General features: G+C 66.2%; 106 protein-coding genes and 1 tRNA gene (2 of these 107 running past the window's edge). 41 read left to right on the top strand and 66 right to left on the bottom strand.

Annotated features, from left to right (window positions below; genetic code table 11):
• Positions 1 to 5,156: the 5' portion of an Apolipoprotein A1/A4/E gene (locus tag K369_RS20285; protein WP_036293712.1), read on the bottom strand. The gene continues 2,719 nt to the left of window position 1, outside the view; the window shows 5,156 of its 7,875 coding nt (coding positions 1–5,156); its start codon is at positions 5,154 to 5,156; the stop codon falls past the left edge of the window.
• A 374-nt stretch (positions 5,157 to 5,530) separates the two neighbouring features.
• On the opposite strand from K369_RS20285, the gene K369_RS20280 reads away from it, so the two are divergent.
• A complete protein-coding gene (locus K369_RS20280; RefSeq protein ID WP_036293711.1) occupies positions 5,531 to 5,872 on the top strand; it encodes an Hpt domain-containing protein in 342 nt (113 codons plus the stop codon).
• Between the two features lie 4 nt (positions 5,873 to 5,876).
• Here K369_RS20280 and K369_RS20275 read toward each other — a convergent pair whose 3' ends face one another.
• From K369_RS20275 to K369_RS20255, 5 genes are all read right to left on the bottom strand, one after another.
• Positions 5,877 to 6,104, bottom strand: coding sequence for a hypothetical protein (locus K369_RS20275; protein ID WP_018267247.1), 228 nt, complete (start codon positions 6,102 to 6,104; stop codon positions 5,877 to 5,879).
• A 95-nt stretch (positions 6,105 to 6,199) separates the two neighbouring features.
• Positions 6,200 to 7,279: an SGNH/GDSL hydrolase family protein gene (locus tag K369_RS20270; protein ID WP_156967995.1), complete on the bottom strand. Its 1,080-nt coding sequence runs from the start codon at positions 7,277 to 7,279 to the stop codon at positions 6,200 to 6,202.
• Positions 7,280 to 7,312: 33 nt separating this feature from the next.
• Entirely contained in the window at positions 7,313 to 8,140 is an 828-nt protein-coding gene (locus tag K369_RS20265) for a bifunctional 2-polyprenyl-6-hydroxyphenol methylase/3-demethylubiquinol 3-O-methyltransferase UbiG (protein ID WP_036293707.1), read from the bottom strand.
• Between the two features lie 246 nt (positions 8,141 to 8,386).
• Positions 8,387 to 8,471, bottom strand: a tRNA-Leu gene (locus K369_RS20260).
• A gap of 79 nt (positions 8,472 to 8,550) precedes the next feature.
• Positions 8,551 to 9,654, bottom strand: a complete 1,104-nt coding sequence (locus tag K369_RS20255) for a choloylglycine hydrolase family protein (protein WP_245278254.1) — start codon at positions 9,652 to 9,654, stop codon at positions 8,551 to 8,553.
• A 273-nt stretch (positions 9,655 to 9,927) separates the two neighbouring features.
• Between K369_RS20255 and K369_RS20250 the strand changes: the two genes are divergently transcribed.
• Positions 9,928 to 11,520, top strand: a complete 1,593-nt coding sequence (locus K369_RS20250; protein ID WP_245278253.1) for a L,D-transpeptidase family protein — start codon at positions 9,928 to 9,930, stop codon at positions 11,518 to 11,520.
• 110 nt (positions 11,521 to 11,630) lie between these two features.
• Here the strand turns inward: K369_RS20250 and K369_RS20245 are convergent, their stop codons facing one another.
• From K369_RS20245 to fabI, 3 genes are all read right to left on the bottom strand, one after another.
• Positions 11,631 to 11,957 (bottom strand): type II toxin-antitoxin system YafQ family toxin, encoded by a 327-nt coding sequence (locus tag K369_RS20245; RefSeq protein WP_036293701.1) that lies wholly within the window; start codon positions 11,955 to 11,957, stop codon positions 11,631 to 11,633.
• Positions 11,935 to 12,216 (bottom strand): type II toxin-antitoxin system RelB/DinJ family antitoxin, encoded by a 282-nt coding sequence (locus K369_RS20240; RefSeq protein WP_156967994.1) that lies wholly within the window; start codon positions 12,214 to 12,216, stop codon positions 11,935 to 11,937. Before K369_RS20240 ends, K369_RS20245 begins: the two co-directional genes overlap by 23 nt.
• A gap of 169 nt (positions 12,217 to 12,385) precedes the next feature.
• A complete protein-coding gene (gene fabI, locus K369_RS20235; RefSeq protein ID WP_036293698.1) occupies positions 12,386 to 13,264 on the bottom strand; it encodes an enoyl-ACP reductase FabI in 879 nt (292 codons plus the stop codon).
• 331 nt (positions 13,265 to 13,595) lie between these two features.
• Here fabI and K369_RS20230 point away from each other — a divergent pair, with 331 nt between their 5' ends.
• The 3 genes from K369_RS20230 (at position 13,596) to K369_RS20220 (ending at position 17,115) form a co-directional block, all read left to right on the top strand.
• A complete protein-coding gene (locus K369_RS20230; RefSeq protein ID WP_018267253.1) occupies positions 13,596 to 14,096 on the top strand; it encodes a sigma factor-like helix-turn-helix DNA-binding protein in 501 nt (166 codons plus the stop codon).
• Positions 14,097 to 14,107: 11 nt separating this feature from the next.
• Entirely contained in the window at positions 14,108 to 14,986 is an 879-nt protein-coding gene (locus K369_RS20225) for an anti-sigma factor (protein ID WP_036293695.1), read from the top strand.
• Between the two features lie 197 nt (positions 14,987 to 15,183).
• On the top strand, positions 15,184 to 17,115 hold the full coding sequence (locus K369_RS20220; RefSeq protein WP_036296024.1) for an acyltransferase family protein: 1,932 nt from the start codon (positions 15,184 to 15,186) through the stop codon (positions 17,113 to 17,115).
• An 18-nt stretch (positions 17,116 to 17,133) separates the two neighbouring features.
• Here K369_RS20220 and K369_RS20215 read toward each other — a convergent pair whose 3' ends face one another.
• The 3 genes from K369_RS20215 to K369_RS20205 all read right to left on the bottom strand — a co-directional run bounded on the left by K369_RS20215 (position 17,134) and on the right by K369_RS20205 (position 19,249).
• Entirely contained in the window at positions 17,134 to 17,571 is a 438-nt protein-coding gene (locus K369_RS20215; protein ID WP_036293693.1) for a DUF2147 domain-containing protein, read from the bottom strand.
• Between the two features lie 66 nt (positions 17,572 to 17,637).
• Positions 17,638 to 18,066, bottom strand: coding sequence for a DUF1772 domain-containing protein (locus K369_RS20210; RefSeq protein ID WP_036293692.1), 429 nt, complete (start codon positions 18,064 to 18,066; stop codon positions 17,638 to 17,640).
• Between the two features lie 118 nt (positions 18,067 to 18,184).
• The gene (locus K369_RS20205) at positions 18,185 to 19,249 is read right to left on the bottom strand and encodes a GSCFA domain-containing protein (protein WP_036296019.1); all 1,065 of its coding nucleotides are present in this window, start codon (positions 19,247 to 19,249) and stop codon (positions 18,185 to 18,187) included.
• Between the two features lie 218 nt (positions 19,250 to 19,467).
• On the opposite strand from K369_RS20205, the gene K369_RS20200 reads away from it, so the two are divergent.
• A complete protein-coding gene (locus tag K369_RS20200) occupies positions 19,468 to 20,517 on the top strand; it encodes a WcbI family polysaccharide biosynthesis putative acetyltransferase (RefSeq protein WP_036293690.1) in 1,050 nt (349 codons plus the stop codon).
• 33 nt (positions 20,518 to 20,550) lie between these two features.
• Here K369_RS20200 and K369_RS20195 read toward each other — a convergent pair whose 3' ends face one another.
• The 3 genes from K369_RS20195 to K369_RS20185 form a co-directional block, all read right to left on the bottom strand.
• A complete protein-coding gene (locus tag K369_RS20195; protein ID WP_036293688.1) occupies positions 20,551 to 21,240 on the bottom strand; it encodes an MOSC domain-containing protein in 690 nt (229 codons plus the stop codon).
• 96 nt (positions 21,241 to 21,336) lie between these two features.
• Positions 21,337 to 21,573 (bottom strand): thioredoxin family protein, encoded by a 237-nt coding sequence (locus K369_RS20190; protein ID WP_036296017.1) that lies wholly within the window; start codon positions 21,571 to 21,573, stop codon positions 21,337 to 21,339.
• Positions 21,574 to 21,697: 124 nt separating this feature from the next.
• Positions 21,698 to 22,369 carry a MarR family winged helix-turn-helix transcriptional regulator gene (locus tag K369_RS20185; protein WP_036293686.1) on the bottom strand — a complete coding sequence of 224 codons (672 nt, stop codon included), beginning with the start codon at positions 22,367 to 22,369 and terminating at the stop codon, positions 21,698 to 21,700.
• Positions 22,370 to 22,478: 109 nt separating this feature from the next.
• Here K369_RS20185 and K369_RS20180 point away from each other — a divergent pair, with 109 nt between their 5' ends.
• Entirely contained in the window at positions 22,479 to 22,820 is a 342-nt protein-coding gene (locus K369_RS20180) for a hypothetical protein (protein WP_036293684.1), read from the top strand.
• Positions 22,821 to 22,833: 13 nt separating this feature from the next.
• On the opposite strand, the gene K369_RS20175 is transcribed toward K369_RS20180, so the two are convergent.
• A complete protein-coding gene (locus tag K369_RS20175; protein WP_036293682.1) occupies positions 22,834 to 24,180 on the bottom strand; it encodes a glutamate--tRNA ligase in 1,347 nt (448 codons plus the stop codon).
• 206 nt (positions 24,181 to 24,386) lie between these two features.
• Between K369_RS20175 and K369_RS20165 the strand changes: the two genes are divergently transcribed.
• Positions 24,387 to 25,523: a ceramide glucosyltransferase gene (locus K369_RS20165; protein ID WP_036293680.1), complete on the top strand. Its 1,137-nt coding sequence runs from the start codon at positions 24,387 to 24,389 to the stop codon at positions 25,521 to 25,523.
• A gap of 69 nt (positions 25,524 to 25,592) precedes the next feature.
• On the opposite strand, the gene K369_RS20160 is transcribed toward K369_RS20165, so the two are convergent.
• Positions 25,593 to 26,033 carry an Hsp20 family protein gene (locus K369_RS20160; RefSeq protein WP_026191558.1) on the bottom strand — a complete coding sequence of 147 codons (441 nt, stop codon included), beginning with the start codon at positions 26,031 to 26,033 and terminating at the stop codon, positions 25,593 to 25,595.
• Between the two features lie 225 nt (positions 26,034 to 26,258).
• Here K369_RS20160 and rpmF point away from each other — a divergent pair, with 225 nt between their 5' ends.
• Positions 26,259 to 26,447 (top strand): 50S ribosomal protein L32, encoded by a 189-nt coding sequence (gene rpmF, locus K369_RS20155; protein WP_024878183.1) that lies wholly within the window; start codon positions 26,259 to 26,261, stop codon positions 26,445 to 26,447.
• Positions 26,448 to 26,525: 78 nt separating this feature from the next.
• Here rpmF and K369_RS20150 read toward each other — a convergent pair whose 3' ends face one another.
• Both K369_RS20150 and K369_RS20145 read right to left on the bottom strand, forming a co-directional pair.
• Entirely contained in the window at positions 26,526 to 27,320 is a 795-nt protein-coding gene (locus tag K369_RS20150) for an SDR family oxidoreductase (RefSeq protein WP_036293678.1), read from the bottom strand.
• Positions 27,321 to 27,323: 3 nt separating this feature from the next.
• Positions 27,324 to 27,806: a TerB family tellurite resistance protein gene (locus tag K369_RS20145; protein WP_036293676.1), complete on the bottom strand. Its 483-nt coding sequence runs from the start codon at positions 27,804 to 27,806 to the stop codon at positions 27,324 to 27,326.
• A 291-nt stretch (positions 27,807 to 28,097) separates the two neighbouring features.
• Here K369_RS20145 and K369_RS20140 point away from each other — a divergent pair, with 291 nt between their 5' ends.
• Positions 28,098 to 29,489: a DEAD/DEAH box helicase gene (locus K369_RS20140; RefSeq protein WP_036293674.1), complete on the top strand. Its 1,392-nt coding sequence runs from the start codon at positions 28,098 to 28,100 to the stop codon at positions 29,487 to 29,489.
• Between the two features lie 152 nt (positions 29,490 to 29,641).
• Here the strand turns inward: K369_RS20140 and K369_RS20135 are convergent, their stop codons facing one another.
• Positions 29,642 to 30,817 (bottom strand): IS4 family transposase, encoded by a 1,176-nt coding sequence (locus K369_RS20135; RefSeq protein WP_036289774.1) that lies wholly within the window; start codon positions 30,815 to 30,817, stop codon positions 29,642 to 29,644.
• A gap of 202 nt (positions 30,818 to 31,019) precedes the next feature.
• On the opposite strand from K369_RS20135, the gene K369_RS20130 reads away from it, so the two are divergent.
• Complete coding sequence (locus tag K369_RS20130) at positions 31,020 to 32,510, top strand: glycerol-3-phosphate dehydrogenase (protein WP_036293672.1); 1,491 nt, start codon at positions 31,020 to 31,022, stop codon at positions 32,508 to 32,510.
• A 142-nt stretch (positions 32,511 to 32,652) separates the two neighbouring features.
• Here the strand turns inward: K369_RS20130 and K369_RS20125 are convergent, their stop codons facing one another.
• A complete protein-coding gene (locus K369_RS20125) occupies positions 32,653 to 33,354 on the bottom strand; it encodes a class I SAM-dependent methyltransferase (protein ID WP_036293670.1) in 702 nt (233 codons plus the stop codon).
• Between the two features lie 107 nt (positions 33,355 to 33,461).
• Between K369_RS20125 and glpK the strand changes: the two genes are divergently transcribed.
• The 6 genes from glpK (at position 33,462) to K369_RS20090 (ending at position 39,354) form a co-directional block, all read left to right on the top strand.
• Positions 33,462 to 34,943 (top strand): glycerol kinase GlpK, encoded by a 1,482-nt coding sequence (gene glpK, locus K369_RS20120; RefSeq protein WP_036293668.1) that lies wholly within the window; start codon positions 33,462 to 33,464, stop codon positions 34,941 to 34,943.
• A 494-nt stretch (positions 34,944 to 35,437) separates the two neighbouring features.
• Positions 35,438 to 36,139: a response regulator transcription factor gene (locus K369_RS20110; protein ID WP_018267279.1), complete on the top strand. Its 702-nt coding sequence runs from the start codon at positions 35,438 to 35,440 to the stop codon at positions 36,137 to 36,139.
• Positions 36,140 to 36,145: 6 nt separating this feature from the next.
• Positions 36,146 to 37,978 (top strand): stimulus-sensing domain-containing protein, encoded by a 1,833-nt coding sequence (locus K369_RS20105; RefSeq protein WP_036293666.1) that lies wholly within the window; start codon positions 36,146 to 36,148, stop codon positions 37,976 to 37,978.
• Positions 37,975 to 38,463 (top strand): HPr kinase/phosphorylase, encoded by a 489-nt coding sequence (locus tag K369_RS20100; protein WP_036293664.1) that lies wholly within the window; start codon positions 37,975 to 37,977, stop codon positions 38,461 to 38,463. The genes K369_RS20105 and K369_RS20100 overlap by 4 nt, the downstream gene beginning before the upstream one ends.
• 184 nt (positions 38,464 to 38,647) lie before the next feature.
• Positions 38,648 to 39,049 (top strand): PTS sugar transporter subunit IIA, encoded by a 402-nt coding sequence (locus tag K369_RS20095; protein WP_036293661.1) that lies wholly within the window; start codon positions 38,648 to 38,650, stop codon positions 39,047 to 39,049.
• A complete protein-coding gene (locus K369_RS20090; protein WP_018267283.1) occupies positions 39,046 to 39,354 on the top strand; it encodes an HPr family phosphocarrier protein in 309 nt (102 codons plus the stop codon). The genes K369_RS20095 and K369_RS20090 overlap by 4 nt, the downstream gene beginning before the upstream one ends.
• A gap of 138 nt (positions 39,355 to 39,492) precedes the next feature.
• Here the strand turns inward: K369_RS20090 and K369_RS20085 are convergent, their stop codons facing one another.
• Positions 39,493 to 42,342 carry an AMP-binding protein gene (locus K369_RS20085; RefSeq protein WP_036293659.1) on the bottom strand — a complete coding sequence of 950 codons (2,850 nt, stop codon included), beginning with the start codon at positions 42,340 to 42,342 and terminating at the stop codon, positions 39,493 to 39,495.
• A 182-nt stretch (positions 42,343 to 42,524) separates the two neighbouring features.
• On the opposite strand from K369_RS20085, the gene K369_RS20080 reads away from it, so the two are divergent.
• From K369_RS20080 to purQ, 3 genes are all read left to right on the top strand, one after another.
• Complete coding sequence (locus K369_RS20080; protein WP_156967993.1) at positions 42,525 to 43,403, top strand: hypothetical protein; 879 nt, start codon at positions 42,525 to 42,527, stop codon at positions 43,401 to 43,403.
• 117 nt (positions 43,404 to 43,520) lie between these two features.
• A complete protein-coding gene (purS, locus tag K369_RS20075; protein ID WP_018267286.1) occupies positions 43,521 to 43,757 on the top strand; it encodes a phosphoribosylformylglycinamidine synthase subunit PurS in 237 nt (78 codons plus the stop codon).
• 4 nt (positions 43,758 to 43,761) lie between these two features.
• Positions 43,762 to 44,448 (top strand): phosphoribosylformylglycinamidine synthase subunit PurQ, encoded by a 687-nt coding sequence (purQ, locus tag K369_RS20070; RefSeq protein ID WP_036293654.1) that lies wholly within the window; start codon positions 43,762 to 43,764, stop codon positions 44,446 to 44,448.
• 21 nt (positions 44,449 to 44,469) lie between these two features.
• Here the strand turns inward: purQ and K369_RS20065 are convergent, their stop codons facing one another.
• The 3 genes from K369_RS20065 to K369_RS20055 form a co-directional block, all read right to left on the bottom strand.
• Positions 44,470 to 45,474, bottom strand: a complete 1,005-nt coding sequence (locus K369_RS20065) for a CorA family divalent cation transporter (protein ID WP_036293652.1) — start codon at positions 45,472 to 45,474, stop codon at positions 44,470 to 44,472.
• A 111-nt stretch (positions 45,475 to 45,585) separates the two neighbouring features.
• A complete protein-coding gene (locus tag K369_RS20060; RefSeq protein ID WP_156967992.1) occupies positions 45,586 to 46,803 on the bottom strand; it encodes an acyltransferase in 1,218 nt (405 codons plus the stop codon).
• A gap of 63 nt (positions 46,804 to 46,866) precedes the next feature.
• Positions 46,867 to 48,060 (bottom strand): acyltransferase, encoded by a 1,194-nt coding sequence (locus tag K369_RS20055; RefSeq protein WP_051949432.1) that lies wholly within the window; start codon positions 48,058 to 48,060, stop codon positions 46,867 to 46,869.
• Between the two features lie 195 nt (positions 48,061 to 48,255).
• Here K369_RS20055 and K369_RS20050 point away from each other — a divergent pair, with 195 nt between their 5' ends.
• Entirely contained in the window at positions 48,256 to 49,638 is a 1,383-nt protein-coding gene (locus tag K369_RS20050; protein WP_036293650.1) for a class II 3-deoxy-7-phosphoheptulonate synthase, read from the top strand.
• Between the two features lie 166 nt (positions 49,639 to 49,804).
• On the opposite strand, the gene K369_RS20045 is transcribed toward K369_RS20050, so the two are convergent.
• From K369_RS20045 to fabG, 9 genes are all read right to left on the bottom strand, one after another.
• Positions 49,805 to 50,638: an FTR1 family protein gene (locus tag K369_RS20045; protein WP_036293648.1), complete on the bottom strand. Its 834-nt coding sequence runs from the start codon at positions 50,636 to 50,638 to the stop codon at positions 49,805 to 49,807.
• A 10-nt stretch (positions 50,639 to 50,648) separates the two neighbouring features.
• Entirely contained in the window at positions 50,649 to 50,984 is a 336-nt protein-coding gene (locus tag K369_RS20040; RefSeq protein ID WP_036293647.1) for a cupredoxin domain-containing protein, read from the bottom strand.
• 228 nt (positions 50,985 to 51,212) lie between these two features.
• On the bottom strand, positions 51,213 to 51,566 hold the full coding sequence (locus K369_RS20035) for a hypothetical protein (protein WP_036293645.1): 354 nt from the start codon (positions 51,564 to 51,566) through the stop codon (positions 51,213 to 51,215).
• Positions 51,567 to 51,737: 171 nt separating this feature from the next.
• Complete coding sequence (gene gmk, locus K369_RS20030; protein ID WP_018267296.1) at positions 51,738 to 52,376, bottom strand: guanylate kinase; 639 nt, start codon at positions 52,374 to 52,376, stop codon at positions 51,738 to 51,740.
• A 72-nt stretch (positions 52,377 to 52,448) separates the two neighbouring features.
• Positions 52,449 to 53,336 (bottom strand): YicC/YloC family endoribonuclease, encoded by an 888-nt coding sequence (locus K369_RS20025; RefSeq protein WP_036293643.1) that lies wholly within the window; start codon positions 53,334 to 53,336, stop codon positions 52,449 to 52,451.
• 81 nt (positions 53,337 to 53,417) lie between these two features.
• Entirely contained in the window at positions 53,418 to 55,268 is a 1,851-nt protein-coding gene (mltG, locus tag K369_RS20020; RefSeq protein ID WP_036293641.1) for an endolytic transglycosylase MltG, read from the bottom strand.
• Positions 55,269 to 55,482: 214 nt separating this feature from the next.
• The gene (gene fabF / locus K369_RS20015) at positions 55,483 to 56,745 is read right to left on the bottom strand and encodes a beta-ketoacyl-ACP synthase II (protein WP_036293639.1); all 1,263 of its coding nucleotides are present in this window, start codon (positions 56,743 to 56,745) and stop codon (positions 55,483 to 55,485) included.
• Positions 56,746 to 56,836: 91 nt separating this feature from the next.
• A complete protein-coding gene (locus K369_RS20010) occupies positions 56,837 to 57,076 on the bottom strand; it encodes an acyl carrier protein (RefSeq protein WP_018267300.1) in 240 nt (79 codons plus the stop codon).
• 266 nt (positions 57,077 to 57,342) lie between these two features.
• Positions 57,343 to 58,080 (bottom strand): 3-oxoacyl-[acyl-carrier-protein] reductase, encoded by a 738-nt coding sequence (gene fabG / locus K369_RS20005; protein ID WP_018267301.1) that lies wholly within the window; start codon positions 58,078 to 58,080, stop codon positions 57,343 to 57,345.
• Between the two features lie 367 nt (positions 58,081 to 58,447).
• Between fabG and K369_RS20000 the strand changes: the two genes are divergently transcribed.
• Positions 58,448 to 59,245 carry an outer membrane protein gene (locus K369_RS20000; RefSeq protein ID WP_036293637.1) on the top strand — a complete coding sequence of 266 codons (798 nt, stop codon included), beginning with the start codon at positions 58,448 to 58,450 and terminating at the stop codon, positions 59,243 to 59,245.
• 165 nt (positions 59,246 to 59,410) lie between these two features.
• Here the strand turns inward: K369_RS20000 and fabD are convergent, their stop codons facing one another.
• The 4 genes from fabD to acs form a co-directional block, all read right to left on the bottom strand.
• Positions 59,411 to 60,358, bottom strand: coding sequence for an ACP S-malonyltransferase (fabD, locus tag K369_RS19995; protein ID WP_036293635.1), 948 nt, complete (start codon positions 60,356 to 60,358; stop codon positions 59,411 to 59,413).
• An 84-nt stretch (positions 60,359 to 60,442) separates the two neighbouring features.
• Positions 60,443 to 60,646 (bottom strand): hypothetical protein, encoded by a 204-nt coding sequence (locus K369_RS19990; protein WP_036293633.1) that lies wholly within the window; start codon positions 60,644 to 60,646, stop codon positions 60,443 to 60,445.
• Positions 60,647 to 60,745: 99 nt separating this feature from the next.
• A complete protein-coding gene (locus tag K369_RS19985) occupies positions 60,746 to 60,949 on the bottom strand; it encodes a hypothetical protein (RefSeq protein WP_036293631.1) in 204 nt (67 codons plus the stop codon).
• Between the two features lie 75 nt (positions 60,950 to 61,024).
• Positions 61,025 to 62,959, bottom strand: a complete 1,935-nt coding sequence (gene acs, locus K369_RS19980) for an acetate--CoA ligase (RefSeq protein WP_036293629.1) — start codon at positions 62,957 to 62,959, stop codon at positions 61,025 to 61,027.
• 318 nt (positions 62,960 to 63,277) lie between these two features.
• Here acs and K369_RS19975 point away from each other — a divergent pair, with 318 nt between their 5' ends.
• On the top strand, positions 63,278 to 63,775 hold the full coding sequence (locus K369_RS19975; protein ID WP_245278251.1) for a hypothetical protein: 498 nt from the start codon (positions 63,278 to 63,280) through the stop codon (positions 63,773 to 63,775).
• Between the two features lie 13 nt (positions 63,776 to 63,788).
• Here K369_RS19975 and K369_RS19970 read toward each other — a convergent pair whose 3' ends face one another.
• Positions 63,789 to 64,976, bottom strand: a complete 1,188-nt coding sequence (locus tag K369_RS19970; protein ID WP_051949555.1) for an MFS transporter — start codon at positions 64,974 to 64,976, stop codon at positions 63,789 to 63,791.
• 130 nt (positions 64,977 to 65,106) lie between these two features.
• On the opposite strand from K369_RS19970, the gene K369_RS19965 reads away from it, so the two are divergent.
• The 7 genes from K369_RS19965 to ptsN all read left to right on the top strand — a co-directional run bounded on the left by K369_RS19965 (position 65,107) and on the right by ptsN (position 72,227).
• On the top strand, positions 65,107 to 66,243 hold the full coding sequence (locus K369_RS19965) for a methyltransferase (protein WP_036293625.1): 1,137 nt from the start codon (positions 65,107 to 65,109) through the stop codon (positions 66,241 to 66,243).
• Positions 66,244 to 66,328: 85 nt separating this feature from the next.
• The gene (locus tag K369_RS19960; protein WP_036296007.1) at positions 66,329 to 67,060 is read left to right on the top strand and encodes a serine protease; all 732 of its coding nucleotides are present in this window, start codon (positions 66,329 to 66,331) and stop codon (positions 67,058 to 67,060) included.
• Positions 67,061 to 67,146: 86 nt separating this feature from the next.
• Positions 67,147 to 67,752, top strand: coding sequence for a 3-isopropylmalate dehydratase small subunit (gene leuD, locus K369_RS19955; RefSeq protein WP_036293623.1), 606 nt, complete (start codon positions 67,147 to 67,149; stop codon positions 67,750 to 67,752).
• Positions 67,753 to 67,916: 164 nt separating this feature from the next.
• Positions 67,917 to 68,819 (top strand): LPS export ABC transporter ATP-binding protein, encoded by a 903-nt coding sequence (gene lptB, locus K369_RS19950; protein ID WP_036293621.1) that lies wholly within the window; start codon positions 67,917 to 67,919, stop codon positions 68,817 to 68,819.
• A gap of 195 nt (positions 68,820 to 69,014) precedes the next feature.
• Positions 69,015 to 70,595: an RNA polymerase factor sigma-54 gene (gene rpoN, locus K369_RS19945; RefSeq protein WP_036293619.1), complete on the top strand. Its 1,581-nt coding sequence runs from the start codon at positions 69,015 to 69,017 to the stop codon at positions 70,593 to 70,595.
• 380 nt (positions 70,596 to 70,975) lie between these two features.
• A complete protein-coding gene (gene hpf, locus K369_RS19940; protein ID WP_036293616.1) occupies positions 70,976 to 71,536 on the top strand; it encodes a ribosome hibernation-promoting factor, HPF/YfiA family in 561 nt (186 codons plus the stop codon).
• A 226-nt stretch (positions 71,537 to 71,762) separates the two neighbouring features.
• Entirely contained in the window at positions 71,763 to 72,227 is a 465-nt protein-coding gene (ptsN, locus tag K369_RS19935) for a PTS IIA-like nitrogen regulatory protein PtsN (RefSeq protein WP_036296004.1), read from the top strand.
• Between the two features lie 58 nt (positions 72,228 to 72,285).
• On the opposite strand, the gene K369_RS19930 is transcribed toward ptsN, so the two are convergent.
• Together K369_RS19930 and K369_RS19925 are read right to left on the bottom strand one after the other, a co-directional pair.
• On the bottom strand, positions 72,286 to 72,564 hold the full coding sequence (locus tag K369_RS19930; protein ID WP_024878137.1) for a general stress protein: 279 nt from the start codon (positions 72,562 to 72,564) through the stop codon (positions 72,286 to 72,288).
• Between the two features lie 153 nt (positions 72,565 to 72,717).
• Positions 72,718 to 73,533 (bottom strand): response regulator, encoded by an 816-nt coding sequence (locus K369_RS19925; RefSeq protein WP_036296001.1) that lies wholly within the window; start codon positions 73,531 to 73,533, stop codon positions 72,718 to 72,720.
• Positions 73,534 to 73,717: 184 nt separating this feature from the next.
• Here K369_RS19925 and K369_RS19920 point away from each other — a divergent pair, with 184 nt between their 5' ends.
• The 3 genes from K369_RS19920 (at position 73,718) to fumC (ending at position 76,083) form a co-directional block, all read left to right on the top strand.
• The gene (locus K369_RS19920) at positions 73,718 to 74,035 is read left to right on the top strand and encodes a NepR family anti-sigma factor (protein ID WP_156967990.1); all 318 of its coding nucleotides are present in this window, start codon (positions 73,718 to 73,720) and stop codon (positions 74,033 to 74,035) included.
• Positions 74,035 to 74,613: a sigma-70 family RNA polymerase sigma factor gene (locus K369_RS19915; RefSeq protein WP_051949430.1), complete on the top strand. Its 579-nt coding sequence runs from the start codon at positions 74,035 to 74,037 to the stop codon at positions 74,611 to 74,613. Before K369_RS19920 ends, K369_RS19915 begins: the two co-directional genes overlap by 1 nt.
• Before the next feature lie 63 nt (positions 74,614 to 74,676).
• The gene (gene fumC / locus K369_RS19910) at positions 74,677 to 76,083 is read left to right on the top strand and encodes a class II fumarate hydratase (protein WP_036293613.1); all 1,407 of its coding nucleotides are present in this window, start codon (positions 74,677 to 74,679) and stop codon (positions 76,081 to 76,083) included.
• Between the two features lie 126 nt (positions 76,084 to 76,209).
• Here fumC and K369_RS19905 read toward each other — a convergent pair whose 3' ends face one another.
• The 13 genes from K369_RS19905 to K369_RS19845 all read right to left on the bottom strand — a co-directional run bounded on the left by K369_RS19905 (position 76,210) and on the right by K369_RS19845 (position 92,100).
• The gene (locus K369_RS19905) at positions 76,210 to 77,115 is read right to left on the bottom strand and encodes a heparan-alpha-glucosaminide N-acetyltransferase (RefSeq protein WP_036293611.1); all 906 of its coding nucleotides are present in this window, start codon (positions 77,113 to 77,115) and stop codon (positions 76,210 to 76,212) included.
• Positions 77,112 to 78,098: a hypothetical protein gene (locus K369_RS19900; protein ID WP_036293609.1), complete on the bottom strand. Its 987-nt coding sequence runs from the start codon at positions 78,096 to 78,098 to the stop codon at positions 77,112 to 77,114. The genes K369_RS19905 and K369_RS19900 overlap by 4 nt, the downstream gene beginning before the upstream one ends.
• 150 nt (positions 78,099 to 78,248) lie before the next feature.
• Positions 78,249 to 80,051 (bottom strand): hypothetical protein, encoded by a 1,803-nt coding sequence (locus K369_RS19895; protein WP_036293607.1) that lies wholly within the window; start codon positions 80,049 to 80,051, stop codon positions 78,249 to 78,251.
• Positions 80,048 to 80,479 (bottom strand): GtrA family protein, encoded by a 432-nt coding sequence (locus K369_RS19890; protein WP_051949429.1) that lies wholly within the window; start codon positions 80,477 to 80,479, stop codon positions 80,048 to 80,050. The genes K369_RS19895 and K369_RS19890 overlap by 4 nt, the downstream gene beginning before the upstream one ends.
• Position 80,480: 1 nt before the next feature.
• Positions 80,481 to 81,971 (bottom strand): NAD(P)/FAD-dependent oxidoreductase, encoded by a 1,491-nt coding sequence (locus tag K369_RS19885; RefSeq protein WP_036293605.1) that lies wholly within the window; start codon positions 81,969 to 81,971, stop codon positions 80,481 to 80,483.
• Between the two features lie 90 nt (positions 81,972 to 82,061).
• Positions 82,062 to 83,237, bottom strand: a complete 1,176-nt coding sequence (locus K369_RS19880; RefSeq protein ID WP_036293603.1) for a diguanylate cyclase — start codon at positions 83,235 to 83,237, stop codon at positions 82,062 to 82,064.
• A 184-nt stretch (positions 83,238 to 83,421) separates the two neighbouring features.
• On the bottom strand, positions 83,422 to 84,132 hold the full coding sequence (locus K369_RS19875; protein WP_036293601.1) for a nucleotidyltransferase family protein: 711 nt from the start codon (positions 84,130 to 84,132) through the stop codon (positions 83,422 to 83,424).
• Positions 84,125 to 85,657 carry a tRNA (adenosine(37)-N6)-threonylcarbamoyltransferase complex ATPase subunit type 1 TsaE gene (gene tsaE, locus K369_RS19870; protein WP_036293599.1) on the bottom strand — a complete coding sequence of 511 codons (1,533 nt, stop codon included), beginning with the start codon at positions 85,655 to 85,657 and terminating at the stop codon, positions 84,125 to 84,127. Before tsaE ends, K369_RS19875 begins: the two co-directional genes overlap by 8 nt.
• Positions 85,654 to 88,188 carry a PAS-domain containing protein gene (locus K369_RS19865; protein WP_036293597.1) on the bottom strand — a complete coding sequence of 845 codons (2,535 nt, stop codon included), beginning with the start codon at positions 88,186 to 88,188 and terminating at the stop codon, positions 85,654 to 85,656. Before K369_RS19865 ends, tsaE begins: the two co-directional genes overlap by 4 nt.
• 339 nt (positions 88,189 to 88,527) lie before the next feature.
• Positions 88,528 to 89,055, bottom strand: coding sequence for a hypothetical protein (locus tag K369_RS19860; protein WP_036293595.1), 528 nt, complete (start codon positions 89,053 to 89,055; stop codon positions 88,528 to 88,530).
• A gap of 359 nt (positions 89,056 to 89,414) precedes the next feature.
• Positions 89,415 to 90,821 carry an adenosylhomocysteinase gene (gene ahcY / locus K369_RS19855; RefSeq protein WP_036293593.1) on the bottom strand — a complete coding sequence of 469 codons (1,407 nt, stop codon included), beginning with the start codon at positions 90,819 to 90,821 and terminating at the stop codon, positions 89,415 to 89,417.
• Positions 90,822 to 90,937: 116 nt separating this feature from the next.
• Positions 90,938 to 91,489 carry a hypothetical protein gene (locus K369_RS19850; RefSeq protein WP_036293591.1) on the bottom strand — a complete coding sequence of 184 codons (552 nt, stop codon included), beginning with the start codon at positions 91,487 to 91,489 and terminating at the stop codon, positions 90,938 to 90,940.
• 173 nt (positions 91,490 to 91,662) lie between these two features.
• Positions 91,663 to 92,100: a four-helix bundle copper-binding protein gene (locus K369_RS19845; protein ID WP_036293589.1), complete on the bottom strand. Its 438-nt coding sequence runs from the start codon at positions 92,098 to 92,100 to the stop codon at positions 91,663 to 91,665.
• A 181-nt stretch (positions 92,101 to 92,281) separates the two neighbouring features.
• Between K369_RS19845 and K369_RS19840 the strand changes: the two genes are divergently transcribed.
• Positions 92,282 to 92,998, top strand: a complete 717-nt coding sequence (locus tag K369_RS19840; RefSeq protein WP_036293587.1) for an MgtC/SapB family protein — start codon at positions 92,282 to 92,284, stop codon at positions 92,996 to 92,998.
• A 30-nt stretch (positions 92,999 to 93,028) separates the two neighbouring features.
• On the opposite strand, the gene K369_RS19835 is transcribed toward K369_RS19840, so the two are convergent.
• From K369_RS19835 to hemE, 8 genes are all read right to left on the bottom strand, one after another.
• A complete protein-coding gene (locus K369_RS19835; protein ID WP_036295989.1) occupies positions 93,029 to 93,907 on the bottom strand; it encodes a ParB/RepB/Spo0J family partition protein in 879 nt (292 codons plus the stop codon).
• A 58-nt stretch (positions 93,908 to 93,965) separates the two neighbouring features.
• Positions 93,966 to 94,784: a ParA family protein gene (locus K369_RS19830; protein WP_036293585.1), complete on the bottom strand. Its 819-nt coding sequence runs from the start codon at positions 94,782 to 94,784 to the stop codon at positions 93,966 to 93,968.
• Position 94,785: 1 nt separating this feature from the next.
• Complete coding sequence (gene rsmG / locus K369_RS19825) at positions 94,786 to 95,436, bottom strand: 16S rRNA (guanine(527)-N(7))-methyltransferase RsmG (RefSeq protein ID WP_036293582.1); 651 nt, start codon at positions 95,434 to 95,436, stop codon at positions 94,786 to 94,788.
• Positions 95,437 to 95,444: 8 nt separating this feature from the next.
• Positions 95,445 to 97,292: a tRNA uridine-5-carboxymethylaminomethyl(34) synthesis enzyme MnmG gene (gene mnmG, locus K369_RS19820; protein WP_036293579.1), complete on the bottom strand. Its 1,848-nt coding sequence runs from the start codon at positions 97,290 to 97,292 to the stop codon at positions 95,445 to 95,447.
• Between the two features lie 31 nt (positions 97,293 to 97,323).
• Entirely contained in the window at positions 97,324 to 98,628 is a 1,305-nt protein-coding gene (gene mnmE / locus K369_RS19815; RefSeq protein WP_036293577.1) for a tRNA uridine-5-carboxymethylaminomethyl(34) synthesis GTPase MnmE, read from the bottom strand.
• Positions 98,629 to 98,980: 352 nt separating this feature from the next.
• The gene (rho, locus tag K369_RS19810; protein ID WP_018267347.1) at positions 98,981 to 100,249 is read right to left on the bottom strand and encodes a transcription termination factor Rho; all 1,269 of its coding nucleotides are present in this window, start codon (positions 100,247 to 100,249) and stop codon (positions 98,981 to 98,983) included.
• A 232-nt stretch (positions 100,250 to 100,481) separates the two neighbouring features.
• Positions 100,482 to 100,901, bottom strand: a complete 420-nt coding sequence (gene hemJ / locus K369_RS19805; protein WP_036293575.1) for a protoporphyrinogen oxidase HemJ — start codon at positions 100,899 to 100,901, stop codon at positions 100,482 to 100,484.
• A 4-nt stretch (positions 100,902 to 100,905) separates the two neighbouring features.
• Entirely contained in the window at positions 100,906 to 101,943 is a 1,038-nt protein-coding gene (hemE, locus tag K369_RS19800; RefSeq protein WP_036293573.1) for a uroporphyrinogen decarboxylase, read from the bottom strand.
• Positions 101,944 to 102,455: 512 nt separating this feature from the next.
• Between hemE and K369_RS19795 the strand changes: the two genes are divergently transcribed.
• The 3 genes from K369_RS19795 to dnaQ are packed head-to-tail and all read left to right on the top strand — an operon-like array spanning position 102,456 to position 104,422.
• Complete coding sequence (locus tag K369_RS19795; RefSeq protein WP_198033203.1) at positions 102,456 to 103,043, top strand: Maf family protein; 588 nt, start codon at positions 102,456 to 102,458, stop codon at positions 103,041 to 103,043.
• A complete protein-coding gene (coaE, locus tag K369_RS19790) occupies positions 103,040 to 103,660 on the top strand; it encodes a dephospho-CoA kinase (protein WP_036293571.1) in 621 nt (206 codons plus the stop codon). The genes K369_RS19795 and coaE overlap by 4 nt, the downstream gene beginning before the upstream one ends.
• A gap of 21 nt (positions 103,661 to 103,681) precedes the next feature.
• The gene (dnaQ, locus tag K369_RS19785) at positions 103,682 to 104,422 is read left to right on the top strand and encodes a DNA polymerase III subunit epsilon (RefSeq protein WP_036293569.1); all 741 of its coding nucleotides are present in this window, start codon (positions 103,682 to 103,684) and stop codon (positions 104,420 to 104,422) included.
• 19 nt (positions 104,423 to 104,441) lie between these two features.
• On the opposite strand, the gene secB is transcribed toward dnaQ, so the two are convergent.
• Both secB and K369_RS19775 read right to left on the bottom strand, forming a co-directional pair.
• Entirely contained in the window at positions 104,442 to 104,921 is a 480-nt protein-coding gene (secB, locus tag K369_RS19780) for a protein-export chaperone SecB (protein ID WP_018267353.1), read from the bottom strand.
• Between the two features lie 111 nt (positions 104,922 to 105,032).
• Entirely contained in the window at positions 105,033 to 105,500 is a 468-nt protein-coding gene (locus K369_RS19775; protein ID WP_036293567.1) for an FxsA family protein, read from the bottom strand.
• A gap of 108 nt (positions 105,501 to 105,608) precedes the next feature.
• Between K369_RS19775 and K369_RS19770 the strand changes: the two genes are divergently transcribed.
• From K369_RS19770 to K369_RS19760, 3 genes are read left to right on the top strand one after another with little or no spacing between them, the layout of a single operon-like run.
• Complete coding sequence (locus tag K369_RS19770; protein WP_084570752.1) at positions 105,609 to 106,307, top strand: Tim44/TimA family putative adaptor protein; 699 nt, start codon at positions 105,609 to 105,611, stop codon at positions 106,305 to 106,307.
• Between the two features lie 11 nt (positions 106,308 to 106,318).
• Complete coding sequence (locus K369_RS19765) at positions 106,319 to 107,428, top strand: murein transglycosylase A (protein ID WP_036293565.1); 1,110 nt, start codon at positions 106,319 to 106,321, stop codon at positions 107,426 to 107,428.
• On the top strand, positions 107,421 to 107,984 hold the full coding sequence (locus K369_RS19760) for a Smr/MutS family protein (protein ID WP_036293563.1): 564 nt from the start codon (positions 107,421 to 107,423) through the stop codon (positions 107,982 to 107,984). Before K369_RS19765 ends, K369_RS19760 begins: the two co-directional genes overlap by 8 nt.
• A 148-nt stretch (positions 107,985 to 108,132) precedes the next feature.
• Here K369_RS19760 and K369_RS19755 read toward each other — a convergent pair whose 3' ends face one another.
• Positions 108,133 to 108,783: a DUF4384 domain-containing protein gene (locus K369_RS19755; protein ID WP_210165057.1), complete on the bottom strand. Its 651-nt coding sequence runs from the start codon at positions 108,781 to 108,783 to the stop codon at positions 108,133 to 108,135.
• A 16-nt stretch (positions 108,784 to 108,799) separates the two neighbouring features.
• A complete protein-coding gene (locus K369_RS19750) occupies positions 108,800 to 110,392 on the bottom strand; it encodes a caspase family protein (protein WP_036293561.1) in 1,593 nt (530 codons plus the stop codon).
• Positions 110,393 to 110,865: 473 nt separating this feature from the next.
• On the opposite strand from K369_RS19750, the gene K369_RS19745 reads away from it, so the two are divergent.
• Positions 110,866 to 112,432, top strand: the 5' portion of a protein-coding gene (locus tag K369_RS19745) for an FMN-binding glutamate synthase family protein (RefSeq protein ID WP_036293559.1). 65 nt of this gene lie beyond the right edge of the window; only the first 1,567 of its 1,632 coding nucleotides appear in the window; it begins with the start codon at positions 110,866 to 110,868; the stop codon falls past the right edge of the window.

Genomic DNA, 112,432 nt, shown 5'->3' with positions numbered 1-112,432 from the left:
CCGCGATCGACGATCGACGTGTCCACCGCCGAAAGCCCCTCGGCCAGCGCCGAGGCGAGCTGCTGCGAGCGCTCGCCGATCTGCGTGGCGAGCTCGCCGCCGTGATGGCGCAGGCGCTCGTCGAAAGCGGCGAGCTGCTCCTCCACGCCGCGGGCGACGCCGTCGCCGCTCGCCGCCAGAGCCGCGACCAGCGCGCCGCCCTGGTCGATGATCGTCGTATCGACCGCAGAGAGCCGCTCGGCGAGCGCCGCCGCCAGCTGCTCGGAATGCTCGCCGATCTGCGCCGCCATGAGATTGCTGCGATTGCGCAGCGCCTCGTCGAAGGCCGCGAGCTGCTCGCCGACGTCGCGGGTGAAGCCCTCGCCATTGGCGGCGATGGCCGCCACCAGAGCGGCGCCCTCGTTGACGATGGCCGAGTCGACCGCGGTCAGACGCAGGGTGAGCTCGGCCGCGAGCTGCTCGGAATGCTCGCCGAGCTTGGCGCCGAGCTCGTCGCCGCGATTGCGCAGCGCCTCGTCGAAAGCCGCGAGCTGATCGCCGATGTCGCGGGTGAAGCCTTCTCCATTGGCGGCGATGGCCGCCACCAGCGCCGCGCCTTCGTTGACGATCGTCGAATCGACGGCCGCCAGACGCTCGGAAAGCTCGGCCGAAAGCCGCTGCGAATGCTCGCCGATCTGCGCGCTGAGCTCGCCGCCGCGATTGCGCAGCGCCTCGTCGAAAGCGGCGAGCTGATCGCCGATCTCGCGCGTGAAGCCCTCGCCATTGGCGGCGATGGCGGAAACCAGCGCGGAGCCTTCCTCGACAATGGCCGAATCGACCGCGGTGAGCCGCTCGGTGAGCTCGGCCGCGAGCTGCTGCGTATGCTCGTCGATCTGCGCCGCGAGACGCGCGGAATGGCCGCGCAATGTCTCGTCGAGAGAAGCGAGGCGCTCGGCGACGTCGCGCGCGAGGCCTTCGCCGCTCGCCGTCAGCGCATTGGCCAGCGCGCCGCCCTGATCGAGCGCCATGGCCTCGAAAGCGGCGATGCGGCCGGCGAGCGCTTCCTCGATGCGCTCGCCCTGCGTGGCGATGGCGAGCGCGGCCTCGCTGGCCGTGACCGCGAAACGCTCCTGCAGCGAGGCGGATTGCTCGGCGAGGGTCGCGGCGACATCGGCGACGCTCGCAGCGAGGCCCGCCTCGAGCGCGGCTCCGCCGACCGTGAAGGCCTGCTCGGCGCGGCTCTGCGTCTCCTCGAGCGTGCGGGAGACTTGCGCGGTCGCCTCCTCCAGCGCGTCCAGCCGATTGACCAGCACGCCGTCGACCCATTCCGCCTGCTCGGTGACGCGGGCGACGACGTCGCCGCTCTGCCGCACGACCTGCTCCTCGAAAGCGGTGAGCCGCTCGGAGAGCACGGAGGCGATGCGATCGGAATGCTCGGTGACGCGCGTCGCCACCTCGTCGCCATGGCGCACCACCGTCTCCTCGAAGGCCGCGAGGCCCTGGGAGAGATAGGCGCCGATCTCGTCGCCGCGCTCGACCAGGCGCAGGACGGTCTCGTCTCCACGGCCGGCGATGCGCTCCTCGAAGGAGGCGATCCCTTCGGCGATGGCCTGGCCGACGCGCTCGCCCTGCTGCAGGAAGCGCGATGCGGTTTCCTCGCTCTGCTGCACGACCGCCTCGCGGAAGGCCTCGAGCCCGCCGGCGACGGCGGATGTCGCGCGCGCGCTCTGCTCCTCGAGGCTGGACAGCGTCGCCTCATGCTGCTGCGAGAGCCGATCCTCGAAAGCGGCGATGCCTTCCGCCACGGCGAGGCCGAGCGCGTCGCCGTGAGCGGTGAGCCGCGCCGCGGCCTCCTCGCTCTGGCCGAGCACGCGCGTCTCGAATTTGGCGAGGCCTTCGGTGACGATGCCGCTGATCGTGTCGCCATGGGCGACGAGGCGCTGCGCCACATCCTCGCCATGGCCGAGTATGCGCGCCTCGAAAGCCGCGAGGCCGTCGGCGACCGCGACCCCGATGGCGTCGCCATGGACGACGAGACGTTCGGCCGCCTGCTCGCTCTGGCCGAGGACCCGCTCCTCGAAGACGGCGAGGCTGCCGGAAACCGTGGAGCCGATCTGCTCCGCATGGGCGATGAGACGTTCCGTCGCCTCGGCGCTGTGGCCGGTCACGCGCTCCTCGAAGGCCGCGAGGCCTTCCGAGACCGCGGCTCCGATCGCGTCGCCCTGCGCGACGAGACGATCGGCGACCACCTCGCTGTGGCCGAGCACGCGCGCCTCGAAAGCGGCGACGCCCTCCGACACCGAGAGGCCGATGCGCGCGCCTTCCTCGATGAGGCGCTCGGCGGCCGCGGCGCCCTGGCCGGCGACGCGCTCCTCGAAAGCCGCGAGCCCTTCGTTGACGGCGGCGCCGACCGCATCGGCATGCGCCGCGAGACGCGCCGCGACATCCTCGCTCTGGCCGGCGACCCGCTCCTCGAAGGCCGCGAGGCCCTCGGTGACGGCCGCGCCGATCGCGTCGCCATGCGACGCGAGACGATTGGCGACATCCTCGCTATGGCCGATGACGCGTTCCTCGAAGGCGGAGAGGCCTTCCGCGACCGCCGAGCCGATGACGTCGCCATGCGCGGAGAGACGCGCCGCGACATCCTCGCTCTGGCCGGAGACGCGCTCCTCGAAAGCCGCGAGGCTGGCCGCCAATGCGGCGCCGATGGCGTCGCCCTGCGTCGAAAGACGCGCGGCCGCATCCTCGCTGCGACCGGCGACGCGCTCCTCGAAAGCGGCGAGACCTTCCGCCACCGCGGAGCCGATCGCATCGCCATGGGTGACGAGACGCGTCGCCACATCCTCGCTGTGGCCGAGGACGCGCTCCTCGAAAGCCGCGAGACCTTCCGCCACCGCGGAGCCGATCGTGTCGCCATGAAGAACCAGACGCGCCGCCACTTCCTCGCTGTGGCCGGTGACGCGTTCCTCGAAGGCCGCGAGACCCGCGGCCACCGCGGAGCCGATCGTCTCGCCCTGGACCGAAAGACGCTCCGCCGCCGCCTCGCTGCGGCCCGCGACGCGCTCCTCGAAAGAGGCGAGGCCGGCGGCCACGGCCGAACCGATCTCGTCGCCTTGCATCAGCAAGCGGATCGCCACTTCGTCGCTACGGCCGGCGACGCGCTCCTCGAAGGCCGCGAGACCTTCCGCAACGGCGGAGCCGATGGCGTCGCCATGCAGAACGAGACGCGCCGCGACCTCGTCGCTGTGGCCGGTCACACGCTCCTCGAAGGCCGCCAGCCCTTCGGCCACCGTCTGGCCGAGACGCGCGCCCTCCTCGGCGAGGCGCGCCGTCGCTTCGGCGCTGCGCTGCGCGACGCTCTGCTCGAATTCCGCGACGCCCTGCGTCAGCGACGCGCCGATGCGCTCGCTCTGCTCGGCGAAGCGCGTGGCGATCTCGCCGCCCTGGACGACGACATTCTCCTCGAAGGAGACGAGGCGGTCGGCGAGCGTCTCGGTGACGCGATCGCCATGCGAGGCGATGGCCGCGATGGCCTCGCCGGCCACGGCGGCGAAACGCTCGTGCAGAGCGTCGGCCTGCTCGGTGAAGGCGCTGGCGCTTTCGGCGAGCGTCTGCGCGAAGCGCTCGTTGAGGCCGCCGCCATGCGCCTCCAGCTCGGCGCGGGCGCGCTCGCGCGTTTCCTCGAGCAGCTCGGCGAGGCGGTCGCCGGCCGTGCGGAAGGCGGATTCGGTCGCCGCGACTTTCTCGGCGAGTTGCGTCGCGAGATTCTCAGAAGCCGACAGCAGAGAACGCTCGATCGCGCCGCCATGCGTCTCGATCGCCTCGTCGACGCGCCCGCTGGTCTCGGCGAGACGATCGACGAAGCTCTCGCCGCGCTCGCCCACCGCCTGCACGAGATGGCCGCCGATGGAATCGAGCCGATCGACGACATAGGCGCCGCGCGATTCGAAATCGGACGCCAGCGCGTCGCCACGCTCCTGAAGCTTGCGATCCGCCTCGGCTATGCCGTCGGAGAAGCGCCGCGTGACCTCCTCCGATGCCAGAGTGAGGCTGACGGCGATCGTCTCCCCGGCGACGGAGAGACGCTGCACCATGTCCTCGCCACGCGTCGAGAGCGTGGAATTGAAGCCGTCGCCGACGCGCTCCAGCGCCAGACGAATCTCCTCGCCCTTGGAGCCGAGCGCGGCGGTCACGCGGCCGCCGGCCTCGCTCACCGTCTCGGCGAGATGGGAGGAGCTGGTCTGCAGCTCCGCGGAAAGCGACTCGCGCGCGCCGAGCAGCGCCGTGCGGGCGTTGTCGGCGTTGACGAGGATCGCCTCGCGCTCGCGGGTCAGCTCGTCGATGAGCACGCGAATGCGGCGCTCGTTCTCGGAGTAGGAGCGCTCGAGATTGGAGACCTCGGTGCGTACGATGATCTCGAGTTCGCTGGCCCGCGCCAGCGCGCGCTCTATGCCGTCGCCCATGGAGGCGGCCTCGCGGCGAATGGCCTGCGAGAGCGTCACCATCTGCTCGGTGGCGATGGTCTCCGGCTCGATCAGCCTTATCGCCACTTCCGCCATGGAATTGGCGACCTGCTTCATCTCATGGGCGCGGCGCGCCATCACGCCGGTCACGAAAATAAAGACGATGGGGGCGAGCAGCGCCAGCAGCGTCAGCACCGGCTTGGGCGCGAGGAAGGAGCCGTTCTCGCGGTCGAGAATCTCGCCCTGATTGAAATAGACGAACAGAGTCCACAGCACCGCCCAGGCGGCGATGGACAGGAAGGTGTAGCCGAGAATGGCGGTGTTGGGACGGACCTGCAGCGCGGCGCGCAGCTCGCCGACGGTCTGGCGATCGTCATTGGCGGGCGCGCCGGCGGGGGCCACCTGCGGCTTGGCCGCCGAACGGCCGGCCGCGGGCGCGGCGCCTTCTGTAGGACGCGCAGATTCCCGCGCCGCATCGCGCGCATCTTGGCGCCGCGAGGAAGGGAGGCTGAAGTTGAAGCCGGGGGCCGTCTTGGCCTGGCTCTTGCCCTCGGCCTTATCGGCGGGCTTGGCGCCCGCCTCGGCCGGCGACGCGGCTTTCTCGCCCGCTTCCGTCGCGGCCTCGGCGGCGGGCTCCAAGCCCAGATTCAACGCCTCTTCGACCGCCGACAGCGCAGCGATAGCCGCGTCCTGGGGCTTGCCCGATTTCGCCATCGTCACCTCTCCGAGCGGTCATGGTTCCGTTTTATGACGCCGCTCACGCTTTTTCGCCGTTCACATCGAGCAGAAAAGATTAACCAAATATTACCGCCGTCGGCCCGCAAATGAAACGGGCGCGGACGGCCAATCGAAATCGTCGTTAACGCGACCGGAGGAAGATGCTCGGCGCTCCGCCTCGAGCGGAGCAAAAGGGGCGACCTGTGGCCTGGCCGAAAATCCGAAGCAATGCTTACATAAGATTGATTCGAATAAGAATACGACGCCCGATTCGGCCCGGCGAGCGCAATCGCCGAGGCCCCGCGCGGGCATGCGACGCAATCCACAGGAAAAACGAGACTTTTCCGCGAAGGGCCGATCGGAGACGTAGAATGACGGATGGCGAAAATCCCGAAGGCGCGCCCGCCGCCGTCGATTGGGCGTATCTCGCGCGCCAGACGATGGGCGATGCGGAGCTCGAAGCCGAGCTGCTGACGCTTTTCCTCGCCCAGGCCGGCGAGTTCGACGGCAGGCTGGCGGCGGCCGCCTCCGACAAGGCGCGCCTGGACCTCGCCCATACGCTCAAGGGCGCGGCGCGCGCCATCGGCGCCTTTGCGCTCGGCGACGCGGCCGAAGATTATGAGTCCGCCCTGGCGGAGCCAGAGCGGCGGCGGGCGCTCAGCGCGCGGCTGGCCGAGGCGCAGCTGGCGATCACGACCCGGCTCGGTCGGTGAGGCGTCAGAGCTGTCCGCCATCGATCGATCGCACCTCCGCGGTCGAGGGCGCCCTTATGCTGGCGTTGAGCTTGCGCAGCATGATGAGGCACTGCTCCTTGACCTGCTCGTCGCGGACGGAGTCGGCGACTTTGGCGAGGTGGCAGAAGGCGATGGCGCGCTGAGAGACGATGTCCTCATATTCGGAAGGGTCACTCAGATCGACCGTATGATCGCTCGTCTCGTCGGTCATGATGTGGCGGAACCTCTGGTTTGTCGTATCGGTTGCCCCGGACACTGCCGCCCAATTGTGGTCGCGGCTTGGCCGAACGCCCCGAGCTCCTTGTTCTAGCGAAAGCTTCGCTTTTGCTGGCGAAAGCGTAGCGAGAGCAGGGCCAGCCAGCGCCGCCAGAAAGACGGCCGCCAGAACATGACGGCGGCTATCTGCAACCTCTGCTCCGCAAAAGGCGCGCCGGGCGCGGCCGGCAGCAGCGTTTTCTCCTGCGGCAGGGCCGCGAGGGCGCTCTCATCGTCCGGCATGGCGATCTCGAGATCGTCATTGGCCCATGGGCGTCGGCGCGAATAATGGAGGAGGATGAGATTGGGCACGATCTCGCGCATGCTCGATTGCGCCGTGCGGGCGAAAGCGCGCCCGCCCGCCGATATGCGATAGACGCCGCTCTCTTGCGTCGAGCGCAGCAGCAGGCCGGCGAGACGGCCGCGGCCGGGCCAGCGGCTGGCCCCCGGCCGGGCGATCTCCAGAAAGCTCCCGGAGAAGACCGTCGATACGATCTCCACTCTGCGGCAGCTTCCCTGCGGCTCGGCCTGCGACGCGGAGACATAATCGAAAATGGGCGCGTGAAGCCGGGACGCCCACGGAATCGGAACGGCGCCGCCGGAAATGAAATCGGCCACGACCTTCGCGCATTTCACCGAGGCTTCCGCGGTGAGATGATGCGGATCGACGAAATCCTCCGCGCGCTCCTCGCCGAAGATCGTCGCAGGCGTCACGCAGGGGGCCATGCCATGCGCCGCGGCGATGCGGCGATAGACGCGGTCGATGCGCCGCACGAAGGCGGAGAGGCGCCGTCCGCCCGTCGGGCGCGGACGCAGGCACAGGAACAGCAAGGGGACGCCGCGCTCCGCGCAATGCTGCGCGACGCTGGCCAGCGAATCGTGAACCAGGGAGGTCGTGGTGAAGCCGGCGTCCAGCAGAATGACGTCGTTGAGCGCATATTCGAAAACGACGAGATCGGGCGGCGCCTCGCCGCGCCGCTCCGCCTCGATGAGCCGCGCGAGGCCATAGAGCGAGCCGACGGCGCCGAGAAAGCGGTTGGTCATCTCATGCTCCGGCATGAGCCCCTGCAATTGGGCGGCCCAGCCGAAATGGACCCCGGCGTTCGACCCGCCGAGCAGCATCACTCTCATATCGCCTTCCCGCTCCGGCCGTCGGCCCGCGCCTTACGATGACTTCCGCGCGAAGATCGATATGGCCGGGCCGAAGAAATGGTCTGGATCGTCGTGATTGGTCCGAATGTCGTCGAAGCCGAGCGCCCGCAGCGCGGCGAGGAGATCGTCCCTGTCGAGCCAGCGATGATCGTCGCGCATGCCGCCGCAAAAGGCCGGATTGGCCTGCGCCTTCACATAGCTGCGCGGATAGGCGCGCACCTTCACGCCGTGAAAGGAGAGGATTTCCGGCTCCTTCGCCATGACGCTGCGCCGCGGATCGGAGAGCGGCATGGCGTCCGAGACGACATGCGTCCAGATGAACACGGAAGAAGCGCGCTGCGCGATCAGCTCCAGCAGCCGCAGCGGATCATGCTGATGATAGAGCACGCCGGAGGCGACGATGAGATCATAGCTCTTGTCGGTCTGTTCCAGCCATTTGACGAAATCGCCCAGCCAGAAGCGCGCCTTCTGCATCCGCAGAATCTCCTTGGCGACGAGACAGCGCATGAAGGCGAGCTGATTGGCCTCCACCGCATCCACCACCGCGCCGGCGTTCTCCAGCATATAGGTGTGGCCGGCCTCGAGCGGGCCGAGCTCCAGAACCTCGCGGCCCTCCAGCGACCCGAAACATTCGACGGCCCAGAAAATCCGCTGATCGTAATAGGTCGGGACAATGCCGGCCGTCACCCCGAAGGCCTCGGGGAATGCGGTGCTCCAGCCGGGAATGGCGTCGATGGCGTTCTGATGGGTGGGGAGCGCGTCGACATAGCGGTCGAAGGTCCGCTCCTTGCGCTCGAATATCTTCAGCAATCTGTCCAAACCGAATTCGCGACCCGACATTTTTTGTTTCCATGCCCGCTCGAGCGCCCGCGCGCGCTTTCGACGCCGGCGCCCCGAGACTCTATCTTAGCAGCGAGCGAGAGACAGGAATTATCCGAATCTTTGCCAGCCGGCGATTCTACCCTCTTCGGGCGACGGCTCGCGCGAGGCGATCGGCGGTCTTCGGATCGGGGGAGGGCTTTGCGGGCGCCCGACGCCGGGCCGCGACGAAAGCCGATCTGTCAGCAGCCTCGACGAAGAGAGGCTTGGTGCGGTCGAGAGGACTCGAACCTCCACTGGTTGCCCAACTAGCACCTCAAGCTAGCGCGTCTACCAATTCCGCCACGACCGCGCCGGGGCGCTGATCGAAACCAAAGCGCCGGCAGGCGGCCCGTCTAACAAAAACCCTCCCCCATGACAAGGCGCTTCGCCTAATGTTTTGGAAATTCGACAGGCGCGATCCGGGAGGAGGGCCGCAGAGGGGCCGCCCGCACGCTGCGGCCCTCGAGCTCCGACTTGGTGAGATCTATGCTGCGCAGGGTCTGATTGTCATAGCTCTTCACATAATAGACGCGGCCGGAGAGATCGGCGATCGACGACCATTGCGTGAACTCGAAGCGCGAGGTGTCCTGCGGCGTGACGCGCACCAGCCCCAGCGGAATGTCGAAATTATTGAGAATGTGCTCGGCGAGGCGCACCGCGCCGGCGGCGTCCTTCTGCGGCTCGGCGGAGAGGGTCATGCCGACGGCGCGCACGAATCGCGACGGCGGGGTGGGGTCGCCCGGAATGCCGAGGAGGCCGGAGCCGGCGCCCAGCGGCGCGAAGCTCTCCCCGGCGATCTTCAGCGGCGGCGCGTCCACCGGCGAGAGCTTCACATAATTGCGCAGATTGGTGAGGTGCCAGTCGAAGGAGGGCGCGTTGGTGACGACGCCGAGCGGATTCTCATAGATTTTCAGCCGCCCGCCGATGGGCTCGACGACCAGCGAGGCGCCGTTGGCGTCATGCAGCGTGTAATGAAAGGGCGGAACGATTCCGAGGTTCGGCTGCACGATATCGACGATGGCGATCGTGTCCAGCGCCGCGCGCAGCTCCTCGACGCTGGCGAAATTGCCCAGCGCCCAGGTGAGAAAGTCCCAAGGGGCCAGCGCATGGCCGGCGTCGGCGGTCTTGGGATCGGCGTAGCCGGCGAAGCCCGGAAAATAGAGAATGCCGCCGGCGAGGCCTTTTTCATTCATGCCGTCGACGACGACCGGCAGGCCGAAGGCGTTGAGCCCGGCGATCGCATAGCGGGATTTCCAGCCCCAGCCGGGCTTGCCGTCCGGCCCCGTCGCCCGCGCGGCGTGATTGCGCGGAATGACGATCGCCTCCGATTCGAGCGGAAAGCCGAACTCCAGCGTGCGGCCGTAGACGCGCGCGCCATCGGCCGCCTTCAGCAGAAAGCTCGTGCAGGCCCCGGCCGGCGCGAGCGCGAGGGCCAGAGCGAGCGGCGCGAGCGCGAGCCGCCCCAACGCCCGACGAAAAGACATCGCAGCCATCTTCCTCTCCGAAACGATTCTATGCGGGAGAAATAGGCCGGCCGGGGGCGCGGGGACGGGCGCGGCGAGCGAAAAGCGGAGAACGGCCTCGAGGCATTATGGCGGCGAATGGAAAAATTCCCCGCAATTCTTCCCGACGTGCGCCGGCGCATAGATTTCAAGGCGACATTAACCAATAAGAGCAATGCAGGCGAGGGCGAGGCTCTGTCCAGTTCGGCCCAGAGCGTTATGTGCTCGAGCAATGTGTTCGTGTGTGTCAGGAGTTTTCGCGTCATGTCGGAAGTCGCTGCTGTAGCCCGCAGCCGCAGGGTCTGCCTTCGCGCCTTTTCCGCGGCCTGCGCCGCGAGCGTCGCCGCCTCGGTTCTCGCCCTCGAGGCGCGGCCCGCATCCGCGCTCGGCTATTCCGCCGATTCTCCCGTGGGCGAGGCGCCCAAGGCGCCGCGCAAGCGCGGCAAGCGCGGAAGCTCCTCCGAGGCCAAGCCGGCCGAAAATGCGAGCCTCGCGCGACCGCTGTTCGCGGTCGTGTCGCTCGGCGGCCAGCATATCTCCATCTACAATCACAATGGCCTCGTGGATCGCTCGGTCATCTCCACCGGCGTGCCCGGCCATCCGACGCCGGAAGGCATGTTCACCATTCTCGGCCGCGAGCGCTTCCACCGCTCCAATCTCTATTCCGGCGCGCCCATGCCCTACATGCAGCGCATCACCTGGTCCGGCGTCGCCATGCATACGGGCCATGTGACCGGCCATCCCGCCTCGCACGGCTGCATCCGCCTGCCGGACTCCTTCGCACAGAAGCTGTGGGGCATGACCCGCATCGGCGAGCGCGTCGTCATCGCGCCCTATGATCTGTCGCCGAGCGAAATCTCGCATCCCGCTTTGCCCACGCCCAAGATGCGCTCGCCGACGGAAGCCTCGGCCGCGACGCTCGCCGACGCCGGCCTGCGCGACGGCTTCGCCGATGGCGGCGCGGCGCCGCTGCTCAATCCGCGTCGCTACGCCGAGCAGCTGAAGACGAAAGCCACGGCCGACGCCGCGGCCGCCTCCAAGGCGGCGACGGAAGCCTCGGTCGCTCTCAACGCCAAGCGGCAGCAGGCCGCCCGCGCCTCCGTCGAGCTGCGATCGGCCGAAGCCGCCGAGGCGAGCGCACGCGCCAAGGCGGAAGCCGCGGCCAAGGCCGCCGACGCCGCCGCCGCCAAGCGCCAGGATGTGGCGACCGCCAAGCCGGACCTTCCCACCAATGACGGCGCGAGCCCGGCCGAGGCCGCCAAGGCCAAAGCGGACGCCGCCCTCGCCGAGGCCAAGGCCCGGCTCGAGGCCGCCAAGACCGCCTATAACGCCAGCGACGCAGAAGTCGTGGAGGCGGGCCGCCGCTCCCGCGAGGCGGCGGAAGCCTCCGCCGCCGCCGCCAAGGCGGAGAAGGACGCGCAATTGCGCGCCGCGCCGATCTCCATTCTGGTGAGCAAGAAGAATCAGCGCATCTATGTGCGCCAGGGGCTGACGCCGATCTTCGACGCGCCGGCGACGATCCGCGAGCCGGAACGCCCGCTGGGCTCGCATCTCTATATCGCAACGGCGAGCGGCGAGAATGGCGCGCTGAAATGGTCGGTTCTGTCCATGCCGCCGCGCATCGCCGAAGCGCGCGCCGCGCATAAGAAGAAGGGATTGGTGGAGGAGCGCAGCGCCGCCCCGCTGGGCGCGGCCTCCAGCGCCGCCGACGCGCTGGACCGTCTCGAACTCTCGGACGATGTGCGCCAGCAGATCGCCGATCGCCTATGGCTCGGCGGCTCGATCATCATCTCCGATCAAGGCCCTAGCTCGGAAACCGGCGCCGTCGGCACCGATCTCACCGTGAAATTCCGCTGAGGGCGGGAATGCGAGCCTGAAGGCTCGCGGTCCGAGCATGCATAGTGAGCGTTTGCGACGCCGCGTTATGAAGCATCGGCCGCGTTATGAAGCATCGATGGACGCGCCGGCTACTCGTCGAAAAGATCGGCGTGAGCGCCGGCGCGAATGAAGACGATGAGGCCCGCCTCGTCGCGGTCGTCTATCTTATAGGCCAGCAGGAAATCGCCACCGATATGGCATTCTCGGTAGCCCTTCCACTCGCCTTTCAACGGATGGTCGCGCCACTCCGCTCCGAGTGGGGCGCTGTTGGCGATGAGCAGCAACATGACCTCTTTGAGCCGGCTCATGTCGAAGCGACCGGAGCGCGACAGTCGCTCCCAGTCTTTCAGGAACGACTTTGCGTAATCTGCCGCACGAGGCGGTCGCGCTCTCTTACTCGCCGCGGGCTTTTTCAAGGTCGGCAAACAGTTCGCCGGCAGTTGCGAAGCGGCCGCGGCGAGTCCGGGCGATTTCTTCGGCCTCCGCCATGGCTGAACGCGTTTCGGCGTTCGGCGCCTTGAGTTCCAGCGGGAAGGCTTGTTCCGCTACGACTCGATGCAAGAACAGCCGCACCGCGTCTGAGACGGACAAGCCCATGGCGTTGAGCGCAGCCGTCGCTTGCGCCTTGGTTTCATCGTCCACTCGGACATGAAGCATGGAAGTGCGTGCAGCCATGTGCTTACCCCTATGCGCGTGTATGCGCGTGCCCCTATCCGTCGAATAGCGTATCTCAAATGAGATACGCTATCAAGCGGCGCGGCTCGGGGCATTCGCTCATAGCCCGCGCATTCCCGATCGCGCGATTTCGCGCGTGTCGGGAATGACGGCCGTCTCCGAATAAAGACTATTTCGCCTCTGTCGTATGCTGCGGCAGCAGCGCCAGCAGCGAGGCCATTTTCGGCGCCGCGCCCGGATTCATCATGCCCACCACATGGTAGCCGGCGTCCACATGCAGCACCTCGCCGGTGACGCCGCGCGCCATGGGCGAGAGCAGATAGACCGCCGTCTCGCCCACTTCCTCGATCGTCACCACGCGGCGCAGCGGCGCGTTATATTCGTTCCAGCGCAGAATATAGCGAAAGTCGCCGATGCCCGAGGCCGCCAAAGTCTTGATCGGCCCGGCGGAAATCGCGTTGACGCGAATGTTCTTCTCGCCGAGATCAGCGGCGAGATAGCGCACCGAGGCCTCGAGCGCGGCCTTGGCGACGCCCATCACATTGTAATGCGGCATCCATTTCTCGGCGCCGTAATAGGTGAGGGTGAGCAGCGAGCCGCCGTCCTTCATCAGCTTCTCGGCGCGCTGCGCGACGGCCGTGAAGGAGAAGCAGGAGATCAGCAGCGACTGCGTGAAATTCTCCGCCGTCGTGTCGACATAGCGGCCGTCGAGCTGGTCCTTGTCCGAGAAGGCGAGACAATGGACGACGAAATCGATCTTGCCCCACAGCTTCTCGACCTCGGCGAAGACGGCGTCGATCGTCTCCGGCTCGGAGACGTCGCAGCGGCCGACGACGGTCGCGCCGATCTCGGCGGCGAGCGGGCGCACGCGCTTCTCCAGCGCCTCGACCTGGAAGGTGAGGGCGAGCTGCGCGCCAGCGTCGGCCGCGGCCTTGGCTATGCCCCAGGCGATGGATTTATTATTGGCGACGCCGAGCACGAGGCCCCGCTTGCCAGCGAGAACGCCGCTGAAAATATTGCCGTTCGACGTCGGTTCCGGTTGCGACATGGGAGCAATGGTCCATAAATCTGCGATCGAGAGGCGGGGTTCCGCCGCCTGTCGGCAACGCCGTTGGAGGGCTACGCGCAACATGCGCGCTCGAGGCGCGCACATCGGACGTTCAGCGCGCGCATGGGCGCGCGGGCTCGGGACGTGAGGCGGGGCGCCCGCGGGAAGACGCCCCGATGAGGCGTCGCTCGCGGCCCGACATACAAAAACAGATAAATCTCAGGGCGCGGAGATAGTCAATCGCGCCGGACTGGCATAATATCCGTGGGGAAAGAAACCGAACCAGCGCCGCGCGGGCGAGGCGTCAGGACCGCGCGAGACGGGCCGAGCGATGGGACAGGCGGAGGATTTCGACGAGACCTTGGAAAGGCTCACGCCGGGCCTGCGCCGTTATGCACGCGCGCTGCTTTCCGGCGCCGCCAATGATCTCGCCGACGAGCTGGTCCACACGGCGCTGCAGACCACGGCGGACGAAGCCGGGCGCGAGGCGACCGGCGCGGTTCTCGACCTTCGCGTCGATCTCTACGCATCCTTGACCCTCGCCGCGCAACGTCGGCTGCGCTCCGCCGCGCCGCATCGTCCCTCTCTGCGGCAGCCGGCGATCATGCATCGCCTCGCCGATCTTCCTTTCGAGGAGCGGGAGACGCTTCTGCTCGTGGCGCTCGAGGGCTTCACTTATGAAGAGGTCGCCCGCATCACCCGCACAGATCGTCCGGTGGCGCTGATGCGGCTGATGCGCGCGCGCTCGGCGCTGACCGCGCTCGACCGCCACCCCTCGCCGGGAGCCGACGCCGGCCGCCGGCCGGGCCCGCATCTGCGCGTCGTGAAATAAACAGGCTGCAAATGACGAGCCCCCGGGAGCATGTCGACGAATCCGACCTGCATGCTTTCGTCGACGGCGAGCTCGACGCCGAGAATCGCCGGCGCATAGAGAATCATCTGCACGATCACGCCGAGGACGCGGCGTTGGTCGAGGGCTGGCGCCGGCAGAATGCGGCGCTGCGCGCGGCCTTCGCCCAGACGGTGAAGGAGCCTCTGCCCGCCGGCTTGCGGACGGCCGCGGTGACGAGCCTCACGCGCAGCTTCGGCTCCGGCGTCAATTGGGCGCGCTTCAGCCCCAGCAAGGGCGCTTCGCTGCGCGCAATGCGCCGCTCGGACACCAGCCGCCGACCGCCGCGCCGGCCGGCGATCGTCATGTCGCTGCTGACGCTGCTCGCCGGCGCCGTGGTGGCGGGAGCGGCGCTGCTGGCCTTCACCGGTCCCGCCTCGCCGCCCTCCGCCCCGCAACGGGTCATGATCGAGCCGCCGGGCCTCGTGGCCCATGCGCAGCTCGCCTATCTGACCTTCGCGCAGGATTTGCGGCCGGTGGAGATCGGCGCCGATCGAAAGGCCGAGCTCGCGAGCTGGCTCGGCGAGCGCGCCGGCTTCGGCCGACTGCCGAACCTCGCCGATGTTGGCCTCGAGCTCGTCGGCGGCAGACTCGTTCCGGGCGTGATCTCGCCAGCGGGGCTGCTGATCTATCAATCCGTCGCCGGCGCCCGGGCGGCGCTCTATTTCGAGCGCGCCGGCGGCGAGCGTCCCTCGGCTCCGCCCAAGACCGCGCCCGGCCTCGCCGCGGTGGAATGGCGCGCCGCCGGCTTCGCCTTCATCCTCATCGGCCCGCTCACGGCCGAGACCGCGCGCGCCGCCGCCGAAAGCGCCGCCGCCCAAGCCAGCCGCTGATGCGCTATGGCGCCGAGCGCAAATGAAGCGAGCCTGAAGGCTCGCGGTCCAGATCGCGCATTGGAAGACGCCGCCGCTCGCCGGGCTTGGCATGTTTCCTTCAAGCAATGGCGCAGGCCGTCGGAAACGTCTCCGATTGGCACATCATTTCCGCGGCCGTGGCGGCCGCCCGAACCATTTGTCTCGAAAGGATCGGCATGTCCGGCAGCAACGCGAGCGGAAGCGAAGAAATCCGCGCTGTCCAATATTTGCGGGCGGCAGCGGCGATTCTCGTCGTGTTTATTCACACCGGCGTCTATACGGAGCAATTCTATTGGCCGACGCCGCGCGCCTTCGGCGCCGCCGGCGTCGATCTCTTCTTCGTGATCAGCGGCTTCATCATGATGGTCGTCACCGCGCAGCGGCCGACCGGGCCGCGCGCGTTTCTGGCGCGGCGGCTCATTCGCGTCGCGCCGCTCTACTGGCTCTTCACCCTGGCGATTCTCGCGGTGTGTCTCATTTGGCCCGCGGCGATGCTGCATAATCTCGCGACCTTCGACCATGTCGCGCTGTCGCTGCTGTTCATCCCGCATTTCAATCCGCTGGAAGACAATTACACGCCCTTCTTCAAGCTGGGCTGGACGCTGAACTACGAGATTTATTTCTATTTCGTGTTCGCCGCCTTGCTGCTGCTTCCCTCGATCCGGCTGCGGCTGGCGATTCTCGCGGGCCTCTTCTCATTGGCGACGGGCTTCTACCTCGCCTTTCTGCCGACCAACCCTTTCCTGCACATCTATTGCAATCCGATCGTGCTCGAATTCGTCATCGGCGCGGCGGTCGGCTATCTCTTCACGCGCGGGACGATAGCGAAAATCTCGCGGCCCGTGGCCTGCGCGCTCATCGGCGGCGGCGCCTTCTCTCTCGTCGCAATGTTCGATTCGGACGATTTCGCGCGCGTGCAAACGGCGGGCCTCGCCTCCGCCGCGCTCATGCTCGGCCTGCTGGCGACGGAATCGCGCGGCGCCCTCGCGCGCTCTCCACTGCTCATGCTGCTCGGCGACGCCTCCTATTCCATCTATCTCGCGCATCCGATCGTGCTGACGCTGGCGCGCGTCGGAACGCGCGCGCTGCATCTGCCGGTCGAGCGACCGCTCATCGGCATGGCCGCCGTCGTCACGACGCTGGCGCTCTCCATCGCCGCCGGCGTCGTCGTGCATCTCCTCGTCGAAAAGCCCATGCTCGCTCTGCTGCGCCGCCGCCTGCTGCAGCGCGCGAAGGCAGGCGAGCCCGCGACCGCCGCGCCCTCGCTCGATTTCATCGCGACGCGTCTCGCCCGCCGAGCCGGCGCCGCCGCGCTGCTGATCTGCGCGCTCGGCGTCGCCGCCATCGCCTTCGCCGAGCGAGGCCTCGCCGCAGAGCCGAAGCGCGCCGCCCGTCTCGTCCATGAGGAGGATTTCGCGCGCGCCGGCGCGCTCGACCAAAATTTCTGGTCTTATGAGATCGGCTTCATCCGCAATCACGAGGCGCAATATTATCGCCCCGAGAATGTCTTCGTCGCCGATGGCGCGCTGGCGCTGGAAGGCCGCGCGGAAGGCGTGCTGAACGCCCGCTACGACGGCGCCTCCAAAGATTGGACCCGCTCGACGCTCACCTCGGACTACACATCCGGCAGCATCGTCTCACGCTTCTCGATGCGCTATGGCGCCGTGGAGGTCGTCGCGCGCGCGCCGAAAGGCGCCGGGACATGGCCGGCGATCTGGATGCTCGGCGGCGACGACGGGCCGCCCTATCGCGAGATCGATATAGTGGAGGCGGTCGGCAAGCATCCGAACATCGTCTTCACCAGCGCCCATGCCGGTCCGACGCTGGACGAGCTGACCAATTGGTCGGCCGAGACCAATGTGCCGACTCTGTCCTCGCAATGGCACGTCTATCGGCTGGATTGGAGCGCGGAGACCATCTCCGTCTCCATAGACGGCCGGCAGGCGCTCGCCGTCACGCCGCGCGGCCCCGATGATCCGCTGCGCCAGCCCATGCGCATTCGCATCAATCTCGCGCTCGGCGGCTCCTGGGGCGGACCGATCGACAGAAACGCGCTGCCGGCGCGTTTCGAGATTCGATCGATTCGCGTCTATTCCAACGGGAATTGATCGCCCCTTGGTGAGCGCCTATCTCAGATCGTCGCCGACCATCGCATGGGCGGCCGGCGGCGCGGAGACGCGAGTCCAGGTCTCTCCGCTGCACAACAGGCCCCAGAGGCAACCTTTCAGCGTCAATCGCGTCGGGCTGTCGACAGTGACGAAGCCGTCATAGGTCTTGCCGTCCTCGACATTGAAGATCTGGCCGGCCCAATGATTGGGGCCGGTCTGCGTGGCGCCGCGTAGAATCACCGCGCCTATGGAAGCGCGATCCTCGGCGCTCTGCGCGGCGACGACCTTGGCGCAGAGCTTGCCGTTCTCGCAATCATAGAAGCTGAACCGCACGCCGCCTTCCGGCCGCAGCCAGACGCCGCGCGGATCATTGGACGAGGCGCCGGCCACAGGACCGCACGCCAGAGCGGCGGCGGCCAGCAGCGCCGAAGGCGCGAGGGCGAAAGAGCGTGTCATGTCGATCCTCCTTCTGTCGGGAGGGAGGATCGACGAGCATGATGTCGAATCTTCGGCCGCGACGCCTCAGCCGTTGGCGAAGACGAAGAGCGCGACGGCGAGCGCGCCGAGCGCCGTGAGCGCGAGCTGAACCTTGCCCCACAGCTCGATCGACTTGCGCGCATCGACGCCGTCCTCGGCCGAGATCAAGGCGAGAATGCGGTTGTCGAGCGGCGAGACCGCGTAGAACATGAAGGGCCAGGCGGCGACGATCACCGCGGCGCCGGCGAGCCAGCGCGCATCGTCGGAGGTCTTGTAGTCGATAAAGCCGAGAACGGCCGAGAGCAGCGAGAGGCCGGCGAGCAGGGCGAAGCCGCGATGATCGGAAGTCTCCCATTCCTTCATGAGCGATTTGTCGTCGAGCTTCAGCCGCGCGGGCTGCTCGACGAAATTGACATAGAGAGACGCCCCTGTGAAAGCGCCGGCGACGGCGAGAGCGAGCGAGCCCGTGACCATGGGGCGAATCCTCCGTTCGAACTGCGACAGGGGATATATAAGCTCTAGTTTCCGGAAACGAAGATCGCGTTTCCCGCCGATGGGCGGGAAACGCCAAAAGGTCACGCGATCTCGCAGGTCACGCGGTTTCGATGGCCTCTTCGTCGCAGACGATGCGAGACGTGCTCTCCGCCTCCGCCGCCACGTCGAATTTCAGCGGCTCGATCTTGGCCGTCTGCGTCTCGCGCTCGGTGAAATGATCGAAGAACATGCGCATCGTCTGGCTGATGCCGAAGGGATTTATGCGCCGCACATCCTCCCGATAGAAGCGCGCGACATTGGGCGGCGCCGTCGCGACGTCGTAAGACGGGAAATAAGCGATATTGGGCCGCGCGCGCACCACCTCGTCCGCCGCGGCGCGCAGAATCGCCTTGATCGCCGAATTGGCCTCGAGCACATGGCGATCCTCGTAAGTGGCGATGATGCCGACCGGCGAGACGCTGAGGATGATCCGCGACGCCGGATTGACCGAGCGGATGCGATCGACCGAAGCGAGAAAGTCGCGCACCACTTCCGAGACCGTCATATTGTGGAAGGCGTAGAGCGAAGGATCCCACACGCCGCCGGCGACGCCGGGCGCCTGCTGCAGCACCGCGCCGTCGCTGCGGCAGCGCCAGGATTCGGTATGGCCGAAGGTGAAGACGAAGACGTCCAGCGTCTCGAACATTTTGCGCACGGCGGCGAAATGCCGCTCGCGCTCGGCCAGCATGTCCTCGACCGTGTCATAGCCGTCCGGCTCTATGCTCGGGCGGAAAGGATCGACGATGCGGCCGTCCTCCTGCCGCACCCAATGCACGAGCTCCGGCTTCAACGCGCCATAAGCGCGGTCGAACAGCTGGAGCAGCGCCGTCGTGGTGTAGAGATTGCCGTAGCGGCAGGAATACATCGAATAATTGCGCCGCTCCGCCTCGGCGGCGGACATGCCCTCCGGCGGCTGCTCGGCGAGATAATAGTGGTAACCGCTGGCCTTTAGTTTCTGAGCTATTTCTTGCGCGAAACAACTCCCGCCGGTCGCCACTCTGTCTTTCAGCGAGATTTTGAACGGCGTGGAGAGAATCGGGTCGATCGCGAAGGGCGGCGTCTGCGTCACCGCCTTGCGCCAGAAGCGATGGTCGGGTAGGGAGCTATAGGGATGTTCCGCCAATTGTCGGTCTCCTGGAAAGCCGCCGGCCGCATGGCTCGTCGAGCAGGGTTCATCCAAGACGCGCGATCCGCCCTCACAAAGGCGAGAACAGCGCGCCGGAATGGGATGAATGCGGCGGCTTCATCGATGCGGCCGGGAGCATAAACGGCGACCGGGCGCTTGTCATCCTTCGGCGCCGACTTCGATTTCGGGCCGCGACGAAATGGCATAACGCGCGCATGTTGTCTCAGATCGACCGGCAGATCATCCGCTCCTGGTACAGTCATCTCGTCGAGCCGCGGCTCGCGCCCTTCTATTCGAAAGGGCCGCGCCTCACCGGGCCGCGCATCGCCGTCATCGGCAATTGTCAGGCTTTCGGTCTCGCCTATGCGATGAAGCTGCTCGACCCTTCCGCGCGCGTCTCGCATTTCTCGGCGATCGCCAAGACGCTCGCCGACATAAAGCTGCTCGCCAAGACGCTCGCCACCTACGACTATGTGTTCTGCCACGAGTTTCTGCACGGGCCTGTGCGCGGCGGCGGCTCGGCGGAGCTGTGCGAGCTCTTGGACAAAGTGATCATGATCCCGGCGATCACCTTCTCCGCCTTCCACCCCGACCTCATCTATCTTCTCGACGAGACGCGCGGCCATGCGCCGACCATCGGCCCCGTCGGCCCCTATCACTCGGCGCTCGCCGTCTTCGCCTTCCGCCGCGGCCTCTCGGTGGAGGAGGCGCATGCGCTGTTCAACCGCAATGTCTTCGAGGCGCTCGGCTATTTCGACGTCTGGAACGACGCCGTGAACGAGCTGGTCGAGACCGGCAAGCGCAAATACGGCATGGATCTCTCCGGCGAGATCGCCAATTGGTCGCGCCGCGGCGTGTTCATGTATTCGCTGGTGCATCCGCGGCCGTTCGTGCTCTTCGATCTCGCCAAGAAATTTTTCGCCCATGCCGGCCTGCCGACTCCGGCGCCCGTCAATGGCGACTATTACGCGATCGACGATCTCGGACGCGCGGAGATATTCCCCATCTATCCGCCGATCGGCGAATATTTCGGCGTGCAGGGCAGCTACACATTCAAGCTCGAGAATTATCATCTCTCGAGCGAGGTCGGCGAATTCGTGTCGCTGCCGTACTATCTCGCCGAATGTTACAAGGTCTATCGCCGCAGCACGCCGGCGCAGCTCACCCATCCGCGCATAGAGGCCTGGCTCGCCGATCCCGCCGCCGTCGGCCGCATCATCACGCTCGCGGGCGAGAATTTGCGCAAGGGCCTTCTGCCGGCCTGATGCGCCGCCTGCGTTCGGCAGCGCGCGACGCTCTCACGCGCCGTCGAGGCGCGTGGACCAGTCCTCCACCGCGCCGCGCGCGAGACGGCGCGCGGCCAGCTCTCGCCAATTGCGCGCGAGCGGCGCCAGCTCGGCCATTTGCGCCAGCGCATCGCGATCGAGCATGCGCAGATAGAGCAATTCATTGAGCCGCGACAAAGGCCACTCCGGCAGCGGCCGCTCCACGCGCTGGAGATGCGCGCCCGGCTCGGCGACGCCCTCGCGCAGCACGCGGTAATACCAGCCAGTGCGCCCGCTCGTCTGAACGCGCCGCGCCATATCCGGGCGCGCGAAACGCACATTCAGCTTCCAGCAGGGCTGGCGGCCCTGGCTCACCTGCAGCAGCGCCGAGCCCAATGCGAAGATGTCGCCGATGCAGATGTCGCGCTCGGTCACGCCCAGAGTCGAAATATTCTCGCCGAAGGCCGGCGGCGCCGCGAGCGCTTCGCCGAGCGCCGGCTCCTCCGTCGCCCAGGCGTCGTAATGATCGCGCGGATAATGATGCAGCGCCTTCTCCGGCCCGCCGTGATGGCGCAGATCGCCCTGACGATCGCCGTCGAGGCCGTCGCGCAATATGCGCCAGGGCGGCGGCGCCGCGCTTTTGGCGATGCCGCTCGGCGCCGCGCGCGGGCCGAGAGAGATGAGCGCCGGCGCCGCGAATAGGGTCTCGATCACAGGGGTCATGGACAGGGTTCGCTGAAAAAAAGGCCTCGCGCGAGCATAGCTCGGCGAGGCAGTTCGGAGTCGCCGAAGTGACAACGGCGGGGGGTCGTCGGTGGTCTATTTCAGCGCGGAGAGATCGGCGCCGAAATTAATGTGATAGGCGCGCCCGTCGATGACAAAGGCGGGCACGGATTTGACGCCGGCCGCCTCGGCCTCGCCGAGCCGCGCCTTGTCCTCGCCGAGATGCACGATCTCGACATCGAAGACTTGCGGGTCGAGCGCTTTGGCGAAGGCCGTCTCCGCATCCGCGCAAACGGGGCATCCGGCGTGGTAGAAAATCGCTTTCGTCGCCATGGCCTTGGTCCTCCTCTCTTCTGCTTCCTGCGCGCCGTCTACGAACGGCGCGCCATTCTTCTGCGAGCCCGCCACGGGCCAGCGGCCCTGGAACCCCGAGCGGCTCGAGAATTTGCGAGGCGTCTCAGGCTCCCGCCTGCTGCGCGTCGCGATGCGCGAAAAGGCTCCAGGCCGTCTCGCTCTCCGCCGGCGGCGCCGGATCATGCTCCGGGCAATCCAGGCGCAAATGACGGCCGCCGAACGCCGCGTCGACGAGCGCGCAATGATGCGGAAGCTCGGCGTCCGCATGGGCGTGCGGACGAAAATGGCGGCAGCTGACGCAGAGCCGCTGCGGCGGAATGGCCTCGGCCTTCTGCAAGGCGCGGATCGTCTTGATGACCAGATCGAGCAGCGTCTGCTGCTCTTGCGGCGTCAGCGTCTCCAGCGCCCTTTCCGCCGAGGTCATGGCGAGGCCGATGGCGCGCACGACGTCGCAGCCCGCCGGCGTCACGCGAATGGCGATGGCGCGCTTGTCGGCGGGATCGGCGAGCTTGGTGACGAGGCCCTTGCGTGCGAGCGCGGCGATGGAATCGGTGGCCGTCGGCTGGGTGACGCCCAAATGCTCGGCCACCGCGCGCAGGCGCATCCCCGCCTCTCCGCGGCCGGCGATGAAGGTGAGCGCGTGCAATTGAGTGGGGGTTAGCCCGGCCTCCTCCGCGACGCCCCATTCATCGGCGCGCATTGCGGCGGCGATGCGGTCGAGCCCCTCGCGCAGTCGGCGGGGCAGAGGGGTGGTGATGGCGTCGAAGGGCGTCATGGAGTTTTATTAGGACTCCTATTTATTTTTGTCAAGCGCGGGCGCGCTTGCGATCCGCCGTGCGCTTGCGCTAGGCCAATGCGGTCGCAGCCATTACAGGATCGACCCCATGCTCCGCGCCGCCGCCGCTTGCCTCTTCGCCCTCGCCGCCGCGCTTCCCGCGCGCGCCGCCGATCTCAATGATTATCCGACCTCGGCGCGGGCGGATTATGTGTTCGGCTGCATGAAGGCCAATGGCGATTCGCGGCAGGCGCTGGAGCAATGCTCCTGCTCCATCGACATCGTCGCCTCCATATTGCCCTATGAGCGCTATGTCTCGGCCGAGACGGTCGCCAGCATGGATCAGCAAGCGGGGCAGATCGGCTCGCTGTTCCGCAACTCGCGCCTCGCCAAGGAGGCGCTGGAGGAGTTGCGCCGCGCCCAGGCGGAAGCGCAGGTGCGGTGTTTCTGACGGGCGCGCGCCCTCACGCCCCCGACAGCCGCGCGACGGCCCGCGCATGGCCGATCAGCGGCAGCAGCAGCGACAGTTCCGGCCCAGTCTCCGCGCCGGTGAGCGCGACGCGCAATGGATGAAACAGCGCCTTGCCCTTGCGGCCCGTGCCCGCCTTCACCGCGCTGGTCCAGGCGGACCAGGTGGTCTCGTCCCAGGGCTCGGCCGGCAGCAGCGCCTGCGCCTGCGCCAAAAACTCCGCATCCTCGCGGATCGGCTCGATCTCGCCCTCGACGACGCGCCACCAGTCCAGCACATCGGCGAAGCGCGTCAAATTCCCCCGCACCGCGCGCCAGAAGGGCTCGGCCTTGAAGCCGACGATGTCATGCGCCTCCAAGCGCTCGCGCACGTCGTCATATTCCAATATCGCCAGCGTGCGATGGGTGAGCGGGCCTAGATCGGCGGGATCGAAACGCGCGGCGTTGCGCGAGAGATGCGCGAGATCGAAAGAATGCGCGAGATCGCCGAGCGAGCGCACCGCATGCACGCTGTCCGAGGAGCCGGTGAGCACGGCGAGCGCCGCCACGGCGAGAGCCTCATAACCCTCCTCGCGCAGCGAGGCGATGGCGAGCGAGCCGGTGCGCTTGGAAAGCGCCTCGCCCGCGCCGCCGACGAGAAGATTGTGATGCGCGAAGACGGGATGCGCATGCCCCGGCGCCAGCGCCTGAAACAGGCGAATCTGCACCGCCGTATTGGTCACATGATCCTCGCCGCGAATCACATGAGTGACGCCCAGCTCTATGTCGTCCACCACCGAAGGGAGCGTGTAGAGAAAGCTGCCATCCTCGCGCAGCAGCACCGGATCGGACAGAGTGGCGCAGTCGATCGCGCAATCGCCGCGCACGAGATCGCGCCATTCCACGACGCCCGCCGGCAGCTTGAAACGCCAATGCGGCTTGCGCCCCTCCGCCGCGAGCCGCGCGCGCTCCTCGACCGAAAGCTTCAGCGCGGCGCGGTCATAGACGGGCGGCAGTCCGCGCGCCTGCTGCAATTTGCGGCGCTTCTCCAATTCCTCCGGCGTCTCGTAGCAGGGATAGAGCAGGCCCGCCGCCTCGAGACGCGCCGCCGCCGCCTCATAATGTGCGACGCGCTGCGACTGCCGCACCACCACATCCGGCCGCACGCCGAGCCAGGCGAGATCGACCTCGATCGCCTGCGCGAACTCCTCGCTCGAGCGGGCCAGATCGGTGTCATCGAATCGCAGCACGAATCTTCCATGGTGGGAGAGGGCGTACAAATAGTTCAGCAGGGCCGGACGCGCATTGCCGATATGGATGCGGCCGGTCGGCGAGGGCGCGAAGCGAACGATCGGAGTGGTCATGAGCAAACTTCGGCAGGAGGAGAGTGCGAGGGCCGCGCGACGCGACAAGATTCTCGCGCCGCCACCCTTTTGCCAAGAGCTGAGCTCCTTGTCAGGCGGAATATCGGTCTGGCCCGCTCCGGGATTGCGCAGCCGTCGCCGCCCGCTGGCGCAGGCGCAGGCCGCCGCCCGTCTCGAATCCCGAAAGTGACAGGCAGGGAACACGCATGATCATCGCCTATGTGTGCGCCGCCTTTTGCGCGACGCTGCTCTCGCTCAACCTCGCCAGCATCGCCATCGCCGCCTTTCGCTGCAAAGCCCGTCCCCGCACTCTGCCCGTTCCCGCCCATGCGCCGCCGGTGAGCGTCGTGCGGCCGCTGCGCGGGCTGGAGACTTTCAGCGAGGAGACGATCGGCTCCACCTTCGCGCTCGACTATCCGAGCTATGAGGCGCTGTTTTGCGTGCAATGCGCCAATGATCCGGTGATTCCGCTGGTCGAGCGGCTCATCGCCGCGCATCCGCATATTTCCGCCCGGCTGCTCGTCGGCGACGATTATGTGAGCGTCAATCCCAAGCTCAACAATTGCGTGAAGGGCTGGGACGCCGCGCGCCATTCCTGGGTCGTGCTCGCCGACTCCAACGCCCTGCTGCCGCCGGACTATGTTCAGACCATGCTCGCCGCCTTCCGCGACGATACGGCGCTCTCCATCTCCATGCCGATCGGCTCTCGCCCCAAGGGCTTTTGGGCGGAGGTGGAATGCGCCTTCCTCAACACTTTCCAGGCGCGCTGGCAATATGGGGCGGAGGCGGTCGGCATCGGCTTCGCGCAGGGCAAGAACATGATGTGGCGCCGCGAGGTGCTGGAGCGCGCCGGCGGCATTCGCGCTCTCGGCGCCGAGATCGCCGAGGACGCCGCCTCCACCAAGATCATCCGCGCGCAAAAGATGAAGGTGCGGCTCGTCGACATGCCCTTCGAGCAGCCGCTCGGCCATCGCACGGCGCATGAGGTCTACTCCCGCCATGTGCGCTGGGCGCGTCTGCGCCGCGTCACCTTCCCTGCCTATTTCGCGCCGGAATTCATGAATGGCAGCTTCATGCCCGTGGTGACGGGCGCTTACGCCGCGCATCTGCTCGACGCCAATGTGGCGCTGACCGCGGGCGCGATCCTCGCCGGGCTCTATGGCGCGGAATGCCTCCTCGCCCGCGTCGCCGGCTGGCGGCTCTCCCGGCTGACCCCGCTGGCGCTGCTGACGCGCGACATTCTGCTGCCGGTGATGTTCGTGGACGCCTGCCTCTTCGACGATTTCGTCTGGCACGGCAACGCCATGACCGTCCGCGAGCAGGAAGAGCAGACGACCGGCTGAACGAATTCCCCCGAGGTCCCCCTCGAAACGACCTGCGAAAACGAAAGGGGCGCCTCGCGGCGCCCCTTTTCATTTGGCCGGCTCCTCCGGCGTCGCTATGTCGATCTTGCGGATGACGCGCTCCGGCTCCGGCCGCACCAGATCGATGGACAGGAGCCCGTTGACGAGATCGGCGCCCAGCACCTGCATCCCCTCGGCCAGCAGAAAAGCGCGCTGGAACTGCCGCGCGGCGATGCCGCGATGCAGGAATTGCCGCTCGCGATCGTCCACCTGCTTGCCGCGAATGACGAGCTGGCTCTCCTCGAGCGAAATCTCCAGCTGATCGCGCGTGAAGCCGGCGACCGCCAGCGTCAGCCGCAGCCGATCGGGACAAGAATCGGCGCCCGGCAGCCTCTCGATATTATAGGGCGGATAACCATCGGAGCCCGAGCGTGTGACGCGATCCAGCGCGCGTTCAATCTCGTCGAACCCCAGGAGGAAGGGGGAATTCAGCGTCGGCAGTCGTGCCATTACGAAGCCCTCGCGGCGCTTCTCGTGCGAAAAATCTGCGAGGCCCGGCGGCGGCGCCTCGAGGCCGTATATGGAGCCGAAGCTCGACACGATCAAGCGGGGCGGCGGAGCTGAACGTCGCTCTTCAGAGTCCGGTCCAGGCTAGCCATGCGCGCGGATTTGTTGTATGCGGCCCGCACGAGTTTTCACCCCGCCCCCGATGCGGGGAGTTGGAGATCGAGACAAATGGCCGTTCCGAAGCGAAAAACCTCCCCGATGAAGCGCGGGTTCCGCCGCTCCGCCGACGCGATCAAGGCGCCGACCTATGTCGAGGACAAGGATTCGGGCGAGCTGCGCCGTCCGCATCACATCGACCTCAAGACCGGCATTTATCGCGGCCGGCAGGTGCTGAAGGTCAAGGCTCAGGAAGCCTGATCTTTTCAGCCGCGCGAATTTGCGAGCCCGACGCGCGAAAGCGCCGTCGGGCTCGCCGCGTTTCAGCGATGACGATCTTCACCGCGCCTGCTGCGCCTTGGCCAGCAGCGGCAGCAGAATCGCGCGCGGCGCCGCGCGTCCCGCCGCGACGAAGAATTTGTTCACCAGCCCCGGCACGACCACGCGCCGGCCGGAGAACAGCGCCTCATAGCCCTGCCGCGCGACCTCCTCGGCCGGCAGCAGCGCGGGCTTCACCGCTTTCATCTCGCCCTTATAGTCGAAGCCGGCGCGCTCCTGAAAGCCGGTCTGCACCGGACCCGGGCAGAGCGCGGTGACGCGCACGCCATGCGGCTTCAGCTCCTCCGCCAAGGCCTCGCTGAAGGAGCGGACATAGGCTTTGCTGGCGTAATAGACGGCGAAGCCCGGCCCCGGCATGAAGGAGGCCACGGAGGCGACATTCAAGATTCCTCCGCGCGTCTCTATGACCGAGGGCAGGAAGCGCAGGGTCAGCGCCGTCAGCGCGCGAATATTGAGATCGACGATCGCCAATTGCTCTGCGGCGTCCAGCTCGGCCACGCGGCCGACGAGGCCGAAGCCGGCGTTGTTGACGAGAATCTCGGGCTTGCGCCCGGCGGCGCGCAAAGTCTCGGCCAAGCTCTCGCAGGCGCCCGTCGCGCAGAGGTCGAGATCGACGACCAGCGGCCGCTCCGGCGCGCCGGCGGCCTCGATCTCGCCGGCCAGCGCTTCCAGCCGCTCGCGGCGGCGGGCGACCAGAGTGACGTGACGTCCCTTGCGGGCGAAGAGCTTGGCCAGCTCCAGGCCGATGCCGTCCGAGGCTCCGGTCACGATGGTGGTGGTCGCGGCGTCGCTCATCTCTCAGCCTCCCCATGGGCCGGGCGGAACCGGCTTGTCCGCGTCCTTCGCCTCCCGACGAAGCGCGACGCGATCGCGCGTGGAGACGCCGAGCAGCTCGGCGACGCGCCAGATCACATTTTCCTCGAATTCATGGACCTCGCCATCGGCATAGGCCATCTCCCACAACATGCCGATGACGACGCGGCGGCCGTCCTCATCGAGCCGGCGCTTCAGCACCTGGGTGAAACGATAGAGATCGACGGCGTCACGCTCGCTCTCCGCCGCCGCCTCGATCAGCGCGCGGGCGGCGGCGTGATCCAGACCGAAGCGCGTCTCGACGATCTTTTGCAGCAGCGCCCGCTCGCCGGCGTCGAACTCGCCGTCTATGGAGGCGAGATGCACCAGAAGCGCGACCGCGGCGAGCCGATAATCGGACGCCTCCAACGGCCGCGGCCGCGCCGGCGCGGCGACCTCATCGAGAAAAGCGCGGAGGGCTTCGAGCATGATCGCGGCCTTCGAGGGTTCGGAAGATCCTTACGTTCTATATGGCGACGAACGCGCGAAGCATAGTCCACGGCCACGCCTGCCGCGCGCGGCCAAAGCGCCACAATGGCGCAAACTGCGCGATTGCCGATTGACAGAGCCTTGAATTCTCTTTACCTACGTTCTTGCTGCAATGCAGCGTGACTCGTTCCGGCCGCGTGGATCGCTTCCCACAGGGGATCGGAGCCGTAGAGCGGGTCCTCATCACGATGACGGCCCGATACGCGGGGCAGGTCTCCCATCCATCGCTGCATGGCCTCGCGCGGGAGACGTTCTCGCGCGCATGCGGCCTATTTCGAAAGTTACGCAGTGACCAATTTCGCCGATCTCGGCTTCGCCGAGGTCATTCTGCGCGCGCTCGCGCAGGAAAATTATGTGACGCCCACGCCGATCCAGGCTCAGGCGATCCCCGCGCTTCTCCAAGGCCGCGACCTGCTCGGCATCGCGCAGACCGGCACCGGCAAGACCGCCGCCTTCGCTCTGCCGATCCTGCAGCGGCTGCTCGAGGACCGCCGCCGCCCCGCCCCCAACACCACGCGCGTTCTGGTGCTGGCCCCGACGCGCGAGCTGGCCGCGCAGATCGCCGACAGCTTCCGCGCCTATGCGCAATTCGCCCGCGTCAGCATCGGCGTCATCGTCGGCGGCGTGGCCCATAGCCCGCAGATCCGCATGCTCGCCGGCGGGCTCGACGTTCTCGTCGCGACGCCCGGCCGCCTGCTCGACCATGTCTCCTCGAACCATCTGCGGCTCGAGTCGACGCGGACGATCGTGCTGGACGAGGCCGATCATATGCTCGACCTCGGCTTCATCGTCCCCATTCGCAAGATCGTCTCGCGCCTGCCCAAGGACCGTCAGAATCTCTTCTTCTCGGCCACCATGCCGAAGGAGATCGCCTCGCTCGCCGACGACATGCTGCGCGACCCCATCACCGTGAAGGTGACGCCGGCGGCGACGACGGCCGAGCGCGTGGACCAGCGGGTGATTCTGGTGGACGGCGCGGCCAAGCGCGACGTTCTGCTGGAGCTTTTCGCCGATCGGAACTTCTCGCGCGCCATCGTCTTCACGCGCACCAAGCGCGGGGCCGATCGCGTGGCGCAGCATCTCGACGCGAATGGCGTCGGCGCCTCGGCGATCCATGGCAATAAGAGCCAGAATCAGCGCCAGCGCGCGCTCGAGGATTTCCGCTCCGGCCGCACGCGCGCGCTGGTGGCCACCGATATCGCCGCCCGCGGCATCGATATCGACGGAGTTTCCCATGTCGTGAATTTCGAGCTGCCGGAGACGCCCGAGGCCTATGTCCACCGCATCGGCCGCACCGCGCGCGCCGGTGCGACGGGCGCCGCCGTCTCGCTCTGCGACAATAGCGAGCGCTCGCTGCTCAAGCAGATCGAGCGCGTGACGCGCCAGACGCTGCCGATCACCGACCGCCGCAGCGCGCCGGGCTCCGCAGCCGCCGATAGCGACGCCCCGCGCCGTCCGCACGAGCATCGCCGCACGCATCAGGAGCCGGGCCGCGCCGCGCGCCATCCGGGCAAGCCCGCCGAGCATGGGCGTCCGCCGCAACAGCAGCAGCGCCGCCGCGCCAAGCCGGCCGCCGCCCGCCGGCCGGACCATTCCGCGCCGCGCTCGCGCGCTTCCGAGTAAGCTCTTTGGAACGGGAGCGGGACCGAGCAGAGGCCCCCTCCCTCACCCTCCCCCGCTTCGCAGGAGAGGGGGACGGCAAGCGTTTCGCGAGACCTCGATGACGCGCCGAATCCGCTCCCTCTCCCGCGCAGCGCACGGCTGTCCGGGGAAACTCAGGCATAGATCATCTCGATCTGGCAGTCGGACTTCCACCGGCTCGGCACGCGATATTTGGGCGGCGGCTCGTCGATCGATGCGACGGGCCGGCGCGCGAACAGGAAGCGGCCAGCCAGCTCGGCGAAGCGCAGCGGCGGCAGAGTGACGCCGTGGCTGTGCGCGGCGATGCGCAGCAGCAGGAAGGCGATCATCGCCGCCAGCAGCTGAAGCTTGATGGCGTTCTCGTTCTTGCCCAAGAACTTGCGGATCGAGAGATGCTGCTTCAGCCAGCGGAACAGCAGCTCGATCGCCCAGCGCGCCTTGTAGAGCGCGGCGATCTCCACCGCATCGCGGGTCATGTCGTTGGTGATCACCTCGATGATCGGCGATTTCGTCCGGCTCGCCGCGTCGCGCTCGATGCGGATGCGGCGCAGGCGCATCCGCAGCTTGGAATCGCCCTTGCTGGCCAGCGCGACCTCGCTGTCCGCGAGCACGGTGAAGCCGTCGCCGCGGGTCTTATCGAGCGGCCGTTCGGCGACGACCTTCAAGCGCGTGTTGGTCTTTGGCCGCGTGACGAAGAGCGCCCCGGCGTCGTGAATGCCCTTCCACCATTTGAAATCATAATAGCCCTTGTCGAAGACATAGGTGGCGCCCGCCTCGATCGGCGTCTTCTTGCCGATGGTGACATCATTGACATTGGCGAGCGTCACCTCGACGCGATAGGGACGGTCGGCCCCGCGATCATAGGCGACATGCATTTTGAGCCCGTGGATGCGGCCGTTGGAGCGGGCGAACGCATGGAACTTGCTCAAAGGGATGGGGGTCGAGTCGATGAGGCGGAGCATCTCGGCTCCCTCGCGCCGCGTCTTGCGGTCGAGCGTCGCGGCGAGCAGAGCGAAGAGATCGGCGAAGACGGCGACGGGCCGGCGGGCGCTGGCTTCGGCGAGCGTCGAGCGCGCGAAACGCCCGACGCCCAGGTGATAATGCCCATTGGCCTCGGCGTTGAAGGCGGCGACGAGGGCGCGCAGGCTGACGACCGCGCCCAGCTGCGCGAAGATCAGCGCCACCAGATGGCTCCAGCTCCTGAAGGATTTGTCGTAGGCGTCGCCGCCGTGACGATCCACGATCTTCTGGAAGCTGCGACGATCGATCGGTTTGAGAAGCTCGACGAAGACGCTATTCTCGAGGCGCATGTCCGGCTCTTTCTTTCTGAGTCTCGACAACCAGAAAGTACCCCGAAACTCTCGGGAAAGCCGGGCATGCGCCCGCGACCTATCGACTCATTCCCCGGACAGCCGTGCGCGCAGCGGGGGAGGGCTGGGGAGGGGGCGCTGGCGAATCTTTCAGCTCTCGGCTCTACTCTCCTCGCGAGAAACATCGCGGGGGGAGCCGACCATGGTCTTCGATCTCCTTATCGTCGGCGGCGGCGTCAATGGCTGCGCCATAGCGCGCGACGCCGCCGGGCGCGGGCTGAGCGTCCTTCTGCTCGAGCAAAAGGACCTCGCCGCGGCGACCTCCTCCGCCTCCACCAAGCTGGTCCATGGCGGGCTGCGCTATCTCGAGCAATATGAGTTCCGCCTCGTTCACGAGGCTTTGGCCGAGCGCGAGCTGCTGCTCGCCGCCGCGCCGCATATCATCCACCCGCTGCAATTCATCCTGCCGCATGAGAGCGCGATCCGTCCCGCCTGGCTCGTGCGGCTGGGGCTGCTGCTCTACGATCATCTGGCGCGGCGAAAGCGCATCCCCGGCTCCTCGACGGTCGCCCTCGCCGGCGCGAGATTCGGCGCGCCGCTGACCGCCGATCATCGCCTCGGCTTCTCCTATTACGATTGCCGCGTCGATGATTCGCGCCTCGTCGTGCTGGAAGCGCTGGACGCTTTCGAGCGCGGCGCGCAAATTCGCGTCGGCGCGCGGCTCGTCGGCGCGCGGCGGGACGGCGCGCAATGGATCGCCAGCGTCGCCGGCGCCGATGGCAAGCTCGAGCAGGTCCGCGCCCGCGCGCTGGTCAACGCCTCCGGCCCTTTCGTCTCGGAGACGCTGGAGCATCGTCTCGGCCTCAGCTCACGCAAGCATGTGCGGCTGGTGAAGGGCTCGCATATCGTCACGCGCAAGCTCTATGAAGGCGCGCAGGCCTATATGCTGCAGCGGCCGGACAAGCGCATCATCTTCGCCATTCCCTTCGAGGAGGATTTCACCCTCGTCGGCACCACCGACATTCCCTTTCCCGACGCGCCAGGGCCTGTCTCGATCAGCGAGGAGGAGACGGATTACCTCATCGCCGCGGTCGATCATTTCTTCGCGAAGAAGATCGCGCGCGACGATGTGGTCTGGAGCTATTCGGGCCTGCGGCCGCTCTATGACGACGGCGCGCTCGAGGCCTCCGTGGTGACGCGCGATTACGCTTTCGATCTCGACGCGCGGGCGGGAGAGGCGCCGGCGCTGTCGATCTTCGGCGGCAAGATCACCACGGCGCGCCGCCTCGCCGAACATGCGCTGGAAACGCTCGCGCCCTTCTTTCCGCAAATGCGCGCCGCCTGGACGGCGAGCGCTATGCTACCCGGCGGCGACATCGGCCCAGGCGGCTTCGACGCCTTTGTCGCGGAGCTGGCGCGCGCCAAGCCGTTTCTGGAGCCCCGCTTCGCGCGCCGGCTCGCCGGCGCCTATGGAACGCGGGCGTGGCGCTTTCTGGAGCCGGCGAAATCTCTCGCAGATCTCGGCGCGGATTTGGGCTGCGGCCTCACCGAGGCCGAGCTCGATTATCTGCGCGCGCAGGAATGGGCGCGCACGGCCGAGGATGTGCTGTGGCGCCGCTCCAAGCTCGGCCTGCGTTTCGATTCCGCGCAGACGGAGAGGTTGACGCGCGCGCTCGATCGCTTCGCTCAGTGACGCCGCCTTCCTTCTCTCCGCGCGCGGGGAGAAGGTGCGGATGAGCGGCTCGGGGCGTTTTTCCGTCTCTGGCTAACGCCCCGAGCCCCTCACCCCGGCCCTCTCCCCGCCAGCGGGGAGAGGGGGAATTCGACGCGCGCGCTCACCCCGCGCGGGGCGTGAAGCGCGCCACCTTGTGCCAGCGAAAGGCGGCGATCGGCGCCGCCTCGAGGCCCGCTGCGCGCGCTTGCGCCTGCAGGACGGAGAAGCTCTCCGGCATATCGTTCTCGACGAGATGCGCGCAGGTCGTCTCGCGCTCCTCGAGCGTCAGCTCGCTCCAGTCGCGGCGCAGCCATTCCACATAATGGGCGTGATAGAGGGGCAGCGTCTCGTCTTCCTCGCGCATCACATCGGTCATCAGCAGCAGCCCGCGCGCCGAAAGGCGCGCGGCCGCGCGGCGGAAGAACTCGGCCTTCTGCTCGGTGACGAGATGATGCACGGCGAAGCTCGTATGAATGACGTCGAAGCGCTCCTCGCCGGCGCCGACGGCGGCGAGCAGATCCTCGCGGCGCAGCTCCGCCGGGCAGGCGAGAACCTTCAAATTCTCGGCGGCGAGGCCGAGCGCGGTCTCGGAGAGATCGACGCCGACATAACGATTGGGACGGAGCCGCGCGAGCCGCGGCGCGAAGACAGAGGCGTCGCCGCAGCCGAGGTCGAGGATGGAGAAGCCCTCGTCGCCGAAGGCGGCGCGCAGCGTCTCCTCGACGCGCTCGCCGATCTCGCGATGGAACATGTAATTCGTGTCGACGATCTTGCGATAGGTCCGCCAGGCGGCGAAGAATGCGTCGGTAGGCTGGTTCGTCATTTCGGACCCGTTCCTCGAGTTTTCGCTCTCATAACATTTAGCGCATCTCGTGACATTTAGCGCATCTCGTGTCTTGGCGACACGAAAGGACAGAAGCGGAGACGGTCATGACCAGATATGTCGGCGCGATCGACCAGGGCACGACGAGCTCGCGCTTCATCCTCTTCGATCATGAGGGCGAGATCGTCGCGCTCGACCAGCGCGAGCATGCGCAAATCTATCCGCGCCCCGGCTGGGTGGAGCATGACGCGGCCGAAATCTGGCGCAACACGCAGAGCGTCATAGCGGGGGCCTTGAACAAAGCGGGGCTGACGCCGGCCGATCTCGCCTGCGTCGGCCTCACCAATCAGCGCGAGACGACTCAGCTGTGGGATCGCCGCACGGGCGCGCCACTGCACAACGCCATCGTGTGGATGGACACGCGCACCGATGCGCTGGTCGCGCGCTTTTCCGCGCAGGGCGGCAAGGATCGCTTGCGCGCGAAGACCGGTCTGCCGCTCTCCACCTATTTCTCCAGCCTCAAGCTCATCTGGCTCTTCGAGAACATTCCCGGCGCGCGCGAGAAAGCGCAGGCCGGCGAAGCGTTGTTCGGCACGATGGATTCCTGGATCGCCTGGAATCTGACCGGGCGCCATTTCACCGACGCCACCAACGCCGCGCGCACGCAGCTGATGAATCTCGAGACGCTGCAATGGGACGATGAGCTGCTCGCGCTCTTCGACATTCCGCGCGCCTGCCTGCCGCAGATTCTCTCCTCGAGCGAAGTCTATGGCGCCTGCCGCGCGCCGCTCGCAGGCGCGCCGCTTTCGGGCGCGCTCGGCGATCAGCATGCGGCGCTGATCGGCCAAGCGTGCTTTGCGCCGGGCGACGCGAAAAACACCTATGGCACAGGATGTTTTCTGCTGATGAACATAGGCGAGACGCCGCGGCTCTCCACCAAGGGCCTGCTCACCACGCTCGCCTATAGACTCGGCGAGGAGAAGCCCGTTTACGCGCTCGAGGGCTCCGTCGCCATCGCCGGCGCGCTGGTGCAATGGCTGCGCGACAATCTCGGCATAATCGAGAAGAGCGCGGATATAGAAGCGCTGGCGGCGAGCGTTCCCGATAATGGCGACGTCTATTTCACGCCCGCATTCTCCGGCCTCTATGCGCCCTATTGGCGCGAGAGCGCGCGCGGGATCATCGCCGGCCTCACGCGCTTCTCGACGAAAGCGCATATCGCGCGCGCCGCGCTGGAAGCCGTCGCCTTTCAGACGCACGACGTCGTCGCGGCGATGGCGGAGGATTCCGGCGTCGCGCTGGAGGAGCTGCGCGTCGACGGCGGCATGGCGGTGAATGCGCTGCTGATGCAGTTTCAGGCCGATATTCTCGGCGCTCCCGTCGTGCGGCCGCGCTGCATAGAGACGACGGCGCTCGGCGCCGCCTATGCCGCAGGACTGGCCAGCGGCTTTTGGAAGGATAAGCGCGAGATCGCCGCGCATTGGCGCGCCGAGAAAAGATGGAGCCCGATGATGTCGACGGAAGATCGCGAGCGCCGCATCGCCAAATGGGCGAAGGCGGTGACGCGCTCCTTCGATTGGACCGACTGACCCAAAGCCGACGCGAGCGTCGCGGTGCAAACGAATCACCGACGATTCACATTATGCGTGAACGTGGCTTCGCCCGGCGCGAAGGACAAGTCGCGGCGACGCGATCTCGCGCATTACGCCGAAGGCTGCAGCGCGGCCGGCAAGATTTTGCTTTTTATGGAAATTTTCACGACTTGGCGTCACGCGCCGAAACCTGGGCTTCACCACTGTTTCCGCGGCGATTCGTCCCTAGGACAGCAATAGGTGATTTGTGTCGCGATTATGTATATAAGGCGACACGAAACCGATTGTCGGCCCTGTTTCGGCCGACGTCATGCGAATGGCCGAGGCCAGCCACATTTCGGCCGCCAACGCCTTGGAACGTGGCGCCCGAACGGCGATGTTCCAAAGCGGCGAGGCGAGCCGCCGAGACGACGAGTCGCGCGGGCGCAAAAATCGAGGCCCCCGAAGCGAACATCGAGCCCGATATCGGACGTAAACAGTAAAGGTTGAAGATGCCGACAATCGCTCTCGTCGACGACGACCGCAATATTCTCACTTCCGTCTCGATCGCGCTGGAAGGCGAGGGCTACCGCGTTCAAACCTACACCGACGGCGCCGCCGCGCTCGACGGTCTGCGCGCCAATCCGCCGGACCTCGCCATTTTCGACATAAAGATGCCGCGCATGGACGGGATGGAGCTGCTGCGCCGTCTGCGGCAGAAATCCGACCTTCCGGTGATCTTCCTCACCTCCAAGGACGAGGAGATCGACGAATTGTTCGGCCTCAAAATGGGCGCCGACGATTTCATTCACAAGCCGTTCTCGCAGCGCCTGCTGGTGGAGCGCGTGAAGGCCATTCTGCGCCGCGCCAATCCCAAGGAAGCCGCCGCGCAGAAGGAATCGGAAGCCAAGGTGCTGGAGCGCGGCGCGCTGGTCATGGACCCGGAGCGCCATACCTGCACTTGGCGGGGCGATCCCGTCGTGCTCACGGTGACGGAATTTCTCATCCTGCAAGCGCTGGCGCAGCGCCCCGGCGTGGTGAAGAGCCGCAATGCGCTGATGGACGCCGCCTATGACGATCAAGTCTATGTCGACGATCGCACCATAGACAGCCACATCAAGCGGCTGCGCAAGAAGTTCAAGGTCGTCGACAATGAGTTCGAGATGATCGAGACGCTCTATGGCGTCGGCTATCGCTTCAAGGAAGCCCCATAACGGCTCATGACAGTCACGACCGACAATGAACATGGCGTCGCCGAGACGCAGGCGCGGCAAAAGCGAATCGGCCGCGCCGCGTCGGTTCGCTTCGCGCGGCTCACGCGCGCGATTCAATCGCGCCTGTCGTCCTCGCTCACACGCCGCATCGTCGTGCTCAATCTTGGCGGCCTCGTGGCGCTGCTCGGCGGTTTTCTCTATCTCAACCAATTTCGCGAAGGCCTGATCGACGCGCGCGTGCAGAGCCTGCAGACGCAGGGCGAGATCATCGCGGCGGCGATCGCCGCCTCCGCGACTGTCGATACGGACGCCATCACCATCGATCCCGAGAAGCTGCTGCGGCTCGCGCCGGGCGAGAGCTACAGCCTCGCCGAGGGCAGCCAGCCGTCGATGGAGTTCTCGCTCAATCCCGAGCGCATCGGCCCGCTGCTGCGTCGCCTCGTCTCGCCGACGCGCACGCGCGCGCGCATCTATGATCGCGACGGCTATCTGCTGCTCGATTCGCGCTCCGTCTCCGGCCGCTCCAATATTCTGCGCTTCGATCTCGGGCCGCCGGGCGGCGCGAGCGAATCGTCCAGCTATCTCGAGCAGGGCGTGAATGCGCTGCGCCGCTGGACGCGCCGGCCGGAGCTGCCGCTCTATGAGGATATCGGCGCCGGCAATGGCAAAGCCTATCCCGAAGTGGCCGCCGCGCTCACCGGCGGCGCGCTCTCCGTGGTGCGGGCCAACGCCAAGGGCGAGACCATCATCTCGGTCGCCGTGCCGGTGCAGCGCTTCCGCTCTGTGCGCGGCGCGCTGCTTCTCTCCACGCTCGGCGGCGACATCGACGCCATTCTGGCGCAGGAGCGCTGGGGCATCATCCGCATCTTCCTGGTCTCGGCAGGCGTGATGCTGCTGCTGTCGCTGCTCTTCGCCGGCACCATAGCCGAGCCCATGCGCCGTCTCGCCGAGGCGGCCGATCGCGTGCGCCGCGGCGTCAAATCGCGGCAGGAGATTCCCGATTTCTCGCAGCGTCAGGACGAGATCGGCCATCTCTCCGGCGCGCTGCGCGACATGACGCGCGCGCTCTACAATCGCATAGAGGCGATCGAGCATTTCGCGGCGGATGTCGCACATGAGCTGAAGAATCCGCTCACCTCTCTGCGCAGCGCGGTGGAGACTCTGCCCATCGTCAAGGACGAGAATGCGCGCTCGCGTCTGCTGACCATCATCAAGCACGATGTCGGGCGGCTCGACCGTCTCATCAGCGATATTTCCGACGCCTCGCGTCTCGACGCCGAGCTGGCCCGCGCCGACATGGACATTGTGGACGTCGCCGGCGTGCTGAAGACCGTCGTCGGCATGGCGCACGACCTCGATCGCGGCGATGGCGTCGCCATCACGCTCGACATTCAGCCCGCCGATCCGCGGCGGCGCTGGCGCATCCTCGGCCATGATTCGCGCCTCGCGCAAGTGTTCGACAATCTCATCGGCAACGCCCGCTCCTTCTCGGCGGAGGGCGGCGATGTGCGCGTCTATCTGCGGCCGGAGCAGGCGATGGGGCCGGGCGGCCAGCCGATCGACGGCTATGAGATCATCGTCGACGACGACGGGCCGGGCATTCCCGCCCATGCCTTCGAGCGCATTTTCGAGCGCTTCTACACGGATCGGCCGGAGCAGGGCTTCGGCCAGAATTCCGGGCTCGGCCTCTCCATCTCGCGCCAGATCGTCGAGGCGCACAATGGCCGCATCCGCGCGATGAACCGCACGCGGGCGGAGCCGGAGGGCACCGACGAAATCGCGCCGGAGGATGTGGTGCTGGGCGCGCGCTTCGTGCTCTGGCTGCCGGCGGCGAAATGACCGGCGCGCCTCCCCAAGCGGAGCAGGTCGAGGAGCGGATCATGATTCACGCCAACGCCCTGCTCATCGGCGCGGCCGGCGTGCTGCTGCGCGGGCCGTCCGGCGCCGGCAAGAGCGGGCTCTGCCTCGAGCTGATCCATCTCGCGCAGGGGCAGGGGCTGTTCGCGCGGCTCATCGGCGATGATCGAGTCGCGCTCGTCCGCCGTCACGGCCGCCTGCTGGCGCGCCCGCATCCGGCTATAGCCGGGGCGATAGAGGAGCGCGGCCGAGGCGTTCTGCCGGCCGAATTCGAGCCTGCGGGGGTGCTCCGCTGTCTCATCGATCTATGTGGAGAAAGAGACGAGCCGCCGCCTCGCTACCCGCCGGAGGAGGGCGCGGAGGCCGATCTGTGCGGCGTGACGCTGCCGCGGCTCGCCGCGGACGCCCGAGAGGCGGGGGCGGCGAGGAGGATTTTGTCGTTTATTCATCAGTTTGTAGCATTTTAACGAGGATCGGAGGTTTTCGCTTGCCAATTTCGCCGCAACGCACAAAATGGCGCCCGAAACGCTGCGAACGTCGGGGCGACATTCGCGTTAGTAAATTGGTGAGCCGCAATGCGGTCTGCTTCGGTTCTCCGGTTTCGACGATCTCGTTCTCCTGCGAGACGGTCTTCATGAGCGGTAGCTGCGAATGATCGGAATGGTCCTGGTGACCCATGGCCACCTCGCCACGGAGTTTCGCGCGGCCCTCGAGCATGTCGTCGGCCCGCAGAAGCAGCTCGTGTCGATCTCGATCGGCCCCGAGGACGATATGGAGCGTCGGCGCCGGGACATTATCGACGCCATCGCAGAGGCGGACAGCGGCGACGGCGTCGTCGTGCTGACCGACATGTTCGGCGGCACCCCCTCCAATCTGGCGATTTCCGTGATGAATGGCGGCAAGGTCGAGGTGCTGGCGGGCATCAACCTGCCCATGCTGATCAAGCTGGCCTCGGTGCGCGAATCGGCTCCGCTCGAGCAGGCGGTGTTGCAAGCCCAGGACGCCGGGCGCAAATATGTCTATATCGCCAGCCGAGTCCTCAACGCCAAATGACCGACCAATCCGTTTCCGCCGCCGCCGATGGCGGCCGCATCGTCCGCGATCTCACCATCGTCAACCGCAAGGGCCTGCACGCGCGGGCGACGGCCAAATTCGTCCAATGCTGCGAGGCCTATGAGGCCGAGATCACCGTCTCCAAATGCGGGGACACGGTCGGCGGCAGCTCCATCATGGGCATATTGACGCTGGGCGCGGCTCAAGGCTCCACCATCACTGTGACCGCCGCCGGCCCGCAGGCCTCGCAGGCGATAGAGGCGCTGGCGGCGCTGGTCGGCAACCGATTCGGCGAGGACGAGTAGGGCGCGCAGGCCCCCTCCCTCACCCTCCCCCGCTGGCGCGGGAGAGGGAGGTCGGCCGTCGTTTCGCGAAACAATGATGAAGGGGCGAATCTACCCCCTCTCCCGCAAAGCGGGGGAGGGCTGGGGAGGGGGCCTTCGCTACGCTTCTCCCCGCTTCGGCTTGGACAATTCGCTCAAATCCGGCTCACCGCAGCGCGCGAGGATGGCGGCGCGGACATGATCCCGCAGCCGCAGCGCGCAGAGAAAATCGCTCCCGCCCGCCCGTATCGGCGGCAGGATAGTGAGCGACAGGGCCGAGCGGCGTGGGAACCATTGGCCGCCGCGCAACATGCCGCGGGTTCCGCGCAAGACGCCCGGATAGACCGGCAGCTCCGCCTCGGCGGCTATCTTGAACGCGCCGAGATAGAAGCCGCAGAGCCCGGCGCGGCGCGTGAACGTCCCCTCGGGGAAGAACACCAGATTTCGCCCCTCGCGCGCCGCCGCGACAAGGCTCTCCGCATCGGCGACGCTCGCGGCAATATCGTAGCGCTCGACGAAAAGCGCCCCGAGCCGGCGCAGGAACGGCCCGGCGAACATCTGCCCGGCCAGCTCCTTCTTGGCGACGAAGGCCGGCTCGCCCGGCAGGCGCGCGGCGAGCAGCATGGCGTCGACATAGCTCGAATGGTTGAAGGCGAGCACGGCCCCGCCCGTCGGCAGACGCTCCAGCCCTTCGGTCGTGACCTTCGCGCCAATGGCGCCGAGCATGGCGCCGGCGATCTTGCGCACGGCCGCCCAGCGCGAGCGGCGGGGCAGAATCATCACCGCCCACCAGGCGGCGAAATAGCCGGCGCAGACGGTGAGCCACCACCAGCAGGCATAGGCGAGCTCGCCCGCTCGTTGCGCCGCCCCACGCAGCGCCGGCCATAGGCCGAGCAGCGCCAGCCGGCCGATCTGCAGCCAGACCGGGCCGCGCGGCTCGCCGAGCCGCCCCTCCTCGAACAGCGCCTTGGCGGCGCTGCGGCGAATCTTGCCGCTCGAGGTTTTGGGCGTCGAGCGCGGCGGCAGGAAGCGGACTTCGTCCGCCGGCGCGCCGCAGACGGCGGCGACCGCCGCCTGAACTTTGGTCTCGAGCGCGCCCAGCGCTTCCGGCACGGTCTCATAGGTCTCGGCGACGACGATCAGCCGTTCCGTGCCGGTCTCCACATCGGGCGCCCCGAAAGCGGCGACGCAGCCCTTGCGAATGCCGGGAAGCGCGGCGACGGCCTCCTCTATCTCTTGCGGATAGAGATGCCGCCCGGCCCGGATCACTATGTCCTTGACCCGCCCGGTCACATAGATCTCGCCGCCGGCCATATAGGCGCGATCGCCGCTGTCGAGCCAGCCGCCTCGAATCAGCGCTTTGGTCTTCTCCTCATTGCGGAAATAACCCTTCGTGGCCGAGGGGCCGCGAAACTCCAGCCGCCCCTCGCGGCGCTCGGAAAGCTCGCGGCCGGCGGCGTCGACGATGCGAATCTCATGGCCCGGCAGCGGGGCGCCGCAGCCGACGATCTCGAGCGAGCCGGCCCCTTCCGCCGCCGGCTCGGCGCGGCCGTCGGTCGCCAGCGTCTCGCGGGAGATGCGGTCGACGGCCGGCGCGCGGCCGGGCGGCGGAAAGGCGAGGCCGACCGCATTTTCCGCGAGCCCATAGACCGGCGCCATGGCCTCCGCCCGAAAGCCGTATTTGGCGAATTTCTCGGCGAATCGCTGGATCGTGCGCGGGGAGATGGGCTCGGCGCCATTGGCGACCATGCGCAGCGAGGAGAGATCGAGCCCCTCGATCTGCGCCGGATCGATCTTATCGAGGCACAGCTCGAAGGCGAAATTGGGCGCGGCGCTCAGCGTGCCGCGATGGCGGTCGATCGCCTCGAGCCAGCTCGCCGGCCGCGAGAGGAAGGTCAGCGGCGACATGACATAGAGCGGCGCGCCGAAATGCAGGCAGCCGAGCCAGGCGCCGATCAGCCCCATATCGTGATAGAGCGGCAGCCAGCTCACAAAAGTGTCGGCCGAGCTCGCGCCGATGGCGAGGCCCATGGCGCGCACATTGGCGAGAAGATTGGCGTGGCTCAGCACCACGCCTTTGGGATCGCCCGTGCTGCCGGACGTATATTGCAGCATGGCGGTCGCGCCCGCTTCGCGCGTCGGCGGCAGCGGCGCGCCATTGGCGCCGCTGGTGAGATCGGCGACGCTGACGATCGCTTCCAAGCTCTCCACGCGCCCGCGGGCGAGGCCGGCGAGGCGCAGACCCTCCGGCGTGGTGACGAGCAGCCGCACCCCCGCATTGCGCAAAATGCCGATCTGGCGCGTGAGATGCTCCTCGATCTGCGCCATGCGCATCGGCGGATAGATCGGCACGGGAATGGCGCCGGCGTAGAGCGCGCCGAAAAAGCCGACGAAGAAATCGATTCCCGTCGGCAGCATCAGCGCGATGCGGTCGCCCGGCGCGACGTCGCGGGCGATGAGCCCCTCCGCCGCGCGCCGCGCCTCATCGGCGAGCCGCCAATAGGTGAGCGCGCCGCCGGGCGTCGCGGCGTCGCGCAGAAAGGTGAGATGCAGCCGCTCGGGATTTTGCGCGGCGTGCCAGTCCAGCGCCTCGGTCAGCGTCCTCGCCTCGAAGGCGGCGCGAATATGCGGCAGCGCCTCGGCGGGCGAAGGCTCGGCGAAGGCGGGCGGCTCGGCGCCGGAGGCCTTCGCGAGCGCCGTCAGCAGATCGCCGACCGTATCGGCGCGGCCCAGCTCCTCGAGCGGCAGAGGGGCGTGGAAGGCGCGCTCCAGCCGCATGTTCAATTCGGCGCGCGCCAGGCTGTCGACGCCGAGATCCTGCTCGAGCCGGCTGGACAGCGAAATCTCCGTCGCCGCGCCGCGCCGCGGATGCATCTCGCGGGCGAGCGAGTCGACGACGGCGAAAACCTCCCGCCGCGCCGCCTCCTGCGTGGCGCGCCGACGTCCCGGATAATTGGAGACCGCATGCATTGGGAGCTCCTCCCTCGCTGACGAGGCAGATAGAGCGAGGTCGGCGGCATTCGACTCTTTTCTGTAACCCGCCATCGACATGGGCCGCCAATAATCGCTCCGGTTGCGCTGACGTCAGCCTCGCGCAAGGCGGACGCCGGAAACTGGATACGCGTCCGACGCGCCATGGATGGTCACGAATCATGGTTTCGCCGATTTCCGCCCTCACATCCCGAGCGCCCAGCGTGCGCGCGCTGTCGCGCGTCTCGCAGGTCACGGCGAGAGCCGAGCCGGTGGAGGAGACGAGCGTCGAGACCACGACGACGGCCGCCAAGCCGCCGCCCCCGCCCGGTCCGGGCCTCCGCGACGCGCTGCCCGCCGGCTATCGCAATTTCGCCATGCCGCTCGGCGCCGAAGCCGACGAGCCGCTCGCCGGCGAGGATGCGCCCTTGCGGTCGGCCTATGGGCCGAGCGCGGCGGCGCTCTCCGGCCTGCCGCGCCTCATCGGCGAGCGCATTCCGCTGCGCATCGTCATTCGCGAGGCGCAGACCGCCTTGCGCGCGGCGGCGGAGGCGCGCGGCGAGACGGTCCGAGAATTCCTCGACGCCGCCGACACCGTTCCGCGCGCGCGCCTGCCCTCGCGCAATTCAGCCGAGGCCGCGCCGACGATTCGCGCCGCGCTTCTGGTCCGCGACGGCGAGCGGGACACGGCGACCATCGATCTCTATGTGACCAAGACCGGGCCGGGCGCCTTCGAGGCCGCCGCCTATGACCGCGATTTCGCCTCGCCCTCCGGCGGCTTTCCCTATGCCACGCCTCCGCTCTTCATCGATCGCATCAATTTCGATCCCGCCTATCAGGCCGTGGTCGCGGCCGTCGCCAGCCCGCCGCGCCGGCGAAGCGCCGCGAGCGGCGGCGGGGCGTCGCCGGTCGGCTCTATCGTCGTTACCTCAGTGATCGGCGTCGCGACCTTCGTCGCTGTCATGCTGACGCTCGCCGCCGGCCAGCCGGTGTTCGCCGCCACGATCGCGCTGCTCGGCGCCATGGGCTTCGTCTACACGCTGCGCTCGCGCTCGGCCTGAAGCGTCGTAGCGAAATTCTCTCGGCCAGAAATTCTCTCCCCCAGAAATCTTGCGCTCCGGCGCGTCCCCCGCTAACCCTGCGGCCAGCCTCCGAAGCCCAAACAGGGAAGCCGCCGCATGAAAGCCCGCGTCATCGTCACCTTGAAGAACGGCGTGCTCGATCCGCAGGGCAAAGCCATTGAAGGCGCGCTGGCCTCGCTCGGCGTCGAGGGCGTCGGCGGCGTGCGGCAGGGCAAGGTGTTCGACATAGAGCTCGAGGGCTCCGACCGCGCCCTCGCCGAGGCGCGGCTGCGGACCGCCTGCGAGAAGCTGCTCGCCAACACCGTCATCGAGAATTTCCAGATCGAGATCTGATCCAATGAAAGCCGCCGTCCTCGTCTTTCCCGGCTCCAATCGCGAAGGCGATATGGCGCGCGCGCTCGCCCAAGCCACCGGCCACGAGCCCGCAATGGTGTGGCATTCGCAGACCGAGCTGCCCGCAGGCACCGATCTCGTCGTGCTGCCGGGCGGCTTCTCCTATGGCGATTATCTGCGCTGCGGCGCCATCGCCGGCCGCGCCGCCATTATGGACGCGGTGCGCGCCCATGCCGCGCGCGGCGGCCTGACGCTCGGCGTCTGCAACGGCTTTCAGATTTTGTGCGAGGGCGGGCTGCTGCCGGGCGTGCTGATGCGCAACGCCAATCTGCGCTTCGTCTGCCGCATGCAGCATTTGCGCGTCGAGCGCGCCGACACGGCCTTCACCAGCCATTATCGGCAGGGCCAGACGATCGAGGTCGCCATCGCCCATGGCGAGGGCAATTACGAGGCCGATGACGAGACGATCGCCCGGCTCGAGGGCGAGGGGCTGGTCGCCTTCCGCTATTGCGATTCGCTCGGCCGCATCGGCGGCGAGGCCAATCCCAACGGCTCGCGCAACGACATCGCCGGAATCTTCTCCGAGCGCCGCAATGTGCTCGGCCTGATGCCGCATCCGGAAAATCTCATCGATCCGCTGGTCGGCGGAATCGACGGCCGCGGATTATTCGAGAGCTTAGCTGCGGCGTGAGGCTGAACGGCGCGCGCTCCGTTATCCCTCGCGGCGCTTGATCCACATCAGCGCGAAAAAGGCCGCCGCGGCCGAGGCGATGCAGAGCGCCGCCGCATAGAGCGTCCCCTGCTCATTATCGGCGAAGAACAGATTCTTCGTGTTCATGCCGAATATGCCGGAGACGAGAGTCGGCGGCATGAGCAGAGTGCCGAGAATAGTCAGCACATAGAGCTGGCGATTGGTCTCCGCCGTGAAATTGGAGACGATCTCGTCCTGCAGCAGCCGCGCGCGCTCCTCCACCGCCTGCAGCTCCTGCTGCAGCGAATCGAAACGCTGCGTCAGCCGCCGCAGCGCCGCATGGATCGGCGGCGTGACGCGCGGCGAGAAAGCCGTGCGGGAAAAAACGCGCTGACCATCGGCGAGCTCGCGCCGCAGCCGGATCGTCTGGCGACGCAGCGCGCCGAGATCGCGGCGATCGTCATGCGTCTCGTCGTCCAGCACGCGATCCTCGATCTTGTTGAATTTGGCGAGAAGCTTCTCGAGGCCGGTGTCCATGGAGACGAGGCTGCGCGTCACCAGCGCCTCGAAGAGATCGAGCGGCGTTGGCAGCCGCTGGCCCTCCAACGCGGCCTGCCGAATGGCGGCCGTCGACTCGACGGCGTAGCGGCGGGCGGTGACGATGCAGCGCTCGGTGACGACGACTCGCAGCGGACGCAGCACATCTTCCTCACGCTCGAGATCGCGGCCGTAATCGGCGATCACGCCCCACAGCGCCTGCTCGTCGGCGTCCAGCCGCTGATGGCTGTCCTGATCTATGAGCAGGGCGCGCGCCTCCGCCGGCATTTGCTGGCGACCGGCGACCCAATCGCGATAGCGCAGATCGGCGACATTGAGGTGGACCCAGAAATAGCCGTCGGCGTCCGTATCGAGCCGTGAGGCGTCGTGGTCGGCGACGAGCGTCGCCGCGCCGTCCGCATCGAAGCGCATGACCCAGAGAAAGGGCGAATCGCCCACGATCGCGCCGGCCGGCGGCAACGTCTTCATTTTCGTGCGTCCCCGCGAGCGCGCGCCTTCGGCGGCCCGTCTAGGGTCCTCGCCATTAGAGGAGGGATGCGACGGTTCGTCGACAGAGGGCGGCACGGATGACCTTCAGGCTCATGCGTCGGCTTTTTGCGGCTCGCGCTTCAGCTCCTCGATCGGCTGCGGGAACCGCCGGCGCCGACGCTCCTCCGCCGCCTCGAAGGCATTGCGCAGCGCGCGCCGCAGGGCGTTGGTGTGCGCCTCGGTGACGCGCGAGAAGAGGAAGCCGAAGACGACCGCCGCCGTCATTACCGCCGCCATCACCAGCCAATGGACGGGCGTCGCCAGCTCGCGCGCCCATAGCGCGCCGAAATGCCGATCGGCCAGGGCGCGCGCCAGAATCAGCACGGGCATGTGGACGCTGTAGAGCGAAAAGGAGAAATCGGCGAGCCGCCGATGCAGCTGCGGCTGGAACAGCGCCCAGCCCTGCTGCGGCCCGAAGCGCAGCGTCACCACGAGATTGAGGAAGAGAACGGCCGACAATGTATCGGCGAGATCGGCGAGATAGGGATAAGCCTCGAGATTGGGGCCGCGCACCAATAGGCGGATCGGGATGACGGCCGCGACATAGAGCGCGAGCGCGATCCAGCGCGACTGAACCAGCGGGCGCCGCGCCAGAGTCGCCAGCGCGCCGAGGCCCCAGAGCAGATAGCCGAAACGAAACCAGCCGCCGGAAGGAATCGACATCACGATGAGAATGGCGAGGCCGAGCGCGAAGCCGATGGCGCGCGCCCGCAGCGAATAGGCGCGGGCGAAGGGCAGCAGCAGCAGCGGGAAGGAGATGTAATACCAGAACTCGCAGGCGAGCGACCAGAGCGGCCCATTGGTGCCGAAGAAATCGCAATAGATCGCCGAGAGATTGGCCAATGAGCCGAGGAAGAGATCGGCGCGATAATGGTCCTTGAACACCGGCCAGTCATAGACGCCGCTGTCGCCGAGCCAGCCGCGCCCGATCCAATCCACCGCCACTGTGACGAGCAGCGCCGGCGCGAGGACGATATAGATGCGCGCGAAGCGATGGATGAGATAATCGCGCAGGAAGGGCTTGTCCTTGCGCAATTGCGCCAGCACCGCGCCGCCGACGAGATAGCCCGAGATCGCGAAGAAGCCGACGACGGCCTGATGTCCGAGCTCGAAGCTGACGAAGAACCACCAGGCGTAGACGCTCGCCGCATGGGGCGCGCTCATTATGTCGGCGAGATTGACGAACATATTGGTGGAATGGACGGCGAGCACGAGCAGCGCGCCCACCCAACGGCATGCCTCGATGAATTGCGACAAAAGGACCGGCATGTGTCTCCGACGGCTTTGGAGCGAGCGGGTCGCCCCAAATGAAAAAAGCAGGACAGGGCCGAGTTATAGCCCCTCGGCTCGACCTTGGCCAACCCAGCGGGCGCGCTCGCCGAGCCGCGCGCGCCGGTCCAGCGCGGCGACAGCGGCGTGCAGAAGCCGCCGCAGCGCCGGCGTATGCGCCTCGGTCAGACGCGAGAAGACGAAGGCCGTCGCGACGGCGACGAGGAGCAGCGCCGCCGTGACGAGCCAATGCGTCGGCGTCGGCAGAAGCTTGTGCCAGTCCGCGCCGAAAATATGGCCGGCTCCCGCCCAGAAGAAGAAAACGATCGGCATATGCGTGGCGTAGAGCGAGAAGGAGAAATCCGCGAGCCGGCGATGCAGCGTCGAACGCCCGAAAGCAAAGCCGCTTTCCGTGAAGCGTAGCGTCGCCAGCAGATTGGCGAGCGTCGCCGCGGTGAGCCCGTCGGCGATGTCGTGCAGAACCGGATGCGCCTCGAAGAGCGGCCCGCGCGCGGCGAGACGACCGACGACGAGCGCCGCGAGACAGATCCCCAGCGACAGATATTTGCCGGAGAGCAGCGGACGCGGCGCGCGGGCCGCCAGCGCGCCCATGGCCCAAAGTGCGAAGCCGAAAGGCACGCGCGAGGAGGGAAGCGAGAGGAACAGCAGCAGCAGCGCGCCGAGCGCGAAGCCGACAAGACGCGCGGGCTCCGAATAGGCGCGCGCCCACGGAAGCAGCAGTAGCGGGAACAGCAGATAATACCAGAACTCGCAGGCCAGCGACCACAGTGGACCGTCGGAGCCGGCCTGGCCGGCCCAGATGTTCTGCTGCATGGCCAGCGCCGAGAGAATGCGCGAGGGCTCATAGGCGCCCTCGAGGCCGGGAAGCTCATAGACGCCCGCGCCGGCGAAGAGGTCGCGGCCGAGCGCGTCGAGAGCGAAGGTCAGCGCCAGCGCCGGGACCAGCACCAGATAGATGCGGGCGAAGCGATCGATGAAATAGGCGCGCAGGAAGGGCGTGCGCCGCTCCATGGCCGCGAAGACGCGGCCGCCGACGAGAAAGCCCGACAGCACGAAAAAGACCGTCACCGCCTGATGCGAGAAGGCGGTGACGAACCACCAGAGATAGACCAGCGGCCCATGCGGCGCGACCATTATGTCGCTCGAGGAGATGAGCACATTGGCGTGAGCGAGCAGAACGGCGAGAGCGGCGAGCCAACGGGCGGCGTGAACGAAATCCGACAAAAAGACAGGCATGAAAAAAGCGCTCGTACGAAAAGGGCGCCGACGAGGCTAGGGAAAGCGGCGCGCCGCGTCATCTTGCGGAAAGACCGCAGGTCGCATGCGAGGGAGCACGGCGACGCTTGCGGCGGGCGGGCAAAAGCTCGCCTCCGCGGGCCGGCTCCTGTATAGCTGGGCCGCGCAGGGGAGCGGCGAGCAGGAGCCAGGCTAGTGGAGAATTGGACGCCCGGAAGCTGGAGAGCGAGACCGATCGAGCAGACGCCGATCTATCAGGATCAGGCGGCGCTCGCCGATGTCGAGCGGCAGCTCGCCGGATTTCCGCCCCTCGTCTTCGCCGGCGAGGCGCGCAATTTGAAACGCTCGCTCGGCGAGGTGGCGGCCGGCCGCGCCTTTCTGCTGCAGGGCGGCGATTGCGCCGAGAGCTTCAGCGAGCATTCGGCCGATAATATCCGCGATTTCTTCCGCGTCTTCCTGCAAATGGCGGTGGTGCTGACCTATGCGGCGGCCTCGCCCGTGGTGAAGGTCGGCCGCATCGCTGGTCAATTCGCCAAGCCGCGCTCCGCCCCCACCGAGAAGCAGGGCGCGCTGGAGCTGCCGAGCTATCGCGGCGACATCATCAACGACATCGAATTCACCGCCGCCGCCCGCACGCCCGATCCGCAGCGGCAGCTGATGGCCTATCGGCAATCGGCGGCGACGCTCAACCTCATCCGCGCATTCGCGACGGGCGGCTTCGCCAATCTCGTCAATGCGCATCGCTGGATGCTGGGCTTCGTGCGCAACAGCCCGCTCTCGGATCGCTATTCGCAGCTCGCCGACCATATCAGCGAGACCTTGGGCTTCATGCGCGCCATCGGCCTCGATCCCGAGCATCATCCCGAGCTGCGGCAAACGGATTTCTACACCTCTCACGAGGCGCTGCTGCTCGGCTATGAGCAAGCGCTGACCCGCGTCGATTCGCTCGAGGGCGGCTATTTCGCCACCTCCGGCCATTTCCTCTGGATCGGCGACCGCACGCGCCAGGAGGACGGCGCCCATATCGAATATCTCCGCGGCGTGCAGAACCCCATCGGCCTCAAATGCGGGCCGAGCCTGAAGCCCGACGCGCTGCTGCGCCTCATCGACAAGCTCGATCCGCAGAACGAGCCGGGGCGGCTGACGCTCATCTGCCGTTTCGGCTCCGACAAGGCGGCCGAGGCGCTGCCGCCGATCCTGCGCGCCGTCGCCCGCGAGGGGCGCAATGTCGTGTGGTGCTGCGATCCGATGCACGGCAACACGATCAGCGCCGGCGGCCGCAAGACTCGGCCTTTCGATCGCGTGATGGCGGAAATCCGCAATTTCTTCGAGGTTCACCGCGCCGAGGGAACTTACGCCGGCGGCATTCACCTCGAGATGACGGGACAGAATGTCACCGAATGCATGGGCGGCGCGCGCGATATTTCCGAGCAGGAGCTCGGCGTGCGTTACGACACCACCTGCGATCCGCGCCTCAACGCCGAGCAGGCGATAGAAGTGGCCTTCCTCGTCGCGGAATTGCTGAAGGCCGAGCGGCTCGCGCGCGGCGCGCAGGAGCAGGACGCGGCGGCGGAGTAAAAGCGCGAGCGAATTTCTCCCTCTCCCCGCGAGCGGGAAGAGGGCCGGGGTGAGGGGCTCGGGGCGTGAGCCACAGACGGAAAACGCCCCCGGCCCCTCATCCGCACCTTCTCCCCGCAATGCGGGGAGAAGGAAGGCGGCAAATGCCGCGCGAAGCGATCGTTCGTCACTCCGCCGCGGCATGAACAGTCGCGGCGCCCGGCCGCGGAGAGGCGAGGCGGGTGGCGATGATAATGCCCGCCAGCGTCGCCACATAGACGACGAGCTGCAACGCCGTCGGCTGGTCGACATAGCCGATCAGCGTATGCAGCACGCGGCCGAAGAGGCTCGAATCCGGCAGCACGCCGGATGTGTCCCACACCGTCTGCGAAAGCGCGGTGACGATCCAAGCCTGTTGCAGAAAGCCGGCGCATTGGGCCGCGAGGCCGGCCGCCAGCAGCGTGATCATCGCCGTCGTCACGGCGAACAAATGCCGCGCCGGAATGGTGACGAGGCCGAAATAGGTGAGCGCGCTGACGCCCGCGCCGAGCACGAGGCCCGCCACGCCGCCGGCGAAGAGATCTGCCGCCGTCTCGCCCGAGGCGAGAATTCCGTAGAGGAACAGCGCGACCTCCGAGCCTTCCCGCAGCACGGCGAGCGCGACGACCACCGCGAGGGCGAAGAAGGATTTGTCGCCCGAGACGGCGGCGCGGCCGGCCGCCGCCAGCTCGCTCGCCAGCTCGCGGCCGTGGCGCGCCATCCAAATATTATGCGTGGCGAGCATCACCACCGCCACCGCGAGAACGCCGGCGTTGAACAGTTCCTGCCCACGGCCGGCGACGGCCTGCGACAGCGCATCGGCGAACAGCGCGACGACGCCGGCGCCGAGCGCGCCCGCCGCCACGCCGCCGAAGACATAGGCCCGGGAGCCGCGCGCGCCGCGCGTGACGGCGAGCACGATGCCGATGACGAGACCCGCCTCTATGACCTCGCGAAAGACAATGATGAGTGCGCCCAGCATGGTGTGATCCTTACTCGACGACGAGCTCGCCCTTGGCCGTATCCTCGTGATATTCGCCGACGAAATGATAGCGGCCGGGCTTCAGCGGGCGCACGCGCACGGTGATCTCGGCCTTGCCGGCGACGACCTTCTCGATCTTGAGCGCCTTGCTCTCGAACTCCTCCGGCGTCGAGTCGAGATTCTTCACGACGATGGTGATCGGCTTGTCGGCGGGGGCATGCAGCTCGGAGGTCGAGAAGCGATGATCCTTGATGGAGATTTCGAGAGAGGTCTCGTCGGCCGCGACGGCGGCGCCGACGCCCGCCGCGAGAGCGGCGGCGACGAGAAGGATACGGGAGGAATTCATTTTACGCCTTTCGATGAATCGTTTCGACGCCTTCGCCCACGCCCCGCGTGAAGCGAAGCAAGAACCGGCCCACCGCCAAGCGCGACGCGGACGCAGCGAGGCCCGCCCATGAATGCGCTACAGCTTGAATATCAAGGTAGTTAAAGGGCCGCCGCGCCACAACGGCGCGAGTTGAGATTGCTTCCAATCTGACTGGCTTCCGATGCGGCGTGGACGAAATGTCGCGACTCAGCCGGGATAGCCGTGGCGCGCCTTGCTCGCATGCACCAGAGCGACGGCCTGAGCGTCGCGACCCGCCGAGCAGGCCGAGGCGGCGGCGGCGATCTCGTTCTGGATCGTCGCATAGACGCCCTGAGTCACGTGGCCCATGGCGAGATCATTGTCCATGATCGCACGATAGCGGCGGATGGCGCCGGAGCAGCCGGAGCCCTCGGGAAGCTCGAAGCCAGCGGGCGTCGTGTTGCGAGTCGCGACCGCCGGCGCCTGCGCGACGGCGACAGGCTGCGCGGAATTGCAGGCGGCGAGGCACAGCGCCGCGAAGGCGGGAGCGACGCGCTCGAGCAATGTCTTCGGGACTGTCATGGCGAGATCGAGGTCCTCTCTCTTTCAAACCGCTCCCTCATCCTGAGGCGCTTTTTGCGGAACGCAAAAAGCCTCGAAGGATGCTCCAGCGCGCGGGCGTTTCGACCCTTCGAGACACCGGCTGCGCCGGCTCCTCAGGGCGAGGGACTGTGGCCTCACGCGCTCGCAGAATCACTCGCTCAACAGACGCGCGACGAAAGCTTCTATGCCCGGCAGGCGACGCGGCCGGCGCTGACGCTCGGCGCGCAATATTGCGAGAAGATCGTCGAAAGTGCGCTGCAGATCGTCGTTGACCAGCACATAATCATATTGCTTCCAACGCTGAATCTCATTGCGCGCATTCTCGAGACGGCGCTCGATCGTCTCGCGCGAATCTTCCGCGCGGCGCTCGAGACGCGCGCGCAGCTCTTTCATCGACGGCGGCAGAATGAAGACGGTGACAGTGTCCGCGGCCATCTTGTCGCGCACCTGCTGCGTGCCCTGATAATCGATATCGAAGAGCGCATCGCGGCCTTCGCGCAAAATCTCTTCCACCGGCGCGCGCGGCGTGCCGTAATAATTTCCGTGCACCTCCGCCCATTCCAGCAATTCGCCGCTGTCGCGCATCGACTCGAAGCGGCTCTTGGAAATGAAGGAATAATGGATGCCGTCCACCTCGCTGGAGCGACGCGGGCGCGTCGTCACCGAGATCGAGAGGGTGAGATCGAGCTCGCGGTTCTGCAGCAGCATGCGCGTCAGCGTCGTCTTCCCCGCGCCGGAGGGCGAGGAGAGGATGAGGACGATTCCGCGGCGGTCTGGCGTTGTGGGCATCTCAGATCCAGCAAATAGCGAGTGGCGAAGGGAGCGCGTCTTTCGCGCTACTCCCTATTCGCTATTTTCTCCTCACTCAATGTTCTGCACCTGCTCGCGCCATTGCTCCACCTCGATCTTGAGCTCGAGGCCGAGCGCGGTGAGCGCGCCATCATTGGATTTGGCGCAGAGCGTGTTGGTCTCGCGCGATAATTCCTGGGCGAGAAAATCAAGGCGGCGGCCGATCGGGCCGCCCTTACCGATCAGCTCGCCGGCGCTGACCACATGGGCCTTCAGCCGGTCCAGCTCCTCGCGAATGTCGGCCTTGACCGCGAGCAGCACCGCCTCCTGATGCAGGCGTTGCGCGTCGAAGGAATGGCCCGTCTCCAGCAGAGCGGCAATCTGCGTGGCGAGCCGCGCGCGCACCGCCTCGGCCGAGCGGCCGGGCAGCGCCTCCGCCTGCGCGGTCAATTCGCCGATGCGCGCCAGACGCGCCGTCAGCACATCGCCAATGGCCGCGCCTTCGGAAACGCGTGAGGCGGTCAGCGCCTCCAGCGCTTGCGCCAATGTCGCCAGCACCTTCGCGTCGAGCGCATTGCGCTGCTCCTCATCATCCTCCGGCTCTATGACCTCGACAATGCCGCGCACGGCGAGCAGGCCGTCGAGCGAAGCCGGCCGCAAGGATGCGTGCAGCGGCACATCGTCCAGCGCCTTCAGCAGACGCTCCAGCGCGGGGCGATTGATGCGCGTCTCGACCACGGCGTCGTCGCGTCGCGCGGTGAGATTGGCGAAGCAGGAGCCGCGAGCGATGCGGCCGGAGATCAGCGCGCGCGCCTTTACCTCCACCGCATCGAAATTGGGCGGAACGCGCAGCCGCAGATCCAGCCCTTTGGAATTGACGGTCTTGATTTCCCAAGCGTAGCGCCACGGTCCGAGACTGTCGTGAGCGCGGGCGAAGCCGGTCATGCTGGCGAGAGACATTGCGATCCTTGGTCGGGGCGAATAGCGAGTAGCGAATAGCGAGCGGCAGTCTATTCGCTACTCGCTATCTCGCTGCTTCGATCACCGAAACTTGGCCACATCCGGCACGGTCTTGGCGGAGTTCAAATCCCAGCCGCGATCCCGCAGCGGATCGAGCGCCGTGCCTTCCGAAGCGTCGAAGGCGCGCGCGCGCGCGGCGCGCGGCGCCTGGCCGGCGTCGGCCGAAGCGGAGAGCGGCAAGGGGCGGTCGACGGGCCGCTCCTCGACCGCCAAGCCGAGACGCGCGGCGCGGGCGCGCTGCTCGGCGCGTAGAGTGGCGGAGACCGGATAGCTCGCCGACGAATCGAGACCGTCGTCCTCGGCCAGCTCATCGGAGCCGGCCTGCGAATCATCCGCCGCGGCGGCGATCATCGTGACGGCGGCGCGCGCCTCGGGCTGGGCGCGCTGGGCGAATTGCGTGGTGAAGAACGGCGGCGCGACCAGCGCCACGGCGGCGCGCTCGGCCGTGAGCCGCAGGCTCTCCTCATTGTCGCCGGCATATTCGAACGGGATGGACGGCAGAGCGGCGCCGATTCGCTTCAATGCGCCATGGCGCGGATCGGCCGCCGTCACCGGCTCCATCTGCGCATCGGCCAGCGCCACCAGCCGGCCGAAAGCCGCGTCGCCGCGCTTTTCCCGCGGGGCGGGCTGCGTCGGCCCGACGACGGCGCCGGGCTCCAAGCGATCGACGCCCAAGGCGCGATCCTTCTCGATCTGCCGCCAGCGCTGGACATTGCGCGAATGCTGCTCGAGCGTCTCGGCGAAGACATGGCCGCCGGTTCCATCGGCGACGAAATAGAGCTCCTGCGTGCGCGAGGGATTGGCGACAGCCTCCAGCGCCGCGCGGCCCGGATTGGCGATCGGCCCCGGCGGCAGGCCGTCGATCGCGTAAGTGTTATAGGGCGTCCACTTCTCGACCTCGGACTTCAAGATCCCACGGCCGAGCGTCGCGCGCCCGCCGACGAGGCCGTAGACGATGGTGGGGTCCGACTGCAGCCGCATGCCCTTGCGTAGGCGATTGACGAAGACGGCGGCGACGCGCGGCCGCTCATCGGCCTTGCCAGTCTCCTTCTCCACGATGGAGGCGAGCGTCACCAGCTCATAGGGCGTCTTGACGGGAAGGTCGGGGTTGCGACGCGCCCAGATCTGATCGAGCAGCTTGCGCTGATCCTCCTGCATCTTCAGCAGCAGCTTGCCGCGCGGATAGCCGCGCGCGACCTTATAGGTCTCCGGCAGCAGCGCGCCCTCCTTGGGCAGCTCCGCCATGTCGCCGGCCAGAAAGTCGCTCTCGCGCAGCCGCGAGACGATCTGCTCGGTCGTCAGCCCCTCGGGAATGGTCACGCCATGCAGGATCTGCCGGCCATTGATGAGCTCGTCCATCACCTCGCGCAGGCTGGCGTTCTGCTTGAACGCATATTCGCCGCGCTTCAGGTTGCCGCGCACGCCCTCGATGACCAGAGCGATATTCATCAGGATCGGATTGTCGATGACGCCGTCCCGCTCGAGCTGCGCGAGAATCTCGGGGACGTCGCTGTGCGGAGCGATATAGACGATCTTCTCGGCGGCGAGCGGACCCGGCTCGCGCAGCTTGTGCAGCACGGCGATGAGGCCGAAGACGCCGGCGACGGCGACGACCAGCAGCAAGGAGAGCAGGCTGCTGAGCGCAGAGAGCGTTCCCTCGCGCTTGCGGCGCGGCGGGGGCGGCGGCGGAGCATCCGCGCCGCCGGAGCCGCGCAGGCTGGCGCGGCGGCGGAAGAATGAGGAGGATTGGCTCTGAGACTGCGCGCCTGCGGGCTCCGGCCCCGCGGCCACGGCACCCTTCGCGTCCTGCCCTCGGGCCTCGGACGGGCCATCCTTGGGCGTCTCGGACGAATCATTGGGAGCATCGCTCATCGGGAAACTCCGTCTCTTTGGTTTCGGGCCGTGTCGTGATTCGGATCACACCGACCAGAAAAACGCGACGGACCGAACAAAACGCCTCCGCGGCGGCGCGCCGAGGAGGATTGCGACGACTTTGCGGCGCTCGCGCGTCCGTTACCCTATCGTTCTTTGTGGCGAAATCAGGAACGCCCTTCGTCCACGGCTGCGCGCGAGCGCGGCGGCGCCGCTACTGCGGGCGCCGGAAGACGAGGGACGCGTTGGTGCCGCCGAAGCCGAAGGAATTGGAAAGGACGATGTCGATCTTACGCTCCCGCGCCTTGCGCGGCACGAGGTCTATTTCGGTCGCGACCGAGGGATTGTCCAGATTGCGCGTGGGCGGCGCGACGCCATGGGTGAGCGCCAATATGGAATAGATCGCCTCCACGGCTCCGGCCGCGCCGAGCAGATGCCCGATCGCCGATTTGGTCGAGGACATGGAGAGGCTCGGCGTCTCATTGCCGATGAGGCGATGCACCGCCTGCAGCTCGATCTCGTCGCCGAGCGGCGTCGAGGTGCCGTGGGAATTCACATAATCCACATCCGAGACGCGCAGGCCGGCGCGCTTCAGCGCGATCCCCATGCAGCGATAGGCGCCGTCGCCGTCCGGCGCGGGCGCCGTGATGTGATAGGCGTCGCCGGACATGCCATAGCCGATCAGCTCGGCGTAGATTCGCGCGCCGCGCGCCACCGCATGCTCATAAGATTCGAGAACGACGCAGCCGGCGCCCTCGCCCATCACGAAGCCGTCGCGATCACGATCATAGGGCCGCGAGCCCGCCTCGGGACGATCGTTGAAGCCGGTCGACAGCGCCTTGCAGGCCGCGAAGCCCGCGACGCCGATGCGATTGACCGGCGATTCGGCGCCGCCGGCCACCATCACCTCCGCCTCGCCCAGCGCGATCAGCCGGCCCGCGTCGCCAATGGCGTGCGCGCCGGTGGAGCAGGCGGTGACGACGGCGTGATTCGGCCCTTTGAGGCCGTGCATGATCGACACATAGCCGGAGGCCAGATTGATGATGCGGCCGGAGATGAAGAAAGGCGACACGCGTCGCGGGCCTTTCTCCTTCAGCGTGATGGAGGTCTCATAAATGCCGCCCAGGCCGCCGATGCCGGAGCCGATCAGCACGCCGGTCGTGTTCTGCTTTTCCGCCGTATCGGCCTTCCAGCCGGCGTCGGCCAGCGCCTGAGTGGCCGCGGCGACTCCATAGATGATGAAGTCGTCGACCTTGCGCTGCTCTTTGGGCTCGAACCAGGCGTCGGGATCGAAGGTTCCGTTGGAACCGTCTCCGCGCGGCACGAAACCTGCTATCTGACATGGGAGATCCGACGCCTCGAAGGTGTCGATGCGGCGAAAGCCGTGCTCTCCGGCGATGAGCCGCCGCCAATTGACGTCCACGCCACAGCCCAACGGCGAAACGATGCCGAGTCCGGTGACCACCACCCTGCGCATGGATTCTCTCGAGAGCTGTGCCTTGCAGTTCATTGACGAAAACGCGGAACCGCGGATCGTTCCACGATCCGCGTCGCGTCGGCCATTGGCCTCAAGCCGCTTTGGCTTTTTCCAGATAGGAGATGGCGTCGCCGACCGTGTTGATCTTCTCGGCCTCTTCGTCCGGAATCTCGACGCCGAACTCCTCCTCGAAAGCCATGACCAGCTCGACGGTGTCGAGAGAATCGGCCCCGAGATCGTCGACGAAAGACGCCTCCGGCTTCACCTCTTCTTCTTTGACGCCGAGATGTTCGACAACGATACTCTTAACGCGCGGGGCGATATCGCTCATCTTCTCTGATCCTCGTTCGATCGATCTGCTGACACCGATTTGGCGGATCCAGAGTTCGGCTCGGACCTCGCTCGATCGTTTCAGGGGTAAACTACGTCACATTTCTGCGGTTTCGCTCGCGCGACCCGCGGAAACGTCGCCATCGGGAGGCGGGCTTTCTCGCCGGCCCGAATTGCTCTTTGCGGCGTCGCCCCCGGCCAGCGACGCGTCTGGTAGCATAATTAATTCGCCGTGGCGAGAGGCGCCCCGCGGCAAATCCTGAGCTTTCAGATCATCGCCATGCCGCCGTTCACATGCAGAGTCTGGCCGGTGACATAGGCCGATTCGTCGCTCGAAAGATAGACGACGGCGGCGGCGACATCCGCGCCCGTGCCCAGCCGTCCGGCCGGCACGGCGCGCAGAATCGTCTGTTTCTGCGTCTCGTTCAGCGCGTCGGTCATAGGGCTCTCGATAAAGCCGGGCGCCACGCAATTGACGGTTATGCCGCGCGAGGCGACCTCGGCCGCCAGCGATTTGGTCATGCCGATCATGCCGGCCTTGGCGGCGGCGTAATTGCCCTGGCCGGCGTTGCCGGTGACGCCGACGACCGAGGTGATGCCGATGATGCGGCCGAAGCGCTTGCGCATCATGCCGCGCAGCGCCGCTCGCGACAGGCGGAAGGCCGAGGTGAGATTGACGTTCAGCACCGCGTCCCAATCCTCGTCCTTGAGGCGCATGAACAGCATGTCGCGGGTGATGCCGGCGTTGTTGACCAGAATGTCGAGCCCGCCCATGGCCTTTTCCGCCGCCGGGACCAGCGCCTCGGCCTGCGCCTTGTCGGAGAGATCGCAAGGGAGGATGTGGACGCGCTCGCCGAGCTCGGAGGCCAGCGTCGCGAGCGCCTCCTCGCGCGTGCCCGAAAGCGCCACCACGGCGCCGCTCTTATGCAGAGCGCGCGCGATGTCCCGGCCGATGCCGCCGCTCGCGCCGGTGACCAGCGCCGTCTTGCCGCTCAGATCGAACATGTCTCTCCCCCTCGCCGCCGCTGTGCTCGCGCGGCTTCGCGAACTTTACGCGTCTCTATAGGCGCCGCGCGCGCGGCGCGCAATCTCGCCGCTCGGCGCCGTCTTTGTCGCATTAGGTAGTTGTGCGGAGCGCATGTTTGTCGACACTATAGTATAAAATCAGTGTATCTCGAATTACCTAGGGGTGCCTTTTTATCACACCGACAAACGAAATGCTGTTTCGGGCCGCCTATAGCCTTTTTCGGCGTTTACAGTGTCAGTGATTTACGAAATCTTCGTCCGTGGCAGTTCGAATGCTTGCGTTGGTGAGTTCGAACGGCGTGATTGGCGTGCTGCGCCGCTTTATAGAGAATTGAGGAGCCATCTAATGAAATCCAGGATTTCCCTTCTCGCGGTCTTTTCGGCCCTGCTCGCCGGATCGGCCAGCGCGGCCGATCTGCCTTCGCGCAAGGAAGTGGCTGTCGCCTTCGTCCCGCCGCCGGCCTTCTCCTGGACCGGCCCCTATGTCGGCCTGAACCTCGGCGGCGGCTGGCTCGACCGCGGCAACAACAACAATAATTGGGGCTGGAACAACAACAGCAACAATACCAGCGGCGGCGTTGTCGGCGGCGGCCAGCTCGGCTGGAACTATCAGATCTCGCCGCTCTTCGTCGTCGGTCTCGAGACCGACATTCAGGGCACCAGCATCGGCAGCGGCAACAATAATAATAATTGGTGGGGCGGCTGGGGCGGCGCTGATCGCACCAAGGTTCCGTGGTTCGGCACGGTGCGCGGCCGCCTGGGCCTGGCGCTGCTCGATTCCCGCCTGCTGATCTACGGCACCGGCGGCTTCGCCTATGGCGAGGTGAAGCATCCGTTCGGCGGCTTCTGGTGGGGCAACAACAATAACAATGACGTGCGCGGCGGCTGGACGGCCGGCGGCGGCGTCGAATGGGCCTTCCTGCCCAATTGGTCCGCGAAGATCGAATATCTCTACACGGAGCTCAACGACAACAATAACAACAATAATTGGGGCGCGCTGGCTCCGATCCTGTTCCCGCAGTTCCCCGCCGCGATCTGGGGCTCCAACAATTGGAATCGCCATACGCGCATCAACACTGTGCGCGCCGGCATCAACTATCACTTCAATCTCTTCACCCCCGCTCCCGTGGTGGCGAGATACTGAAGCGTCTCCTCTCCTCCTAGAGTCATTCCGGTTCAGATTGAACCGGAATGACTCTATATCTCTTTTTCCGTCGTGCTTTCTTCACGCGAACCGGTTCCCACTTCGCTCGAAAGCACTCTTACGGGACGAAGAGCCCGGCCCTCGCGGCCGGGCTTTTTTGTTACGTCAGACGAAGGCGCGATAGGCGTCCAGATCTTCCGGCGCGCCGACATTGATTCCCTTGGCCTCGGACGCGATGCGCTTCAGCAGGCCGGTCAGCACCTTGCCTGAGCCGCATTCGACGAATTTGTCGACGCCCGCACCGGCCATATGGGCGACGCATTCGCGCCAGCGCACCGTGCCGGTCACCTGCTCCACCAGCAGGCGACGGATATCGTCCGGCGAAAGAATCGGGCTCGCCGTCACATTGGCGACGACGGGGACCTTGGGCGCGAGAATCGTGGTCGTCGCCAGCGCCTCGCGCATGGCGTCGGCGGCGCCCTGCATCAGCGCGCAATGGAAGGGCGCGGAGACCGGCAGCGGCACGGCGCGCTTCACGCCCCGCTCCTTGGCGATGAGAATCGCCTTTTCCACCGCAGCCTTGGAGCCCGAGACGACGATCTGGCCGCCGCCATTGTCATTGGCGACCTGACAGACCGCCCCTTCGGCCTCGGCGGCCGCCTCGGCGATCGCGCGGGCGGCCTCCAGCTCGACGCCGATGAGCGCGGCCATCGCGCCCGCGCCGACCGGAACCGCGGCCTGCATGGCCTGACCGCGCAGCCGCAACAGCCGCGCGGTGTCGGCGATGGAGAGCGCCCCGGCGGCGGCCAGCGCCGAATATTCGCCGAGCGAATGGCCCGCGACGAATTTGGCGTCGCGAGAGAGATCGAGCCCGGCCTCGGCCTCGAGCACGCGAATGGCGGCGAGGGAAACCGCCATCAGCGCCGGCTGGGCGTTGGCGGTGAGCGTCAGCTCGGCTTCCGGGCCTTCGAACATGATCTTGGAGAGCGGCGCGCCGAGCGCGGCGTCCACCTCCTCATAGACGGCGCGCGCCTGAGGAAAGGCCTCGCCGAGCGCCTTGCCCATGCCGACCGTCTGCGACCCCTGCCCCGGAAACACGAATGCCTTCGCCATGCGCTTCTCGTCCCCTCATTTTGGATTGACGAGCGCCGAGTGACCCAGGCGCGGGCGAGTGTCAAGCCTGACGAACTCGACCGCTCAATGGAGGAAGAGCTTCAGCGCCACGGCGGAAAGAATGGCGATGACGAAGCCGAGCATCCATTTGATGACGGCCATATCGTTCTCGAGCTTGGAAAATCGGCTTTCGTAAACAGTCAGGGCTTCGGCGGCCCGACGAGCCTTCTCTTCCGGCGCTCCGGCCGAGACGAAGGCGTCATAGACCTCGGAAATCATAATGCTCATTTCGGGTCCCTATCGCCGAAGCGGCTGTTCGGTCGGCTCCAGAACAACATAGCGCGAATTTGGCCGGCGAGCGAGGGTCGCGCTTCGGCGGGTAGCGGGTCAGTTCGACGCTTTGATAATCCAGATTCCACCGACGAGACCTGCGCCGCTGATCCAACCCAGCATTATCAACGTCGGCACGCCCTCGGGGCTCAGCCCGATGACGACTTGATCGAAGAGCCATAAGGCGACGAGACCCGGCGGGATCACGCTGACCGCAACAAGAGCGAAACCGATGAAGCGTTTCAGCCCTCTCATTCTCATGGCTGACCTCATGGTTGATGCGGCGACCGAGGTGGGACTGATCCACTATCGCTTCGCCGCGCGCGCCTCCCTTCGTCACCCCGCCGGCCGGTTCTTGATGAGATCCTCCACCACGCTCGGATCGGCGAGCGTGGACGTATCCCCCAGCGCGCCGAATTCATTCTCGGCGATCTTGCGCAATATGCGCCGCATGATCTTGCCGGAGCGCGTCTTCGGCAGGCCGGGCGCGAATTGGATCACATCCGGCGAGGCGATGGCGGAAATCTCCTTGCGCACGAAATCGACGAGCTCCTTGCGCAGACGCTCGGAAGCCTCGACGCCGCCCATCAGGGTCACATAGGCGTAGATGCCCTGGCCCTTGATCGCATGCGGGAAGCCGACGACCGCCGCCTCGGCGACCTTCTCATGCGCGACGAGCGCGCTCTCTATTTCCGCCGTGCCGAGGCGATGGCCGGAGACATTGATGACGTCGTCGACGCGGCCGGTGATCCAATAATAGCCGTCCTTGTCGCGCCGGCAGCCGTCGCCGGTGAAATATTTGCCCGGATAGGCGGTGAAATAGGTCTGCACGAAACGCTCGTGATCGCCGAACACGGTGCGCGCCTGTCCCGGCCAGCTGTCGGCGATGACGAGATTGCCCTCGCAGGCGCCCTCCAGCACATTGCCATTGGCGTCGACGATCTCCGGCTGCACGCCGAAGAAGGGCTTGGTCGCCGAGCCCGGCTTCAGCGCCGTGGCGCCCGGCAGAGGCGCGATGAGAATGCCGCCCGTCTCCGTCTGCCACCATGTGTCGACGATGGGGCAGCGGCCCTCGCCGACGACGCGGTGATACCATTCCCAGGCCTCGGGATTGATCGGCTCGCCGACCGAGCCGAGCAGGCGCACCGACTTGCGGCTGGTCTTCTTCACCGGCTCCTCGCCGGCGCCCATCAAAGCGCGGATCGCCGTCGGCGCCGTGTAGAAGATGTCGACCTTGTGCTTGTCGATCACTTCCCAGAAGCGCGAGACGGTCGGATAATTCGGCACGCCTTCGAACATCAGCGTCGTCGCGCCATTGGCGAGCGGGCCATAGACGATATAGCTGTGGCCCGTCACCCAGCCGACATCCGCGGTGCACCAATAGACATCGCCCTCGCGATAATCGAAGACGAGCTCATGCGTCAGCGCGGCATGGACGAGATAGCCGCCCGTCGTGTGCAGCACGCCCTTGGGCTTTCCGGTCGAGCCTGAAGTGTAGAGGATGAACAGCGGATCCTCGGCGCCGACCTCGGCGTAAGGACAATCCTCGGGAACCTTCTTCGCCTCGTCCTCGTAACGAAAATCGCGGCCGGGCTTCATATCCACCTTGGCGCCGGTGCGCGTGACAACGATCACGGTCTTGGCGGAGACCTTCTCCAGCGCGGCGTCGACATTGTCCTTCAGCGCCGATTTGCGGCCGCCGCGCACGCCCTCGTCCGCCGTGATGACGACATCCGATTGCGCATCCTCTATGCGGCCGGCGAGCGCATCCGGCGAGAAGCCGCCGAACACCACAGAATGCACGGCGCCGATGCGCGCGCAGGCGAGCATGGCGTAGGCGGCCTCCGGTATCATCGGCAGATAGATCGTCACGCGATCGCCTTTGCGCACGCCATGCGCCTTCAGCACATTGGCGAAGCGGCACACCTGCTCGTGCAATTCGCGATAGGTGATGTGACGCGAGAGCGAGGGATCGTCGCCCTCCCAAATGATCGCCACCTGATCGGCGCGATGCGGGAGATGGCGATCGATGCAGTTCATCGCGACATTGGTGGAGCCGTCGCCGAACCATTCGATCGCGACATTATGCGTGTCGAAGCTCACCTCCTTCACGCGCGTGAAAGGGGCGATCCACTCTATGCGCTGCGCCTGCTCGCCCCAAAAGCCGTCGGGGTCGGCGACAGAGCGCCGGTAGAGCTCCGCATATTTCTCGGCGTCCACGCGGGCCTCGTTCCGCCACGCTTCCGGCACTGCATAGATCTTGTCGGTCATTTCGAGCGTTCCCTCGGATGATCGCGGCGCGTTGGAGCGCGCCGTCGGCTTGTCGTGAATATGACCTTATTTCGCGCCTGAGGCTATGGCGTCGAGTCCTCGAGGGGCGCCCCGCTTTTCGACGCCGTCCTGCTGCGCGGTGCGCTGCGACGAGTCGCCGCGCCGCCGCGACATCAGGTCGCAGATCGCTTCGAAGTGCTACGTATTACAGGAGCAATGCGCGTGCTGCGAGCTGAATTTCACGGCGGCGCCGGACTAGCCGGCGCCAGATTTGCGGCTCTTTTAGACGGCGCCACCCCAACGCCTCGAGGAGCCCAGATGAGGAAGACCCCATTGCTCGACGACATTCGCGAACTGTGCCTTCGCCGTTGCGACACGATTTTCTATTCCCTCATCGCGATCATCGCCCTCGCCCGCGCGATCGTGGATTTCCAGGAGGGCGCGTTCAGCGCCGAGCTCTACGCCGCGCTCGTGAATTACATCGGCTATCGCGAATTGCTGCGCCTCTTCCTGTGGGCGACGGTGAATCCGCGTTACGCCATCGCCTCGCTCTATGGCGCGGTCATCGCCTCGGCGCTGCCGGTCATGTTCTCGCATCCGAGCGCCTTCTTCTTCGAATGCACGGTCTATCTGCTGCTGCGCATCGCCGCCGACATGCTGTTCGGCCTCAATGAGAAGGCCGTGTTCAAGCTCTATCGCGAGGTGCTGTTCGACTATTACAATCGCAAGCCGCCACAGAAGCGCGACCGCAAGCGCCGCAAGTCTCTGCTCGAGCGTCTCGGCCTCGAGGAAGGCTTCGCGCCGGGCGCCGCCTGAGCTTTCGGCGCCGCTAACGCTTTGGTCCCGTCTCCGGCATGGCGACGAGGACCAGCGCGAGGCCCGCCAGCGCGACCGCGGCCAGCGTCAGAAAGCTCGCCGCATAGCCGCCGGATGTGACAATGAATCCCGCGACGGACAGGCTCGTTGCGCCGCCCACGCCCTGCACGAATCCGAGCCCGCCGCGCGCGAGGCTGTAATGCCCCGTGCCGCGCATGATATCCGCCAGCACCAGCGGCAGCAGCGCGTCGAAGAGACCGCCGCCGACGCCGTCCAGCAATTGCGCGGCGAGCAGATGCAGCGGCGTCTGCGCGAAGACGCAAGCGAGATCGCGCGCAAAGAGCGCGACGAAGGCGAGGACGATGAGCGGCTTGCGGCCGATGAGATCGGCGCGCTCGACAATGAGCGCCATGCCGATGGTCGAGAGCTGCGCGAGAATGATCGCGGCGGAGGTCACGCCGCTCTCGAGGCCGGGATTTTCCGAGGCGAGCTTCTGCGCGATCAACGACAATGTCGGCGCATTGGCGAAATTGAACAGCGCCGCCGCCGCCGCATAGACGAGCAGCGTGCGGTAGTGCAGCAAATCGCGCAGCCGGCCCGGCTGCGGCGGATGCGCGAGATCGACATCCTCGAGACCGCGCGCGCGATCATGGTCGATAGCCTCGGCCGGAATGGAAAAGGCCGCCCGCGCCGCGAGCACAGCGAAGATCGGCGCCAGATAGAAAGGCGCCGTCTGCGACGCCAGCACGCCGACGAGGCCGATGATTCCGGCGATGAAAATATTCCCGGCGCGATCAAAAGCGGCGTTGCGGCCGAGCCGCTCGGCGAGGCGCTCGCGGCCATAGAGGCCGAGCGTGAGCGCCGCCACCGTCGGCGCGAAGACGGCGCCGAGCGTCGCCATGACGATATCGGCGGCGACGACCACCGGAACGCTCGGCGCGTGAATGACGGCGAGGCCGCAGGCGCAGAGCACGAAGCTCGCGACCACGAGAAGCTCGCGCTTGGCATGCGTGCGATCGATGAAGGCGCCGACCGCCGGATGCGCGGCTATGCCGACGAGCCCGCTGACCGTGAGCACGGCGCCGATCTCGGCCTGGCTCCAATGCGCCTGCGTGAAGAGAAAAACCCCGACATAAGGCCCGAGCCCGCCGCGCACATCGGCGAGAAAGAAATTGAGCCGATCGAGAGCGTCGAAACGCATGGCGGCGATGGTCTCCCGGGCCGCCCCGCGAGCGTCCCGCAAGGACCAAACGCCGGACCCGGGATAATCGACGTTTCCGAGCCGGCGCTTTTGAGCTAGGAGCGGATGATTCTCGGCGGAGGGGCGGCGTATGGGGCAGTTCTTTCGGGACAGGCTGCGGCGGCTGCGGGATCGGCTGGTGTCGAGCCCGCGCTTTCAGCGTCTAGCCGCCGCGCATCCGCTGACTCGCGCCGCCGCGCGCAAGCGCGCGCGCTCCATGCTCGATCTCTGCGCCGGCTTCGTCTACTCGCAGGTGCTGCTCGCCTGCGTGCGGCTGAAGCTGCTCGAGCTGCTGCTGGAGCAGCCGCGCACTGTGGAGCAGGTCGCCGAAAAGCTGGAGCTGTCGCAGGACTCCGCCGCACGGCTGCTGGACGCCGCGGCCTCGCTCGGCCTCGTCGAGCGGCGCGGCAAGGAGCGCTTCGGCCTCGGCGAGCTTGGCGCGGCGCTCATCGGCAATAAGGCGGCGCTCTCGCTCGTCGCGCATCAGCCCATGCTCTACGCCGATCTCGCCGATCCGGTCGGCCTGCTGCGCGGCGACGACTCGGCCGAGCCGCGGCTCGCCGATTATTGGCCCTATTCGGCGGCGGAAAATCCCGCCGCCCTCTCCGCCGAGGAGGTCGCGCCCTATAGCGCGCTGATGGCCGCCTCGCAGCCGCTGGTGGCGCAGGAGCTGCTCGACGTCTATCCCATTCGCCGGCACAAGAAGCTTCTCGACGTCGGCGGCGGCGAGGGCGCCTTTCTCATCGCCGCGGCGGCGAGGGCGCCGCGCCTGCAGCTGATGCTCTTCGATCTGCCGGCGGTGGTGGAGCGCGCCCGCACCCGGCTCGAGGAGGCGGGGCTCGCCGAGCGCGCGACCTTCTTTTCGGGAAATTTCCTCACCGATCCGCTGCCCAAGGGCGCGGATGTGATAACGCTGATTCGCATCGTCCATGATCACGACGACGCTTCCGCGCTGGAGCTGCTGCGCAATGTGCGCCGCGCGCTGCCGCGCGACGGGACGTTGCTGATCATAGAGGCCATGTCCGGCGTCGAGGGCGCGGAGCCGCTCGACGCCTATTACGGATTCTACACGCTGGCCATGGGCCGCGGCGAGCCGCGCACCCTCGCCGAGCTGCAAAAGCTCGCCAAAAAGGCGGGCTTTGGCCGCTTCCGCCTGCTGAGCAATCCTATGCCGATCGTCGCCAGCATTCTGCTGGCGAAGCCGGACCCCGATTATCACGGCCCCTGAGCGGCGGACCCGACTTGCCGGGGCGGAACCGAGCGGCCATGTCGCCGTTGGGGGAGAATCTCCCATGGAGGAGAAAGGCCGGCCGATGACGATCGAACCTCTGCTTCTCACCACGGCGCGCGTGGGCACCTTCAAAGGCGACGCCCCGCTGACCAACGCCAGCGGCTTTTTCTTCGAGCGCGACGAACGGCTTTTTTTGGTGACGAGCCGGCATGTGCTGAGCGATGCGGCGACCGGGCATTGCCCCGACCGTATCGAGATCGAGCTGCATATCGACGCCGAGAATATGACCAAATCGACCGGTTTCTCGATGCTGCTCTACGAGGACGGCAAGAGCGTCTGGCGCCAGGGCGTCGACGCCGGCGGCGAGATCGATGTGGCGGCCATAGAGATCGAGCGCCAGGCTCTACCGGAGCCGACCGTCTATCGAGCCTTCACCCCGGCGCATCTCTGCGGCGAGTTCGACACGGTGGAGGTCGGCTCCTCTCTGCTGATTCTCGGCTTTCCCTTAGGCTTCCACGACACGCTGCATCATATGCCGGTGGCGCGGCAGGGCGTCGTCGCCTCCTCCTTCGGCCTGCGCTTTCAGGGCCAGGGCTATTTTCTCACCGACGCGCGCACCCACAGAGGCGCGAGCGGCGCGCCCGTGGTGGCCCGCGTGCCGGCGCTGGAGGCTGGCCAAGGCGATCTGCCCTGGACGCTGCTCGGCGTCCATTCGGCGCGGCTGGACGTCGGCCGCGACCTCCAGCAGGACGAGGCGCTGGGCCTCAACTGCGCCTGGTACGCTGATATTCTTCTCGCCTTGACCGAGAGCTGAGCGGCGCGACTTTGCGCCTTTGGCGACGATTTGCTAAAGGGCGCCGGAGAGCGCCCCGCGCGCCCGAGGCTCCAGGACAGTCCGAAATGGAAAAATTCGTCACCCTCACCGGCGTCGCCGCGCCGCTGCCGATCATGAACATCGACACGGACATGATCATTCCGAAGCAATATCTGAAGACGATTGCCCGCACCGGCCTCGGCAAGGGTCTCTTCTCGGAGCTGCGCTATAAGGACGACGGCTCGGACAATCCCGATTTCGTGCTCAACAAGCCCGCCTATCGCGACGTCAAGATTCTGGTGGCGGGCGATAATTTCGGCTGTGGCTCGTCGCGCGAGCACGCCCCCTGGGCGCTGCTGGACTATGGCGTGAAGGCGGTGATCTCCACCAGCTTCGCCGACATCTTCTACAACAACTGCTTCAAGAACGGCATCCTGCCGATCAAGGTCTCGCAGGCCGAGCTCGAGAAGCTGATGGACGACGCGGCGCGCGGCGCCAACGCCACGCTGACGATCGACCTGCCGGCGCAGGAGATTCGCGGCCCGGACGGCGGCGTCGTGAAATTCGACATCGATCCATTCCGCAAGCACTGCCTGCTCGAGGGGCTGGACGATATCGGCCTCACGCTGCAAAAGGCCGGCGCGATCGACGCTTTCGAGGCCAAGACGGCCGCGGCTCGGCCCTGGGCCTGATCGCGGTTTACCGGATTGCAAAAAAGTAACGAGGGTTTTTGGTCGAGAAAGCTTAGGATCGCCGCGAGCGGCGCGCGATCTTCGCGGTCCGTCTCTCTCGTGCAGGGCGCTGAGACTTGAGCTTTCGATCCTACCCATCCACGAGCGACGCCCGACCCGGCCTGTTGAGCCGGATCGGGGAACGGCTGCGCCTGCGTCGTCCCGCGCGAGCGGAGGCTGAGACGCGTTTTTCGGCCGAAATCGACGCCCGCATGGAAAATGGCGCCGAAAATTTAGGCGCCGAGGAGACGCCCGACTTCGCCGCCGACCATTCGGCCTATTCCGAGGCCGAGATCGCCACGCATAAGGGCGTGCTGTCGATCCAGCATCTCGCCAAAGCCTATAAGACCCGCCGCGTCGTCGAGGATGTGAGCCTGCATGTGGCGCGCGGCGAGGCGGTGGGTCTGCTCGGCCCCAATGGCGCCGGCAAGACCACTGTTTTCTATATGATAACCGGGCTGGTGAAGCCCGATCGCGGCGTCATCGCGCTCGACGGCTATGACGTCACCGGCCTGCCCATGTATCGACGGGCGCGGCTCGGCATCGGCTACCTGCCGCAAGAAGCGTCGATTTTCCGCGGGCTCACGGTCGAGGACAATATCCGCGCCGTGCTGGAGATCACCCAGCCCGACAAGCGCCTGCGCGAGCAGGAGCTGGACGCGCTGCTGGAGGAGTTCAAGCTCGAGCGCCTGCGCCGCACGCCGGCGGTGGCGCTCTCGGGCGGCGAGCGGCGGCGCTGCGAGATCGCCCGCGCCCTCGCCGGCCGCCCCGCCTTCATGCTGCTGGACGAGCCTTTTGCGGGCATCGACCCCATAGCCGTCGGCGGCATTCAGGATCTCGTGCGGCATTTGAAGGCGCGCGGCATTGGCGTGCTGATAACGGACCACAGCGTTCGCGAGACGCTGGGCCTCACCGACCGCGCCTACATCATCTACAACGGCCATGTTTTGACGGAAGGAACGCCCGAGGAGATCGTCGCGCATCAGGATGTGCGGCGCATCTATCTCGGCGAAGATTTCCGCATGTGATTTGTGATTTTTGGAACGAAATTCCGACCGGAAGCGTCGCGGCGATTAACTGCTAGGCGGAATTTCCGGTAGGCGCCGAATAAATGGTCCTGCGCCCAATCGCTCCCCGTGCTATAAGCAAGAAACAGGCCGAGAACAGCCGTTGTGGCGGCCCAATGCCGTACGTAATGGCGGAAAGTTTCGAGTAGGCGGAAAATGGCTATTTCCACCAAGCTGATGATGCGTCAGGGTCAAGCCCTGGTGATGACGCCCCAATTGCTGCAGGCGATCAAGCTGCTGCAATTCTCCAATCTCGAACTTTCTGCTTTCCTTCATGAGGAGCTCGAACGAAATCCGCTGCTCGAGGCGGTCGAGTCCGACGACTTCCCCGATACGCATCAGGAGCGCGGCGGCGATGGCGACGGGGACGGCGGAGACGCCGGCTTCGACGGCGTCGGCGAACCGCGCGAGGGCGATTGGGCGCAGGACAGTCTCGCGGTGGACGCCGGCCAGCTCGCGGCGGAGCTCGGCACGGAGATCGGCAACGCTTTCGAGCTCGAGGGCCAGCGCCCCGGCGCCGACGCCTCCGGCTCGCTCGAGGGCGCGGGCCTCTCGGCCAATTCCTGGACCGGCGCCAGCGGCGTCGGCGGCGATGGCGAGACGCCCAATCTCGAGGCCTATGTCGCCGCGGACGCCAATCTGCACGATCATCTGGCCGAGCAGCTCGCCCTCGCCTCCGCCGATCCGCGCGACCGGCTGATCGGCCACGCCATCATCGATGCGATCGACGAGACCGGCTATCTGCGCGAGGACATAGACGAGATCGCGCTGCGGCTGGAGGCCGATCCCGTGCGCGCAGCGGCCGTGCTGGCGACGATCCAGAGCTTCGACCCCTCGGGTATCGGCGCGCGCGACCTGCAGGAATGTCTCGCCATTCAGCTGCGCGAGCGCGACCGCTTCGATCCGGCGATGCAGATTTTCATCGCCAATCTGCCGCTGCTCGCCAAGCGCGATTTCCCCGCTCTGGCGCGGCTGTGCGGCGTGGACGAGGACGATGTGGCGGATATGGCGGCGGAGGTTCGCCGTCTCGATCCCAAGCCCGGCCGCGCCTTCGGCGGCGCGCCGATCCAGCCGCTGGTCGCCGATGTCATCGTGCGCCCGGCCACCGACGGCAGCTGGATGGTGGAGCTGAACTCCGACGCTCTGCCGCGCGTGCTGGTGAACCACTCCTATGCCGCGAAAGTGAGCGCCGGCGCCAAGCGTGACGGCGACAAGACCTTCATCTCGAGCTGCCTGCAGAACGCCAATTGGCTGACCAAGAGCCTCGAGCAGCGCTCGCGCACCATTTTGAAGGTCGCCTCCGAGATCGTGCGGCTGCAGGACGCGTTTTTGGCCAAGGGCGTCGAGCATTTGCGGCCGCTCAATCTGCGCACCATCGCCGACGCCATCGGCATGCACGAATCGACCGTCTCCCGCGTCACCTCCAACAAATATATGATGACGCCGCGCGGCATCTTCGAGCTCAAATATTTCTTCTCGGCCTCCATCGCCACCACCAGCGGCGGCGAAGCCCATTCGGCCGAGGCGGTGCGCTATAAGATCAAGCAGATGATCGATAAGGAGAGCCCTTTCGACGTGCTCTCCGACGACGCCATCGTGGCGCGGCTCAAGGAGATCGACATCGACATCGCCCGCCGCACCGTCGCCAAATATCGCGACAGCCTGCGCATTCCCTCTTCCGTCGATCGACGCCGCGCCAAGCAGGCGATGGCGCGAGAGCATGCGCCGGCGCTGTGAGCCGACCCGGCGGGGAACGCCCTGCCGCGAATGACGGCGCCCTTTTGTCCTGTCGATGCAATTCATTGGCTCCGTAACGACTCCTAGGCGCCCGGGCGCCGCGGGAATGAGCAAAACGCTCGCCCATTGACTTCCCGAGCCGAGGCACTTAGAGCCTGTCGCCGAAGCGGGCAGGGCGCAAATGCGAGTTCGGCCCGTCTTCCGCCACGTTCGAACGGCAAGAATGACGCTCGGACGCTGGGCCGGGATATTCGCCGGCGTCGCGGCGAGGACCGTGGGGGACGGTCGAAATCGACGCTCACGAGACCATCGCGAGATTTTTTCAAGGAAGGCGGCTCCGCGCCCGGCGCGAGCCCTCCAATGGACGAGGCGAATCCGATATGTCGCTGCGCGTGTCCGGCAAGAACATCAACATCGGCGAGGCTTTGCGGATTCATGTCGGCGACAGGCTGAAGGCGGCCGCCGGCAAATATTTCGACGGCGAGCTCAGCGGCCATGTGACGATCTCGCCAGAAGGCTCCGGCTTTCGCGCCGATTGCAGCCTGCATCTCGCCGGAATCGACGTTCAGGCCGACGGCCGCGCGCAGGAGCCCTACGCCTCCTTCGATCAGGCCGCCGATCGCATCGAGAAGCGCCTGCGCCGCTATAAGAGCCGGCTGAAGGATCATCACGCCCCGCGCGATGACGGCGAGGTGGCGCAGAGCTATGTGCTCGAGGCGCCCGATCAGGAGCAGGATGCGCCCAAGGAATTCGCGCCGACGATCGTCGCCGAGGCGACGTCGCGGCTGCCTCGGCTGACGGTCTCGGCCGCGGTTTTGGATCTCGATCTGACCGGTGCGCCGGTCGTCGTTTTCCGCAACGCCGACACCGGTCGGCTCAATGTTGTCTACCGACGCAACGACGACCATATCGGTTGGATCGATGCGCCGGGCGGCGAATAGACGGCATATATCTTGCCTTTTGATTGGATGCAGCTGTGAGGGCGGCCATGCTTATTTCGCACCAATGGAATTCGCCCTGCGACCCGAATGAGAGCGGCCTCCGCCGCGACGGGTCGCGTCGCAATGGCGCGACGGGGCGCGTCCTTTGATGAACAGCGATCTCGCGCGCGACACGCGCGACGGCGGAGCTCGGCCCCGACACGGCCTCGAATGGGATAGACGCCACATGCGGCTCGCGGATTTGCTCTCCACAGAAGCGGTCATTCCCTCGCTCAAGGCGAACAGCAAGAAGCAGGCGCTTCAGGAGCTGAGCGAGAAGGCGGCCGAGATTTCCGGCCTGCCCGCCCGCGAGATCTTCGACGCGCTGCTGCAGCGCGAGCGCCTCGGCTCCACCGGCATAGGCGACGGCGTCGCCATTCCGCATGGCAAGCTGGCGCGCATCAAGACGATTTTCGGGGTTTTTGCGCGGCTCGAGCGGCCGATCGACTTCGAAGCGCTCGACGGCGCGCCGGTCGATCTGATCTTTCTCTTGGTGACGCCGGAGGCTTCCGGCGCCGATCACCTCAAGGCGCTGGCCTGCGCGGCGCGCGTGCTGCGCGACCCTTCGATCGTGGCGACGATTCGCGCGACGCGGGACCCTTCGGCCCTCTATTCCATCATCGCGCAAACCTCCACGCCCCACGCCGCCTGAGGCCTTCGCGCCGCTGACGTCAGCCGGCCGCGATACGGCGAAGAAAAAAGGCCGCGGATTACTCCGCGGCTGTTCTCGGCTTGCTGTGGGAGGCATGGCCGCCCTTGCGTCCGGCCTCGGACGCGAGCTGGTGATCGCGGGAGAAGCTCCGCTTCGTCGGATCGACGCTCTGCCCACCCTTGCGCCCGGCCTTGGCCGCCAGCTCGGGGTTCTGCGAGAAGCTGCGCTTTTCATCGGGAACGTTCTGGCCGCCCTTGCGCGCGATCGCCCGCTGCTTCTCGGGGTCCATCGAAGCAAAGCCACGGTTCGACTTTTTCGTTTCCTGGATCGCCGTCATATCTTTTACCTTCTCTTGTCCCCCGGGAGTCAACGCCCGAGTCAAGACAAGGTTGCGCTCTATTCGCTTCCGATAGAAGTTTTTTTTGCCGCAATTCGGCCTGTGGTCTATACGTACGAAAATCAGCTATTACCTACGCTATGGCCTAATTGCTCACTTATGCTTATCATTGTGTTTGAGATGGGACCGTCTGTCGAAAAACAAAGCTTGGCTGATAATCGCTTTCAAGCTGTCGACGCTGAAAGGCTTGGCGATGAGAAACGCCGGCTCCGGCGGCTCTCCAGTCAGAAAGCGCTCTGGATAGGCGGTGACGAAGATCACCGGGGTCGACAGCGAGCCGAGTATTTCATTGACCGCCGCGAGGCCGGAGCTGCCGTCCGCCAGCTGAATATCGGCCAGAATGAGGCCGGGTGGAGTTTTGGATATGGCATCGACCGCCTCCTTATGGGTGCGCGCCACGGCGACGACCCTATGACCGAGCTCCTCGACCAGCCCGCGCAGATCGAGCGCGATCAGCGGCTCGTCCTCTATGATGAGCACGTCGGTCGCCAATTGGCCGGCGATCTCGGCGCTCGCCGTGTCGATCAGCGCCGCCGCTCGCGCCTCGGTGACGGCGAGCGCCCGCGCGATCTCGCCGAGCGAGAAGCCCTCCAGCGCATGCAGCAGAAAGGCGATGCGCGGCTGCAGCGAGATGGCGTCGAGATTGCGCCGCGCGCCCGTCTCGTCCTCGCCCGCGAGGCCGGAATGATCCGTATGGGCGTTGATCGGGCTCGACGTCCAGATTTCCAGAAACAGGCGATAGAGGGAGATTTTCAGATCCTCGTCGGCGACGAGGCGGGTGGGGTCGGCGACCGCGGTCTCGAGCGTCGCCAGCACATAGGCGTCGCCCCCTTCGCGGCTGCCCGAGAGAGCGCGGGCGAAACGCCGCAAATAGGGCACATGCCTTAGAATAGCCTGAGAAATGGACATCATGTCCCTCGTTTCGCGTTGCGAAAGCCGCGCCATCATGGCGCGCCGTGCTGCGTCAAATCGCCGCCGTATATATGGGAACTATTTGGTAAAATTAGCGTTGTGAGTGGGTCAGCGCATAGCAATATAGCGCAGCCGCGTCCGCTCGCCAGAGTCGGGCCTCACGGGAATTCTCGAGGAGCAGATGGTAAAAAGCAGCCGGAAGTCCACTGCCGCCGCCTTGAGCACAAGCCAAAACCCGAGCATGGACGAAGGTGCCGTCGTCGCGGCGCCTTCGCAGGACAATGTAGGGCTCTTGGTCTTGAATTCCCATCGCCCCGCGCGCACCGCGCGCGCCCAGGCGGAACCCAATGACCTCGGCGAGCAAATCGGCGAGCAGCTGCGCGGACTCTATGAGGACGTCCTCAACCAGCCGATTCCGGATCGTTTCCTAGAGCTCTTGAACCGGCTCGAGAGCGACCCGATATCCCCGCAGCGGTCGAAGGCGCCCGGGGAGGGATAGTGTCGACATCCGAAGCGGCGAAAGCCCAAGGAAAGGGGACGAAGGCCGACCTCGTCGCGGCGATTCCCAGTCTGCGCGCATTCGCGGTTTCGCTCTGCGGCAACGCCGATCGCGCCGATGATCTCGTCCAGGAGACGCTGGTCAAGGCCTGGAGCAGCCTCGCCTCCTTCACTGAAGGCACCAATCTCACGGCTTGGCTGTTCACAATTCTGCGCAACATCCACTATAGCGACTATCGCAAGCGCCGCCGCGAGGCGCCCGACCCGGACGGCGCCATAGCCGCGCGGCTGGTGTCGCTGCCGGCGCAGAACGCGCATATGGATTTTCTCGATTTTCGCAGCGCGCTGCAAAAGCTGCCGCTGGACCAGCGCGAGGCGCTGATCCTGGTCGCCGCCTCGGGCCTTTCTTACGAGGAAGCCGCCGCGATCTGCAATTGCGCGCCCGGCACGATGAAGAGCCGAGTCAATCGCGCGCGCAATCGCCTCGCCGAGGTTCTGGCGCTACGCTCCACCAGCGATATCGGCGATTCCTATTACATCGGCGAGCAATCGATTCTGCCGCGCACGGGCAATGATTGATAGACAGGCCGAAATGCCCCATAGGGAAGCTCGAGCCCGATAATTTTCCCGCGAGCGAGACCGATGACCGACAAGACGACCGAATTCCGAACCGAGCGCGATTCCTTTGGCGACATAGAGGTTCCGGCCTCCGCCTATTGGGGCGCGCAGACGGAGCGGTCGCGGCAGAATTTCCCCATCGGCGTCGGCCGCATGCCGATCGAGATCGTCCATGCGCTGGCGCGGGTGAAGCTCGCCGCCGCCGAGGCCAATCTCGAGAAAGGCCTGCTGAAGCCGGAAGTCGCCGCCGCGATTTCCGCCGCCGCCCGCGAGGTGATCGAGGGCAAGCTCGACGCGCATTTCCCGCTCGTCGTCTGGCAGACCGGCTCCGGCACGCAATCCAACATGAACGTCAATGAGGTGATCGCCAATCGCGCCAATGAGGCGCTGGGCGCCGGCCGCGGAGCCAAGGCGCCGGTCCACCCCAATGACCATGTCAATCTCGGCCAATCCTCCAACGACAGCTTCCCGACCGCCATTCATGTCGCCGCGGCCATCGCCATATCGCAGCGCCTGCTGCCGGCGGTGGAGCGGCTGCACGCTGCGCTCGCCGCCAAGTCCAAGGCCTTCGAGCATATCGTCAAGATCGGCCGCACCCATTTGCAGGACGCGACGCCGGTGACGCTGGGCCAGGAATTTTCCGGCTATGCGGCGCAGGCGGAGTTCGGCGCCAAGCGCATCCGCCAGGGGCTCGAGGATTTGTTCCTGCTCGCCCAGGGCGGCACCGCCGTCGGCACGGGCGTCAACACCTATAAGGGCTTCGCCGAGGCGGTCGCGGCCAAGATCGCGGCGCAGACCGGCCTGCCGTTCCAGACGGCGCCGAATAAATTCGAGGCGCTCGCCGCCCATGACGCCGCCGTCTTCGCCCATGGCGCGCTGAATGCGCTCGCCGCCGGCCTCTATAAGATCGGCTGCGACATTCGCCTGCTCGGCTGCGGCCCGCGCGCCGGCCTCGCCGAGCTGAAGCTGCCGGAGAACGAGCCCGGCTCCTCCATCATGCCCGGCAAGGTCAATCCGACCCAGGTCGAAGCGCTGACCATGGTCTGCACGCGCGTCTTCGGCAATAACGCCACCATCACCTTCGCCGCCTCGCAGGGCCATCTCGAGCTGAACGTTTTGAAGCCGGTGATCGCTGCGGCGCTGCTCGAATCGACAATATTGCTCGCCGACGGCATCGACAGCTTCATCACCCGCTGCATCGACGGGATCGAGCCGGACGAGGCGAATATCAAGAATTTCTTGGAGCGCTCGCTGATGCTGGTGACGGCGCTCGCGCCCAAGATCGGCTATGACGCGGCCTCGAAGATCGCGCGCGCCGCGCATCACAATGGCACGACTTTGCGCGAGGAGGCGCTGAAATCCGGCAAGGTGACGGACGCCGAATTCGACGCGCTGGTGCGGCCGGAGAATATGCTCGCGCCGAATGATTGATACGCTTTCAGGGTGAGAGGCTCGGGGCGCGAGCCACAAACGGAAAACGCCCCAAGCCCCTCATCCTCACCTTCTCCCCGCTCGCGAGAGAAGGAAGACGGCCGACGCAGCGCAAGGCGCACAAAGCTATTTCACCACGCAGGCGCGCGCGATGCGCTCGAGACGCGCGCGGCCTTCGTCGGTCGTGGCGTCGGGCAGCGCATCCTCCCGCGCCGCCTCACGCGCCGCGCAATCGCAGGCCGTCTCGCATTTTCGAGCATTGGCGCCGGACGCCACGCATTGCGCGCGGCAGGCTTCCTCGAAACGCGCATTCTGCATCGGCGCGAGCAGCATGGCGACGGCGGTGAAGCTGGCGAAGAACAAAGGCTGATGCAGGAGATAGAGCGCGAGGCTACGCCGCCCGAGCAAGGCGACGGCCCGCGTCGCCACATTGCCTTGCGTGCTGGCGACGGTCGCCGGGCGTAGACGCGCCAGCTTCCCCGCGCCGACGCCGAAGAGCAGCGCCCCCGCCCAGGGCGCGAGCGGGCGATAATCATTGGTCATCGGCTCGAAGGTCGAAAGCCCCGTCCACCAGAACCACGGCGCATCGAAGAAAGACGCGCGCGCGAAGAAGGATGCGATGACCAAGGCGAAGCCCGCGGCGAAAGCCGCCGGCCAGGGCAGCCGCAGGAAAGGCAGAGCGAGCAGGCTCGCCGCCGCTATGCAATGCAGAATGCCGAAAAAGACGAAGCTCGACGGGAAGGCGATATAGGTCCCAGCGCTCACCAGCAGCGCGGCGCCGATGAGCAGAGCGAGCCGGCGCCAATAGGCGCGCGCGCGAAACGCCGTCACATGCGCGAGAGTCAGCGACACGCCGGCGATGAAGAGAAAGCTCGCCGCGATCGCATGGCCGAACGCCTTAAAAGCGTCCGTATAGGGAATGTCGGGATCGATATGGCCGAAATGGCCGAGATCCCAGCCGAAGTGAAAGGCGAACATCGCCAGCACGGCGAGGCCGCGCGCGACATCCAGCCATAAGAGCCGCGCGGTCATTTGACCGCCGTCGTCGCCGTCGATTGAAACTTGCCGAACACCATGTCCGGCGCCGAGAGATTGTGCCGCGACGGCATATGTCGGCCGAGCCAGATTTCCGTCGCCGGCGCGCCGGGAAAGCCGATGACCGGCGCCTCCTGCCAGCCTATGCCGCGCTTCGTGCGCCAGGCGACCAGAGCAGCGTCGCTCATCGATTGCGTGGTGTACATGGACCGCAGCGAGGCGAAGGGCAGGCTGTCCGGCATTGCGTCGCTATAGGAGACATCGAGCACGATGCGGTCCTGATCGATGGAGCCGAGACGAATCTTCGCCTCGCCGCCGCGACGGAAACGCAGGGTGAAGCTGCGCGTCTGCGGATCGAAGACGATTTCCTTCAGCGCGACGATGGGGCGCTCCTGCACCTCCACCGGGCCGATGAGGAAGGAGGAGCCATAGGCCGTCCAGCGCATGTCCTCGAAAGGCAGCGGGCGCGCACGCCAATAGCCGTCCGGCGGATAGAAGACCAGAATTTCCTCCGCGCGCTCGCGATAGGTCATCCACAGCTGCACGAGATGAAAGCCCTTCTCCACCCGGTCGCCGACGCGCACGGGCACGTCATTGGGCCGCCAGAAGGAGGGGAAAGTGTAGCCGACCAGCCAGAATTCCGGCGTCTCCCAAAAGGTGAGGCGGCGCGCGTCGGCGGCGAATTTGGAGTCGTGCGAGAGATCGCAGCTCGTCCAATCCGGCGCCCAGCGGTCCGAGCCGATCATGCCGATATAGGAGGGATGAACCGCCTGCACGCGCATGCGCCGCACCTGCGGCGAGACGAAATCCAGCTCGATATTGTCCTTCTCGGCGCAGAGCTCGGGCGTGGATCGGTTCTCGATCCGCACTTGCAGATCCTCCTCCGCCTCCAGCGCCTGCTGCGCAAAGGACGGCCGGGCGAAGGGCAGACTGGAAGCGGCGAGGAGGAGCCGGCGGCGATCGATCAGCGATGCGGACATGGGCGGTATCGGATTCCTATAGAGTGTTTTCGAGCGAAGTGGGAACCGGTTCGCGTGAAGAAAACACGAGCAAACAAGGAGATCTAGACTCATTCGGGTTCAATTCGAACCCGAATGAGTCTAGTGGCGGGAGCGGCGATGCGCCGGATATTATTGCGCAAGACGCAGGGCGAAAACATGGAAAGGCGAGCGCTCGAGTGGGATTTTCTCGAGAAAGGGGGGGCTCTCGCCACGCGCGAGGGCGGCCGCCAGCCCATGGGGCGCGCGCTCGATGAGGGCGTTGCCGGTCTCGCCGCCGTCGCACCAGAGCAGCAGCTCGGCGCCAGCGGCGCGCAGCAGGCGCTCGGCCGCGGCAGGGTCGGCCAGAAAAGCGTCGACCGCGAGGCGATTGCCGCGATTGTCGCGATGATAGGGCGCGGCGAAGACATGATGCGGCGTGAAGGCGAGAATATGCGCGCCCATATCGACCGGCGCGACGATGCGCGCCGGCGGCAGCGCCGCGAGGCCAGAGAAGGCCGCGGCCTCGAGGCAGGTGCGGCGGGTCTCGCGCGGGGCGGCCTCGCCGTCCGACTGCAGCACCAGAGCGAGGCCCATGGGCGAGACGAAGAGGCAGAGCAGGCCGATCGAGAGCCAGCGCAGCAGCGGCATGACATGAGCGAGGCGCGCCGATAGCGCGGCCGCCGCGCCGGCGAGCGCGACCATGGCCAGCGGCGTGACCGAGGAGAAGACGCGAATCTGCCAAAGCGCCGCGGCGAAGCCGACGAGGATCGCCGCGGCGAGCATGGCCCAGCGCCCACGCGCGAGGCCGCGCTCCCGCCAGGCGAGGACAATGGCGGCGAGGAGGCCGAGCAGCACCGGCGCCGCGGTGGAGACCATCAGGGCCGGATCGGAAACAAAAGCCTTCAGCGGCTTGGCCTCGGTGACATGGGAAAGCCAGAGATCGCGCAGCAGCGGATCGAGCCCGACCAGCGGATCGCCGAGACATTGCGGCGCGCTGGCGACGAGCGCCCCGAGCGCCGCCGCGCCGACGAGACCGAGCGCGATGGCGCGGCGCGCAAACGTCTCGAGGCGCGGCGCGGCGGCGGACAGCGCCGCGAAGCCGAGCGCGCCGACGAGGATGGCGCGAATATGGACGGCCGAATAGGCGTCGCAGGCCGAGAGGCCATAGCGCGACGGCGCGACAGTCGCCGCGTAAGCGAGCGGCGCGAAGACGAGCAGACCGAGAGCGAATGAGAGAAGGCGGCGCGACGCCGCCACGCCTTCGATGAGGAAGAGGATCGCCGGCGCCGCCAGCAGCACGATGAAGAAGGGAAGATTCTCGAGGCTGATCGCGAGCGACAGAGCGAGCGGCGCCGCGGCGGCCGCGAGCGCCAGAGGACGCTTGGAGCCGAGGCCGAGCGCGATAAGGCCGAATGTCGCCATCAGCAGCACGATCTGCGGCGCGTGATGATCGATGCGGCCCGGCGTGAATTGCATGAACATCGGCGCCGAGAGAAAGACCAGCCAGACGGCGAGCATGCGCGCCGGACGATCCGCCACGACTCGCGCGGCAAAAGCGGCGAGCGCGAAGAGCAGAGCGAGGCAGAGAATGGGAAAGGCGAGCCGCGTCGCCCGCTCCGCCATCTCCGGCGCGAGCAGCAGCCCGAACATCAGATCGAGCGCGGCGAGCGGCGTATCGACGATGCGCGACCAATGCATGAAGAGCCCGTCCGGCGGATCGAGCCTTCGCGCCGTCATATCGAACCAGGATTGGCCGGCGAGCAGATCGCGCAGCTGCACGGCGCGCATGGCGTCGTCGGAATCGTAGAATTCGCCAGCGCTCCACACGGCGCGCGCGCGAGGGAGCGTCAATAGCGCAGCGCCGGCGAGCGCTGGGATAATGGCGGCGAGAAGCGGAATTTCCCGACGCGTCCGCACATGGACGCGCGCCGTTTCGGCGGCGAGCGCGCTCACGCAGAGGCCTTGGCGGCCGGCGCCGAGAACAGAAGCGCGCGGCGCGCGGTGAAATTGAACAGGAAGACGACGCCCGCCGTCGGAATTTTCGCAAAGGCGGGATCGAAGCCGAGACGGCCGACGAGGAGGAGCATCAGCGCCTCGGTGACGAGCAAGCCGGCGAGGCCGATGACGCAGAAGAGCGTGAATTCCGACGCCGGCCGCACGCTGCGCCGATCACGGAACACCACCGCTATGCTGAGCGCATAGACGAGCGCGAGCCCGCCGCAAAAGCCGATCGCCGCTGCGATGAGATAGGGAATGCCGAGCGTCTTATGACAGAGCAGCAATAGCCCATAGTCGAGCGCCAGCGCCGCGCCGCTCGCCAGCCCATAGGCGACGAGATCGCGCAGCAAGCGCGTCGCGGCGAAGACGCGATGCGTCGACACGTCAAGCGACCCGCTTCGGCACGAGACGTTCGCTCGCCAGCGCCTGCTGCGCGCCGGAGACGCCGGCTTCCGTATATTCGGCGTCCTCGTTCACGCCCCAGACGTCATAGACGGCGCGGCCGGCGATGATGTTGAGCGCGGTCAACATGCCGGTCATCATCGCATGATCCTGGTTGTTGTATTTGTGCATGCCGTTGCGGCCGACGAGATGCAGGCCCGGATAGCGCGCCGCCAGCTCGAGACGAATCGCCTGCACATTGGCGGCGTAGGAATCGTCATAGACCGGATAGGCCTTGGCCTGACGCACGACACAGGCGTCGCGCACATCCTCCGCCGTCATGAGGCCGATCTTCGCGATCTCGTCCTTGGCGAGCGCGATGAGATCGGCATCCGCAGCGTTCCACAATCCATCGCCCTCGAAGCAGAAATATTCGAGGCCGAGACAAGTGGAGACGCCGTCCGCGATCATCTCCGGCGACCAGGATTTGAAATTCTGCACGCGGCCGACCTTCACCGACGGATCATGAATATAGATCCAATTGTCGGGGAACTCCTCCTGCGGCCGTCCGATCAGCACGACGGTGAGAAAATCGCGATAGGCGAGCGCGCGCGCATTGAAGAGGCTGAGCGGCGTCGGCGTCAGCGCATTCATCACCTCGCGCAGCGGCGCGGAGGAGAGCACATTGCGCGCGCGATGCGTCTCGACGACGCCTTGCGCATCGCGCGTCGCGACGGTCCAAATTCCGCTCGCTTCATCGAAAGCGAGCTGCTCGACCTTGCAGCCCATTCGCAGACCGCCGCCGAGCTTCTGCATCTTGCGCGCGGCGGCTTCCCACATCATGCCGGGGCCGCGACGCGGATAGCGGAAGGATTCGATCAGCGTCTTCGCGGCGTTGCTGGATTTGCGGAGCTTCAAGGAGCGGCGCAAGCCGTCGATGATCGCCGCGCCGAGGCTGAGGCCCTTGATGCGCTGCGCCGCCCAATCGGCGGAGATATCGTCGCAGCTCATGCCCCACACTTTTTCGGTATAGGTCTTGAAGAAAATGCCGAACAGCCGCTCGCCGAACTGATTGCGCACCCATTGATGAAAGGAGCGCGGCTCCTTCACCGGAAAGGCCTTGGCGAAGGCGAAGGACGCCATGCACAGCGCGCTCTCGAAGAGCCCGAGATTCTTCAGCGCCTCGAAGGCCTTCAGCGGATAGGCGTAGAATTTCTCGCGATAGAAGATGCGCGACAGACGCGGCCGCTCGATAAAATCATGCGGGAGGATCTCGTCCCACAGATCGACGATCTCTTTCGATTTCGAGAAGAAGCGATGGCCGCCTATGTCGAAGAGAAAGCCCTTGTAGCTCGCGGTGCGGCTGATGCCGCCGACATAGGATCGGTCCTGCTCGAGGACGAGAACCTCGTGGCCGTTCTTCGCCAGAACATAAGCGGCGGTGAGGCCCGCAGGCCCCGCGCCGATCACTAACGATTCGATGATCTCGCCCATGACGGCCCTGAGACAAGCGTGGCGTGCGCCGGCCGCCCGCGTCACGCGGCGAGGCTCACGGCACGTAGGGGCAGTATGGATGCGCTTTGGTTAACGCGCTGTTACGCTCAGGATGCCTGCATCGCCACGTCGTTGCGCGCCGGCGAAGATCACGCGATTGCGCCCCTCCGCCTTGGCGCGATAGAGCGCATCGTCGGCGACGCGGGTCATGGCGGCGAGATCCGGCGTCGCATCCTCGAGCACGGTGACGCCGACGCTGACGGTCGCCGCGCCGTCCGCGAGATGCGCTGCGTCGTGGATGAAAGCCGAGCGAATGCGTTCGGCGATCGCCAATGCGCTCGTCCGATCGGCCGGAGAGAGGATGGCGACGAATTCCTCGCCGCCGATGCGCGCCAGCATGTCGCTCGATCGCGTGTTTCGCGTCGCCGTCGCGCCGAAGACGGCCAGCACGCGGTCGCCCTCGGCATGGCCGAAGCGGTCGTTGATATATTTGAAATTGTCGAGATCGAAGACGAGCACCGCCGTCGACGGCGCAGGGGCCGACCGCTTCGCGCGCTCGACCGCCCGTTCGAAAGCTCGCCGATTGGGAAGGCCGGTCAGCGGATCGATCATCGCCGCGACTTCTCTTCGCTTGGCGAGGCGCTCTTTGGAGAGCGTCGCCACCAGAAAGCCGAGAATGGCGACGAAGCCCGAGAGCTCGAGAAAACGAGCCTTGAGGTAAGGGCTGGTGAGAAAGCTCTCATTGTCCACCACGAGAAAGGGCGCGGCGACCGCGAGCGCGAAATCGAGCGCGGCCTGGAGAGCGATGATCCAGGCCGTCACGCGCGACGAGACGAGACGCTGCTCGCGGATCCGATTGTAGCGGAACAATTCCCAGGCCGCGGCGGCTTCATAGACCGCCGAGATCGCCGCCGTTTCCGCGATGCGCATGTGAATGCCCATGCGCCAGAGGCCGGCGATCCAGATCGCGCCGCCGAGAAGAGCGAGCGGCAGGCGAACGGGCTTCTCGACGAAGACGACGACGCCTGTCCAGAGCAGGCCGCAAGACCACATATTGAGCGCATTGCCGAAAATGATCGACAGCCATTCGGCCTCGTTGCGGAAGGCGTAGGTGAGCGCCGCGGCGCCGGCGGTCGCGAAAACGGCGGACCACCACCAGAGCTCTTGCGCCTCTTCGTCTCCTCGCCAGATCGCATAGAGAAAGACGCCCAGCAGCGACAGCATGAAGGCGCCGAATAAAAACAAGGTCGGCGCCAATTCGATCATCGCGGTTCACGGTCCCGTGAGCGTCAAAATTGTGGTGAGCGGCAGAATCCAGCTGGAGCGTAGCATCGACTATGCCACGCTCTCGAAGTCATAAAAAGCCGAGTCTTCGCGCTACGAGCCGGCGAAGGCGCATCTGGGTAAAGAAACTCTGGCGGATCCCGCCGTCCCCTGCGATTCGGCGCGATCAGCCCGCCGCGGCGACGGCGCGCTCGGCTTCCTCTATCGCCGCCATCGTGCCGACATGCAGCCATTTGCCGTCGAGCGGCGCGCCGAAGAGCCGCCCCTGCTCCGCCGCGCGAAAGAAAAACGGCGCGAGGGGAAACACATCCTGCTCGACAGTCTCGAACAATTGCGGCTTGACGACGCCTATTCCGGCATAGACGAAATCCGCGGTCTCCCCCACGGCGCGCTTCGTCAGCCGGCCGTCCGCCGCCCGATGAAAATCGCCGTCCCAATCGACGCCGACGCTGCCGAGGCGCGGCGCCAGCAGCAGAGCGATGTCCATGATCTCCGGGTCCCAGAGATCGGCGAGGCGGCGCAGATTATCGGCGCGCGCGCCGATCCAGAAAGCGTCGGTGTTGCAGATGAAGAAGGGCCGTCCGGCGAAACGGTCCAGAACCTTCTTTATCCCGCCGCCTTGATCGAGCAGCTTCTCGCGCTCGTCGGAGAGGATTATGCGCGGCGTCCGCCGGCCCTCGAGATGCGTCTCGATCTGAGCGGCGAGATGATGCACGTTGACGATCGCCGTGGCGACGCCTGCCTGCGCGAAAGCGTCCAGCGAACGGTCGAGCAGGGTGACGCCGTCGATCGCGACGAGCGGCTTGGGCAGCCGGTCGGTCAGCGGCCGCATGCGCGTGCCGAGCCCGGCGGCGAAGACGAAAGCCGCCTCAGGCATGGAAGAGCGCGGGGAGGTTGGCGACATACCAGGCCTCGAGATCGGCGAGCGCGGGATGGCGCAGGCCCTTGCGCAGATAGCTTTCCACGCGCGGCAGATGAACGAGATATTGCGGCTTGTGATCGCGCTGATCGAGCCGCGCGAAAATGCCGAGGATTTTGGTCGCGCGCTGCGCGCCGAGAATGGCGTAGGCGCGCGCGAAAGCCGCCATGTCGAACAGCGGATCGGCCTCACGGCGCTTGCGGGCGTAATGGCCGAGCAGGCGCATCTCCAATTCGTCCGGCACGTCGACGCGCGCATCCTGCGTCAGCGACACGACGTCATAGGCCGGATGGCCGAGCACCGTGTCCTGGAAGTCGATGACGCCGACGCGCGCCGTTCCCTGACGGTCCGGCAGCCAAATGAGATTGGGCGAGTGGAAATCGCGCAACGTCCAGGTCGGCGCCGACATCACGATCTCGATCAGCGCCTGGCGCCAGAGATTGACGAAGGTCGCCTTGGAGCCCGACGATATGCCGCCGCCGCCGACGCGCGCCGCATACCATTCCAGCAGCAGCTCGACCTCGATCAGCAGCGCGTCGAGATCATAGGGCGGAATGTGATAGGGGGTCGAGCCCTCGACCGGCAGAACATCCGGCAGGCGGCGCGCATGCAGCGGCGCGAGCGCCGCCAGCGCCTCCAAATAGCGATCGGCGATGGGCGCGCCGCCGGCGACGACGCCGTCGCGGCCGAGATCCTCCAGCAGCACGAAGCCGGCGGAGAGATCATAGGCGTAGATCTGCGGCGCCGAGAGGCCCTGCCCGCGCAGCGCGTCCGCCATTGCGACAAAGGGCTTCACCGTCTCGGCGAGGCGCGCGATGGCGCTATAGGGCTTGCCATAGCGGATCGGCGGGCCGTCCGGCCGCGCCGGCGAGATCATCAATATGGCCTGCGCGCCATCCGGCCGACGCAACACCTCATAGACGCGCGAGGAGGCGTCGCCCTGCAAATATTCGCGCGTGGCGTCGGCCCAGCCGGCGCGCTCCAGAAACTCCCGCATGGTGCGGAAGGCCTTGAGCCTCCCCGCCGCCTTGCCATGAGCGAGAATGCCGATGCGGCGCGCGTCCGGCGTCTCCGGCGCAGCGAAGGAGAGCCGCACCTCCAGCCGCTCGCCGGCAAAGAGGCTCGGCGCGCGCTCCGGCCATTCGACCAGCACCAGCGCATCCTCGGCCGCCTCCTCGAAGCCCATGGCCTCGAGCTCCGCCTCGCCGCCGGCGATGCGATAGAGATCGGCGTGCAGAATGCGGCAGGCGGGGGTTTCATAGACCTGCATCAGCGTGAAGGTGGGGCTCGGCGCCTCCAACGTCGGGTCCTGCGCCAGCGCGCGGATCAGCGCGCGCGCGAAGGCCGTCTTGCCCGCGCCGAGATCGCCGGAGAGGGTGACGAGCTTCACCGTGTCGCGAATGAGCAGGGCGAGGCGGGCGGCGAGTTCTGCGGTCTGCGCTTCATCGGCGACGTCGATCAGCCATTCGGCCTCTTCGCTCATGAGGCCTGTCCTTTTTCACGCGGGGTGAGATCCTGCTGTCCGCCGCTCTCTTGCGCCGGGAAGATGCAAGTGACCGTCGTGCCTTCGCCGAGCGCGGAGTCGATGAGCACGCGCCCGCCATGCAGCTCGGTGAAGGCGCGCACAATGGAGAGGCCGAGCCCGACGCCCCTGTGGCGCGAGCCCGAGGTGTGCGACTCGAAACGGTCGAAGACTTTTTCGAGGACCTCCGGGGCGATGCCCCGCCCCCGATCGGCGACCTTGAACACGATTTCCCCCTCCCGACGCATCGCCGCGAGGGTAATGGTTTGTCCCGGCCGAGAAAAGCCGATCGCATTGGCGAGCAGGTTGAAGAGGATCTGGCGGATGCGCTTGGCGTCGCCGCGAAATCGCCCGACCTCGCCGGTGACGACGATCTGCAGCTCTATGTCGTTTTCCGCCAACCGGTCCTGAACGCCCTCGGCCGCGGCGCGCATGGCGTCGGCTGCGTTCACTTCCTCGAGCTCCAGCTCCATGGCGTCGCTGTCGATGGTGGCGAGATCGAGAATGTCGTTGATGATGGCCAGCAACGCCGCCGACGACTTGCCGACATAGCCGAGATATTCGAGCTGCTTGGCGTTGAGCTCGCCGGTCGTCTTCTCGCCGAGCAGGTGAATGAAGCCGATGATGTTGTTGAGCGGCGAGCGCAGCTCATACGAAACATGATGGACGAAATCATTGCGGATTTTCTCCGCCGCGATCAGCGCCTGATTGCGCTCGGTGAGCGCGCGCTCGACATTCACGCCCGCCGTCACATCGACGAAGGTGAGCAGCGCCGCGCCTTCCGGCAGCGGCTGCGCGGTGCAGTCGAGCACCACGCCGTCGGAACGCTCTATGCGCCGCGTGAAGCCCTGCCGCATGTCCTGCAGGCCGGTGACGAAGCCGCGCAGCTCGCTCCACGTCTCCTCATTGAGATGCAGCGGGCGGCAGAGATTGGCGACGGCGTCGAAGCGCGGCTTCTCGTCGAGAATGCTCTTCTCGAGCGCCCATAGCGCGAGAAAGGCGGGGTTGCAGAAGCGCAAGCGTCCGTCTGCGCCGAAAACGGCGACGCCCTCGCGCAAATTCTCCAGCGTCTCGTTCTGCATGCGATCGAGCGCATGGAAACGCGATTCGAGGAAATAGCGCTCGCTCACATCGTCATAGAGATAGGTGACGCCGCCTTGCGGATTGGCGTTCGCCACGACGCGCAGCGTGCGCCCATTCGGCATGTGCCAGACATGCTCGTGATGTTCCTCGGAGGATTGATAGGCCTCCAGCAGCCGCGCCTTCCAGGCTTTGTAATCGGCCTCGACGGGCAGGCGCTGCTCGGCGCGCAGGCGATCGAGAATCTCGCTGTCGCTCGGCCCCTGGTCGAGAAAAGCGCGATCGAGCGGCCAGAGATTCTCATAAGCGGCGTTGCGATAGGTGAGGCGCTTGGCTCGATCGAAAATGGCGACGGCGATCGGCAATTGATCCAGCGTGCGCGAATGCGCCTGCATTTGCTGCTCGAGATCGGCGCGCGTCGTGTCGATCTCTTGGCGGTCGATGGCGAGCGCCGCGGCGGCGCCATGGCAGGGCGCCTCGACGATATCGAGACGATGCCGCTCGCCCGCGACGACCGCTGTCACACGGGCGCGCCAGACCTCGTCGCGCCCGCGCGCCGTCTGCGCCTGGGTGCGGGCGTCATTGTCCAGCAGCTCGATCTGGCGGCGCAGCGCGTCGGCCGAGCTTTCCGCCTCCACCGCCTGCGCATAGGCGGAATTGACGAAGATGAGCCGGCCCTCGACGTCGCGCATCCACACTGGCGTCGGCAGCGCCTCGAGCAGAGCGCGCAGCCCCTCCGCCTCGGCGACGCTGCGCGTATGGCGCTCGCGCAAGGACAGAAGCTCGAGCCGCTCGCCGGAGACTTCGCGAATGCGCAGCACGGCGCGGCCGGCGACGGCGCGGCCTTCGGCGTCGAAGCGGCGGCCTTGCAGGCTGGCGAGCGAGAGATGAAAGCCTTCGCCATTCTGGCGCAGCCGATCGACGCGCTCCTGCAGCGCAGCCGCCTCGTCCGGTCCGAGCCAGGAGCCGAAAGCGAGCACGCGGCGCGCGAAGGCCGGATCATTGAGTCCGTTCTCTATATCCGGCTCGCCGGCGGCATTGTCCCAGGAGACGAAGAGCTGCGGCTCGCTGGAGAGAAAAATCTCGGCGCGATCGAGCCGTTGGCGCGTCGCTTCCAGCTCCGCCGCGAGCCCCGCCTCGCGCCGACTCCACACCTTGCGCTCGCCGAGATGGGTGAAAGCGACGACGACGGCGAAGAGCGCGAGGCCGCCGGTCAGCGCGAGATTGACGAATTCGGCGTTATCGGTTGTGGCGAGAAGATTGGCGAGCGCCTCTGCCCGCGCCGGTCCGCCGAATGGCAGCAGACTGGCCGTCGCTAGCCCGCGCGTGACCCCGCGAACGAGCGTCGAGGACGCTCCCCGACGTCGCGCAGGCGGCAACGCTTTCGGCCCGAAGGCCGTATCGTGAAACATGCGAACCGGTCTCCACGTTCGATTTGCAAAGGCTCATCGCAAACAAACGCCGTAAGCCGTCCGCGCGCCACCGAGGCGCCGTCTCGAATCGCGTCTAATCTAAAGCGCGCCGTCGAAAAGGGAAACGCGGATCGTGACCGGGAGATTGGCGCCTAAGGGTTTCGCCGAACTGGCGTCGCCGGCGCGGCGCGAAAGATTGCGCCTCGGCCGCCGGCTCCGCCTTGGATCCGAGACTCGCAGGATCACGCTGTCGAGGGGGCGGGGCGGGTCCCCGTTCCGAGGCGCAGCGTCGGCAGGCGCTCGCAAGTGGTCATGCGAGCGCGGAACAGCGCTCCACGATCAGTGAGGCGTGAAACGCGTCTCGATGAAATAGACGTTCCGAACCTGCAACGGATCGTAGCGAATGACGAGCGTGTCGACATTCTGCAGACGAGGGTCGGAGAGAGTCACGTCCTGAACGGCTTGCGAATTGACCGTCACCTGCACCGTGTCCGCGGTCGGAACGCCGAAATGATAAGCATAGAGAGTGAAGGTGACGGGCGTCGACATCCTCGAGACGCCATAGGCGAAAAGCTTCAGACCGGTCAGGTCGAAGGACTTTCCGGGGAAATTCGCGGCGGGAATCGAAAAGACGCCGCCGGTGCGGTTGGCGAAATAGAGCCCGCCGCTTCCCGTGCGCACGTCCCAACCGTTGGGGAGCAGATGACCAAGGGCGGAAACGACGAGACCAGAGCCGTCTGTCGCCGTGCAATAGGGACACCCCGTCAAAGGCGCCGCCGTGAAGGTCGCAGTGTCGGCGCGCGCCGTCGACGCCGAAAAAGCAACAAAAGTGGCCAGAACGGTAGCTCCTAGAAAATCGGCCTTCATATGAATTCTCCTGTTTGCCGCATCGATCGACGCTCGGGCGAGGACGTGAGTTCATGCGCATCCCCGCGGGCGAGATCGAAGGGCCGCCTCGGGCGCGAGGCCCGGCGGTCAGCCTAAACTCGAACGTTGCAAACGCACGACAAGACTCGAGGCCATGCGAGGGCGAAGGCTGGATCGATTTGCAAATAATTGACGCTATTGGAAAAACGCGGCTCGAAGACGTTTGCTACAAAATGTCGCGCGGCGACCGGGTTCGCGCGGAGCAATTTCGGCCCGGCGCGCGACAGAGCCGGAATCGCGAGCGGCCTCGCTCTCTTCGCAAAGAGCGAGGCCGAAAGATTTTCAGCGAAGCCGCCCGCTCAGTAGCGGTAGTGGTCCGGCTTGAACGGGCCGTTCTGCGGCACGTTGAGATAGGCGGACTGCTGCTCGGTCATTTTGGTGAGCTTCACGCCGATCTTGGAAAGATGCAGCGAGGCGACCTTCTCGTCGAGGTGCTTCGGCAGCGTGTAGACGCCGACCGGATACTGGCCCTGCTTGGTCCACAGCTCGATCTGCGCCAACGTCTGATTGGTGAAGGAGGCGGACATCACGAAGGACGGATGGCCGGTGGCGCAGCCGAGATTCACCAGGCGGCCTTCGGCGAGCAGAATGATGCGCTTGCCGTCGGCGAACTCGACCTCGTCGACCTGCGGCTTCACATTGTGCCATTTGAGATTGCGCAGGCCGGAGACCTGGATCTCAGAGTCGAAATGGCCGATGTTGCAGACGATGGCGCGGTCCTTCATGGCGCGCATGTGCTCGGTGGTGATGACGTCGACATTGCCGGTCGCGGTGCAGAAGATATCCGCGCGCGACGCGGCGTCTTCCATCGTCGTGACCTCATAGCCTTCCATCGCCGCCTGCAGCGCGCAGATCGGATCGATCTCGGTGACGAGCACGCGGCAGCCGGCGTTGCGCAGCGAGGCGGCCGAGCCCTTGCCCACATCGCCATAGCCGGCGATGCAAGCGACCTTGCCGGCCATCATCACATCGGTCGCGCGGCGGATGCCGTCGACCAGAGATTCGCGGCAACCATAGAGATTGTCGAACTTCGACTTGGTGACCGAATCATTGACGTTGATCGCCGGCCACAGCAGCTTGCCCTCCTTGTGCATCACATAGAGACGATGCACGCCGGTGGTGGTCTCCTCGGTCACGCCCTTGATGGCCTCGGCGTTGCGCTTGTAGAAGCCCGGATTGGCCTTGAGGCGCTTCTTGATCGCGGCGAAGAGGACTTCCTCTTCCTCATTGGTCGCCTTGTCGAGAAAGGCGGTGTCGCCATTCTCGGCGCGGAGGCCCAGGTGGATGAGCAGCGTGGCGTCGCCGCCATCGTCGAGAATCATGTTCGGCGTGCCGCCGTCGCCCCATTCGAAGATGCGATGGGTGTAGTCCCAATAGTCCTCGAGGGTCTCGCCCTTGATGGCGAAGACCGGCGTGCCGGCGGCGGCGATGGCGGCGGCGGCGTGATCCTGCGTCGAATAAATATTGCAGGACGCCCAGCGCACGTCGGCGCCCAGCGCCTTCAGCGTCTCGATCAGCACGGCCGTCTGAATGGTCATATGCAGCGAGCCGGCGACGCGCGCGCCCTTTAGCGGCTGCGACGGGCCATATTCCGCGCGGGTCGCCATGAGGCCGGGCATTTCGGTCTCGGCAATGTTGAGTTCCTTGCGGCCCCAATCGGCGAGGCCGATGTCGGCGACGACATAATCGTTGAAATGCGTGGTCATGACGCTCCCTTCAGGCGTTGTCTCGCCTGTAGGAAGGCGAGCGGGACGGGCTGGCCGCCTATAGCAAGGCGGGGGAGCAGATGCAATAAAGATATAAACAAGTCTTTATGTCAGCTTCAGGCCGGCTTGCGGTCACGCAGGAAGATAAAGGCGCCCAAAGCCGCGATCACGGCGACGATCAGCAGGATCAGCAGCGTCGATTCCTCGAGCCAGGCGATCGCCGGAACGGCGAGGCCGAGCAGCAGGCCGACCAGCGACACGCGCCAAGCGTCCGCGTGAATGCCCGCTGTGAAGGAGCCGAGCGCCAGCACGGTGAGCACTGTGAGCGCGCTGCTGTCGGAATTCATCATCTGCTTCACATCGCCGATGAAGATGAGGCACATTGCGGCGAGGACCGCGCCCCAATGCAGGACCTGGGTGCGCACCAGACGCCATTTCTCCTCGGCGGTCTCCGCCTCCTGCCAGCCGCCGGCGATGCTGATGAGCCCGAAGATCGGAGCGAGCACGATCCAATAGGTCGTCATGCCCTGGCGCGTCACGCTCGTATAGGCGACGCCGAAAAGCGCCAGCAAGAGCATGACGAAATATGGCCATTGCCGCAGAAAGAAGGAGGCGACGCCGTGATGATGCGTCTCGGGAGAAAGGATTTCCGGCGCTCTATGGGTCACTGTGCAGGCTCCGTTTCGACCCGTGTCGGGGAGAGGATGGCCGGCGGCTCCTAGAAATTCCTGATATCGTATCAAATCGCGCTTCGGCCGCCCCGGCACGCTAAACTCAATATAATCGTCGTTCCAGCAAAAGCGAGACGCACATAGCGCGTCCCGCAAAATCGGATCGGCCTTTAGACCGCGACCTTCTGGCAATCGTCGGCGCAGGCCTTGCAGGCGTCGCCGCAAGCCTTGCATTCCGCGATATTCGGGAACTTGTCGCATTCCTTCTTGCAGGCGAAGCAGGCCTCGGCCACGACCTTGGCGAAGGCCGGGGTGAGCGCAGAGCCGACGCCCGAGAGCGACGCCAGAGCCTTGCAGGCGGCGACGACCTCGAAGGTGGATTTGGTGCAGGCGCCCATGCTGGCGTCGTTGGCCGCGAGCGCCTCGAAGCAGTGACGCAGGCATTCCTCGCCAGCGGCGACGCATTTGCTGGTCGACTCGAACAAAGCCTTATATTTGGCGCCGCCGCCATGATGGTGAGCGTGCGGATCTTCGGCCGCCAAAGTCCCCGTGGCGGCGGTTGCGGCGGCCAACGCGCCCATTGCTGTCACAAATTGCCGACGTTCCATGAATCTCCCCCTGAGTTTTAGGAACAACAACAGTTTCAGATTTAAGCTTTTTGGAGCAAGATTCAATCATAACGACCGCTCCGCGAGTAAAAAACGTCGCGAAGCTCTGCCAATGTGACCAATCGGTTACAATGATTCGGCGACACGCCAGCTCGGTCGCAGGAAGATACGGATAGGGAAGATGGCGTTCATTACCAACTTCAACGCGCCGGAGTTTTTCAATTCCCTGATATCTCTGCTCGTTGCGCTGCTGCTCGGCACGCTGATCGGCGCGGAGCGGCAATATCGCCAGCGCACCGCCGGGCTGCGCACCAATGCGCTAGTGGCGCTGGGCGCGGCGGCCTTCGTCGATCTCGGCATGCGCCTCAATGGCAATGTCGGCGCGACACAAGTCCTCGCCTATATCGCCTCTGGCGTCGGCTTTCTCGGCGCCGGCGTCATCATAAAGGACGGCGCCAATATCACCGGCCTCAACACCGCCGCCACAATATGGTGCTCGGCCGTAACCGGCGCCTTCGCTGGCGCGGATCACGCCGCCGAGGCCATATTGATGGCGATCTTCACCCTCGCCGGAAACATGCTGCTGCGACCGCTGGTCCATCTCATCGAGCGCGCGCCGATCGACGAGCGATCGACGGAGGCGATCTACCGCGTGCATGTCACCGTCTCCCAGACACGGCGCGACGAATTGCGCGATCTCATGGTCGAGAAGCTAGAGGCGGCCAATTATCCTGTACGCGAGATCGAGGAATTGGAACGCGGCGATGACGAGGTGGAGCTGGTCGCAATATTGACCTCGACCAGCGTCGACCCGAAAGAGCTTGACGCCGTCGCCGCTGATCTCGAGACGATTCCCGGCGTCGAGCATGCGAGCTGGACGGCGCAGACGAGCGAGTGAAAAAGAGCGAGAGGAAGCTCTCGCTTCCCCTCAGCCCGTCAGCCTTCTGCATAATCCGTCGAGCTGCTCCAGCGTCGTGTAACGGATGCGCAATTCGCCGCTCTCGCCGCGGTGATGAATGGAAACGTAGAGACCGAGCGCATCGGTCAGCAGCTTCTCCATCGCCACCGTATCCGCGTCCTTATCGATGCGCGGCTTGCGGGATTTCGTCTCCAGCTTTCTGTCGGCGTCTTCCTGCTGCGCGAGACGCTCGACGTCGCGAACCGTGAGGCCCTCGTCGACGACACGGCGCGCCACGGCGTCGGGATTGTCGACGGCGAGCAATGCGCGCGCATGGCCGGCGGAGATCGCGCCTTCCGTCACCAGACGCCGGCTCGCCTCGGGAAGATTGAGCAGACGCAGCGTGTTGGCGACGTGAGACCGGCTCTTGCCGATGATCTTGGCGAGATCGGACTGCGAATAGCCGAACTCCTTGCCGAGCCGCTCATAGCCGCGCGCTTCCTCGATCGCATTGAGATCGGCGCGCTGGACATTCTCGATAATGGCCAGCTCGAGCGCCTCGCGATCATCCGCCTCATGCACGATGATCGGCACATCGGCGAGACTGGCGAGCTGGGCGGCGCGCCATCGGCGCTCGCCGGCGATGATCTCATAAGCGTCGGCGACGCCCGGAACCGTGCGCACGACAATCGGCTGAATAATGCCCTTCTCGCGAATGGAGGCGGCGAGATCGGCGAGATCATCCTCGTGGAAGGCGACGCGCGGATTGCGCGGATTGGGCCGCAGAAACTCGATCGGAGCGCGGCGCTGGCCGCGCGCGCGCTCCACCGCCGGCGCTTCCTCGCCCGCGTCTCCGATCAGAGCCGCGAGCCCTCGCCCCAATCTTCTGCGCGTCGCTTCTTCGGCCATTTCGGAATAGGTCCTTCGAATCGAGAGGCGCGCCATTCGCGCGCCGAGAAACCTTGGATCAGGCGGCCCGCAGCTGCTTCTCGCGCTGGATGACCTCCGTCGCGAGCTTCAGATAGGCCTGGCTGCCGCTGCATTTGAGATCATAGAGCAGCACGGGCTTGCCATGCGAGGGCGCCTCGGACACGCGCACATTGCGCGGGATCACCGTCTCATAGACCTTATCGCCCATGAAGCGCCGGACATCGGCGACGACCTGGGTCGCGAGATTATTGCGCGGATCGAACATGGTCAGCACAATGCCATGGATCGACAGCCGCGGATTGAGCGAGCGCTTGACCTGATCGACCGTCGACAGCAGCTGCGACAGACCTTCGAGCGCGAAGAACTCGCATTGCAACGGCACCAGCACGGCGTCCGCGCAAGCGAGGGCGTTGATGGTCAGCAGATTGAGCGACGGCGGGCAGTCGATCAGCACATAGGTGAAGGCCAGCGCCTCGCCATGGCGCTCGGCTGCGATCATCTCGGCGACGGCGCGCTTCAGGCGGAAGGCGCGGTCCTTGTCGCCGGCGATCTCGAGCTCGACGCCGAGCAGATCGAGGGTGGACGGCGCGATTGAAAGCCGCGGCACGGCGGTCGCAACGATCGCCTCGGCGAGGCTGCTCTCGGCGAGCAGCACGTCATAAGTGGAGATTCGGCGCGACTTACGGTCGACGCCGAGCCCGGTCGAGGCGTTGCCCTGCGGATCGAGATCGATGACGAGAACGGTCTCGCCCACCGCAGCCAGGGCCGTGCCGAGATTAATGGCCGTCGTCGTCTTGCCGACGCCGCCTTTTTGATTGGCGAGGACGAGGATGCGGGGCTGAGGAACGTCGGTCACGTCAAGCTCCAAAATCCCGCGCGAGGGCGATAATACGGCCGGACGAATGAGTGCGGCTCTGCAATGTCCAGATCTGGAAACTATCCGCGGCGCTCGAGCCGGTCAATTCAGTGGCCCAGTCTTCACCCTTTAAAAACACGCCTTTGACGTTTTTCAACAGAAGTTCGTGCGCCCATTCGATCAGCTGCGGCATTGGCGCGAGTGCGCGGGCGGTCACGCCGGTCACAGGATCGGCGATCAGCGGCAGCACATTTTCGATTCGGCCGACGTGGATTTCTGCGGCGGCCCCTGTTTCACGTGAAACAGCGCGCAAAAACGCCGCCTTGCGTTGATCGCTCTCGATCAGATGAACCTTCGCGCCGGCATGGTCCTTCAAGCAGATCGCCAGAACCATGCCGGGAAAGCCGGCGCCCGAGCCGAGATCGACCCAGCTCTCGAGGCTCGGAAAAAATTCGCGAATCTGCGCCGAATCGGCGAAATGCCGTGTCCATAGCTCATCCAATGTGCTCTCGGCGACGAGATTGATGGACTTCTGCCATTTACGCAGCAGTGATTCGTAAATCTCCAGCTCGCGAATATAAGGCTGCAGCGACGGCGCAATCTGCAGCGCTCGGTCTCGATCGCTGACGCGATCCTTTCCCTTCCCGGCCATATTACTGTTCACCCACGCCGCGCTCGCGCCGCCAAAAGCGTGAGGGCGGCAGGAGTGACGCCCTCTATGCGCTGGGCCTGGCCGAGCGTGCGCGGACGCAGCGCCGACAGCTTGGCGCAAAGCTCCGCGGAGAGCCCGCCGATCTCCCGATAATCGAGAGTCGTGGGCAGAGCCAGCTGCTCATCCCGGCGATAGGATTCGATATCGGCGCTCTGCCGATCGAGATAGACGGCGTAGCGTGCGTCGGTCTCGACACGCGCAGACGTCTCCGCATCGATCTCGCCGAGCTCTGGCCAGATCGCCGCGAGGCGCGGCAGATCGATCTCGGGGAAGGACAGCAGAGCATAGGCGCTGCGTCGCTGCCCGTCCTGATTAATGGGGAGGCCGACCCGCGCCGCCGCGGCGGAGGTCAAGGACAATTGCTGCAGCAGCGCGCGGGCGCGGACGAGCTTCTCCATCCTGTCCCGATGCGCCAGCTCGCGCTCGCGTCCGACGCAGCCGATCTCCAGCCCCTTGCCGGTCAGGCGCTCATCGGCATTGTCGGAGCGCAGCGACAGACGATATTCGGCGCGCGAGGTGAACATGCGATAAGGCTCGCTGACCCCGCGCGTGACAAGATCGTCGATCATCACGCCGAGATAGGCCTCGGCGCGATCGAAAACGCTCGCTTCGGCGCCGCCGGCCCGCGCGGCTGCGTTGAGCCCGGCGACGAGGCCCTGCGCCGCCGCTTCCTCATAGCCGGTTGTTCCATTGATCTGGCCAGCGAAAAACAGCCCTCTCACGCTCTTCGTCTCCAACGTGGCGTCGAGCTCGCGCGGATCGACGAAATCATATTCGATCGCATAGCCGGGCCGGAGAATCTGCGTCTTCTCCAACCCTTCGATCTTCTGGATGAAAGCGTGCTGGACCTCCTCGGGCAGTGAGGTCGAGACGCCATTGGGATAGACGGTGTCGTCGTCGAGACCTTCCGGCTCGAGGAAAATCTGATGCGCGTCGCGATCGCCGAAGCGCGTGACCTTATCCTCGATCGAGGGGCAGTAGCGCGGACCTGGCCCCGAGATGGCGCCACTACGCATGGGCGAATGCTCGAGATTATCGAGAATGACCTTATGCGCGGCGGCATTGGTGCGGGTGATGTGGCAATTGATCTGCGGATTGACGATCGAACGGGTGAGATAAGAGAACGGCTCGGGGATCTCATCGCCGCGTTGCTCCTCGAGCCGCGCCCAATCGATCATGCGGCCATCGAGCCGTGGTGGCGTGCCAGTCTTCAACCGCCGCGTGGCAAAGCCGATGCGGCGCAAATCCTCCGCGAGGCCGATCGATGGATTTTCGCCCATTCGCCCGGCGGAATAGCGCGTCGCGCCAATGTGAATCACGCCATTGAGGAAGGTCCCGGTGGTCAGAACCACCGCGCCCGCGGCGAGCGTCTCTCCGTCCAGAGCCACGCCGACAACACGGCCCTGCGCCAACACGAGACTTTCCGCTGAACCCTCCACGACCTCGAGATTCGGCGTCGCGGCGATTGCCGCCTGCATCGCCTCGCGATAGAGCTTGCGATCCGCCTGCGCGCGCGGACCGCGCACGGCAGGGCCTTTGGAACGATTGAGCAGCCGAAATTGAATGCCGGCGGCGTCGGCGACACGGCCCATGAGCCCGTCGAGCGCATCGATCTCGCGGACCAGCTGGCCCTTGCCGAGCCCGCCGATCGCCGGATTGCAGGACATTGCGCCGATCGTCGCGCGCGAATGGGTCACGAGCGCCGTGCGCGCGCCACGCCGCGCAGCCGCCGCGGCGGCCTCGCAGCCGGCATGGCCGCCGCCGATCACGATCACGTCATAGGCCGGTCGGCTCAATTTCCTATCCTCGATCCTGTTTCACGTGAAACTATTTGCCGATGCAGAATTGCGAGAAAATCGCATCCAGCACCTCCTCCACATCGACGGCGCCGACAATACGACCGAGCGCCCGGCCTGCGACTCGAAGGTCGTCTGCGACGAATTCGAGCGCCTTGCCGGAATCGAGACTGGCCTCGATCGCCATTTTCGCCTCCTGAATGAGCCGCCTATGCCGCTCACGCGTGAGAAGCGCCGTCGAGCCGTCGCCCAGACGTCGCTTCGCGCGACCCGCAATTTCCTCCAGAAGTCCGTCTATTCCAAACCCCGTTCGAGCGGAAATTGCAAGATTATCTGATGTGCAATCTAGAAAATCCGCCTTGGTTGCGACACGGATCAGCTCTGCGGCGCCCAAAGACTCCAATTGCGGCGTCTCCCGACCCCCTTCCGAGAGCCACAATAGTAGATCGGCTTCGCCGATTCTGGCCCGCGTCCGCGCGACGCCGATGCGCTCGATCTCATCCTCCGCCTCGCGAAGGCCGGCCGTGTCCACCAATGTGATCGGCATGCCGCCGAGATCGAGATGAACCTCGATCATGTCGCGCGTCGTTCCCGGAATGGCGGAGACGATCGCCACCTCGCGCCGGGCCAGCGCATTGAGCAGCGTCGATTTGCCGGAATTGGGCGGGCCGAGCAGCAAAACCACGAAGCCGTCCCGGAGCCGTTCGCTGGCTTCACTCGCCGTCAGCGCCCCGGCCATTTCGGCGATCACGGGCTCGAGCAAGGGGCGAAGCGCCGTCGCCGGCTCGAAGACATCCCCCTCATCGGAAAAATCCAGCTCCGCCTCGACCAGAGCCAGAGCCCGAATCAGCCACTCGCGCCAGCCTTCGACTCTTTTGCGCAGAGCCCCGCCGAGCGCCCGTATCGCCTGACGGCGTTGGAATTCTGTCTCGGCATCGATGAGATCGGCGAGCCCTTCGACCTGCGACAAATCCATTTTGCCATTGGCGAGGCTGCGCCGCGCAAATTCCCCCGGCTCCGCCTCACGCAGGCCGGGAAAGCCGCTCAGAACGCCGAGCAGCGCGCGCGCCACAGCGCGGCCGCCATGAATTTGCAGCTCGGCGTAATCCTCGCCAGTCGGCGAATTCGGCGCCGGAAAATAGAGCGCGAGACCGCGGTCGAGCGGCTCGTCCGCGCCCGGCGCGCGCAGCGTCACATAATGGGCGAAGCGCGGCTGAGGCGTGAGCGCGGCCAAAACCTCGAGCACACGCCCGACCGACGGACCGGAGAGACGAATGACCGCGATTGCGGCGCGGCCGGCGCCGGAGGCCGAGGCGAAGATCGTGTCGCTGGACATGATCCTGATGCTCTACTCGAATTTCTCGACCCGAGAAAGAATGTGGCTCACCATGAGCCGATGCGCCATTCCGAGCAGCAATGACAATCTCGCTACCGCTCGAGCTCTATAGAGCCGGCGAGGCGCTGACGATAGAAGGGGATGACGCTGCGATGCGGGAATTGGACGATCAGCGCCGCCGGCGCGCCATCGAGGCCGCGGAACAACGACTTTTTCGCCGGCCACAGTGATTAATAGAGGCCCATCGGCCTTCAGCTCACGCGCGATGCCGACGATGCTTCAGACATTGGCGATACCCTCGAACGCGCTCTCCTCGCGAATTCACATCGCCGGCGCGTCCGAGGGCGCCGGATCAGGTGTTCATCGAATCGAAGAAGCTGGCGTTGCCCTTGGGCGTCTCGCGCAGCTTGCCGAGCAGGAACTCGATCGCGTCCACCGTGCCCATCGGATTGAGGATGCGGCGCAGCACATACATCTTCTTGAGAATATCCGACGGCACCAGCAGCTCCTCCTTGCGGGTGCCGGAGCGGGTGATGTCGATGGCCGGGAACACGCGCTTGTCGGAGACCTTGCGGTCGAGAATGATCTCCGAATTGCCCGTGCCCTTGAATTCCTCGAAGATCACCTCGTCCATGCGCGAGCCGGTGTCGATCAGCGCGGTGGCGATGATGGTCAGCGAGCCGCCCTCCTCGATATTGCGCGCGGCGCCGAAGAAGCGCTTCGGCCGCTGTAGAGCATTGGCGTCCACGCCGCCGGTCAGCACCTTGCCGGAGGACGGCACCACAGTGTTATAGGCGCGGCCGAGGCGGGTGATCGAATCGAGCAAAATCACCACGTCGCGGCGATGCTCGACCAGGCGCTTGGCCTTCTCGATGACCATCTCCGCGACCTGAACGTGACGCACGGCCGGCTCGTCGAAAGTCGAGGACACGACCTCGCCCTTCACGGAGCGCTGCATATCGGTCACTTCCTCCGGGCGCTCGTCGATCAAGAGAACGATCAGATAGCACTCGGGATGATTTGTGGTGATCGACTGCGCGATATTCTGCAGCAGCACGGTCTTGCCGGTGCGCGGCGGCGCGACGACCAGAGCGCGCTGGCCCTTGCCGATCGGCGCGACGAGATCGATGACGCGGGCGGAAAGATCCTTGCGCGTCGGATCGTCGATCTCGAGCTTCAAGCGCTCGTCGGGATAGAGCGGCGTCAGATTGTCGAAGGGGACCTTGTGCCGCACCTTCTCCGGGTCTTCGAAATTGATCGAATTGACCTTGAGAAGCGCGAAATAGCGCTCGCCCTCCTTGGGACTGCGGATCATGCCCTCGACGGTGTCGCCGGTGCGCAGGCCGAAGCGCCTGATCTGCGAGGGCGACACATAGATATCGTCCGGGCCGGCGAGATAATTGGCGTCCGGCGAACGCAGGAAGCCGAAGCCATCCTGCAGCACCTCGACGACGCCTTCGCCGACGATCTCGACGTCGCGACCGGCGAATTGCTTCAATATTGCGAAGAGCAGTTCCTGGCGCCGCATGAGCGACGCGCCCTCGACCTCATGCTCCTCGGCGAAGGCGAGAAGCTCGGCGGCCGATTTGGACTTCAGGTCCTGAAGCTTGATTTCCCCCATTTGGGACAATCCTCGACGATATTCGGATGAAACTTGGCCTAGGGCGGCGGGGTGGGCAGATAAGGAAGCGGGAGACGATGCCCCGGTGAGCCGGTATGGATCCGGCTGTCGTGCGAAACGACGATCTGCCTTTAGGTGAGCAAGTCAGCAATTAATCCTTTTCGGGCGGAAACGCAAGCCATCCGCCCGAAGCTCATGACAATTCCGTGAAAGACGGGGAAAATTCCCTTCCTCAGAACGGCTTGACGATCACCAGAATGACGATGCCGATCATCAGCAGAGTCGGAACCTCATTGATGAAGCGGAAGAATTTCGCCGGCCGGCGATTCTCGTCGCGCTCGAACGCCTTTTGCGTGACGCCGAAATAGAAGTGGACGCCGGTCAGAAGGACGACCAGCGCCAGTTTGGCGTGCAGCCATCCAGCTCCGTGGAAGGACCCGAAATAGATCAGCGACAAGCCAGCGAGCCAGGCGACGATCATCATCGGCGCCATGATGTAGAGCGCCAACCGGCGCTCCATCTTCTTGAACAATGCGGAGGGCGCGCCCTGCCCCACTTCCGTATGATAGACGAACAGCCGCGGTAGATAGAGCAGCCCGGCCATCCAGCCGATCACCGCGATCACATGCACAGCTTTGATCCAGAGATACATGGCTCTAATTTCCTGTTCCGCGAATACGCTCGATCAATTGCGAGACATGCTCTAACGGGGTCTCCGGCAAAACGCCGTGACCCAGATTGAAAATATGCGGACGTCCGGCAAAGCTCCGCAAGATCGAATCGATCTCGCGATCGAGCGCCGGCCCGCCGGCGAGCAGGGCGAGAGGATCGAGATTTCCCTGCAGCGCCGGGCCAGCCGGGATCTCCTTCACCGCCCAGTCGGGATCGATGGCCGTGTCCAGTCCCAACGCATCGGCGCCGAGCGTTCCGGCGAGACGGGGCAGATGCGTCGCGCCGCCGCGCGGGAAGGCGATGATCGGCACGCCGGGCCGGGCGGCCTTCACCGCCGCGATGATCTTCCGCAACGGCTCCGCGACCCAGCGCTCGAACTCGTGAGCCGGCAGCACGCCGGCCCAGCTGTCGAAAAGCTGCAAGACCTCGACGCCGGCGTCGATCTGCCGAATGAGATAGGCGGTGGAGGCCTCGACCAGAATGTCGATGAGCCGCGCGAAAGCCTCCGGCCGCCGATAGGCGAAGAGGCGGGCCGGCGCCTGATCCGGCGTGCCGCGGCCGGCGATCATATAGCTCGCCACCGTCCAGGGCGCGCCGCAAAAGCCGATGAAAGTCACGGATTTCGGCAGCTCGCCTTTCACCCGGTCGATCGTCTCGAAGACCGGCGAGAGCTTGCCGAGATCGAAACTCTCCGCGAGCGCGTCTATGTCGCGGTCGCTCTCCAGCGGGATCAGCCGCGGCCCATGCCCTGTCTCGAACCAGACCTTCTGCCCCAGCGCGTCCGGCACGACCAGAATATCGCTGAACAGGATCGCCGCATCGAAGCCGAAACGCTCGATCGGCTGCAGAGTGATGCGCGCCGCCGTCTGCGGATTGTAGCAAGTGTCGAGAAAGCTGCCGGCTTTGGCGCGCAGCTCCTGATATTCCGGCAGATAGCGACCGGCTTGTCGCATCAGCCAGATCGGCGGCACGGCGCGTGCTTCTCCGCCCAGAACGGCGAGGAGAGGCTTGAGATCACCCATTTCGCTTATTGCTCCGGCAGCATCGGGGACGAAAAGGGACGCTCTGCGTTCCCTCCGGCTTTGGAGCTAACCCAAAACGACACAAAAAGAAAATTCAATCTTTAAGAGATTTTTTTGATTTTATTGGCGGTTCATTAACGAAGGTTAATTTTCGTCAACCTTTTGTCCACACCTTACGTATCGTGACCTATGCTGTAGAGCCTTTTGCGCCCCCACTGTGGACAGATCGGTAAATGAAACATTAACAGCGGCTTGCCGACATCCGCCCACAAGCTCTGCCGTGGATGGCGGAGAATCTCCCGCTGCAATGGCCTAGCATCCGCTTTTCCCCACCCGTTTCGACGCCTGTTGATCGCTGGGCTACGTTATGCGCAGCTGTGCACATGCCCGGTCCGCCGGCGCTCACTTTTCCCCATAATGCCCACGACCACGTCCGGCCTGTGGGAATCGATCGGAGGGAGGTTCGACTGCCGCAGGATCGCCCCAGCGCCTTCTGGCGTCTCGCCGAGCCGCTGATTCTCGCCTCCAAGAGCAAAGGCCGGCGCATGGCGCTGGAGCAGACCGGCGCGCCTTTTCTCATTCACCCGGCCGAGATCGACGAGCGCGCAGTGGAAGCCGAGGTCATCGCCGCCGGTGGCGACGCGGACGCTGTCGCGGCGCGATTGGCCGGCGACAAGGCGAAGCGTGTCTCTCTGGCGCGGCCGGGCGCTCTCGTCCTCGGCGCGGATCAGGTGGCGAGCTGCGATGGACGCCGATTCGGCAAGCCGGCGACTGCCGCCGCCGCCGGCGAGCAGCTGCGCTTCCTCTCCGGGCGGACGCATCGTCTGCATTCGGCGGTCGCCCTCGCCCGCGACGGCGCCATAATCTTCGAGACCGTCGCCCATGCCGATCTGACGATGCGCGCTTTCTCGGATGATTTTCTCGCCCGCTATCTCGAGCTCGTGGCCGAGGAAGCGACGACCAGCGCCGGCGCCTATCAGATAGAAGGTCTCGGCGTTCATCTCTTCGAGCGCCTAATCGGCGATCATTGGACCATTATCGGAATGCCGCTGCTGCCGGTGCTGGAGGCGCTTCGCCGTGAGGGAGCGATTCTGTCATGAGCGGCGACGCCCCGTCCCGCCCTCTGGTCATCGGCCTTACCGGCTCGATCGGCATGGGCAAATCGACGACGGCCGATCTTTTCCGCGCCGAGGGCGTCCCCGTCTATGATTCCGATCGCGCCGTGCACGAGCTCTATCGCGGCCCGGCGGCGGCGCAGATCGAGGAGCTGTTCCCGGGCGTCACGGTGGATGGCGTCGTCGATCGCGCCCGCCTCGCCGCCCGCGTGCTCGGCGACGGGGAGGCGCTGCGCCGTCTCGAGGCGCTGGTGCATCCGCTCGTCGCCATCGGCCGCGACGAATTTCTCGAGAATTGCCGCCGCGCGGGCGAGCCTCTCGTCGTCTTCGATATTCCGCTGCTCTTCGAGATCGGCGCGCAAAAGGATGTCGACGCCGTCGTCGTCGTCTCCGCCCCGGCGGATATTCAGCGCGCGCGCGTGCTGGCGCGGCCGGGCATGACGGAGGAAAAATTCGCCGCCATACTCGCCGAGCAGATTCCCGACGCGCAAAAGCGCGCCGGCGCCGATTTCGTGGTGCATAGCGAGCGCGGCCTGGATTCCGCTCGGCAGGAAGTTCGGCTAATCCTCGAGGAGCTGGCGCGACGAAAGCCGTCGCGCTGATCCGATCGAGAGAGGCTGCCGATGCGTGAGATCGTCTTCGACACGGAGACGACCGGTCTCGACCCGACCAAGGGCCATCGCATCGTCGAGATCGGCGCGGTGGAGATTTCCAATCTCATCCCGACCGGCCGCACTTTCCATTTCTATCTCGATCCAGAACGCGACATGCCGGAGGAGGCGTTTCGCGTCCATGGCCTCTCCTCGGCCTTTCTCACTGGGCAGAAGAAGTTCCGCGAGATCGCCGACAGCTTTCTGGAATTCGTCGAGGACGCCAATCTCGTCGCGCATAACGCCGAATTCGACATGCGCTTCGTCAATTTCGAGCTCGGCCTGCTCGGAAAGGCGGCGATTCCTTTCGATCGCGTCGTCGACACGCTGACCATCGCGCGCCGTCGGCATCCGGGCGCCTCCAATACTCTGGATGCGCTCTGCCAGCGCTATGGCGTCGATCTCACGCGCCGCGACAAGCATGGCGCTCTGCTCGACGCCGGCCTGCTCGCGGAAGTCTATGCGGAGCTGATGGGCGGCCGCCAAACGGCGCTCATTCTGCAAGCGGACGCCGCGACTCTGGCGGAGGAGAATGGCGGCGAGTTTTTGCGTAGCCGGCCGCAAAAGCTGGCGCCGCTGCTCACAGAGGCGGAGCGCGCCGCGCATGAGGCCTTTATCGCCAAGCTGGGCAAGGAGCCGATGTGGCTGCGCTATCTCGCGCAGCCGGAGACGGCCGAGCCGGCCATCGAGTCGCCGATGGAGAAGCGAGCCTGACGGCTCGCTCTCGCGAAGGTCAGTTGGCGTTGGCCGGAGCCTGCTGCGCCTGGGCCGCGCGCTGCTGATAGAGCGCGAAAAAGTCGATCGGATCGATATAGAGGGGCGGGAAGCCGCCATTGCGCGTGGCGTCGGCGACGACCTGGCGCAGGAAGGGGAACAGCAGGCGCGGGCATTCGATCATCACGATGGGATGAATCTGCTCGGCCGGAATGTTCAGCAGGCGGAACACGCCGCCGTAATCGACCTCGAGCTTGAACAGCACTTCCTCGCTCTCGGTGGCCGAGGCTTCCAACGTCACCGAGACCTCGAAATCCTCTTGCGAAATCTGGCGCGCGTTGACATTGACCTGAATGCCGATCTCCGGCGGATTCTGGCGCGGCTGCAGCGAACGCGGCGCATTGGGATTCTCGAAGGAGAGATCCTTCACATATTGCACGAGCACGTTGAGCGCCGGGGCGCCGGTCGGGCCGGAGCCGTTTCCATTCGTATCGGTCATCGTCGAACTCCCTGCCGATTTCGGCTCCCGACAGGCGCGACGGTATGGCGGCGCCTGTCACGGCGCCCGCCTAACACGTCCCCTTGCCTGCGACAACGGATTTGACGCCGATCAGACAACTTTGGCGGGAGGGGCGCGGCGCGCGCGCACGCGGCGCTTTGGGCCTTCATCGACAATGGCTTTCCACTCGCCCGGGGAAAGATCGATGGTCTGCGGACCCTGCCGCTCGGTCTTGCCGCGAATGCGATCGGCGACCTGCGCGCGGATCGACGGCGACTTCAGCGCCAGGCCGACGAGATCAGAGGCGAAGCCGGGCAGGATGAGCAGCAGCGAGCCGACCGCCTCGAGCCCGCCCTCGAGCAGGGCGACGCCGGATTTCAGCTCCTCGCGCGGCTGGCCGACGCGGCTGCGCAGATAGACGAACAGCCGCTTGACGTCGGCGAGGCCGAGCAGCGTCGTGCCGACGCCGAGAGCCACGGCCGCCATCACGCCGAGAAATTGCACGACGAGCACGAAGGCCAGGATCTCGACGAAGAGCCAGCCTGTCAGCACATAGGCGACGAGTTTCGACTTGTTCACCTCGGCGCGCCCTCCGTTCCCGCCATGAGAAACCCCGGCGAGGGGTTGATTCGTGACATCTGGGACGCGACATGATACCGGACAATCCCTGCGACCGGGAGACGCCCTTTGTCGGGATCCGATTTCGACCCATCCATCTTGGTCTTCGCCGCGCTCGCGGCTTTCGTCGTCTGGAAATTGTGGTCGGTCCTCGGCGTGCGCGTCGATCGCGAAGGCCCGGCCTCCGATCGCGCCGGCCCCGCCCGGCGGATCGGCCCGGCTGCTCCGGCCCCGCAAGGCTCCGCTTTCGCGCCGTCGCCCGCCAATGGCGCGCTGGACGCCGACCGCTGGAAAGGCCTCGCCGAATCGGGCAGCAATGGCTGGCGCGGCCTGGACCAGATCGCCGCCTCCGATCGCGGCTTCTCCGGCCCGGCCTTCGTCGAGGGCGCCAAGAAAGCCTATGAGATGATCGTCCAGGCCTTCGCCAGGGGCGACCGCGACACGCTGCGCAATCTCCTCTCGACCGAGGTTTTCGACAGCTTCTCCGGCGAAATCGCCGGGCGCGAGCAGCGCGGCGAGACGGCCGAGGCACATGTCGTCTCCATCGATTCCGCCACGGTGGAGGACGCCAAGGTCGAGCTGCGCAAGGCGCAGATCACCATTCGTTTCGTCGCCAAGCTCCAATCGGTCCGCCGCGACAGCGCAGGCGCCGCGATCGAGGGCGAGTCGGATCGGCCGCTCGAGATCGTCGACCTTTGGACTTTCGCGCGTGATGTCGCCTCGCGTGATCCGAATTGGAAGCTCGTGGCCACCGAAACGGCTCATTAGGCGGATCTCGAGTGGCGTCCGTCGATCTCGATCCAATCGGTTTCGATTCGATCGACGCCATTTTTCGGGACGATCTCGGCGCGGCCTTTCGCGTCTTTCGCCGCTCGGCCGAAATCATCCTCTCCGCCGCGCAGCCGCTCCGCCCGGCTCTGCCGGCCGATGAAGCGCAGGTCCGCGTCTGCCGCATCGCCGCGGGCATGGATGCGGCGAGCCTCTCCCAAGATGCGGCGCTCGATTTTTTCGCCGCCAATTTCCGTCCTTTTCGACTGCGCGGGCCGGGATTCGTCACCGCCTATTACGAGCCGGTGATCGAGGCGCGCGAGGCTCCCGACGCGCAATTCCGCACGCCCGTCCCGGCCCGTCCGGCCGATCTCGTCACCTTGAACGAGACGCCCATCCGCGGCGAGGCGGGCGAGCCGCTCACCTCCGCCCGGCGGCGGGCCGACGGCGGCCTCGAGCCTTATCCCGATCGCCGCGCCTTGGAGGAAGGCCCGCCGGAGCTGCGGCCGCGGCCGATCGCCTATGTTCGCGATCGGGTCGAGCTGTTTCTCATTCAGGTGCAGGGCTCGGCGCGGCTGCGCTTTCCCGATGGGCGGGAATTGCCGCTCACCTATGATGGCCGCAATGGCCGTCCCTATACGTCGATCGGCCGCCTGCTCATCGAGCGCGGGCTCGTTCCGCAAAGCGAAATGTCGCTCGAGCGCTTGAAGACGGAAATCCGCGCCCTCGGCCAGGAAGACGGCGCGCCCGGCGCCCGGCTGATGCAGGAGAACCGCTCCTATGTCTTCTTCCGCGCCGATTCCTCGCCGGAGCGGCGCGACGGTCCCATAGGCGGCGAGGGTTGCGCGCTGACGCCGCTGCGCTCCATCGCTGTCGATCGCTCGCTGTGGAGCTATGGCCTGCCCTTTTTCATCAGCGCAACGCTGCCCTGGCGCAGCGCGGCGGCGGAGCCCTTCGCCCGGCTGATGATCGCGCAGGACACGGGCTCGGCGATTCTCGGACCCGCGCGCGCCGATCTCTTCTTCGGGGCCGGGGACGAAGCCGGGGCGCTCGCCGGGCTCGTGCGCCACAAGGCGGATTTCACCGTGCTGCTGCCGCGAGGAGCGGGCGGCGATGAGTGATCCGCCGCGCGAATCGCGTCGCTCGCGTTTTCTGTCCCGTGAAGAGATCGAGCTGTGGAACAAGGTGACGGCCGATGTGCGGCCGTCGCGCGGTCGTCGTCGCCGCCCGCCGGAGGAGCAGCCGATCGAGGCCGGCGAGCCGAAGAAAGCCGCCGCCGCGCCTCCTCCGACGCCCGCTCCGGCGGAGAAAAAGCCGCGGCCCCGTCCGGCCGCGCCGCCGGCGGAAATCGATCACCGCACGCGCACGAAATTGCGTCGCGGCCGGCTCGAGGTGGAGGCCAAGCTCGATCTCCACGGCCTGCGTCAGGCCGAGGCGCAGACGGCGCTCTATGATTTTCTGCGCCGCGCCCAGGCCGCAGGCGCGCGCATGGCGATCGTGGTGACGGGCAAGGGCGTGCGCAGCGAGGAAGGCGGCGTGTTGCGTCGGCTCGTGCCCCTATGGCTGAGCGCCCCGGCCATGCGCGATCTCGTGGTCGGCTTCGGCGAGGCGGCCCGCAATCACGGCGGCGAAGGCGCGCTCTATGTGCAGATCAGGCGTCCGCGCGGAGCGAAATAACGAAAGTCTCGCGTCGGATGAAACATCGATCCCTCACCCTGAGGAGCCCGCGAAGCGGGCGTCTCGAAGGGTCGCCGCCGCGTGGCGCTGGATCGTCCTTCGAGGCTTTTTGCGTGCCGCAAAAAGCCTCGAAGGACGAGGGGATTGCTCACTTGATTCCGTAGAATTTCGTCGCGAAGGACCATTTGGGCGCGCGAATCGGGCGCTCGCCTTCGGCCGGCAGTATCTGCAGCATTCGCGTCGAATCCTTCACGAAATCGGCGGCCTTGGCCTGGCCGGCGATGGCCGCCGGCACATCCGGCAGATCGACGATCTGCAAGGGCGCGTCGCTCAATATGGCCACCACCATGCCGACGCCCGTCGGCGGCGAGGCGACGAAGCGATAGGCGGATTTGCCGCCGGCGTCCGGCAGCGTCATCGACTGGCCGGCCTTCAGAAAATTGGCCTTCTCATCGACGCCGGCGGGGTCCGCCAAAGTCACCATATTGGGGAAGATCTGCGCCAGCTTTCCCTGCGCGTCGACATCGACCAATATCACATAGCCGGGCTTTTCCGCCGTCACGCGAAAGCTCATCGGCGCGCCGAGCGCGAACTCCTCCTGCGGCAGCACCTCGATCCGCACGCCGGCGCCGGCGGCTTTGGCCGGCTCCTTGGGGATCGCCGGCGCTTGCGTCTGCAGCGACGGCGCGGCCTCCGCCGGCGGATCGTCGATGATGCGCACCGAGCGCGTCTTATCCTGCGGCTCGGCGAGCGCGACGCTCGCGACGCAGCAGAGAAGCGGGAGACAAGGACGCCGCATCATTCTCTCCTCCTTTTCAACGCGCGGTGAAAATGCCGACTGTGCCGAGCTGCGCCTCGCCGTTCGAAAATTGCGCGACGATATCGATGACCTTGGCCGGATTGCGCAGCCGATCGAGCTGCCGCAGCGCCTGCTCGAGCTGCGGCATGGGCCGAGTCGAGGCGATGGCGACGATCTGATCGGCGCCGAAGGGCTCGCCCGCGACCACGCTCAGCCGATAGTCGGAAGATTGCACGACGGGCGGGTCGGAGGCGAGCGGATAGAGCAATTGCAGCACGCCGTCGCCGGTGAGATCGAACAGCAGCAGATTGCGGCCGGCGACTCCGCCTATGGTGATCTCGACGCGCTCGCCCTTGCGCCGCAGCCCTTCGGGCGCGACGCGCATCGGCAGCGGCCCTTTGCCGGCGACGAGCTTCAGCCAGCGCACGGTGGCGGCGCGATCGATCAGAACGTCGAGCTCATGCGCATCGACATTATGCGCCAGCACATCGCCGCCGGAGAGCGCGTCGCGGCTCGCCGCATCCCAGATGATATCAGCCGCCGCATCGGCGCCGACGAGCACGAAAGGCGCATGGGCGCCGGCGCCCATTCCGCGCTCGGCGGCCGCGCCGCGCAGAGCGAGGCGGATCGGCTCCTTGGGTCGCGGCGGCAGAGCGGCGGGCCTTGCCGGCGGCAGGCTCTGGCCAGGCCCGATCGCCATGGATTTGGGCGTCAGCGGCGTGATCGTCAGCCCGCCGCCGCCGGAGGAAGCCGCCGCCTCTTCCTCTTCCGCTGGCGATCCGCCCACGGCCTGCACGCCGACGCCGCGCCCGAGCTGCGCGATCAAATCCCTCGAGGCGTCGAGCCCTCGCGGCGCGATGACGGCGATGCTCTGACGCTGATCGCTGAGCTGATAGGCGAGCCCTCCGACATAGGCGATGAGCTCCTCCGTCGTGACAGCGCCGTCGCCATCGGCGTCCGCCGCGCCCTCGAGCGCGCGCGCCACGGCATAGCTCAGCGCGCCGCGCTGGCCGACGCCGGCAATCTCCAGCTCGGGCGCTTTGGATTGCGCATCCGCCGCCATCAGCACGACCGAGCGTGCGAAATCCCGTGGCGCGATCTTCGTCGTGGCGCCGGAAGCGCCTTCACTAAGCGAGCGATAGACGAGCTTCGCCGCGCGTGGATCGACCTCGCGCGCGAGGCCGTCGCCGAAGGAAGCGTCGGCGATGAGAAAGACGCGCGCGCCTTTCTTTTCGAAAGCGTCGATCATGGAATCGAGCTCGGCGCGCGCGATTTTCTCGCCATTGTCGCGCGCCTGTCTCGGATCGAATTTCGGCAGCAGCAGAATAGGCGCGTTCTTCTGCGCGCCATAGCCGGCGAAGGTCAGGAAGATCGTATCGCCTTTTTGCGCGCGCCCTAGCATGGCGTCCAGCGCGCGCATTACCGGGGCGCGCTCCGCTCTGTCGATGAATGTCACAATGTCGCGCGCGCCGCGTCCGCGCAGGCTCGCCTCGAGATCGTGCGCATCGGCGACGGCGCCGCGCAAGGGCGGCGCATGCTCATAATGATCGACGCCGATGAGAATGGCGCGCGTCTCGGCCGATGCGGCGTTCGCGAAAAGACCGAGCATAGCGCAAGAGATTGCGAGCGCTCCGCCGACGCTCCGTCGCAGAACAAATGATAGGCCTTTGCGCTGCATTCTCCCTCTCCCCGCAAGCGGGGCGAGGGCCGGCGCGAGTTGCTCGGGGCGCTGGCCAAAAACGCAAAACGCCCCGAGCCCCTCATCCTCACCTTCTCCCCGTGAACGGGGAGAAGGAAGGCGGCGAAGGCGGCGCGACGCGATCAGCTGCACAGCGCAGGAAAAATAAGGAAAAGCGATCATGCGCGCGAGGGATCTCGAATGACGCAAAAGGCCCGAACAAGCGAGGCGAGACTATCATTCGCGCCTCCGCGCCGGCAAGCGCGGGGAAAAGCGCTCGCGCGCGCGGTCGTCGCGCGAATGCAGCCGTCTCGTGAGAGGCTTCGGCGCTTCGCCACGGAAAAGCCGCCGATCCGCCCGCGCCCCGCGGCGGCCGCGTCACATTTGGGAAGGAGATTTCGAACATGCTCCGCTTGCTCATTCTCCCCCTCACGCCGCGCTTCATCGTCCTCACCCTCAGCGTCGCGGGCTTTCTCCTCTGCGCCATAGCGACCGAGGGCGATCTGTCGAGCGCCTTCTTTCCGGCGGCGCTCGCCTGCGCCGCGCTCTGTGCGCTCGGCGCGCATGATCTGCTGCAGCGCGAGCATGCGATTTTGCGCGCCTATCCCATTTCCGCGCATCTGCGCTTTTTGCTCGAGCATGTGCGGCCGGAGCTGCGGCAATATTTCTTCGAGGACAATAAGGACGGCCGTCCGTTCAGCCGCGACAAGCGCGCCATTGTCTATCAGCGCGCCAAGATGAACATAGACAAAAGGCCCTTCGGCACGGAAATCGACGTCTATGCGGAAGGCTTCGAATGGCTGCGCCATTCGATCGCGGCGCGGCCGGTCTCGCATAAGCATTTTCGCACGCGCGTCGGCGGCGATTGCGCGCAGCCCTATGACATCTCGCTCTTGAATATTTCCGCGATGAGCTTCGGCGCCTTGAGCCGCAACGCCATTCGCGCGCTCAATCTCGGCGCGCGCAAGGGTGCGTTCGCGCAGGATACGGGCGAGGGCGGCTTCAGCCCCTATCATCAGGAGGCCGGCGGCGACGTCATTTGGCAGATCGCCTCCGGCTATTTCGGCTGCCGCACGCGCGCGGGCGCATTCGACGCGGAGAAATTCGCCGAGATCGCCACGCGAGATCAGATCAAGATGATCGAGGTGAAGCTGAGCCAGGGCGCGAAGCCCGGCCATGGCGGCGTGCTGCCGGCCGCCAAGGTGAGCGAGGAGATCGCGCGCATTCGCGGCGTGCCCATGGGCGAGGATTGCATTTCGCCGGCGGCGCATTCGGCCTTTTCGACGCCGATCGAATTGCTGCAATTTCTGGCGCAGCTGCGCGCGCTCTCCGGCGGCAAGCCGGTCGGCTTCAAGCTCTGCCTCGGCCAGCCATGGGAGTTTCTCGCCATTTGCAAGGCGATGCTGGAGACGGGCCTCCATCCCGATTTCATCGTCGTCGACGGCAAGGAGGGCGGGACCGGCTCGGCGCCGCTGGAATTCATGGATCACATCGGCATGCCGATGCGCGACGGACTCGCCTTCGCGCATCATGCGCTGATCGGCGTCGGCTTGCGCGACGCCATCCGCATCGGCGCGGCCGGCAAGATCGCCACGGGCTTCGACATGGCGCGGGCGCTCGCGCTCGGCGCCGATTGGTGCAATAGCGGGCGCGGCTTCATGTTCGCGCTCGGCTGCATTCAATCTCTGTCCTGCCACACGGATCGCTGCCCGACTGGCGTCGCCACGCAGGACGCCTCGCGCGGCCGCGCGCTCGTCGTCTCGGACAAGGCGGAGCGCGTGCGCAATTTTCATCATGCGACGCTCATGGCGCTCGCCGAGCTCGCCGCCGCCGCGGGGCTCGATCATCCGGGCGATTTCGCGCCGGAGCATTTTTGTCGCCGCATCTCTCCGCATGAGGCGGCGACTTTCGCCGAGCTCTATCCGGCGCCGGCACCCGGCGCGTTTCTCCGTGGCGAGATGGATGCGCGCT

This window comes from Methylosinus sp. PW1 (genome assembly GCF_000745215.1).
In the GTDB taxonomy this organism is placed as follows: domain Bacteria; phylum Pseudomonadota; class Alphaproteobacteria; order Rhizobiales; family Beijerinckiaceae; genus Methylosinus.
Note: the sequence above shows the minus strand (reverse complement) of the source record. Positions and strands in the feature narration are given on the sequence as shown.

Bases quoted from the DNA above. Each gene is read 5' to 3' on its own strand.
- K369_RS20280 (WP_036293711.1), top strand. From the start codon at position 5,531: ATGACGGATGGCGAAAATCCCGAAGGCGCGCCCGCCGCCGTCGATTGG.
- K369_RS20275 (WP_018267247.1), bottom strand. From the start codon at position 6,104: ATGACCGACGAGACGAGCGATCATACGGTCGATCTGAGTGACCCTTCC.
- K369_RS20270 (WP_156967995.1), bottom strand. From the start codon at position 7,279: ATGAGAGTGATGCTGCTCGGCGGGTCGAACGCCGGGGTCCATTTCGGC.
- K369_RS20265 (WP_036293707.1), bottom strand. From the start codon at position 8,140: ATGTCGGGTCGCGAATTCGGTTTGGACAGATTGCTGAAGATATTCGAG.
- K369_RS20255 (WP_245278254.1), bottom strand. From the start codon at position 9,654: ATGGCTGCGATGTCTTTTCGTCGGGCGTTGGGGCGGCTCGCGCTCGCG.
- K369_RS20250 (WP_245278253.1), top strand. From the start codon at position 9,928: ATGTCGGAAGTCGCTGCTGTAGCCCGCAGCCGCAGGGTCTGCCTTCGC.
- K369_RS20240 (WP_156967994.1), bottom strand. From the start codon at position 12,216: ATGGCTGCACGCACTTCCATGCTTCATGTCCGAGTGGACGATGAAACC.
- fabI (WP_036293698.1), bottom strand. From the start codon at position 13,264: ATGTCGCAACCGGAACCGACGTCGAACGGCAATATTTTCAGCGGCGTT.
- K369_RS20230 (WP_018267253.1), top strand. From the start codon at position 13,596: ATGGGACAGGCGGAGGATTTCGACGAGACCTTGGAAAGGCTCACGCCG.
- K369_RS20225 (WP_036293695.1), top strand. From the start codon at position 14,108: ATGACGAGCCCCCGGGAGCATGTCGACGAATCCGACCTGCATGCTTTC.
- K369_RS20220 (WP_036296024.1), top strand. From the start codon at position 15,184: ATGTCCGGCAGCAACGCGAGCGGAAGCGAAGAAATCCGCGCTGTCCAA.
- K369_RS20215 (WP_036293693.1), bottom strand. From the start codon at position 17,571: ATGACACGCTCTTTCGCCCTCGCGCCTTCGGCGCTGCTGGCCGCCGCC.
- K369_RS20210 (WP_036293692.1), bottom strand. From the start codon at position 18,066: ATGGTCACGGGCTCGCTCGCTCTCGCCGTCGCCGGCGCTTTCACAGGG.
- K369_RS20200 (WP_036293690.1), top strand. From the start codon at position 19,468: ATGTTGTCTCAGATCGACCGGCAGATCATCCGCTCCTGGTACAGTCAT.
- K369_RS20195 (WP_036293688.1), bottom strand. From the start codon at position 21,240: ATGACCCCTGTGATCGAGACCCTATTCGCGGCGCCGGCGCTCATCTCT.
- K369_RS20190 (WP_036296017.1), bottom strand. From the start codon at position 21,573: ATGGCGACGAAAGCGATTTTCTACCACGCCGGATGCCCCGTTTGCGCG.
- K369_RS20185 (WP_036293686.1), bottom strand. From the start codon at position 22,369: ATGACGCCCTTCGACGCCATCACCACCCCTCTGCCCCGCCGACTGCGC.
- K369_RS20180 (WP_036293684.1), top strand. From the start codon at position 22,479: ATGCTCCGCGCCGCCGCCGCTTGCCTCTTCGCCCTCGCCGCCGCGCTT.
- K369_RS20175 (WP_036293682.1), bottom strand. From the start codon at position 24,180: ATGACCACTCCGATCGTTCGCTTCGCGCCCTCGCCGACCGGCCGCATC.
- K369_RS20165 (WP_036293680.1), top strand. From the start codon at position 24,387: ATGATCATCGCCTATGTGTGCGCCGCCTTTTGCGCGACGCTGCTCTCG.
- K369_RS20160 (WP_026191558.1), bottom strand. From the start codon at position 26,033: ATGGCACGACTGCCGACGCTGAATTCCCCCTTCCTCCTGGGGTTCGAC.
- rpmF (WP_024878183.1), top strand. From the start codon at position 26,259: ATGGCCGTTCCGAAGCGAAAAACCTCCCCGATGAAGCGCGGGTTCCGC.
- K369_RS20150 (WP_036293678.1), bottom strand. From the start codon at position 27,320: ATGAGCGACGCCGCGACCACCACCATCGTGACCGGAGCCTCGGACGGC.
- K369_RS20145 (WP_036293676.1), bottom strand. From the start codon at position 27,806: ATGCTCGAAGCCCTCCGCGCTTTTCTCGATGAGGTCGCCGCGCCGGCG.
- K369_RS20140 (WP_036293674.1), top strand. From the start codon at position 28,098: ATGGCCTCGCGCGGGAGACGTTCTCGCGCGCATGCGGCCTATTTCGAA.
- K369_RS20135 (WP_036289774.1), bottom strand. From the start codon at position 30,817: ATGCGCCTCGAGAATAGCGTCTTCGTCGAGCTTCTCAAACCGATCGAT.
- K369_RS20130 (WP_036293672.1), top strand. From the start codon at position 31,020: ATGGTCTTCGATCTCCTTATCGTCGGCGGCGGCGTCAATGGCTGCGCC.
- K369_RS20125 (WP_036293670.1), bottom strand. From the start codon at position 33,354: ATGACGAACCAGCCTACCGACGCATTCTTCGCCGCCTGGCGGACCTAT.
- glpK (WP_036293668.1), top strand. From the start codon at position 33,462: ATGACCAGATATGTCGGCGCGATCGACCAGGGCACGACGAGCTCGCGC.
- K369_RS20110 (WP_018267279.1), top strand. From the start codon at position 35,438: ATGCCGACAATCGCTCTCGTCGACGACGACCGCAATATTCTCACTTCC.
- K369_RS20105 (WP_036293666.1), top strand. From the start codon at position 36,146: ATGACAGTCACGACCGACAATGAACATGGCGTCGCCGAGACGCAGGCG.
- K369_RS20100 (WP_036293664.1), top strand. From the start codon at position 37,975: ATGACCGGCGCGCCTCCCCAAGCGGAGCAGGTCGAGGAGCGGATCATG.
- K369_RS20095 (WP_036293661.1), top strand. From the start codon at position 38,648: ATGATCGGAATGGTCCTGGTGACCCATGGCCACCTCGCCACGGAGTTT.
- K369_RS20090 (WP_018267283.1), top strand. From the start codon at position 39,046: ATGACCGACCAATCCGTTTCCGCCGCCGCCGATGGCGGCCGCATCGTC.
- K369_RS20085 (WP_036293659.1), bottom strand. From the start codon at position 42,342: ATGCATGCGGTCTCCAATTATCCGGGACGTCGGCGCGCCACGCAGGAG.
- K369_RS20080 (WP_156967993.1), top strand. From the start codon at position 42,525: ATGGTTTCGCCGATTTCCGCCCTCACATCCCGAGCGCCCAGCGTGCGC.
- purS (WP_018267286.1), top strand. From the start codon at position 43,521: ATGAAAGCCCGCGTCATCGTCACCTTGAAGAACGGCGTGCTCGATCCG.
- purQ (WP_036293654.1), top strand. From the start codon at position 43,762: ATGAAAGCCGCCGTCCTCGTCTTTCCCGGCTCCAATCGCGAAGGCGAT.
- K369_RS20065 (WP_036293652.1), bottom strand. From the start codon at position 45,474: ATGAAGACGTTGCCGCCGGCCGGCGCGATCGTGGGCGATTCGCCCTTT.
- K369_RS20060 (WP_156967992.1), bottom strand. From the start codon at position 46,803: ATGCCGGTCCTTTTGTCGCAATTCATCGAGGCATGCCGTTGGGTGGGC.
- K369_RS20055 (WP_051949432.1), bottom strand. From the start codon at position 48,060: ATGCCTGTCTTTTTGTCGGATTTCGTTCACGCCGCCCGTTGGCTCGCC.
- K369_RS20045 (WP_036293648.1), bottom strand. From the start codon at position 50,638: ATGCTGGGCGCACTCATCATTGTCTTTCGCGAGGTCATAGAGGCGGGT.
- K369_RS20040 (WP_036293647.1), bottom strand. From the start codon at position 50,984: ATGAATTCCTCCCGTATCCTTCTCGTCGCCGCCGCTCTCGCGGCGGGC.
- K369_RS20035 (WP_036293645.1), bottom strand. From the start codon at position 51,566: ATGACAGTCCCGAAGACATTGCTCGAGCGCGTCGCTCCCGCCTTCGCG.
- gmk (WP_018267296.1), bottom strand. From the start codon at position 52,376: ATGCCCACAACGCCAGACCGCCGCGGAATCGTCCTCATCCTCTCCTCG.
- K369_RS20025 (WP_036293643.1), bottom strand. From the start codon at position 53,336: ATGTCTCTCGCCAGCATGACCGGCTTCGCCCGCGCTCACGACAGTCTC.
- mltG (WP_036293641.1), bottom strand. From the start codon at position 55,268: ATGAGCGATGCTCCCAATGATTCGTCCGAGACGCCCAAGGATGGCCCG.
- fabF (WP_036293639.1), bottom strand. From the start codon at position 56,745: ATGCGCAGGGTGGTGGTCACCGGACTCGGCATCGTTTCGCCGTTGGGC.
- K369_RS20010 (WP_018267300.1), bottom strand. From the start codon at position 57,076: ATGAGCGATATCGCCCCGCGCGTTAAGAGTATCGTTGTCGAACATCTC.
- fabG (WP_018267301.1), bottom strand. From the start codon at position 58,080: ATGTTCGATCTGAGCGGCAAGACGGCGCTGGTCACCGGCGCGAGCGGC.
- K369_RS20000 (WP_036293637.1), top strand. From the start codon at position 58,448: ATGAAATCCAGGATTTCCCTTCTCGCGGTCTTTTCGGCCCTGCTCGCC.
- fabD (WP_036293635.1), bottom strand. From the start codon at position 60,358: ATGGCGAAGGCATTCGTGTTTCCGGGGCAGGGGTCGCAGACGGTCGGC.
- K369_RS19990 (WP_036293633.1), bottom strand. From the start codon at position 60,646: ATGAGCATTATGATTTCCGAGGTCTATGACGCCTTCGTCTCGGCCGGA.
- K369_RS19985 (WP_036293631.1), bottom strand. From the start codon at position 60,949: ATGAGAATGAGAGGGCTGAAACGCTTCATCGGTTTCGCTCTTGTTGCG.
- acs (WP_036293629.1), bottom strand. From the start codon at position 62,959: ATGACCGACAAGATCTATGCAGTGCCGGAAGCGTGGCGGAACGAGGCC.
- K369_RS19975 (WP_245278251.1), top strand. From the start codon at position 63,278: ATGAGGAAGACCCCATTGCTCGACGACATTCGCGAACTGTGCCTTCGC.
- K369_RS19970 (WP_051949555.1), bottom strand. From the start codon at position 64,976: ATGCGTTTCGACGCTCTCGATCGGCTCAATTTCTTTCTCGCCGATGTG.
- K369_RS19965 (WP_036293625.1), top strand. From the start codon at position 65,107: ATGGGGCAGTTCTTTCGGGACAGGCTGCGGCGGCTGCGGGATCGGCTG.
- K369_RS19960 (WP_036296007.1), top strand. From the start codon at position 66,329: ATGACGATCGAACCTCTGCTTCTCACCACGGCGCGCGTGGGCACCTTC.
- leuD (WP_036293623.1), top strand. From the start codon at position 67,147: ATGGAAAAATTCGTCACCCTCACCGGCGTCGCCGCGCCGCTGCCGATC.
- rpoN (WP_036293619.1), top strand. From the start codon at position 69,015: ATGGCTATTTCCACCAAGCTGATGATGCGTCAGGGTCAAGCCCTGGTG.
- hpf (WP_036293616.1), top strand. From the start codon at position 70,976: ATGTCGCTGCGCGTGTCCGGCAAGAACATCAACATCGGCGAGGCTTTG.
- ptsN (WP_036296004.1), top strand. From the start codon at position 71,763: ATGCGGCTCGCGGATTTGCTCTCCACAGAAGCGGTCATTCCCTCGCTC.
- K369_RS19930 (WP_024878137.1), bottom strand. From the start codon at position 72,564: ATGACGGCGATCCAGGAAACGAAAAAGTCGAACCGTGGCTTTGCTTCG.
- K369_RS19925 (WP_036296001.1), bottom strand. From the start codon at position 73,533: ATGTCCATTTCTCAGGCTATTCTAAGGCATGTGCCCTATTTGCGGCGT.
- K369_RS19920 (WP_156967990.1), top strand. From the start codon at position 73,718: ATGGTAAAAAGCAGCCGGAAGTCCACTGCCGCCGCCTTGAGCACAAGC.
- fumC (WP_036293613.1), top strand. From the start codon at position 74,677: ATGACCGACAAGACGACCGAATTCCGAACCGAGCGCGATTCCTTTGGC.
- K369_RS19905 (WP_036293611.1), bottom strand. From the start codon at position 77,115: ATGACCGCGCGGCTCTTATGGCTGGATGTCGCGCGCGGCCTCGCCGTG.
- K369_RS19900 (WP_036293609.1), bottom strand. From the start codon at position 78,098: ATGTCCGCATCGCTGATCGATCGCCGCCGGCTCCTCCTCGCCGCTTCC.
- K369_RS19885 (WP_036293605.1), bottom strand. From the start codon at position 81,971: ATGGGCGAGATCATCGAATCGTTAGTGATCGGCGCGGGGCCTGCGGGC.
- K369_RS19880 (WP_036293603.1), bottom strand. From the start codon at position 83,237: ATGATCGAATTGGCGCCGACCTTGTTTTTATTCGGCGCCTTCATGCTG.
- K369_RS19875 (WP_036293601.1), bottom strand. From the start codon at position 84,132: ATGCCTGAGGCGGCTTTCGTCTTCGCCGCCGGGCTCGGCACGCGCATG.
- tsaE (WP_036293599.1), bottom strand. From the start codon at position 85,657: ATGAGCGAAGAGGCCGAATGGCTGATCGACGTCGCCGATGAAGCGCAG.
- K369_RS19865 (WP_036293597.1), bottom strand. From the start codon at position 88,188: ATGTTTCACGATACGGCCTTCGGGCCGAAAGCGTTGCCGCCTGCGCGA.
- K369_RS19860 (WP_036293595.1), bottom strand. From the start codon at position 89,055: ATGAAGGCCGATTTTCTAGGAGCTACCGTTCTGGCCACTTTTGTTGCT.
- ahcY (WP_036293593.1), bottom strand. From the start codon at position 90,821: ATGACCACGCATTTCAACGATTATGTCGTCGCCGACATCGGCCTCGCC.
- K369_RS19845 (WP_036293589.1), bottom strand. From the start codon at position 92,100: ATGGAACGTCGGCAATTTGTGACAGCAATGGGCGCGTTGGCCGCCGCA.
- K369_RS19840 (WP_036293587.1), top strand. From the start codon at position 92,282: ATGGCGTTCATTACCAACTTCAACGCGCCGGAGTTTTTCAATTCCCTG.
- K369_RS19835 (WP_036295989.1), bottom strand. From the start codon at position 93,907: ATGGCCGAAGAAGCGACGCGCAGAAGATTGGGGCGAGGGCTCGCGGCT.
- rsmG (WP_036293582.1), bottom strand. From the start codon at position 95,436: ATGGCCGGGAAGGGAAAGGATCGCGTCAGCGATCGAGACCGAGCGCTG.
- mnmE (WP_036293577.1), bottom strand. From the start codon at position 98,628: ATGTCCAGCGACACGATCTTCGCCTCGGCCTCCGGCGCCGGCCGCGCC.
- rho (WP_018267347.1), bottom strand. From the start codon at position 100,249: ATGGGGGAAATCAAGCTTCAGGACCTGAAGTCCAAATCGGCCGCCGAG.
- hemJ (WP_036293575.1), bottom strand. From the start codon at position 100,901: ATGTATCTCTGGATCAAAGCTGTGCATGTGATCGCGGTGATCGGCTGG.
- hemE (WP_036293573.1), bottom strand. From the start codon at position 101,943: ATGGGTGATCTCAAGCCTCTCCTCGCCGTTCTGGGCGGAGAAGCACGC.
- coaE (WP_036293571.1), top strand. From the start codon at position 103,040: ATGAGCGGCGACGCCCCGTCCCGCCCTCTGGTCATCGGCCTTACCGGC.
- dnaQ (WP_036293569.1), top strand. From the start codon at position 103,682: ATGCGTGAGATCGTCTTCGACACGGAGACGACCGGTCTCGACCCGACC.
- secB (WP_018267353.1), bottom strand. From the start codon at position 104,921: ATGACCGATACGAATGGAAACGGCTCCGGCCCGACCGGCGCCCCGGCG.
- K369_RS19760 (WP_036293563.1), top strand. From the start codon at position 107,421: ATGAGTGATCCGCCGCGCGAATCGCGTCGCTCGCGTTTTCTGTCCCGT.
- K369_RS19755 (WP_210165057.1), bottom strand. From the start codon at position 108,783: ATGCGGCGTCCTTGTCTCCCGCTTCTCTGCTGCGTCGCGAGCGTCGCG.
- K369_RS19750 (WP_036293561.1), bottom strand. From the start codon at position 110,392: ATGCTCGGTCTTTTCGCGAACGCCGCATCGGCCGAGACGCGCGCCATT.